We start from the raw sequence: 115,343 nt of genomic DNA, 5'->3' as shown, positions 1-115,343 counted from the left end.
ACGCGCTCGACGGCCGGCCCGCGGACTGGTCCGCCTGGACGCCGGAGCGCTTCGAGCAGCTCCGCGCGGAGTACGACGCACGCTCCTGACCTGCGGGCACGGGACCGCGCCTGCGGGGGATCAGCCGTCGTCGCCGATGTCCTCGTGCCACAGGTCCGGACGGCCGCCGACGAACTCCCGCATCAGCGCGATGCACGCGGGATCGTCCAGGACCACGACCTCCACGCCGTGCGCCGCCAGCCAGCCGTGGGCGCCGTGGAAGGTCTCCGCCTCGCCCACCACGACACGGGAGATGCCGAACTGGCGGACCAGCCCGGCGCAGTACCAGCAAGGGGAGAGGGTGGTCACCATCGTCGTCCCCCGGTAGGACCGCCGGCGCCCCGCGGCGCGGAACGCGTCCGTCTCGGCGTGCACGGAGGGATCGCCGTCCTGGACCCGGCGGTTGCGTCCCCGGCCCAGCAGCGAGCCGTCCGCCCCGTACAGCGCGGCGCCGATCGGGATGCCGCCCTCCGCGAGGCCGCTGCGTGCCTCCTCCAAGGCGGTGGACAGCCACCGCCGTGCCAGATCCCGGTCCACGGTCCCGGTCCTCCCGTCGTCAGGACGTGCCCGGGTCCTCGTCGCGCTTCGGATCCCTCGCCCGGTCGCCGGGCTGCCCGGGGCCGCCCTCGTCGTCGAGGGACTTCAGGAACTCGGGATTGTCGTCGGGCGCCACCCAGCCGCCGCGCCGAGCCGGACGGGGCGTGCCGCGGTCCTTTCCGGCGATCAGCCAGGAGATCGAACCCACGAGCGGGAAGAGCAGCACGAGGATCGCCCAGAGGGGCTTGGGGATGTGCCTGATGTCCTTCTCGTCAGTGGAGATGCAGTCGATGAAGGCGTAGATGCTGAGCGCCAGCGGCACCAAGAACATCAGCACCCGAAGCATTGGCGGCCCCCTGCGTGCGGAGAACGGGGCCGTGGAACGGCCCCCGTGACGAGTCCAGCGTAGCGAGTGGCCGATACTGGACGGCATGGCTTACGACGATCTTCGCTCGCTGCTCCGGGCGCTGGAGCGCGAGGGCGACCTCAAGCGCATCAAGGCCGAAGTCGACCCGTACCTGGAGATCGGGGAGATCGTCGACCGGGTCCAGAAGTCCGGCGGGCCCGCGCTGCTCTTCGAGAACGTGCGCGGCTCGTCCATGCCGCTCGCCATGAACGTGTACGGCACCGACCGCCGGCTGCTGAAGGCGCTGGGGCTGAAGTCGTACGACGAGATCAGCACGAAGATCGGCGGGTTGCTGAAGCCGGAGCTGCCGCACGGCTTCGTCGGCGTGCGCGAGGCGTTCGGCAAGCTGGGGGCGATGACGCACGTGCCGCCGAAGAAGGTGAAGGACGCTCCGGTGCAGGAGGTCGTCCTGCGCGGCGACGAGGTCGATCTGGACCGGCTGCCCGCGCTGTTCACCTGGCCCGACGACGGCGGCTCCTTCTTCAACCTGGGCCTCACCCACACCAAGGACCCGGACACCGGGGTGCGCAACCTCGGCCTCTACCGGCTTCAGCGCCACGACAAGCGCACCATCGGCATGCACTGGCAGATCCACAAGGACAGCCGCAACCACTACCAGGTGGCAGCGCGGCGCGGTGAGAAGCTGCCGGTCGCCATCGCGTTCGGCTGTCCGCCCGCCGTGACGTACGCCTCGACGGCGCCGCTCCCCGGGGACATCGACGAGTACCTGTTCGCGGGCTTCGTCCAGGGCAAGCGGATCGAGATGGTCGACTGCAAGACCGTGCCGCTCCAGGTGCCCGCGCAGGCGGAGGTCGTCCTGGAGGGCTGGCTGGAGCCGGGGAAGATGCTTCCCGAGGGGCCGTTCGGGGACCACACCGGCTTCTACACGCCCCAGGAGGACTTCCCGGCGCTGACGATCGACTGCGTCACGATGCGCAGGCGCCCCCTGCTCCAGTCGATCGTGGTGGGACGGCCCCCGACGGAGGACGGCCCGCTCGGCCGGGCGACGGAACGCTTCTTCCTCCCACTGCTCAAGATCATCGTGCCGGACATCGTGGACTACCACCTGCCGGAGTCGGGCGGCTTCCACAACTGCGCGATCGTCTCGATCGACAAGAAGTACCCCAAGCACGCCCAGAAGGTGATGCACGCCGTCTGGGGGGCGCACATGATGTCGCTGACCAAGCTGATCGTCGTCGTGGACGCCGACTGCGACGTCCACGACCTGCACGAGGTGTCGTGGCGGGCGCTGGGCAACACCGACTACGCCCGCGACCTGACGGTCGTCGAGGGGCCCGTGGACCACCTCGACCACTCCTCCTACCAGCAGTTCTGGGGCGGCAAGGCGGGGATCGACGCGACGCGGAAGTGGCCCGAGGAGGGCTACACCCGGGACGGCGGCTGGCCGGAGATGGTGCTCTCCGATCCGGACACGGCCGCGCTGGTCGACCGCCGGTGGAAGGAGTACGGCCTGTGAGCGCGTCGGCGGCGGCCGTACCGGGTCCCGGCCGGACCAAGGCGTTCCTGCGGCTGGTGATGATCGAGCACTCGGTGTTCGCGCTGCCGTTCGCGTACATCGCCGCGCTCACCGCGATGTTCGAGAACGGCGGGAGCGTCGACTGGGTGACGCTGCTGCTCGTCACCGTCGCCATGGTCGGCCTGCGGACGTTCGCCATGGCCTGCAACCGGATCATCGACCGGGAGATCGATGCCCGCAACCCGCGGACGGCCGGGCGCGAACTGGTGACCGGAGCGGTGTCGGTGCGGTCCGCCTGGACCGGGGCGGGCATCGCCGTCGTGGTCTTCCTCGGCGCCGCCGCCCTGCTCAATCCCCTGTGCCTGGCGCTCGCGCCGGTCGCGGTCGTCCCCATGGTGGTCTATCCGTACGGGAAGCGCTTCACGAACTATCCGCACGCGATCCTCGGGCTCGCCCAGGCCATGGGGCCCGTCGGCGCATGGATCGCGGTGACCGGGGCCTGGTCGTGGGACGCGGTGATCCTCGGGCTTGCCGTCGGGGTGTGGATCGGGGGCTTCGACCTGATCTTCGCCTGCCAGGACGTGCAGGCCGACCGTGCCCACGGCGTGAAGTCGGTCCCGGCCCGCTTCGGCATCCCGGCGGCCCTGTGGGGCGCCCGGGCCTGCCACGTCGTGACGATGGCCCTCTTCGTCTGGTACGCCCTCGCCACCGGCGCCGGGCTCTTCCTCTGGCTGGGCCTGGTGATCGTCGCGGTCGCGTTCGTCTACGAGCACACGATCGTGACGCCGCACGACCTGTCCCGGCTGAACCGGGCGTTCTTCACCGTCAACGGCTTCATCGGAATTGCCCTGTTCGTGTGCGCCCTGATCGATCTGGGCGTTCGGGGCCTCACCCCGTAGCTGCCGTGCGGCCCACCATCGAGTGCATGGACAGGGAGGCCGATGTGACCGCCACCTTCTCGGAGATCGACCGTCTGCACTCGCAGCTCAGCCGGCTCGAGGGCATGTTCCCGGGGCTACCGGACGGAGATCGAGGGTGCCGTCGTGATGGGTCCCGTCAAGCCGCACCACCACTACCTGGTCTTCGACCCCTGCAAGGGTCACTGCCTCACCCCCTGGAATCCCGGCCCGGACGGCTGTCTCGGCCGGGACACGCTCCCGTACGGCAAGACGGTGGTCGCGGAGACGGGCACCGGAAAGCTCACGCTGGACACGGGAGCACTCCCCGTGGACCCCGCCGCACGGGCCTGAGCGCGCCGCAGCCCCAGCCCGTGCCCGGACCCGGGCGGGGTCTCGTCAGGCCGTGATCGCGGTCGGCCTGCGGCGGCGGAACACGAAGGCCGCCACCACGCCCGCCACCAGTCCGATGAGGTGCCCCTGCCAGCTGACGCCCGTGTTGGCGGGGGAGAGGCCCAGCAGGATCGAGCTGCCCCATATCGCGCCGACGAGCAGTCCGACGCCGATGTCCAGCGGCCGCCGGTCCACGAAACCGCGGACCAGCAGATAGCCGAAGAGGCCGAAGACGAGGCCGGACGCGCCCGCAGTGTTCGAGCCCGGCGGCGATATCAGCCAGACGCCGATGCCGTCGGCGACGATGATCAGCGCGGCGACGGCCAGGAACCGGCGGACGCCGCCGAGCGCGGCGAGAAAGCCGAAGACCAGCAGCGGGACCGTGTTCGACGCGAGATGGCCGAAGCCGAAGTGGAGGAAGGACGCAGGGACGACGTCCGCCAGCTCAGCGGGCTCGCGCGGTGTGATCCCGTACGTGTCGAGGCTGTGGCCCGTGGCGTGGTCGGCCACCTCCAGCGCCCACAGCAGCGCCACCCAGGCAAGCATCAGCTTGCCGGCCGCCTTCACCCGGTCGGTCCGGCTCGGCTCGAGCGAGGCTGTCGACATCGTGGCCCCCTGTGATTCCCGCGTCTCTCCCCGGAAACGTCCGGGGCACCTGACTCAGTTCCGCCACCCGGTGGCCGGATAGGCTCAATCCCATGAACGACGCCAACCGCACCCCGTGGGTCGTCGGGGTCTCCGGGGCGTCCGGGACCCCCTACGCCGCAGCCGTACTCCGCGGGCTGCTCGACGCCGGTGAGAGCGTCGACCTGGTGGTGTCGCGGGCCTCGCGGCTCACCCTGCTCGACGAGACGGGGATCGCGTTCCGGGACGCGCACTGGCAGGACGATCTGCGCACCTGGCTGGAGCGCGGCGCGGACGGCAAGCCCGGGACCTTCCGGGTGGACGTGAGCGGTGTGCGCCACTGGGCGGCCGGCGACCTGGCCGCCGGACCGTCCTCGGGGTCGTACCCGGTGAAGGGCATGCTGATCGTGCCGGCGTCCACCGCCTGCGTCGCCGGCGTGGCGCTCGGGTTGTCCAAGGACCTGCTCCAGCGGGCGGCGAGCGTCACCCTCAAGGAGCGCCGGAAGCTCGTGGTGGCCGTGCGGGAGACGCCGCTGGGCGGCCAGACCCTGCGGCACCTGGTGGCGCTGGACGAGGCGGGCGCGGTGGTCCTGCCGGCCTCCCCCGCCTTCTACGCGGGAGCGACGCACATCCAGGACCTGGTGGACTTCGTGGCGGGGCGGGCGCTGGACGCGTCGGGCGTCGCGCACGGCCTGTACCGCCGGTGGGAAGGAGACCTGGGGGGCTCCAGGGCCGACTAGCCGACCGGCGGCGACGGGGCCGGGCGGCCGCGTGACCGGCCGTACTCGTCCTCGATCGTTCGGATACGCATGGGCAGCGCGGGGTGTTCACCCTGCATGCCTTGGATTTCACACGTAAAATTGCGGTAGCGATGAATAATGGAAGGCTCAGGCATATGGACGCCGTGGATAGGCAGCTCATCCAGGCCCTGCGCGAGAACGGCAGGGCCTCGTACGCCGAGCTCGGCCGACTCGTGGGACTCTCCGGTCCCTCCGTCACCGACCGCATCAACCGCCTGGAGGCCGCAGGCGTCATCACCGGCTACCGGGCGACGGTCGACGCCGCCTCGCTCGGTCTCGGCGTCACCGCGCTGATCGGGATCTCCCTCTCCGACGCCGCGGACCACGAGGACGTGGCGCACCGGCTGCGCGACCTGGCGGAGATCGAGGACTGCTGGTTCATCGCGGGCGACGACTCGTACATGCTCAAGGTCCGTGCCAGCGACGTCGACGGTCTGGAGAAGACGATCCGCCGGCTGTCGGGGACGAAGGGCGTGTCGCGGACGCGTACCACCATCGTGCTGTCCACGAAGTGGGAGAACCGGGTCGGGGACCTGCCCGAGGAGGTCTAGGCGTAACGTGGGTGGGGCCTCCGGCGACCCCGGAGGCGCTCCCGGGAAAAGGCCCCGGGACAAGCGCAGTACGAGGACATCTGGGAGGCGGCCGCATGGACGCGGGGCTCAAGCGCGAGCTGGAGGAGAAGGTCCGGGCCGGCGAGCGGCTGAGCCGCGAGGACGGCATCGCCCTGTACGAGTCGGACGACCTCGCCTGGCTGGGCGGACTCGCGCACGAGGTCCGTACGCGCAAGAACGGTGACGTGGTCCACTTCAACGTCAACCGCCACCTCAACATGACGAACGTCTGCACCGCGTCGTGCGCGTACTGCTCGTTCCAGCGCAAGCCGGGCGAGAAGGACGCGTACACGATGCGCATCGAGGAGGCCGTCCGCCTCGCCAAGGCGATGGAGAGCGAGAACCTCACCGAGCTGCACATCGTCAACGGGCTCCACCCGAACCTCCCCTGGCGCTACTACCCCCGGTCGCTGCGCGAACTGAAGCAGGCGCTGCCGAACGTCTCACTGAAGGCCTTCACCGCGACCGAGATCCACCACTTCGAGACCATCTCGGGGCTGACCGCCTCGGAGATCCTGGACGAACTCATCGACGCCGGGCTGGAGTCACTGACCGGCGGTGGCGCCGAGATCTTCGACTGGGAGGTCCGTCAGCACATCGTGGACCACCGCACCCACTGGGAGGACTGGTCCCGGATCCACCGACTCGCGCACGAGAAGGGCCTGAAGACCCCGTCCACGATGCTGTACGGGCACATCGAGGAGCCCCGCCACCGCGTGGACCACGTCCTTCGGCTGCGTGAACTGCAGGACGAGACCGGCGGCTTCCAGGTCTTCATCCCGCTGCGGTACCAGCACGACTTCGTCGACATGAAGGACGGCAAGGTCCGCAACCGGCTGCAGGCGCGGACGACGATGGCGACGGGCGCCGAGGCGCTGAAGACGTTCGCGGTCTCCCGGCTGCTCTTCGACAACGTCCCGCACGTCAAGGTCTTCTGGGTGATGCACGGAGTGCAGACCGCGCAACTGGCGCTGCAGCACGGTGCGGACGACATGGACGGCTCGGTCGTCGAGTACAAGATCACTCACGACGCGGACAACTACGGCACCCCGAACAAGCTGACGCGCGACGACCTGCTGGAACTCATCCGTGACGCGGGCTTCCGCCCGGTCGAGCGGAACACCCGCTACGAGGTCATCCGCGAGTACCCCGGCCCCGACGGCGACCGCCGCGAGTCGCCGCAGCCCATGCGCGTCTGACGCGCCCGGCCCCGCACGGGGCCTGAGCCGAGGCCGTTGCGCCCCGGTCCCACCCGCCCACGAGGGCGTGCCCGGCCCTTTCCAGGGGCGCCCGGGCGGGGGCCGGGGCGTTGTTATCGTCGGGTCATGGCTCTGGAATTCACGCTCGACCCACCCGTCGACCCCGCGCTCCGCGACGGGATCCTGGCGCTCTGGACCGACGTGAGCAACGCCGACGGGGCCGTCGGGTTCGTACCGCCGGTGAGCACGGAGGACGTGCGGCCCGAACTGGTGCGGCACCTGGTGGCGATGGCCGAGGGGCGGTCGAGACTGCTCGTCGGGCTCGACGAGGCCGGGCGGATCGCGGCCGCCGCGTTCCTCACGTTCAACGCGCACCGGCTGATGCGGCACTGGATCTGGCTCTACACGGTGATGGTCCACCCCCGGCACCAGGGCAAGGGCTACGGCCGGGACCTGCTCGCCGCGGCCGCCGGCGCCGCACGCGGGATGCGCGGCATCACCGCGATACGGCTCACCTGCCGCGGCGGCGCGGGGCTGGAGCGGTTCTACGCCTCGTGCGGCTACAAGGAGGTCGGGCGGGTGCCGGACGCGATCCGCGTCTCCGACGGCGACTACCGCGACGACATCACGATGCTGCTCCCCCTGCTGTGATCGTCCCGGGGCGCCGTCCGGGCCCGGCCTGCCGGAGCCGCCTGAAAGACCACAGTCGGGACGTGCTTCACTGGACGGGCGACTCAGTGAAGGAAAGGAGCCGTCGTGTCCGACAGCAAGACGAGCGCCACGCTCCGGTACACCCTCATGCGGCTCGGCGTCTTCGTCGGCTGCTTCTTCGTCCTGTGGGGGCTGGTGTACCTGCGCGTGCTACCGCGCGGTCTGGGCGACTCCAACCTGCTGTGGGTGCTCGTCCTGTCCGTCCTGATCTCGGCGCCGCTGAGCTTCGTCCTGCTGCGCAAGCAGCGCGAGGCGATGTCCGAGCAGATCGTCGCCAAGGTCGACCGGGCCAGGACCCGGCTGGAGGCCAACCGCACACGCGAGGACGTCCAGTAACCCGCGACGGCGTCCGCCGGCGGACGTAACCTTCGTCACGCCGAACTCCGTACACCTCGCCGCCCCGGCACGGGAGCACACGCTCCGGGCCGGGGCGGTGCTGTTTCCGGACTCGCCACGGCGTGATCCCGACCCAAAGCACGACTTTGAGGATCTCAAAGTTCAAGTGTTAACGTGTGGGCCATGACGACAGCAGCGTGCCCCGAAACGGTCATGAGCCCCCCGCTCGTGACGCGCCTGCGTGTCGGCCCGCGCCTCCCCCGCGCATCTCGCCGCGCTCGTGCCGGGGGCTCCCCCCGCACGTCGGCGGTCTGTTGCCGCTCGGTCTGACCCGGCAATCACACAGCGGCAGCTCCCGAGCGAACGGGTGCCGCACCCCCCTCCCCGCCTTTCCGATACGCCTCACCGGAGTGTGTCCGTGTCCGCGAACTCCGCGACGCCCACCCACACCAGCCGCATACCCAAGGTCCCGTTCTGGGCCCAGATAGTCGCCGGTCTGATCGCCGGCGTCCTGCTCGGCTGGCTTGCCCGGAGCCAGGACGTCACCTGGCTCCGCACGACCCTGGAGCAGGTCGGCGACATCTTCGTCCAGCTGCTGAAGCTGGCCGTCGCACCGCTCGTCTTCTTCGCGATCCTGGTGTCGATCACCAACCTGCGGAAGGTCAACAACGCCGCGCGGCTCGCCGGCCGCACCCTGCTGTGGTTCATGATCACCTCGCTGATCGCCGTGGCGATCGGCCTCGCGATCGGCCTGCTCACCAACCCCGGTGCGGGCACCGGTCTCACGCGGCAGGACGGCGAGAAGCCGGAGAAGGCCGGCTCCTGGATCGACTTCCTCACCGGAATCGTCCCCACGGACGTCATCACGCCCTTCACCGAGCTGAACGTCCTTCAGATCGTCTTCATGGCCGCCGTCGCCGGTGTCGCCGCGCTCAAGCTCGGTGACCGCGCCCAACCAATACTCAACGTCAGCGAGTCCGTGCTGGAGCTGCTCCAGAAGGCCCTGTGGTGGGTCATCCGACTCGCCCCCATCGGCACCGTCGGTCTGATCGGCCACGCGATCGCCGACTACGGCTGGGAGCTCATCGGCAAGTACGCGACCTTCACGGCCGACGTCTACATCGGCTGCGCGCTGGTCCTGTTCGGTGTGTACCCGCTGCTGCTGGCGACCGTCGCCAAGGTCAACCCGCTGCAGTTCTTCAAGGGCGCCTGGCCGGCCATACAGCTCGCCTTCGTCTCCCGCTCCTCGGTCGGCACCATGCCGGTCACCCAGAAGGTCACCGAACGCCTCGGCGTCCCGAAGGAGTACACCTCCTTCGCCGTGCCGTTCGGCGCGACGACCAAGATGGACGGCTGCGCCGCCATCTACCCGGCGCTTGCCGCGATCTTCATCGCGCAGATCTTCGACGTGCAGCTCGGCGTCCAGGACTACCTGCTCATCGCCTTCGTCTCGGTCGTCGGGTCCGCCGCCACCGCGGGTCTCACGGGGGCGACGGTCATGCTGACGCTGACCCTCTCCACGCTGGGCCTCCCGCTGGAGGGAGTGGGTCTGCTGATGGCCATCGACCCGATCCTGGACATGATCAGGACCGCGACGAACGTGGCGGGTCAGGCTGTGGTCCCGGTGATCGTCGCGGCCCGCGAGAAGATCCTCGACCGTGACGCGTACGACTCGGCCTCGTCCTCCCCGGTCGACGACGTCGAGGTGCACGAGCCCGTGCGGAAGGCGGCCGTCCCCGCCGCCGTGTGACGCCACATCCGCCCTGTGCCGGAGCCGGTCCGGCGGGCGTCGCGGTGCCCGTCGGAGGGCCGTGGGCGCGGAGCGTGAGCATCCGCCCGACGGGCTGTCCCCTGGTCCCCAGCGGCCGCGCGACGCCGGCTGCGGCACCTCGCTGCCTTGTCGGATCGCCCGAATACGCCCGGCATGAGGACGGCCCTCCGCCTTGCGATGCACCGCATCTGACGCCGCGCGCTGATCCACCGGTGATCATGGGACAGCCTTTAGACTGGCAAGATCATCGTTTTCGTCCGGAATCGGGAGATTCGCGCCATGTCGAAGCGAGGCAACAAGCGGCGGGCCAGGAAGAAGAGGAAGGCGAACCACGGCAAGCGCCCCAACGCCTGACCGTCCCGACGCCCCGACCGCCCGCGCCGATCCGGCGCGGTTCGCCCGAGGACCGGTCCGTGCACCGTGCGGACCGGTCCTCGACCTTTCCGCCCGGCGGCGGGCCTTAGGCTTACCGAACAGTAGATCGGTGGGCAGGGCCGGGAGGACGTCTGACGTGGATGGTGCCGGTAGGAGCAAGCGGATGCCGCGTGCCATGCGGGAGCAGCAGATGCTCGACGCCGCAGTGCAGACCTTCGGGCAACGGGGTTACCGCGCGGCGTCGATGGACGAGATCGCCGAGCTCGCGGGCGTGTCCAAACCGCTCGTCTACCTCTACCTGAATTCAAAGGAAGACCTCTTCACCGCCTGCATCCGCCGGGAGTCCGCGGCGCTGGTCGCGGCCGTGCGGGCGGCGGTCGACCCGGGGCTGCCGCCGGAGGGGCAGCTGTGGGAGGGCCTCGCCGCCTTCTTCCGGCACACCGCCGAGCACCCGGACGCGTGGGCCGTGCTGCACCGGCAGGCCCGAACGCACGGCGAGCCGTTCGCCGCCGAGGTGGCGGTGATGCGGGACGAGGTCGTTGCGTTCGTGACGGGGCTGATCGGGGAAGCGGCGCGTGGGACCCACGGGGAGGGCGAACTCGCCGGCAAGGACGTGGCGGGGCTCGCTCAGGCCCTGGTCGGCGCCGCGGAGTCGCTGGCCGGGTGGGCCAACGAAACGCCTGACGTCTCCGCGAGGGACGCGGCGGCGACGCTGATGAACTTCGCGTGGGAGGGTCTGGGGAACCTCATGAAGGGCGCGCGCTGGTCGCCGTCCGTCCGATGAGGTGCCCCGGGCCCGCCCCGGCACGACAGCGACGCCTACGCGGCCGCGCCGGCAACGGGGTGCCCCGGTCCTCCCGGCCGGTACCGCGCGCCTCGCCTCGCCGCGCTCCCCGCCCTCGCCGGGCGTGAGGGGCGGGCGGCGGGCCGATCCCGATCCGTGCGTCGGGCGGACGGGGCCCGACGGCGGTTCCGGGCGGCCCCAGGTCCGCCGGATCGCCGTGGGCCCCCGGGCAGGGCCCGTCAGCCCCGCCGGAGCCGCCATTCCCTGAGGACCTCGTCCAGGTCGTACGGCCTCCGGCCGAGCGGCGGGCCCGGGGGAGGCATCAGGAGCATGGCGGTGATCTTCTCGTTGATGTCCGTGATGATCCGGCGCACCGCGGCGTCCGAGGGCGCGCGGTACGCCTTCTCCAGCGCGTCCTCGGCCTCCTTGCGCAGGGCGAGGGCGGGCGGCAGGACGGCGATGCCTTCCTTGTGCATCTTGCCCTTGACCCACCAGAGTTCGTCGTACGGTGCCAGGTCGTCGGGCAGGGGCTTGCCGAAGCCCGGCAGATCCTCGAAGTCCCCGCGCTCGCGAGCGTCGCGGATCTGCTTGTCCACCCACGATTCGAAACTGACGCCCGGGGGTTTGCGCTCCGTCATGCCTCCCAGGGTACGGACGCGTACGGTCGCCGGTCAGGGCTCTGGAACACTCGAACCGTGCTGTGAAGAGAGGCGCCCGCGCAGGAATGGGAACGGATAGGCCGTTCCGGCACCGGATCGTGTCCGCCGGCGACACCTGTGCCTGGGACCCGGACACCTCCGAGCCGCGGCCCGCGCCCTGTGGACGGCCCCCCCACCGGGTCTTCGTGGCCGAGGACGGCACGCCGGTCGCGGCGGCGTAGGTACGGCCCAACCACGTCGGCCCGGCGGCGCACATCGCCGACGCGATCGACCGCGGGCGGCGGGACGGCTGCACCGGAATGGTCTTCAATGCCGTGGTGGAGACGAATCCCGCGACGCGCCTGTGGGAGGCACCGGGTTTCCGCGTCCTGGGGAACCGTCCCGGGCGCGTTCCGGCATCCGGAACACGGCGCGGTCGGGCTGCACATCATGTTCCGGGAGTTGTGAGCCGTCCGGGGGACTGCCCTTTCCTTTCCCGTTCACTGCTTCCCGTTCACCGTCTTTTCCCCGCCGGTTTCCGGTGCCTTGTTTCCGGCTTCGGTTTCCGGTCGTCCGGGTGACGGAGCCGCCTGGTCGACGGCTTTCGGAAAAGGCAGGAGCCCCGTCCCGTACGCGATGTACGGGCGGGGCCCCTTGGGTACTGCTAAGTCGTGCGCGATCGCCGACCCGGGCGCATCAGGCCGGGGTGACGTTCTCCGCCTGCGGGCCCTTCGGACCCTGGGTGACGTCGAAGTTCACGACCTGGTTCTCCTCGAGGGAGCGGAAGCCGGTCGCGTTGATCGCGGAGTAGTGGACGAAGACATCCGGGCCGCCGCCGTCCTGGGCGATGAAGCCGAAGCCCTTTTCAGCGTTGAACCACTTCACGGTTCCGGTAGCCATAAGCCCTCCTTGGGCCAAAGGGTTGCCCTGCTCCAGAACCTGCAAACAAGTCTGAAAACTACAAAAGCCTGCGGGTCACATGCTCCGCAGGCTCTGCACTGCAAGGGAAACCAAACTGCAACTTGCGCTGAGCCTAGCACGCACGGTGTTGTGATGGGTAGAGGGAAAGATCACGTCACCCGGACGTTTGATGCCGCCTTGACATGCTGACGCTCTAGGTGGGGTGCCCCGGCCATTCGAAGGCGTGCCCCCGGGTCTAGCCTCACGATGTGGACAGTCACGCAGAACCCGCGGAACGCGCGGAACACGCCGAGAACGCCGCCGGCCACGACCGCCGCAGTCGGCCCCGCGTCGGCCACATCCAGTTCCTGAACTGCCTGCCCCTGTACTGGGGCCTCGCCCGCACCGGGACGCTCCTTGATCTCGAGCTCACGAAGGACACGCCGGAGAAGCTCTCCGAGCGGCTGGTCGCCGGTGATCTCGATATCGGCCCGATCACCCTCGTGGAATATCTTCGCAACGCCGACGATCTCGTCGCTTTCCCCGATATCGCGGTCGGCTGCGACGGGCCGGTGATGTCCTGCGTGATCGTCTCGCAGCTGCCGCTGGAGCAGCTGGGCGGGGCCCGGGTCGCCCTCGGGTCCACCTCCCGCACCTCGGTGCGCCTGGCGCAGCTGCTGCTCGCCGATCAGTACGGAGTGGTGCCCGACTACTACACCTGCCCACCGGACCTGGGCGTGATGATGCAGGAGGCGGACGCGGCCGTGCTGATCGGCGATGCCGCGCTGCGGGCGTCGCTGCACGACGCGCCGAGGCTGGGGCTGCGGGTCCACGACCTGGGGCAGATGTGGAAGGACTGGACCGGTCTGCCGTTCGTCTTCGCGGTGTGGGCGGCCCGCAAGGACTACCTGCGGCGGGAGCCCCGGGGTGTGCGCAAGGTCCATGAGGCGTTTCTGGCCTCCCGGGACCTCTCCCTCCAGGAGGTCACGAAGGTCGCCGAGCAGGCGGCGCGCTGGGAGGCCTTCGACGCGGCACTGCTCGAGCGCTACTTCACGACCCTCGACTTCCGCTTCGGCCCGGAGCAGTTGGCCGGGGTCCGGGAGTTCGCCCGCAGGACCGGTCCGACGACGGGGTTCGCGCCGGACGTGGCGGTCGAACTGCTCGGCGTCTGACCTCCTCGCGGCGCCCGGGGCCCTGGCCTCGGGAAGGCTCCGACCCGGGACCCGGGAGCCGGGAGCCGGGAGCCGGGAGCCGGGAGCCGGGAGCCGGAACGCCGGTCGGAGGGCCGGGCGGCGGCGTGCACGCGGCACCCCCGGGGCCGCCCGGTGCGGGTCAGGGCGTGGGGACGGGCCCCTGCATATGGCGGCTGATCCACTCGATCGACCCGTCCTCCATGCCCTTCACATACGTCCTGGCGTTGTGCCCGCCGTCCTGGATGAGCTGCAGCCGGGTCTTCACGGGGCCCTTGGTGTGGTCCCGGATGAACGCCCGCACCTTGGGCAGTGCCGACTCCCTGGTCCCCGCCTGGAACGCCAGGTAGACGTCCGTGTCCTTGCCGCCCGGCTTCGAGCCGAGCGCCCTGGCGAGTCTTTCGGGGTCGTTGGCCGCCCGCTCCGCGGCGTGCCCGGCCCACAGGGGGGAGTCCGGCACGATGTCGGGTCCGGAGGCGATCACCGCCTTGAACCTGTCCGGGTGCTTCAGCACCGACTTCAGCCCGACGAAGGCCCCCGAGGAGGACCCCATGAACGCCCAGCCGTCCCGGGACGTGAACGTACGGAAATTGGCGCGGACGAAATCGGGCACGTCCTCGGTCATCCAGGTGCCCATTCTCGGTCGGCCGGGTATGTCGCTGCCGTCGTAGTAGTGCTTGTCATCCGGATTGAGCACCGGCATCACCACGATGAACGGAAGGCTCCTTCCTTCCTTCGACCAGCGGCTGATACTGCTCTGCAGCTTCAGGTCGGTGCCCATCCAGTAATTGTTCGGGTAGCCGTTGCCGCCCGGCAACGCGATCAGGACCGGGAAGCCGCTGTTCGCGTACTTCGGGTCGAAATACTGCGGTGGCGCCCACACCCAGACCTTTCCCGTGAATCCGGACTTTCTTCCGTGCAGCGTGGTGACGCCGATCCTGGTGCCGTCGTCGACGGTGTTCTGCGTGGTGAACTCGGCCTTCGGGCCGGTCGGCATCAGGGTCTTCGCGGCGGCCTCCGCGGCGGCCGCGCCGCCCTTGCCGCCGTCCCGGTCGGCAGGGGCGGCGGACGGCCCTTCGAAGGTGACGGGCTCCCCTTCGGTCGAGCATCCCGACGCGAGCGCGACGGCGCCGAGGACGACGGTGGCGATGAGTACCTTGGACTGCCGTTTCATGGCGTACTCCGTTTGTGCGGTGATGAGCGCGTTTCGCGGGGTTACAGGCGCGGTGGGCGGTTCACGACCAGGGAGATGCGGGCCCTGGCCGATCGGTTGGTCCCGCACCGGGCCCAATCCCGGTGATTCGGACCACGCGTGGGCCTACGCTGCTGGACGGAACGGACGCGCCCCGCAGGCCGCCGTGACAGGGGGAGGGGAAGCGCATGCAGCCGTTGGAAGCCGGCGAACCGCGGACCATCGGCGCCTACCGGCTGCTGGGCAGGCTCGGCGCGGGCGGAATGGGCCGGGTCTATCTCGCCCGCAGCGAGGGCGGCCGCACGGTCGCGGTGAAGGTCGTCCATCCCCACTTCGCGCTCGACGAGCAGTTCCGGGCACGGTTCCGGCGCGAGGTGGCGGCGGCGAGGCGGGTGGGAGGGGCCTGGACGGCTCCCGTCCTCGACGCCGACCCCGATGCGCCCGTGCCCTGGGTGGCCACCGGCTTCGTCGCCGGACCCGCACTCGGCGCGGCGGTGGCCGGGCACGGGCCACTGCCCGAGCACACGGTCCGGACCCTGGGCGCCGGGCTGGCGGAGGCGCTGGCCGCCGTCCACTCGGCCGGGCTCGTCCACCGCGACGTGAAGCCGTCCAACGTGCTGCTGACCCTGGACGGTCCCCGGCTCATCGACTTCGGCATCGCCCGGGCCACCGACGGCACGGCGTCCCTCACCACGACCGGCGTCTCCGTCGGCTCCCCCGGCTACATGGCGCCCGAGCAGATCACCGGTGGGGGAGAGCCGGCCGGCGCGGCGGACGTCTTCTCGCTCGGCGCCGTCCTCGCCTACGCGGCGACGGGTGCCGCACCGTTCCCCGGCGACTCCTCGGCCGCACTGCTCTACAAAGTGGTCCACGAGGAGCCCGAGCTGGGCTCGCTCACCGGTGAACTGCGGGAGCTCGTCGCCGGCTGCCTGGCCAAGGACCCGGCCGCCCGTCCGGGGCCCACCGCACTTGCCCGCCGGCTCGCCCCGGCCGGAGCCGGGGCGCTCGTGGCGGCGGGCTGGCTGCCCGGGCCGCTGGTGGAGCAGGTCAGCAGGACCGCGGTCCTGCTGCTCGACCTGGAGCCGGCGTCCGCCGAGGACCCCGTGGTGTCGGGGCCGGTGCCGTTCACCAGTCAGGCCCTGGGCGTTTTCGGCCCGCCGATCGACCCCGCGCCCGCGTCGCCGCCTCCCCTGCCGACGCCTCCCCCGCAGCGGGTGTCCGCGGACGCGAAGGCCGGCGGGCGTCTGTCCCTCTCGGTCACGACCCGCCGCGAGAGCGACGACCCGGGAGGCTCCCGCAAGGTCAGCTGCACCGTGGCCCTCGCCGTGGCCGGCGCGCTCGCCGCGGTGACCGTGGGCGCCGTGGTCCTTCTCGACCTCTTCCCCGGCGGTGGCGGCGGCCACGACGGCACCGCGGCCCGGCCGCCCGCGTCCTCGGAGACCGGCGCTCCCTCCGCAGGCGGGACGGGCCAGGCCGAGGTGCCGGCGGCCTTCGCGGGCACCTGGGAGGGCAGCGTCACGGCGGCCGGACTGCCGGCGGGCACGATGAAGGTCACCATCGAGCCGGGCGGGCGCACCGGCGAGCAGGTCGGCACGGCCGAACAGACCGACATCCTGGGCAATTTCATCTGCGAGGACCTGCTGACCGCCATCCGCGTCGACGCCCGCACCCTCGTCGTCGACGCCCGCCGCGGGCCGCGCAGCAAGGGCATGTGCAGCGAGAGCACCAAGGGCCTGCGTCTCGAACTGGGCGGTGGGACGCTGCGGTACGTCTCGGCCGACGCCCGCGCCGGCAATCCGGTCGGCGACCTCACCCGCAGCGGCGGATGAGAGCGGGCCGTCCACCGGCATGCGCGAAGTCCCGGCGGGGGCCGGACCGGGCCGGCCGCCGAGGTGCCGCCGAGGGCCGGGCGCAGCGCCTGTCGTAGGCTGGCCCGGTCCGGTAACGCCCTGTTCCACCACCGAAAGGTGACACCCCGGTGACCCAGAAGGCCGACCTCCAGTCCGTCCTGGACCGTGCCGCCGAGGGCGGGCGGATCACCCCCGAGGAGGCGCTCGACCTCTACCGCTCCGCTCCGCTGCACGCGCTGGGCGCCGCCGCGGACGCAGTGCGCCGCCGCCGTTACGCCGGTACCGAGCACATCGCGACGTACATCATCGAGCGCAACATCAACTACACCAACGTCTGCGTCACGGCCTGCAAGTTCTGCGCCTTCTACGCCCCGCCCAAGGACACCGCCAAGGGCTGGACCCGCGACCTCGACGACATCCTGCGGCGCTGCGCCGAGACGGTGGAGCTCGGGGGCACGCAGATCATGTTCCAGGGCGGTCACCACCCGGACTACGGCGTCGAGTACTACGAGAAGCACTTCGCCGCAATCAAGAAGGAGTTCCCGCAGCTGGTCATCCACTCCCTCGGCGCGTCCGAGGTGGAGCACATGGCCAGGATCTCGGGAGTGTCCGTGGAGGAGGCCGTCCGGCGCATCAGCGCGGCCGGTCTCGACTCCTTCGCGGGTGCCGGCGCCGAACTGCTGCCTGAGCGGCCGCGCAAGGCGATCGCCCCGCTGAAGGAGTCCGGCGAGCGCTGGCTGGAGATCATGGAGGTGGCGCACGGGCTCGGTGTGGAGTCGACGTCCACGATGCTGATGGGCACCGGCGAGACCAACGCGGAGCGTATCGAGCACCTGCGGATGATCCGCGACGTGCAGGACCGGACGGGCGGCTTCCGGGCCTTCATCCCGTACACGTACCAGCCGGAGAACAACCACCTCAAGGGCCGGACGCAGGCGACGATCTTCGAGTACCTGCGGATGATCGCGATCGCCCGGCTGTTCTTCGACAACGTCGCCCACATCCAGGGCTCCTGGCTGACCACGGGCAAGGAGATCGGCCAGCTGTCGCTGCACTACGGCGCGGACGACCTGGGATCGATCATGCTGGAGGAGAACGTGGTCTCCTCAGCGGGCGCCAGGCACCGCTCCAACCGGCAGGAGATCATCGACCTGATCCGCCGCGCGGACCGCGTCCCGGCCCAGCGCACGACGACGTACGAGCACATCGTCGTGCACGACGACCCGGCGGACGACCCGGCCGACGACCGCGTCGTGTCGCACATCTCGTCGACGGCGATCGAGGGCGGCACGGCGCACCCGGAGCTGAAGCTGCTCAACGCCAACTGAGTGCTCCGTGCTGACGATTCACGTGGCGGACCTGCTGCTGCCCGACGGTCGGGGAGCCCCCGTGCCGGGCGGCGCGGTCGCCGTCCGGGGGAGCGCGATCGCCGCCGTGGGCCCCTACGAGGAGGTGGCCGCCGCCCATCCGGGGGCCCGCGTACGGCGCTGGCCCGGGGTGCTGACGCCGGGCCTGTGCAATGCGTACGGGCCTGAGCTGCTGGAACGCGCCTACCACCCCGACCCCCGCGAGGCAGGCGAGCTGGGCACCGGGCCGCTCACCGGCGCCGCGCTCGCCGCGCTGGACATGACGGACGCCCGGTGGGGAGCCAGTGCGCGGCGCGGTGCGCAGCGGATGCTGGCGCACGGAACGGTAGCGGTGGCCGGGGACCTCCGGCGCGGCGCGGTCCTCGACGCGGTGACCCGAGTCGGGCTCGCCTGCGAGGAGCGCTGCACGGAGCCGGGAGGACCGCCGTCCCTGGACCCGTTCGCGGGCGGCCCCGTGGCCGAGGCGTTCCGGGCGCCGCTGGGTCCCGGCGCTGACGCGGACTTCGCGGTCTTCGACGTACCGGTGGGCGGCGACCCCCGCGCCGCCCTGCGCGAGCACGGCGCCCGCAGCTGCGTCGCCACCGTCCTCCGCGGCCGGCTGGTGCACCGGCGGCGCTGAGGGTCCGCCCCCGGGGCGAAGGTCCCGTCCGGCCGGGGCGGACGAGGCTGCTTCCCGAAGTACGCCCCGGCCGGGTCCGGAACCACCGGCACGCCCCCGCCGGGCCCGCCGCGGTGTGCCTGAGACAATGGCCGGCGTACCGTCCGCACCCGACACTGCGAGGCCGAACGCCAGTGACCCGCGCTTCCCTCGACAAGCAGCCGCACGAAGTCGCCTCGATGTTCGACGATGTCGCGGCGAACTACGACCTCACCAACGATGTGCTCTCGCTCGGCCAGGACCGGCGCTGGCGCCGGGAGGTCGCCAAGGCGGTGGGGGCACGGCCCGCCGAGCGAGTGCTGGACCTGGCGGCCGGGACCGGCACGTCCTCGCTGCCCTTCACCCGCACCGGCGCGTACGTCGTGCCCTGCGACTTCTCGCTCGGCATGCTCCACGAGGGCAAGAGGCGGCACCCGTGGCTGCCGCTGACCGCCGGCGACGCGACGAGGCTCCCCTTCCGGGACGACTCCTTCGACGCCGTGACGATCAGCTTCGGGCTGCGCAACGTCCGGGACACCGAGCGGGCCCTGCGGGAGTTGTACCGGGTGACGAAGCCGGGCGGCCGCGTGGTCGTCTGCGAGTTCTCGCACCCGACGTGGGCGCCGTTCCGTACCGTGTACGAGGAGTACCTGATGCGGGCCCTGCCGCCCGTCGCCCGCGCGGTCTCGTCCAATCCCGACGCGTACGTCTACCTCGCCGAGTCGATCCGGTCCTGGCCCGAGCAGGCGGAGCTCGCCGGAATGCTCCAGAAGGCCGGCTGGTCGAGGGTGGCCTGGCGCAATCTGAGCGGCGGGATCGTCGCGCTGCACCGCGGCACCAAGCCCCAGTAAGTCCCCGGGGACCGCACCATGGACTACCAGGCGATCCTGGAAAGGATCGAGAAGGACGTCGCACCGCTGGTCGGCAGCGGCACCCCGGCCGAGTACATCCCGGCCCTGGCCGCCGTCGACCCGGGGCACTTCGGCATGGCCATCGCCGACCTCGACGGAAAGGTCCACGGCGTCGGCGACTGGGAGCGGCCCTTCTCCACCCAGTCGGTCACCAAGGTCTTCGCCCTGGCCCTCGCCCTCTCCCTGGGCGGCGACAGCCTCTGGGAGCACGTGGGCCGGGAACCCTCCGGCAATCCGTTCAACTCACTGGTGCAGCTGGAGTACGAGAACGGCATCCCGCGCAATCCGTTCATCAACGCCGGGGCCCTCGTCGTCACCGACCGGCTGCTGACCCTGACCGGCGACGCGAGCAGCGAGGTGCTGGAGTTCCTGCGGCAGGAGAGCGGCAACCCGGAGCTGGCCTTCGACCCGGAGGTCGCCGGGTCCGAGTCCGCGCACGGAGACCGCAATGCCGCGCTGGCCCACTTCATGGCCTCGTACGGCAACATCGCCAATTCCGTTCCGGCGCTGCTCGACCACTACTTCTGGCAGTGCTCGATCGAGATGAACTGCGCCGATCTCGCCCGTGCGGCCCGTTTCCTGGCCCGTCACGGACTGCGGGCCGACGGCAGCCGGCTGCTGACCCGAAGCGAGGCGAAGCAGGTCAACGCGGTGATGCTCACCTGTGGCACCTACGACGCCGCGGGCGAGTTCGCCTACCGGGTCGGGCTGCCCGGCAAGAGCGGGGTCGGCGGCGGGATCGTGGCGGTCGTGCCGGGGCGGTGCACGTTGTGCGTGTGGAGCCCGGGACTGGACGGACAGGGCAACTCGGTGGCGGGCGTGGCGGCGCTGGACCGGTTCACGACGCTGACCGGGCTGTCGGTGTTCTGACCGTACGGGAGCACGCGGGGCCCCCGCCCGCGAAGGCAACCGCTCTGTGGGGAAAGCGCGTTGACGGGAACCGGCGGGCGGGCAGGATGGGTCGTTCACACCGGCCGCTTCCGATTTCCCCCTGGAGCTCCCCTTGGCGTCGAACTGCCCCTACTGCGGGAACACCTCCCCGGCCGAGGCGCGCTTCTGCATGACGTGCGGACGGGAGCGCCCGCAGCCGGCCGCGGCGGCCTCGTACAGCCCCACCTGGGTGGGCCCCGGTGCTCCGCCGCCGGCCGCGCCGCCCGCCGCGGCGCCGGGGCGCAGCCGCGCGCTCGTGTGGGGCGGGACCCTGACGGCGGCACTCGTGCTCGGCGCGGGCACCACCGCGGGCGTGCTGCTGCTCAGGGACGAGGGTTCCCGGCCCGTACCGGGGGACCGGCCCGCGGCGGCCGCCCCGGCGCGTCCCGCACCCGCCGCCACGAGCCCCACGGGCGCACCGCTCGCCAGTCCCGCGCCCGCCCGGACGGCTCCATCCGCGGCCGCACCGGCCCGGCCCGGGACGGCGGGCACCGGCGCCCCGGGCGGCGGCGACCCGGGTGTGCCCGAGGGCTTCAAGCGCGTGAACGACCCGGCCGGCTTCTCCTTCGCGATCCCGTCGGTCTGGTACCGCCAGAAGGAGGTGAACGGGCAGATCACCTACGCCGGTTCCACGGGGATGTCCCACCTCCTCGTCGGCGTGGTGCGGTCCGCCCCGTACACGTCACTGGAGAACCTCACCGCCATCGAGGCCAGGTCCCGTTCCAGGAACGCCGACTACCGGCGGCTGCGGCTGGAGACGAACACCTTCCACGGGCGCCCGGGGGCGGTCTGGGAGTACACCTACACGCACGCCGCGTCCGGCGAGACGATCCACGGCATCGACCAGTCGTACATCGCCGAGGACGGCACCGAGTACGCGATCTACTTCAGGGAACGCGACCTGTACTGGGCGGACACCGCGCACGTCTTCGAGACGGCCCTGGCGACCTGGACCGCGGACCCGGCTTTCGCTACAGGGTGAGCCGGAAGCAGAGTCCCTTGCGTTCGGAGTCCGGGACGGCGTACGTCTCGGCGAGTTCCATGCCCAGGCGCCTGGTCACGGCGATCGACCGCTGGTTGCGGGAGTCGACCATCGCGACCACGGAGGGAACGCCGGCCGCGCGCAGCCGGTCCAGGGTCGTCCGGGCGGCGGAGGTCGCGTAGCCGCGGCCCCAGTACGGCCGCGCGAGGCGCCAGCCGATCTCGATCTCGCCGACCGGACCGAACGACTCGTGCGGCCAGGGCTGCGCGCCGGTGAAGCCGAAGACCTCGCCCGCCCCGTCGAACAGCGTCCACAGGCAGAAGCCCCGTTCCGCGTCGTGCCTCCGCTGCCGCGCGGTGAGCTCCTCGTACACGGACACCTCGGCGGACCTGCCCCCGTGGAACTCCATCACCTCGGGGTCGTCGAAGACGCGGTGCCAGGCGAACGCGTCCTCCTCGGTGGGCACGCGGAGTTGAACGACGGGGAGAGACGCTGCGGTCATCGCGGGGGAGCCCTTCGGTCGCCGGTCGGTACGCCCCCATAGACTGCACATGACCTGTGCCGCACGGCACGTGAATTCGAGTCTTCGGGAGAACCCGCCGTGACCGAGACGACCCCCTCCGAGCACACCGCAGATGTGATCGTCGTCGGGGCAGGCCCGGCCGGTTCGACGACCGCCTACTACCTGGCCAAGTCCGGCCTGGACGTACTGCTTCTCGAGAAGACGGCGTTCCCTCGCGAGAAGGTCTGCGGCGACGGGCTCACGCCCCGCGCCACCAAGCAGCTGGTCGCCATGGGCATCGACGTCTCCGAGGAGGCCGGCTGGCTGCGCAACAAGGGGCTGCGGATCATCGGCGGCGGTGTCCGGCTGCAGCTGGACTGGCCGGAGCTGGCCAGCTACCCGGACTACGGACTCGTCCGCAAGCGGGACGACTTCGACGAGCAGCTGGCGCGGCAGGCGCAGAAGGCCGGCGCCCGGCTGTACGAGCGCTGCAACGTCGGCGCGCCCGTCATCGACGACCGGACCGGCCGGATCACCGGTGTCCACGCCAAGCTCGGTGAGGAGAAGCGGGAGGTCACCTTCCACGCCCCGCTGGTCGTCGCCGCCGACGGCAACTCCTCCCGGATCTCCCTCGCCATGGGACTGCACCGGCGTGAGGACCGCCCCATGGGCGTCGCCGTCCGCACGTACTTCACCAGCCCGCGGCACGACGACGACTACCTGGAGTCGTGGCTGGAGCTGTGGGACCGCCGCGGTCCGGGGGAGGACCGGCTGCTGCCCGGCTACGGCTGGATCTTCGGCATGGGCGACGGCACCTCCAACGTCGGCCTCGGGGTCCTGAACACCTCGGCGTCCTTCAAGGAGCTCGACTGGCGCGAGGTCCTGAAGGCCTGGTGCGCCTCGATGCCGGAGGACTGGGGCTACGTACCCGACAACATGACCGGCCCGATCCGCGGCGCCGCGCTCCCCATGGCCTTCAACCGGCAGCCGCACTACACCAGGGGCCTGCTGCTCGTCGGCGACGCGGGCGGTCTGGTCAACCCGTTCAACGGCGAGGGCATCGCCTACGCCATGGAGTCCGGCCAGATCGCCGCCGACGTCATCGTCCAGGCCCACGCCCGGGCCACCCCCGCCCAGCGGGAAATGGCCCTGCACAACTACCCGAAGGTCCTGAAGGACACCTACGGCGGCTACTACACGCTGGGCCGGGCGTTCGTGAAGCTCATCGGCAACCCGAAGGTCATGAAGATCGCCACGCAGCGGGGGCTGACGCACCCGCTGCTGATGAGGTTCACCCTGAAGATGCTGGCGAACCTCACCGACCCGTCGGGCGGCGACGCGATGGACCGGATCATCAACGGTCTCTCCAAGGTGGCCCCGAAGGCCTGACACACGAAGCCCGGAGGAGGGCGGGTGCCCGGCCTACCGGAGCCGGGCACCCGCCCTCCGGCCGTTCTCCGGGCTTCTCCGGCCCCGGCCGCCCCCAGGGGCCCCGAGACCGCCCGGAGGGACGACGAAAGGCCACCGGCCCCCTGGACGGGGGACGGTGGCCTCGTGCGACTGCGGTCCGGGATGAACCGGATGCCGCGGGAGAACCGCTGCGAAACCGCTCAGAGGACGCGAACGGCGCCGCTCGCCGGGTAGCCGGAAAGCTCCTGGATGACGACGCCCTTGCTCGGGTTGGCGGCGTCGAGGTACTTGCCGTCGCCGATGTAGACACCCGTGTGGTACGCGGAGCCGGCGCCGCCCCAGTAGAGGATGTCGCCGACCTGGAGGTTGTTCAGGGAGACCTGGGTGCCGGCCACCGACTGGTCCTGGGAGACGCGCGGCAGGTCGATGCCGACCTGGCGGAACGCGGCCTGGACGAGGCTGGAGCAGTCCCACGAGTTGGGGCCGGTGGCGCCCATGACGTAGGCGTCGCCGAGCTGCGCCTTGAGGAAGGCGACGACGGTCGCGGCGGAGCCGGACGCGTTGGAGACGGTGGAGAGGGTGGTGCGCTCGGCGGAGCGTGAGGAACGCTCCTCGACCGCGGCGCGGGCGGCCTCCTCGGCCTTCCGCTCGGCCTCCGCCTTGCGCTCGGCCTCGGCCTTGGCCTTCTTCGCGGCCTTGGCGGCCTTGGCCGCGGCGGCGTTCTCCTGGGTCTGCAGATCGAGGTCCAGGGCCGCCTGCTGGCTCGCCTCGGCGGAGAGGGCGACAGCGCCGGCGAGCTCCGGGCTGTCGAAGGTGAGCGCGGGCATCTCGATGGTCTCGGTCACCGGCTCGGCGTTCGCCGGCCCGGCGCTTCCGGCCACCGCGATGGTGCTGAGGACGCCACCGGCAACTCCGGCGCGCAGCGCGAGCTTCGAGGAGCTGCGGCGGGGCTTCCGGTGGCTACGTATGTGAGCGGTGTGGGACATGGGTACAACCGCTATCAGGGCTCCGCGGTTCCCTTCAAGAAACGTGGCTTCCACCACAGTTGCCGCCGCGAGTGCCCGAATGTGCCTGTGTGCCGCCCTTATTGACGCCGTAACGGGCAAAACGGGCAGGCGTGATCAGGGCCGTGATCACGGTCTTTCGCGAAAAGGTCCGTATTGCCCGTCGCTTACCACCCCTTCACACCGATGGCCAAGCCCCGGTTTTTGGGGCGGCGGCCCGAGTGGCGCAGGTCACAGAATGATCACCGTTGATGGCCCTCCGGGTGCTCGTGAACATGTGCACGCGTCCACCTCCGTACGCCCTGCCCCTCGCGTGGGTGACGGCCGCCCTCTATCACCCGGTCCGGTCCATCGCCAATTTGCCTGGACGGCGTCGCCCCTGCTAGTGAATCCCGCCTCTGACCAGCGGCAACGATCGAAATGGTCACCTTTTGTAGCCGCTCGTGCGCTTCCCGTATGAAGATCACCGCTCATCCGGCTTCATGATCCTTCGTCAGGTGGTGGAGATCACAAAGTCGTTGCGTACCCCGTGTCGCAGATCACAGACCGGCGGGCATAGGATGCGGAGCAGTCGGGCTTGTGAACTGCCTCACATGAGCATGATCTTCGCGGGGCGGCGAGGCGAGTCCCGGTGCGGTCCAACGGTCAAGGACGACTGGAAGGAGCGAGGAGCGTGAATGCCTACGCGCCCATCCTCGTGCTCGGCGCCCTAGGGGCAGGCTTTGCGATCTTCTCCGTGGTCATGGCCACGCTCGTCGGCCCGAAGCGGTACAACCGCGCGAAGCTCGAGGCCTACGAGTGCGGTATCGAGCCGACGCCGACGCCGGCCGGAGGGGGCCGCTTCCCGATCAAGTACTACCTGACGGCGATGCTCTTCATCATCTTCGATATCGAGATCGTCTTCCTCTATCCATGGGCCGTCACGTTCGACGCCCTGGGGATCTTCGGGCTCGTGGAGATGCTGCTCTTCGTGCTCACCGTCTTCGTCGCCTACGCCTACGTCTGGCGGCGCGGCGGCCTGGAATGGGACTGAGGGGCTGAGGAGCAATGGGACTCGAAGAGAAGCTGCCGAGCGGCTTTCTGCTGACCACCGTCGAGCAGGCCGCGGGCTGGGTGCGCAAGGCGTCCGTCTTCCCCGCGACCTTCGGCCTCGCCTGCTGTGCCATCGAGATGATGACGACCGGTGCCGGCCGCTACGACCTGGCCCGCTTCGGCATGGAGGTCTTCCGCGGCTCGCCCCGGCAGGCCGACCTGATGATCGTGGCCGGGCGGGTGAGCCAGAAGATGGCGCCCGTCCTGCGGCAGGTCTACGACCAGATGCCCAATCCCAAGTGGGTGATCTCCATGGGGGTTTGCGCATCCTCAGGCGGAATGTTCAACAATTACGCGATTGTGCAGGGTGTTGACCACATTGTTCCCGTTGACATCTATCTGCCCGGCTGCCCCCCTCGGCCGGAGATGCTGATGGACGCCATCCTCAAGCTCCACCAGAAGATCCAGAGCTCGAAGCTCGGGGTGAACGCGGAGGAAGCGGCCCGCGAGGCGGAGGAAGCGGCACTCAAGGCGCTCCCGACGATCGAGATGAAGGGGCTGCTCCGGTGAACGGCGCGCACACGGCCGCCACGCGGCAGACGACGGCACCCGCACCCCTGCGCCGTGCGGGCGGGGAAGCGATCAAGGGGGTGCGCAAGTGACCGACCAGCCGAACCCGGAGAAGGAGCTCTCCGAGCAGAACCTGCCGGGACAGCGCGGTGAGCACGGCGAGGAGATCCGCGTCCAGCGCGGCATGTTCGGCGCCGGCGACGGCGGCGACACCTCCGGCTACGGCGGACTCGTCCGCTCCGTCCGGCTGCCCGGCGCCGCGACCCGCCCCTACGGCGGCTGGTTCGACGAGGTCGCCGACGAGCTCGAAGGCGCCCTGGAGGAGCAGGACCTCCTCCCGGAGAACGCGATCGAGAAGACCGTCGTCGACCGCGACGAACTCACCTTCCACATCGCGCGCGAGCACCTCGTCAGGGTCGCCAGGACACTGCGCGACGACCCCGCGCTCCGCTTCGAGCTGTGCACCGGCGTCAGCGGGGTCCACTACCCCGGGGACCAGGGGCGCGAGCTGCACGCCGTCTACCACCTGCGCTCGCTCACCCACGGCCGGCTGATCCGGCTGGAGGTCAGCGCCCCGGACGCGGACCCGCACATCCCGTCGCTCGTCGAGGTCTATCCGACCAACGACTGGCACGAGCGCGAGACCTACGACTTCTTCGGTCTGGTCTTCGACGGCCACCCCGCCCTCACCCGAATCATGATGCCGGACGACTGGCAGGGCTTCCCGCAGCGCAAGGACTACCCGCTCGGCGGCATCCCCGTCGAGTACAAGGGCGCCCAGATCCCGGCTCCGGACCAGCGGAGGTCGTACTCGTGACCACCTCATCGGCAAGCTCGCGCGAGACCACCGAGGGGACCGTCCACACGGTCACCGGCGGTGACTGGGACGAGGTCGTGGAGACCGCGGCCAAGGCCGACGACGAACGCATCGTCGTCAACATGGGACCCCAGCACCCCTCCACCCACGGTGTGCTCCGGCTGATCCTCGAGATCGAGGGCGAGACCGTCACCGAGGCCCGCTGCGGCATCGGGTACCTGCACACCGGGATCGAGAAGAACCTCGAGTACCGGACGTGGACGCAGGGGACGACCTTCGTCACGCGCATGGACTACCTGACGCCGTTCTTCAACGAGACGGCGTACTGCCTCGCCGTGGAGCGGCTCCTCGGCATCGAGGACCAGGTCCCCGACCGCGCCTCGGTCATCCGCGTGCTCCTGATGGAGCTCAACCGGCTCTCCTCGCACCTGGTGTGCATCGCGACCGGCGGCATGGAGCTGGGCGCGACCACGATCATGATCTACGGATTCCGTGATCGTGAACTCATTCTCGACATCTACGAACTCATCACCGGCCTGCGGATGAACCACGCGTACATCCGACCCGGCGGCCTCGCCCAGGACCTGCCCCCGGGCGCGGTCGACCAGATCCGCGAGTTCGTGAAGACGATGAAGAAGAACCTTCCCGAGTACGACAAGCTCGCCACCGGGAACCCGATCTTCAAGGCCCGGATGCAGGACATCGGCCACCTCGACCTCGCCGGCTGCATGGCACTCGGTGCGACGGGCCCGATCCTGCGCTCCACCGGTCTCCCGCACGACCTGCGCAAGACCGATCCGTACTGCGGGTACGAGAACTACGAGTTCGACGTCCCGACCGCGGACACCTGCGACGCCTACGGCCGCTTCCTCATCCGGCTGGAGGAGATGCGGCAGTCGCTGCGGATCGTCGAGCAGTGCCTGGACCGGCTTGCCCCCGGCCCGGTGATGGTCGAGGACAAGAAGATCGCCTGGCCCGCGCAGCTCGCGCTCGGCCCGGACGGCCTCGGCAACTCCCTCGACCACATCAAGAAGATCATGGGCACCTCCATGGAGGCCCTGATCCACCACTTCAAGCTGGTGACCGAGGGCTTCCGGGTCCCGGCCGGACAGGCGTACGCGGCCGTCGAATCCCCCAAGGGCGAGCTCGGCGTCCATGTCGTCTCGGACGGCGGCACCCGCCCCTACCGGGTCCACTTCCGCGACCCGTCCTTCACCAACCTGCAGGCCATGGCGGCGATGTGCGAGGGCGGCCAGGTCGCCGACGTGATCGTCGCCGTCGCGTCCATCGACCCCGTGATGGGAGGCGTCGACCGGTGACAGACGTATCGCTCGGCATGCCCCAGCTCCCCGCCCCTGACTACCCGGCGGAGGTGCGCACGAGGCTGGAGACGGACGCCCGGCAGATCATCGGCCGCTACCCGGACAGCCGGTCCGCGCTGCTGCCGCTGCTGCACCTCGTGCAGTCGGAGGAGGGCCACGTCACCCGCACCGGCATGCGGTTCTGCGCGGAGGTCCTGGATCTGACGACGGCCGAGGTCACCGCGGTCGCGACCTTCTACTCGATGTACCGCCGCAAGCCGTCCGGCGACTACCAGGTCGGCGTCTGCACCAACACCCTCTGCGCCGTGATGGGCGGCGACGCGATCTTCGACGACCTCAAGGAGCACCTCGGTGTCGGCAACGGCGAGACCACCGAGGACGGCAAGGTCACCCTCGAACACATCGAGTGCAACGCGGCCTGCGACTTCGCCCCCGTCGTGATGGTCAACTGGGAGTTCTTCGACAACCAGACCCCCGAGTCGGCCCGCCGGCTCGTCGACGACCTGAGGGCCGGGCGGAGCGTCGAACCCACCCGCGGCGCCCCGCTGTGCACGTTCAAGGAGACCGCCCGCATCCTGGCCGGCTTCCCCGACGAGCGCCCCGGAGCCGTCGAGGCCACCGGCGGTGCCGGCCCCGCCTCCCTCGTCGGCCTCCGGCTGGCCAGGGGCGAGGCCCCCCAGCCGCGGGTCGTCCACCCACGCGGCGCCGCCCCGCAGGACGAGCCGCCCGGTGAGCACCTCAGCTCCCATGCCCGCCCGTCGCCCGACCACCACCCCTCGACGAGTCCCGCCGGGACGCAGAACGACTCACAGGACACGTCGGCGTCCGACCCGGCCCACCCGGCCGGCCCGGTTTCCGAGGAGGGGGAGTGATGACCGTGTCCACCGAGTACGGGCCGGAGGCCGGCGACGGGACCAGCCCCGAGAAGCTGCTCATGCCCGTCCTTTCCGCCTTCTGGGACCAGCCTGAGTCCTGGACCCTGGAGACCTACCGCGAGCACGAGGGCTACGAGGGACTGCGCAAGGCCCTCGCCATGGCCCCCGACGACCTGATCGCGTACGTGAAGGACTCCGGGCTGCGAGGCCGCGGCGGCGCCGGATTCCCCACCGGGATGAAGTGGCAGTTCATCCCGCAGGGCGACGGCAAGCCGCACTACCTCGTCGTCAACGCCGACGAGTCGGAGCCGGGCACCTGCAAGGACATCCCGCTGCTGTTCGCCAACCCCCACTCCCTCATCGAGGGCATCGTGATCGCCTGCTACGCGATCCGGTCCGACCACGCCTTCGTCTATCTGCGCGGTGAGGTCGTCCCCGTACTGCGCAGGCTGCACGAGGCCGTCCGCGAGGCGTACGCCGCCGGATACCTCGGCAAGAACATCCTCGGCAGCGGACTCGACGTCGAACTCACCGTGCACGCCGGCGCCGGCGCGTACATCTGCGGCGAGGAGACCGCCCTGCTGGACTCCCTGGAGGGCCGCCGGGGGCAGCCCCGCCTGCGGCCGCCCTTCCCCGCGGTCGCCGGTCTGTACGCCTGCCCCACCGTGGTGAACAACGTCGAGTCCATCGCGTCCGTTCCCGCGATCCTCAACAAGGGCAAGGAGTGGTTCCGCTCCATGGGCAGCGAGAAGTCCCCCGGCTTCACGCTGTACTCGCTGAGCGGCCACGTCGCCCGCCCCGGCCAGTACGAGGCTCCGCTCGGCATCACGCTGCGCCAGCTGCTCGACATGGGCGGCGGCATGCGCCCCGGGCACCGGCTGAAGTTCTGGACGCCCGGCGGCTCCTCCACCCCGATGTTCACCGACGAGCACCTCGACGTGCCGCTGGACTACGAGGGCGTCGGCGCCGCTGGGTCGATGCTCGGCACCAAGGCGCTCCAGTGCTTCGACGAGACGACCTGCGTCGTCCGGGCCGTCACCCGCTGGACCGAGTTCTACGCCCACGAGTCCTGCGGCAAGTGCACGCCCTGCCGCGAGGGCACCTACTGGCTCGTGCAGTTGCTGCGCGACATCGAGGCCGGCAAGGGCGTCATGGAGGACCTCGACAAGCTGAACGACATCGCCGACAACATCAACGGCAAGTCGTTCTGCGCCCTCGGCGACGGCGCCGCTGCGCCGATCTTCTCCTCGCTGAAGTACTTCCGCGAGGAGTACGAGCAGCACATCAGCGGCCGGGGCTGCCCCTTCGACCCCGCGAAGTCCACGGCCTGGGCCGTGTCGAACCTGGAGGTGGACGCATGACCGTCACCACGTCCGCCGCGAACGCCGGCGGCGGGAGCGCCGCGGTCCCGCCGGAGGACCTGGTCACGCTGACCATCGACGGTGTCGAGATCTCCGTACCGAAGGGCACCCTGGTCATCCGGGCCGCCGAGCAGCTCGGCATCGAGATCCCCCGGTTCTGCGACCACCCGCTCCTCGACCCGGCCGGCGCCTGCCGGCAGTGCATCGTCGAGGTCGAGGGCCAGCGCAAGCCGATGGCCTCCTGCACCATCACCTGCACCGACGGCATGGTCGTCAGGTCGCAGCTCACCTCGCCCGTCGCGGAGAAGGCGCAGAAGGGCGTGATGGAGCTGCTGCTCATCAACCATCCGCTCGACTGCCCGGTCTGCGACAAGGGCGGCGAGTGCCCGCTGCAGAACCAGGCCGTCTCGCACGGCCAGGCCGAGTCCCGCTTCGAGGGCAGGAAGCGGACGTACGAGAAGCCGGTCGCCATCTCCACCCAGGTGCTGCTCGACCGCGAGCGGTGCGTGCTGTGCGCGCGCTGCACCCGCTTCTCCAACCAGATCGCCGGCGACCCGATGATCGAACTCCTGGAGCGCGGCGCGCTCCAGCAGGTCGGCACGGGCGAGGGCGACCCCTTCGAGTCCTACTTCTCCGGGAACACCATCCAGATCTGCCCGGTCGGCGCGCTGACCTCGGCGGCCTACCGGTTCCGCTCCCGGCCCTTCGACCTCGTCTCGTCGCCGTCCGTCTGCGAGCACTGCGCGGGCGGCTGCGCGACCCGCACCGACCACCGGCGCGGAAAGGTCATGCGGCGGCTCGCCGCCGAGGACCCCGAGGTCAACGAGGAGTGGATCTGCGACAAGGGGCGGTTCGCCTTCCGCTACGCCCAGCAGCGCGACCGGCTCACCACCCCGCTCGTCCGCAACAGGGAGACCGGTGAGCTGGAGCCCGCGAGCTGGCCGGAGGCGCTGGAGGCGGCGGCCACCGGACTCGCGGCGGCACGCGGCCGGGCCGCGGTGCTCACCGGCGGCCGGCTCACCGTCGAGGACGCCTACGCGTACGCCAAGTTCGCCCGGATCGCCCTCGGCACGAACGACATCGACTTCCGGGCCCGGGTCCACTCCTCGGAGGAAGCCGACTTCCTGGCCGCCCGCGTCGCCGGCCGCGGCCGGGACCTGGACGGCAAGGGCGTCACGTACACCTCCCTGGAGAAGGCGCCGGCGGTCCTGCTCGCGGGCCTCGAGTCGGAGGAGGAGGCCCCCGGCGTCTTCCTCCGGTTGCGCAAGGCCGCGCGAAAGCACGGTCAGCGGACGTTCGCCCTCGCCACGCACGCCACCCGAGGGCTCGCGAAGGCCGGGGGCGTGCTGCTGCCGGCGGCCCCCGGCACCGAGCCCGAGTGGCTGGACGCGCTCGCGTCCGGCACCGGGCTCGAGGGCGACGGTGCCACGGCCGCCGAGGCGCTGCGGGCCGAAGGCGCCGTGATCCTCGTCGGTGAGCGGCTGGCCGGGGTGCCGGGCGCCCTGAGCGCGGTCGCGCGCACCGCCGCGGCCACCGGCGCCGAGCTGGTCTGGATCCCGCGCCGGGCCGGCGAGCGCGGCGCAGTCGAGGCCGGCGCCCTGCCGTCGCTGCTGCCCGGCGGCCGTCCCGCCACCGACCCGCGGGCCCGCGAGGAGACCGCGGCGGCCTGGGGCGTGCGCGAACTGCCGCACCGCTACGGCCGGGACACCGGGCAGATCGTGGAGGCCGCGGCCAACGGGGAACTGGCCGCCCTGGTGGTCGCCGGCGTCGAGGTCGCCGACCTGCCCCACCCGGCACGCGCCCGGGAGGCGCTCGACTCGGTCGGCTTCCTGGTCTCGCTGGAGCTGCGGCCCTCCGAGGTCACCTCGCGGGCCGACGTGGTCTTCCCGGTCGCGGCCGTGGCCGAGAAGCCGGGCACGTTCCTCAACTGGGAGGGCAGGGCACGGCTCTTCGAGGCCGCGCTCAAGCCCGACCAGATGACCCGTCCGCTGCCGCCGGTGGACGCGCGGGTGCTGCACATGCTCGCCGACGCACTCGACGTGCACCTCGCCCTGCCCGACATCCGGTCCGTACGGCGCGAGATGGACCGGCTCGGCGGCTGGACCGGCCCCCGGGCGGACCAGCCCGCCGAGTCCGCCCGGCCGCTGCCCCGTCCCGGCGAGGGCGAGGCGGTACTGGCCGGTCACCGGCTCCTGCTCGACCAGGGGCTCCTGCAGGAGGGCGACGAGGCGCTGGCCGGCACCCGGCACGCGGCCGTCGCCCGGCTCTCCGCCACCACCGCGGCCGAGACCGGGGTCAAGGACGGCGACCTGCTCGCCGTCAGCGGCCCATCCGGATCCGTACAGCTCCCGCTCCAGGTGACCGAGATGCCCGACCACGTGGTGTGGCTACCGCTCAACTCGGCCGGCGCCGGCGTGCTGAGCGACACGGGCGTGACGCCCGGCCGGCTCGTCCGCGTCGGCCCGGCGGGAACGGCCGGCCACGGGACCACCGGCCCCGACGACGTACCGGAGGTGCGCGCGTGAACCCGGCACTCCTCGACCAGACGCTGCTCGCGGCGGAGGACCTCTCGCTGTTCGGGCGGGACCCCTGGTGGCTCGTCGTCGTCAAGGCGGTCTTCTGCTTCGCCTTCCTGATGGTGACCGTGCTGTTCTCCATCGTGTGGGAGCGCAAGGTCGTCGCGTGGATGCAGCTGCGCATCGGCCCCAACCGCCACGGCCCGTGGGGCCTCCTCCAGTCCCTCGCGGACGGCGTCAAGCTGATGCTCAAGGAGGACGTGATCGTCAAGCGCGCGGACAGGGTGGTCTACGTCCTCGCGCCGATCGTCGCGGCCATCCCGGCCTTCATGGCGATCGCCGTCATCCCGTTCGGGCCGGCCGGCAACGAGATCTCGATCTTCGGCCAGCGGACCACGATGCAGCTCACCGACCTGCCGATCGCGATGCTCTACATCCTCGCGGTCGCCTCGGTCGGCATCTACGGCATCGTGCTCGCAGGCTGGTCGTCCGGCTCGACGTACCCGCTGCTCGGCGGACTGCGCTCCTGCGCCCAGATGATCTCGTACGAGATCGCCATGGGGGCCGCGTTCGCCTCGGTCTTCCTCTACTCCGGCTCGATGTCGACCTCGACGATCGTGGAGGCGCAGGCGGACCGCTGGTACGTCCTGCTGCTGCCCGTCTCGTTCCTCATCTACATCGTGACGATGGTCGGGGAGACCAACCGGGCCCCGTTCGACATGCCGGAGTCCGAGGGCGACCTCGTGGGCGGCTTCAACACCGAGTACTCGTCGATCAAGTTCGCGATGTTCATGCTCGCCGAGTACGTGAACATGGTCACCGTCGCGGCGGTCTCCGTCACCCTCTTCCTGGGCGGCTGGCGGGCCCCGTGGCCCGTCAGCACCTTCTGGGAGGGCGCGAACCACGGCTGGTGGCCGATGCTCTGGTTCGTCATCAAGGTGCAGTTGCTGCTCTTCTTCTTCATCTGGCTGCGCGGCACGCTCCCGCGCGTCCGCTACGACCAGTTGATGAAGCTCGGCTGGAAGGTGCTCATCCCGGTCTCGGTCGTCTGGCTGATGCTCGTCGCGACCGTAAGGGCGCTGCGCAACGACGGCCGCGACTTCTCCCAGATCGTGCTGTACGTCGGCGGCGCGGTCCTCGCCGTACTGCTGTTGTCCTTCGTCGCGGACCTCTTCCGCGGCCGCAGGGAACGGGCCGAGGCCGAGGCGGCCGAGGAGGCGGAGGCCGAACAGGGCGGGGCGCCCGGGGCGTTCGACCCGATGGCCGGCGGTTTCCCGGTGCCCCCGCTGCCCGGACAGGTGCTGCCTCAGGTTCCGCGCAGGCGGCCCCGTCGCGACCGCGAGCTGATTGTCAGTGGCGGCGCGAATACTGACAGTGACGGTCCTCGTGACGGAAAGGAGGCTGACGGTGTCTGAGCGACCCGAGGATTCCGGGAGCGCGTTCCAGAACCCGGTCGCCGGCTTCGGCGTGACCTTCAAGGCCATGTTCAAGAAGCGGCTGACCGAGCAGTACCCGGAGCAGCAGAAGACGACGGCGCCGCGCTTCCACGGCCGGCACCAGCTCAACCGGCACCCGGACGGGCTGGAGAAGTGCGTCGGGTGCGAGCTGTGCGCCTGGGCCTGTCCGGCCGACGCCATCTATGTGGAGGGCGCGGACAACACCGAGGAGGAGCGGTACTCGCCCGGCGAGCGGTACGGCCGCGTCTACCAGATCAACTACGCCCGCTGCATCCTCTGCGGGCTGTGCATCGAGGCGTGCCCGACCCGGGCGCTCACGATGACCAACGAGTTCGAGCTCGCCGACAGCTCCCGAGAGAACCTGATCTACACCAAGGAGCAGCTGCTGGCCGGTCTGGAGCCCGGCATGGTCGACACCCCGCACGCGATCCACCCCGGCACGGACGAGCAGGACTACTACCGGGGGCTGGTCACCGAGGCCGCACCCGGCACCGAGCGCCAGGTCGCCGTGTCCAAGGGGGAGGAGCCGCAGGAAGCGGCCTCCTCCTTCGGGCCGGAGGAGCCGGCGGCGAAGAAGGGGGTCGACGCATGAGCGCCCTGGCCGCCGCGACCTCCACCGGCGAGGCCGTGCAGTTCTGGGTGCTCGGCACCGTCGCCGTCGTCGGGGCGCTGTGCACCATCCTGATGAAGAAGGCCGTGCACAGCGCGCTGTGCCTCGCCGGGACCATGATCGTCCTTGCGGTCTTCTACCTCGCCAACGGCGCGTACTTCCTGGGCGTCGTCCAGATCGTCGTCTACACCGGCGCGATCATGATGCTCTTCCTGTTCGTCGTCATGCTCGTCGGTGTCACAGCCGCGGACTCCCTCAAGGAGACCCTGAAGGGCCAGCGCTGGTGGGCGGCCCTCTGCGGCATCGGCTTCGGTGTCCTGCTGATCGCGGGCATCGGCCACGCCTCACTGGGGCCCGGGGCCTTCATCGGACTCGGCGAGGCCAACGCGGCGGGCAACGTCGAGGGTCTGGCGGCGCTGATCTTCACCAAGTACGTCTTCGCGTTCGAGATCACCGGCGCCCTGCTCATCACAGCGGCGGTCGGCGCGATGGTGCTCACCCACCGGGAGCGCACCGAGCGCGCGAAGACCCAGCGGGAACTGGCCGAGCAGCGCGTGCGCGAGGCGACCGCGCTCCCGTCGCCCGACCGCCACCCCTCGTCGGTGGCCTACGGCTGGAAGCTCCCGACGCCGCTGCCCGCCCCGGGCGTGTACGCCCGCCACAACGCGGTGGACATCCCCGGTCTGCTCCCCGACGGCACCCCGTCGGAGCTCAGCGTCAGCAAGACGCTGCGCTCCCGCGGCCAGGTCCGGGACGTGTCCCGTGAGGCGCTGAACGACCTCAGGGCGCTGGAGCGCCGCTCCGAGGAGCGCCTCGACCGGGACCGGGACGAGCTGGGCCGGGACGGCCGGCGCGACGGACAGGAGGCCAAGCGGTGAATCCCGTCAACTATCTCTACCTCGCCGCCCTGTTGTTCACCATCGGCGCGGCCGGCGTACTGATCAGGCGGAACGCGATCGTCGTCTTCATGTGCATCGAGCTGATGCTCAACGCCTGCAACCTCGCGCTCGTCGCCTTCTCCCGGATGCACGGCAATCTCGACGGCCAGATCATCGCCTTCTTCACGATGGTCGTCGCCGCCGCCGAGGTCGTGGTCGGGCTCGCGATCATCGTGTCGCTGTTCCGTTCCCGCCACTCGGCCTCGGTCGACGACGCCAGTCTGATGAAGCTGTAAGGGGTCGCAGACTCGTGGACAACGCAGAGAACCTGATCGCGCTGCTGGTCGCGGCGCCCCTGCTCGGCGCGGCCGTGCTGCTGCTCGGAGGGCGCCGGCTCGACCGCTCGGGCCACTGGATCGGCACCGCGCTCGCCGCCGCCTCCTTTGTCGTCGCCGTCGTGCTCTTCGCCGACATGCTCGGCCGGCCCGGCGACGACCGCACTCTCCACCAGTACCTGTTCAGCTGGATCCCGGTCGGCGGCTTCCAGGCGGACGTCGCCTTCCAGCTCGACCAGCTGTCGATGACCTTCGTCCTGCTGATCACCGGCGTCGGCTCGCTCATCCATCTGTACTCGGTGGGGTACATGGAGCACGACGAGCGCCGCCGCCGCTTCTTCGGCTACCTCAACCTGTTCCTCGCGGCGATGCTCCTGCTCGTGCTCGCCGACAACTACCTGTTGCTGTACGTCGGGTGGGAGGGCGTCGGCCTCGCCTCGTACCTGCTCATCGGCTTCTGGCAGCACAAGCCCAGCGCGGCGACGGCGGCGAAGAAGGCCTTCCTGGTCAACCGGGTCGGCGACATGGGCCTGTCCATCGCCATCATGCTGATGTTCACCACCTTCGGCACCTTCGCCTTCGGGCCGGTGCTCGGGTCCACGGGCGAGGCGTCCGAGGGCACGCTGACCGCCCTGGGCCTGCTCCTGCTGCTCGCCGCCTGCGGCAAGTCCGCCCAGGTGCCGCTGCAGTCCTGGCTCGGGGACGCGATGGAGGGCCCGACGCCGGTGTCGGCCCTGATCCACGCGGCGACCATGGTCACCGCCGGCGTCTACCTGATCACCCGCTCCGGGGCGATCTTCAACGCCGCCCCGGACGCCCAGCTCGCCGTCGTCACGGTCGGCGCGGTCACGCTCCTCTTCGGTGCGATCGTCGGTTGTGCGAAGGACGACATCAAGAAGGCGCTGGCCGGCTCGACGATGTCGCAGATCGGCTACATGATCCTGGCGGCGGGCCTCGGCCCGATCGGATACGCCTTCGCGATCATGCACCTGGTCACCCACGGCTTCTTCAAGGCCGGGCTCTTCCTCGGTGCCGGTTCGGTCATGCACGGCATGAACGACGAGGTGGACATGAGGAAGTACGGCGGCCTGCGGAAGTACATGCCGATCACCTTCGTCACCTTCGGCCTCGGCTACCTCGCCATCATCGGTTTCCCCGGCCTGTCCGGCTTCTTCTCCAAGGACAAGATCATTGAGGCCGCCTTCGCCAAGGGCGGTACCGAGGGCTGGATCCTCGGAGGCGCGGCCCTGTTGGGCGCCGCCATCACCGCCTTCTACATGACGCGCGTGATGCTGATGACCTTCTTCGGCGAGAAGCGCTGGCAGCCCGACGACAAGGGTGAACTGCCGCATCCGCACGAGTCGCCGAGGACCATGACGATCCCGATGATCGTGCTCGCCTTCGGCTCGGTGTTCGCCGGCGGGCTGTTCTCCTGGCACGAGTCGTTCGTGAAGTGGCTGGAGCCGGTCACCAGCTTCGACCACGGCCATTCGCCGCTCAGCGCCACCACGGTCACGACCGCCACGGTCGCGGTGATGGTCCTCGGCGTCGCGCTCGCCTGGCTGCAGTACGGCCGCCGCCCGGTGCCGGTCACCCCGCCGCGCGGCTCGCTGCTCACCCGGGCCGCCCGCCGCGACCTCCTCCAGGACGACTTCAACCATGTTGTCCTGGTCCGCGGCGGCGAGCACCTGACCCGGTCGCTCGTGTACGTGGACCACAGCCTGGTCGACGGGGTCGTCAACGGCACGGCGGCCTCGTTCGGCGGCCTCTCCGGCCGGCTCCGCAAGCTGCAGAACGGCTACGCCCGCACCTACGCGGTCACGATGTTCGGAGGTACGGCGGTGCTGATCGCCGCGACCCTGCTGATGAGGGCGGTGTAACCGACATGTCCTTCCCGCTCCTCACCGCGGCGGCGGCGCTCCCGGCGCTCGGCGCGATCGCCACCGCCGCCGTCCCGGCCGGCCGGCGCACGGCCGCCAAGTGGCTGGCGCTGCTGGTCTCCCTGGGCACGCTCGTGCTCGCGGCGGTGATCGCCGTACGGTTCGAGCCCGGCGGCGACCGCTACCAGCTCACCGAGTCCCACGCCTGGATCGCGGACTTCGGCGTCCGCTACGAACTGGGCGTGGACGGGATCGCGGTGGCGCTGATCGCGCTGACCGCCGTGCTGATCCCGCCGATCATTCTGGCGGGTTGGCACGATGCCGACCCTTCCCCCGCCGCCGGCGCGGACACCCCTGCCGGGACGAAGCCCTACCGGTGGCGGCCGACCCAGGGATTCTTCGCCCTGATCCTGTCGGTCGAGGCGATGGTGATCCTCTCCTTCGAGGCCACCGACGTCTTCCTCTTCTACATCCTCTTCGAAGCCATGCTCATCCCGATGTACTTCCTCATCGGCGGCTTCGGGGACCGTGCCGCACCCGCTCGGCAGGCCACTGCCGCAGCGGGGGGCGGCGACGGGAACGCGGCGGCCCAGCGCTCCTACGCCGCGGTGAAGTTCCTGCTCTACAACCTGGCCGGCGGACTCATCATGCTGGCCGCGGTCATCGGGCTCTACGTGGTCGCGGGGAACTTCTCGCTGACGGAGATCGCCGAGGCCCGTGCCAACGGCACGCTGGAGATGGCCACCGGCACCGAGCGGCTGCTGTTCCTCGGCTTCTTCTTCGCCTTCGCGGTGAAGGCGCCGCTGTGGCCGCTGCACACCTGGCTGCCCAACGCGATGGGGGAGTCGACCGCCCCGGTCGCCGTGCTGATCACGGCCGTGGTCGACAAGGTCGGCACGTTCGCGATGCTGCGCTTCTGCCTGGGGCTGTTCCCGGAGGCGTCCGAGTGGGCGACCCCGGTGATCCTGGCCCTCGCCCTGGTCAGCATCGTCTACGGTGCGCTGCTCGCCGTCGGACAGCGCGACATCAAGCGCCTGATCGCCTACGCGTCGATCTCCCACTTCGGCTTCATCATCATGGGCATCTTCGCGATGACCACCCAGGGGCAGTCCGGGGCGACGCTCTACATGGTGAACCACGGGATCTCGACCGCCGCGCTGATGCTGGTGGCCGGCTTCCTGATCTCGCGGCGTGGTTCCCGGCTCATCGCCGACTACGGCGGAGTGCAGAAGGTCGCCCCGGTCCTCGCCGGCACCTTCCTCATCGGGGGACTGGCGACCCTGTCGCTGCCGGGACTCGCGCCGTTCGTCAGTGAGTTCCTGGTCCTCGTCGGGACGTTCGCGCGCTATCCGGTCGTCGGCATCATCGCGACCTTCGGCATCGTGCTCGCCGCGCTCTACACGCTGGTGCTGTACCAGCGGACGATGACCGGGCCGGTGAAGGAGGAGGTGCGGAGCCTGCCGGATCTGCGGCTGCGTGAACTGGTGGTGGTCACGCCGCTGATCGCGCTGCTCATCTTCCTCGGCGTCTATCCGAAGCCGCTGACGGACATCGTCAACCCGGCCGTCGAACACACCATGTCCGACGTCCAGAAGAAGGACCCCCAGCCCGAGGTGGAGGCGGCCAAGTGAGCACGACAGCTGTCCACAGCCTGTGGACGACGGCGGCCGAGCCGCTGGACAGGATCCCGGCCCCGCACATCGAGTACGCACAGCTCGCGCCCACGCTGATCGTGGTCGGCGCGGCGATCCTCGGTGTGCTGGTCGAGGCCTTCGTCCCCCGCAGGAGCCGCCACTACACACAGGTGTTCCTCGCCGTCGTGGCCCTGACCGCCGCGTTCGCCGCGGTCGTCGGCCTGGCCGCCGGCGGTTACGGCACGACCAAGGCGCACATCGCGGCGATGGGCGCCATCGCGGTCGACGGCCCCGCCCTGTTCCTGCAGGGCACCATCCTGTTGGCGTCGCTGGTCGCGGTGTTCACGTTCGCCGAGCGCCGGCTCGACCCCGCGGCCCACGGCGAGCGCGTCGACTCCTTCGCCGCACAGGCCGGCTCCGTACCGGGCAGCGACAGTGAGAAGGCCGCGGTCAAGGCCGGGTTCACCACCACCGAGGTGTTCCCGCTGGCCCTGTTCGCCGTGGCGGGGATGATGGTCTTCCCCGCGGCGAACGACCTGCTGACGCTGTTCATCGCCCTGGAGGTCTTCTCCCTCCCGCTGTACCTGCTGTGCGCGCTGGCCCGCCGCAAGCGGCTCATGTCGCAGGAGGCCGCGGTGAAGTACTTCCTCCTCGGCGCCTTCTCCTCCGCGTTCCTGCTCTTCGGCATCGCCCTGCTGTACGGCTACGCCGGCTCGGTCGCCTACGCCCGCATCGCCGACGTCGTCGACGGCACCGTCCAGACCATCGACCCGGCGCTCGCCGGCACGATGGGCAACGACGCCCTCCTGCTCATCGGTGGGGCGCTGATCCTGACGGGGCTGCTCTTCAAGGTGGGCGCGGTGCCGTTCCACATGTGGACCCCGGACGTCTACCAGGGTGCACCGACCCCGGTCACCGGCTTCATGGCGGCGGCCACGAAGGTCGCGGCCTTCGGCGCACTGCTCCGGCTGCTGTACGTGGTGCTGCCCGGGCTGCGTTGGGACTGGCGGCCGGTCATGTGGGCGATCGCCATCGTCACCATGCTGGGCGGCGCGATCGTCGCCATCACCCAGACCGACATCAAGCGGCTCCTGGCGTACTCCTCGATCGCACACGCCGGTTTCATCCTCGCCGGTGTCATCGCGGTGACGCCGGAGGGCGTTTCGTCGGTGCTCTTCTACCTGCTCGCGTACTCCTTCGTCACCATCGGTGCGTTCGCGGTGGTCACGTTGGTGCGCGACGCCGGTGGCGAGGCCACCCACCTCTCCAAATGGGCGGGCCTCGGCAGGCGGTCGCCGCTGGTCGCGGCCGTCTTCGCGGTGTTCCTGCTGGCTTTCGCCGGTATCCCGCTGACCTCCGGATTCTCCGGGAAGTTCGCCGTGTTCCGGGCGGCGGCGGAGGGAGGCGCCGGGGCACTGGTCGTGGTCGGTGTGATCTCGTCCGCGATCGCCGCGTTCTTCTACATCCGGGTCATCGTGCTGATGTTCTTCAGCGAGCCGAAGCCGGAGGGCCCGACGGTCGCCGTCCCCTCCCCGCTGACGATGTCGGCGATCGCGGTCGGCGTCGCGGTCACCCTGGTGCTCGGCGTGGTACCGCAGTACTTCCTGGACCTGGCCGGCCAGGCGAGCGTGTTCGTGCGGTAGGCGGCGGTCCGCGGGGACGCCCCGCTAGGTCGGCGCCGGGGTCCGGCACCTCTCGGAGGGGTGCCGGGCCCTCGCGCTGCCCAACGCCCACCCGGCCTGGCCGTCCGAATGCGACTAGGCTCGATCACGGGGCGAGGCCGTCGGGTCGAGGAGGATCGTCATGATCGACCAGTACCAGGAGCCCGAGTACACCACCCCTTCCCAGGCCGAGGGCGAGGACCGGGAGTCGACCGAGGAACAGCACCCCGACGTCGACCGGACCACGCCGTCCCAGGCCGAGGGCGAGCGCGTCACGGACGACAGGACCTGACCGCCGGCCCCACCGGACCGAGATCCGGCCTCCACGCGGGTCGGGTCGGCACCCGCGCCGCCCGGTTCCGACCCCGTCCGGCTTCGACCGGCACCGGTCCCGCCCCCGCCGCGTCTCCGTCCTCCTGCCCGGTACGTTCCCGCCCGGCCCGGGCAACCCGGGATCAAGGTCCGGCGTCCTCCAGGGCGCCGGACCTTGATCGTGGACACGGGGGACATCGTGGGCGCTTCAGCGGAGCAGTCGCAGCGGACCGGGGAGCCGGGTCCTCCGGACCGGTCAGGGGACTCCGGCCGGGGGGAGGAGCCGAAGCGGCCGAGCAGTGCTGACACCTGGCCGGCGGCGGTGCTGCTCCCGGCTCTCCTGCTGCTGCGGTTCTTCGGGGAGCAGGGGTGGGCCTACTGGACGGGGGCCGTCATCGGGGTGCTCGGCATGGCGGGCGTCGCCGTGGAGGGCACGGCGGCGGTACGGCATCTGCTGAACGGCCGCAGGCCGTGGGTCGCGGTCTGGGTCCTCCTGGCCCTCGGGTCGGGGTCGCTGGTCCTGGTGCTCAGACTGGCCGAGCACTGGTGACCCTCCGGGCCCCGGCCCGGCTTCCGCGGGGCTCCGCGAGGCCCGGCCGCTCCCGGGCCGTGACGGTCAGGTGCGGCGGCCACGACGGTGCCGAGGCCCGGTCCCCGTCCACGAGCCGCTCGGCGCGCGGGAGCAGGCCGGTCCCGCGGCGGTCAGGAGCCCGAGCGGAGCCCCTGACCCGATGCCATGAGGTGGTGCGGGGCGCCACCCCGACCCGACGGTTTCCTACGCGAGGGCGGACGCGATCCGGCCGGTGACCTCGCCGAGGCCGACCTTCACGCCGTCGGGGCCCGGTGCCCACGCCGTGATGGTGACCTCGTCGCCGTCCTCCAGGAACGTCCGCTTCCCGTACGGCAGTTCCAGCGGGTCGCGGCCGTTCCAGGTGAGTTCGAGGAGCGAACCGCGCTGGTGCACTTCGGGGCCGCTGACCGTGCCGGAGCCGTACAGGTCCCCGGTGCGCAGCGAGGCGCCGTTGACGGTCATGTGGGCCAGTTGCTGGGCCGCGGTCCAGTACATGGTCGCGAACGGCGGCTCGGACACGATCTGCCCGTTGACGGCCACGGAGATGCGCAGGTCGAAGCCGCCCGGCTCCTCGTCGCCCGAGTCGTCGAGGTAGGGCAGCAGGCCGAAGTCCCGGGCGGGCGGGGAGACCCGGGCCGCGTCGAGGGCCTCCAGCGGGGTGACCCAGGCGGACACGGACGTGGCGAACGACTTGCCGAGGAACGGGCCGAGGGGCACGTACTCCCAGGCCTGGAGGTCGCGCGCGGACCAGTCGTTGAGCAGCTGGAGACCGAAGACATGGTCGCGGAAACCGTTCAGCGGGACGGGCCGGCCGAGTTCGGACGGGGTGCCGACGACGAAGCCGACCTCGGCCTCGATGTCCAGCTTGACCGACGGGCCGAAGACGGGAGCCGGGTCGGCGGGGGCCTTCCGCTGTCCGGAGGGGCGGACGACCTCCGTGCCGGAGACGACGACGGTGCCGGAGCGGCCGTGGTAGCCGATCGGCAGGTGCTTCCAGTTGGGCGTGAGCGGCTCGCCGTCCGGGCGGAAGATGCGGCCGACGTTGGTGGCGTGGTGCTCGCTGGCGTAGAAGTCGACGTAGTCGGCGACGTCGTAGGGGAGATGGAGCGTCACCGAGCCGAGCGGGTGGAGCAGCGGCTCGATGTCCCGGCGGTGGGCCGGCACCGTCACCCATGCGGTGAGCGCGCGGCGCACGTCCCGCCAGGCGGTACGGCCGGCCGCGAGCAGCGCACCCAGGCCGGGCTGGGCGAGCAGGGCGGCGTACGGGGAGCCGAGCGTGTGCGCCACGGCGCCGGCGTCGAGCACGTGGTCGCCGATCCGGACCCCGAGCCGGCGCCGGTCCGGCTCGTCCGCCGTGGTGAAGACGCCGTACGGGAGGTTGTGCGGGCCGAAGGGATCGCCCTCGGCCAGATCGAGCGGGCTCTGCTCGGGCATCGGTGCTTGCCTCGCTTTCCACGTGTGTGGAGGACACGTTACGTGGACAGTGCAGTCGGCGTCAGGGCCCGCTCGGACACCCTGCGCGCGCCCGGCGATGGTCCCGTCAGCCCTCGCTCCTCGGGATCCGCCTCCGCCAGGTGCGGTGGAAGACCACCTCGCGGCCGTGCCGGCACACCACCTCGTCGGTGGTGGTGAAGTGCTCCTCGTCGCAGCCGATGTCGGAGCGGGTCTCGACCGTGGTGTCCCAGGCCAGCTCCGGGCGGTGGAGGCGGATCGTCCATTCGCACCGGGCCCTCGCGGACAGCGGGTCCCGTTCCTGGATCGTGTACGACTCCGCACTCCGCTCGGTGAGTTCGAGGCCGTCCGGGTGGACGCGGGTGCCGCGGTCGCCGGAGAGTTCCAGCCGCCATTCGCCCTTGGCGACATCGCGGACGATCAGCCGTCCGGGGCGCGGCGGATCGAGCGTGACGGGGGTGACGACGCCGAGCGGCTCGGCGTGCTCCGGTGCCTCGAAGGCGATCGTGCCGAACGCCTCCGGGCCCGCGGCGGCACTGCGCACGGGGAGTTCGAGGAAGGAGCCGTCCGGGTGGAGGGTGAAGCCCGCGGAGTCCGCACGGGGCCAGATCCACGGCCAGTAGGCGGAGGAGACGGCCAGCCGGATGCGATGGCCGGGGGCGAAGGCGTGGCCGGCGGCGGCGAGCTCGAAGGATACGGCGTCGGTGGCCCCGGCCGGCCAGTCGACCGAGCGGTCCGGCCCGGTCCGGGCCGAGAGGTCGAGCGCGCCCCGTGTGACGAGTGTCGACGAGCCGTCGGGCGCCACGTCGCACAGCCGGGCGACGGCCAGTCCGTGCGGCACGTCCAGACGGAGCCGCAGGATCACGCGCGGACGTCCCAGGATCTCGGTCCGCTCCGCGACCTCGAACTCGAAGCTCACGGATTTGGCGTCCTCGTCCCGCTGGTCGGGTGGCAGATCGGCGTCCTCGCCGAAGGGGGTGAAGCTGCCGGCGTCGAGCCCGGTCTGCTGCGGCGAGTCGACGACCTGCGGCGGCCCCTGGAACGCGTACGCCACCGGGGTGATCCGGGGGGACGGCCAGTCGGGCTCGCCGTCCCAGCGGCCGGGCAGTTCGTCGTACGCCGTGGCGGGCGGGTGGGACTCGGTGATCCAGATCCGGAGCAGCGGTTCCGCCATCACGCCGATGGCGGCGCCCGCACCGGTGCGGGCGTCCGTGCCCGCACCGGGGGAGGGGCCGGCGGAGCTCGGCCGGCCAGTGCCGCCGTGCCCGGCGCGGTCCCGGGCGTCGCCGTGCAGCCAGTGGTCCCACCAGCGCAGCGTCTCCTGGAGGAAGCCGATCGCGGGGCCCGGGGGCCGCTCCTGGTCCGGGTACTCGCGCGGCCAGGGACCGATGATCCCCCGCGTCCGTGCCGGGTCCAGCTCGCGGACCAGCCGCAGCACGGTGTCCCGGTGCGGGTCCTGCCAGCCGCCGACGGCGAGCACCGCCGCCCGGATCGCGGCGTAGTCCTCGCACACGCTGCCCCGCTCCCAGTACACGTCCCGTGTGCGGTGGGCGAGCCAGGTGTGGTGGAGGGGTTCGAGAGCCTCCAGCCGGGTCTGCCACATCCGGCTCCAGTCCTCTCCGGCGTGGAGCGGGTCGGGCGGCCGGGCGCTGAGGGCGAGCAGTTCCGCCGCCCAGGACGCGGTGCCTGCGGCGGCGACCGCGCCGCCGATGCGGTGCACGTCGTTGTCGTACCGGTCGTCGGTGGCGCAGACCGCGACGACGGCCTTCAGCGGCTCCGGCGCGAGCGCCGCGATCTGCAGGGCGCTGGTGCCGCCCCAGGAGACCCCGAACATGCCCACACGGCCCGTGCACCACGGCTGCCGGGCGAGCCATTCGACGACGGCCGCCCCGTCCGCCGGGACGGTCGCCGCGTACTCGTCGCCGGGCACGCCCTCGCTGTTGCCGTGGCCGCGGACGTCGACGCGTACGGAGGCGTAGCCGTGCCCCGCGTACCAGGGGTGGCGCTGCCGGTCCGAGGCCGCGGTCCGGTCGCTCAGCCGGGAGGGGAGGTATTCGAGCAGGGCGGGGACCGGCTCGTCGGTGACCGGCCGCCAGACGCGGCCGTGGAGCAGGGTGGTGCCCCCGCAGGCGTCGGGCACCGGGATGCGGACGTCGTCCTGGCGGGTCTCGTACGGGTAGTCGGTGCGGATCCTCATGACGCGGACCCCGGCGGATCCGGCACACCCCTCCGGGTGTCCGCGCCCGCCCGGCGGAAGTGGGTGGGGTGGGCCCCGGCGGTCCGGTGTGCGCACGGCCCGGCGGGCACCATTGAGATTCCTGACAAAACTCTCACATCCAGTCGTATCAGCTGATCACGAACATACCGGGGGAGGCGGGAAGGCGCCCATGGTGATCGAAACGCGACCGGATACGCTGACTTGAGTGGTGACAGCGACACATCGACAATCCGTGTGATCGTCAGCAGACAGGAGTACCTCTCGTGACCGTCGTCGGGCCGTTCGGGCTGAGCGTGCGGGACCAGGCTCTTGAGGCCGATGTCCAGACCGGATTGGCGGCCGTCGAGTCGGGGCTGCTCGATGCCACCAAGAGCGAGGTGCCCTTCATCACGGAGGCCGCGCAGCACCTCGTCCGGGCCGGCGGGAAGCGCTTCCGGCCGCTGCTGGTGATGCTGGCCGCCCGGTTCGGCGACCCGGACGCACCGGGGATCGTGCCCTCGGCCGTCGTCGTCGAGCTGACCCACCTGGCGACGCTGTACCACGACGACGTGATGGACGAGGCCGACGTGCGCCGTGGAGTGCCCAGCGCCAACGCCCGCTGGGGGAACTCCCTGGCCGTCCTCACCGGCGACTTCCTGTTCGCCCGCGCCTCGCACATCCTCGCCGACCTCGGCCCCGAGGCCGTCCGTATCCAGGCCGAGGCGTTCGAACGACTCGTGACCGGCCAGATCCTGGAGACGGCCGGTCCGCGCGACGGCCGCGACCCGGTCGACCACTACCTGGACGTCCTCCGGGGCAAGACGGGATCGCTGGTCGCCGTGTCCTGCCGCTTCGGCGCGATGATGTCGGGCGCCGACGAGCGGATCACCGATGTACTCACCCAGTACGGCGAGCGCCTCGGCGTCGCCTTCCAGCTCGCCGACGACGTCCTCGACATCGCGTCCGACTCCCACGAGTCCGGGAAGACCCCCGGTACCGATCTGCGCGAGGGCATCGCCACCCTGCCGGTGCTGCGGCTGCAGGAGGAGGCGGCCGCGCACGGCCGGCCGGACGACGTGGAGCTCGTCGAACTGCTCGCCGGCGATCTGACGGACGACGCCCGGCACGCCGAGGCACTGGCGAGGCTGCGGGGCCACTCGGCCCTCGAGCAGGCCAGGCGCGACACCGTGCGGTACGCGCAGGAGGCGCGCGCGATGCTGGCGGCGCTCCCCGAGTGCACCGCGAGGGCCGCGCTGGAGGAGCTGTGCGACGCGGTGGTCCACCGCGCGGGCTGACGCCCCGCCTCCTTGCGACCCCTACTGGACGGGTGACGGAACCGGCCCTCGGGTCATACCGCAGCAGTACGCGGAGTTGATCCCGGGGGCTGACGCGTGCGACCTCCCGATTTGGTCAGATGGAGACAACCACTCCTCACCGAAGCGACCGATACGGGTGAGAATGGCGGCGCGGGGTGGACTCGTGCACTGGACGGACGACGCCGCCGATCACGGAGGTAGGGCACACCATGGCACCGAACGACACCGCACGGACCACCGATGAGGCCGGGGAGGGCGGCGTCGTCCGCCGCAAGGCGGCACGCTACGCCGTCCCGGTCGCGGTGGCGGGGGTCGCCGCGGCGACCATCGGGCTCGTCCCGGCGCTCGCCGCGTCCGGCGACCCCGACCTGCCGGACATCACGGCACAGGAACTCATCGCGAAGATCGCGGCGTCGGACACCGAGCAGCTGTCCGGCACGGTGAAGATCAGCACCGACCTGGGACTCCCGTCCCTCGGTGGGCTGGCCGGGGGCGCCGCGGGCGGCGACGGCGGTTCCGCCTCGCCTGACGCCAGGCTGATGGAACTGGCGTCCGGCACCCACACACTGCGGGTCGCGGCCGACGGCCCCGACCGGCAGCGGCTGTCGATCCTGGGCGACGGCGCTGAGTACAGCGTCATCCACAACGGCGACGACGTCTGGGCGTACGACAGCGAGTCCAACGAGGTCTTCCACGGCAGGGACGCCGGGGCGGGCGCCGACCGGGAGCAGCGGGCCCCGAAGGAGCTGCCCACCACCCCGAAGGACCTCGCCGACGAGGTGCTGGAGGCGGCCGGCGACACCACCTCGGTGACCGTCGACGGCACGGCCCGGATCGCGGGCCGCGACGCCTACCAGCTGCTCGTGAAGCCCAGGCAGAGCGGTTCGACCGTCGACTCCGTCAGGATCGCGGTGGACGCGGAGAACGGCGTGCCGCTGAAGTTCACCCTGCTGCCCAGCTCCGGCGGGAAGGCCGTGGTCGACGCGGGCTTCACCAAGGTCGACTTCTCCCGTCCCGCCGCGTCGACCTTCGACTTCACCCCGCCGAAGGGTGCGAAGATCACCGAGGCCGACGAGCTCAACAGCCGGGAGAAGGGTGCTCCCAAGCCCGCCGGGGGACTGGAGGGCCTCGAGGGCTTTGGGCCGGCCGGTCTGGTCGGCGGGGACGGCCGGGGGGTCAACGTCATCGGCGAGGGCTGGACCGCCATCGCCGAGATCACCACCCCGGGCGGCAAGGGCTCCACCGCCCCGAAGCCGGGCGACGCCCCGCCGGAGGCCCGGCAGTTCCTGGACGCCCTCGGCGACCGGGTCAAGGGCGACTTCGGCGCCGGCACGGTCTTCAAGACCCGTCTGGTCAACGCCCTCATGACCGACGACGGCAAGGTGTACGTCGGAGCGGTCACCCAGGACGCACTCGTCGAGGCGGCGAACGCGGCGAAGTAGCACGACCGGGTGCGGGGTGCTCCGACGCCGCCCCGCACCCCTGTGTGTGCCGCGACCCCGCGGAGGACCGCATGCGCACACGGTGTCCGCGTGCGCATGCGGCCTGTGGGGGGTGGGTCCTTCGGTGCCGTCGGCTCAGAAGGTGAGCCGCCAGCTGTCGATGTAGCCGGTGTCGTAGCGGGCGACGTCCTGGACCCGCAGGTTCCAGGTGCCGTTGGCCGGCTCACTGGAGGCGTTGACGGTGTACGTGGCGATGACGTTGTCCGCGGAGTCGCTGCCGCTGGAGTTCTTCAGGCGGTATGCGGTGCCGTCCGGCGCCACCAGGTCGACGACGAGGTCACCCCGCCAGGTGTGCTTGATGTCCACGCCCACCTTGAGGGTGGCCGGCGCGTTGCCCGTGCGGCCGGAGACGGTGATGGACGAGTTCACCGCGGCGCCGTTGTCCGGGATGGCGACGTCCCCGGTGGCCTCGTAGACGTCGCCGGGCGGAACGGTCGATCCGGTGGACAGTGCCCAGACGGCGTGTGCGATGGCGTCGCTGTTCCGGTCGAGCGCCGTGTCGTTGATGTTCGACGTGGTGTCGCAGGACGAGTGGTAGCAGCGGTCGAATGCCTGTCCGGCCGTACCGCCCCACTTCTGGGCCTGCGCGCTCGACTTGGTGCGGCTGGCGCCGGTGAACAGACCGCCCACCGCTATCCCGACGTTCTTGAACGAGGCGTGGTCCGATCGGCCGTCGCCCTCGGTCTCGATCTCGGTCGGCACACCGAGTCCGGCGTAGAAGTCCTTGAAGGTCTGCTCGATCACCGGGTCGTCGTCGTAGACGAAGTAGCCGGGGTTCGGTGATCCGATCATGTCGAAGTTGAGATAGCCGGAGATCTTTGAACGCTCCGCTGAGGGAAGGTTGTTGACGTGGTACCGGGAGCCGACGAGCCCCAGCTCCTCCGCTCCCCACCAGGCGAAGCGCAGGTGCTTCGCCGGTTGCAGCTGGGCCCTGGAGACGGCGAGGGCGGTCTCGAGCACACCGGCCGAGCCGGAGCCGTTGTCGTTCATTCCCGGTCCCGAGCTCACGGAGTCGAGGTGGGCGCCGGCCATCAGCACCTGGTTGGGGTCGCCGCCCGGCCAGTCGGCGATCAGGTTGTAGCCGGTGGCCCCCGATGAGGTGAACTGCTGGACGGTGGTGGTGAATCCGGCGGCATCCAGCTTGGCCTTCACATAGTCGATCGACGCCTTGTAGCCGGGCCGGCCGTGGGCGCGGTTGCCGCCGTTGGCGCCGGCGATGGACTGCAGTTCGGACAGGTGGGCCTTGACGTTGGCGAGTGGTATGTCCGGTGCGGCGAGCGCCGCCGGGGAAGTGGCGGCGCTCGCCCGGGAGTCGGGCGCGGAGGCGGGTGGCCCGCCGGGTGCTGCGGTCGCCGGGACGGCTGCGGTGAGCAGTCCGGCGAGGGCCAGTGCCGCTGCGGCGGCGGTGCGTCTGTGCGCGGAGTGACTCATGTGGGGGCTCCGGATTCCGTACGGGGACAGGACGGAACGTGCGGGACTCCCTGCGACGACGGCGTCCCAGGGTGCTGGAGCTGTGCGCGGTACGGCAGTGTGCGGTGCGGCTGTGTGCTGAATGGTCAGTGAGATGGTGACTGACCGTCAAGGGCGGAAACCGGTCAGTCGGGTTCGATAGGCGGACATCTCGGAACGGTCAAGTCCGCAAGGTCGGTTGAGCGAGTGCCGTCCGCCTGCTGTCCCGCTGCCCCTCTGCGGGCGCAGCGCCCCATGGCCGCCTACGGGTGCATGGACATCGGCGAGGGGACCGGAGCTGCTTTCGCAATCCGTCCTAGTGGACGCAGAACTCGTTGCCCTCCGGGTCCTGCATCACGCACCACTCCCCGCCCGGTTCCTTCACCCCGCGCAGCACGCTCGCGCCGAGTGCCTCCAGTCGGGAGACCTCCTCGTCGCGCCGGCCCGGGCCGGGGTGGAGGTCGAGGTGGAGGCGGTTCTTGGCCGTCTTGGCCTCCGGCACCCGATGGAACAGCAGCCGCCTGCCGAGTCCCGTGCCGGTCGTCTCCTCGTACGGGTCGTCCGGATGCCGGACGGCGGCCAGATCCCGCCATGCGCGGCGGCCGTGCCACTCGGTGGTCAGGGCCTCGGGGACGGCGCCCTGCTCCAGCAGGCCCTCGATCAGGGCGCTGTTGTCCTCCGTCCGGTAGCCGAGGGCCCCGGCCCAGAAGTCGGCCTGGGCGAGCGGGTCGGTCGCGTCGATCACGAGCTTCCAGTGCAGTGTCATGCGACCAGTTATAGAGGGGCGGCGCGGGCGTCGGCGGGCGGTCGTGGAGCGGACGACGAACGCGCTTCTGCCCGGAAGGAGCTGACGCGCCGGCCGCACGGCGGGGCGGCCGGCGCGGAACCTCCGTCCGTCGTCAGGAGGCGGGCTCCGGCCGCCGCACGGACGCCGATTCAGGGGAAGCCGCCGCCCGGGGGGCCGTGCCCGCCGCGGCCGCCGCCCGGGCCTCGGCCGCGAGGCGCGCCGCCTCTGCCCGGGTGCGACGGGCGTTGCGCAGCGCGTCCCAGGTGAGGACCGTCAGCGCCAGCCACACCAGCGAGAAGCCGGCCCACCGCTCGGCGGGCATGGCTTCGTGGAAGTAGAGGACGCCCAGCAGGAACTGGAACACCGGCGCCAGGTACTGCAGGAGCCCCAGCGTCGACAGCGGCACCCGGATCGCGGCCGCGCCGAAGCAGATCAGCGGGACGGCGGTGACGACTCCGGTGGCGGCGAGCAGTGCGGCGTGGCCGGCGCCGTGCTCGCCGAAGTCGGCCGCGCCCCGCGAGCCCAGCCACAGCAGATAGGCGAGGGCCGGCAGGAACTGCACCGCGGTCTCGGCGGCCAGCGACTCCAGGCCGCCGATGTTGGTCTTCTTCTTCAGCAGCCCGTAGACGGCGAAGGAGAGAGCCAGCACCAGTGAGATCCACGGCGGCCGTCCGTACCCGACCGTGAGCACGAGCACCGCGGCCAGGCCGATGCCGACGGCAGTCCACTGCGCGGGCCGCAGCCGCTCCTTCAGAAGCAGCACGCCCATGGCGATGGTGACCAGGGGGTTGATGAAGTAGCCGAGCGACGCCTCCACCACCTGGCCCGCGTTGACGGCCCAGATGTAGACGCCCCAGTTGACCGTGATCACGGTGGCGGCGACGGTGATCAGGCCCAGCTTGCGAGGGTCGCGCAGCAGGGGGCGCAGCCATTCCCAGCGGCGCAGCACCAGTAGGGCGGCACCCACGACCACCAGCGACCAGACCATGCGATGGGCGAGGATCTCGACGGCGCCGGCCGGCTTCAGCAGCGGCCAGAAGAGCGGGACCAGCCCCCACATCCCGTAGGCGCCCATCCCGTACAGCAGGCCCATGCGCTGCTCGTTGTCCGCCTTCACTGACCCTCCCGCCGCCCTGCACCGCGCTGTCCCGGTCGAAGGTAGCGCCGAGCAGGGCCGGCTGTCATGTCCGTATCGCCATACGGTCATGACGTGACGGTCAGTGGTGCGCCAGGGCCGTCGCGACGGTCTCCGCGAGCGGGGTGGTCGGCCGGCCGATGAGGCGGGCGAGGTCTCCGTCGCCGCGGGCCAGCAGGCCGCGTTCGACGGCCCGGTCCACGTCGACGAGGATCGCGGCGAAGGGTGCGGGCACGCCGGCGCCGGTGAGGATCTGCAGGCGCGTCTCGGCGGCGACGTTCCGGTGGACGATCTCCCTGCCCGACTGCTTCGCGACCTCGGCCGCGTACTCGGCCTGCGACCAGGCGGTGTCACCGCTGAGCTCGTAGGCCCGGCCGAGATGGCCCTCCCCGGTGAGGACGGCGGCGGCCGCGGCGGCGTAGTCGGCGCGCGCGGCGGAGGCGATCCTCCCCTGGCCCGCGTTGGTGACGATCGCGCCGTGCTCCAGGACCGGGGCGAGTTGCTCCGTGTAGTTCTCGGTGTACCAGCCGTTGCGCAGGAAGGTGTACGGCAGGCCGGAGTCGAGAATCGCCTGCTCGGTGGCCTTGTGCTCGGCCGCGAGTTCGAAGTCCGCCTCGGGCCCGCCCAGGATGCCCGTGTACGCGAACTGCGCGACGCCCGCCGCCCGCGCGGCGGCGACGACGGCCGTGTGCTGCGGGACGCGCCGCCCCACCTCGTTCCCGGAGACCAGCAGGACCCGGTCGCCGGCGTGGAAGGTGTCGGCGAGCGTCGCGGGGTCGTCGTAGTCGGCGACGCGCAGCTCGATCCCGCGCGCCGCGAGATCCGCGGCCCTGCCCTCGTCGCGCACCACCGCGGCGATGCCGGTGGCCGGTACGCCCGTCTCCAGGAGGCGCTCGACGACGAGGCGGCCGAGGTGTCCGGTGGCTCCGGTGACGACGATGCTCATGTGGGTTCTCCGATCGCTGGGGGCTTCGGCACCGACGCTACGAGAAGCGCTATCGATTCGAAAGTACCCACTTTGAAGTAAGGTACTGATATGAACATGAGCCCGCAGGTCGCAGGCGTTCCCGTGGGGAGGCCCGACGTCAACGAGAAGCTGTGTCCGTCCCGCGTGGTCCTGGAACACGTCACCAGCCGGTGGGGCGTCCTGGTGCTGGCCGCGCTGCTCGAACGCTCGTACCGCTTCAGCGAACTGCGCCGGGCAATCGGCGGGGTCAGCGAGAAGATGCTGGCGCAGACCCTGCAGACCCTGGAGCGCGACGGGTTCGTGCACCGCGACGCCAAGCCCGTCATCCCACCGCGCGTCGACTACTCCCTCACGGACCTCGGCCGCGAGGCCGGCGAGCAGGTGTGGGCACTGGCGCGGTGGACCGAGCGGCGGCTCGGCGACGTGGAGCGGGCTCGCGCGGAGTACGACGGGGCCCGGATCTCCTGACCGGAGATCCGGGCCCGTGGCCGCGGGGGGAGCCGTGCGTCAGCCGACGACGGTCCAGGTGTCGTTGCCCGCGAGCAGGGCACCCAGGTCGCCCTTGCCGTTCTGCTCGATCGCGGTTTCGAGCTGATCGGCCATCAGGGTGTCGTAGACGGGGCGCTCGACGCTGCGGAACACCCCGATGGGCGTCTGGTGCAGCGTGTCCGGGTCGGCAAGCCGGGACAGCGCGAAGGCGGTCGTCGGACTGGCGCTGTGGGCGTCGTGGACCAGGATCTGCGACTCGTTCTCGGCGGTGACCGTGACGACCTTGAGATCGCCGGTGGCCTGGTCGCGCACCACGCCCTTGGAGTCGCCGCCGCCGAAGACGATCGGCTGCCCGTGCTCCAGCCGGATCACCGCCTCCTCGGCCTGCTCCTTGTCCTTGAGCGCCTCGAAGGCGCCGTCGTTGAAGATGTTGCAGTTCTGGTAGATCTCCACCAGTGCCGTGCCCGGGTGGTCCGCCGCCGCGCGCAGCACCTCGGTGAGGTGCTTGCGGTCCGAGTCGATGGTGCGGGCCACGAACGACGCCTCGGCGCCGATCGCCAGCGAGACCGGGTTGAACGGCGCGTCCAGCGAGCCCATCGGTGTCGACTTGGTGATCTTGCCGAGCTCGGAGGTGGGGGAGTACTGGCCCTTCGTCAGACCGTAGATCCGGTTGTTGAACAGCAGGATCTTGAGGTTGACGTTGCGGCGGAGGGCGTGGATGAGGTGGTTGCCGCCGATGGACAGCGCGTCGCCGTCACCCGTGACGACCCACACGCTGAGGTCGCGGCGGGAGGAGGCGAGGCCGGTCGCGATCGCCGGGGCACGGCCGTGGATGGAGTGCATCCCGTAGGTGTCCATGTAGTACGGGAAGCGGGAGGAGCAGCCGATGCCGGAGACGAAGACGATGTTCTCCTTCGCCAGGCCGAGCTCGGGCATGAAGCCCTGCACGGCGGCGAGGATCGCGTAGTCGCCGCAGCCCGGACACCAGCGGACCTCCTGGTCCGACTTGAAGTCCTTCATGGACTGCTTGGCCTCGGCCTTGGGAACCAGGGACAGCAGCGTGGACGCTGTCTCAGTCATCGATGGCCTCCTTGAGGGCCGCCGCGAGCTGCTCGGCCTTGAACGGCATTCCGTTGACCTGGTTGTACGAGTGCGCGTCGACCAGGAACCTCGCCCGGATCAGCGTGGCGAGCTGGCCGAGGTTCATCTCCGGCACCACCACCTTGTCGTAACGCCCGAGGACCTCCCCGAGATTCCCGGGGAACGGGTTGAGGTGCCGCAGATGGGCCTGCGCGACGGCGCCGCCCTCCCGGCGGATGCGGCGGACCGCCGCGGTGATCGGCCCGTAGGTGGAGCCCCAGCCGAGGACCAGCGTCCTCGCGCCGTCCGGGTCGTCGACCTCGACGTCCGGGACCTCGATGCCGTCGATCTTGGCCTGGCGGGTGCGGACCATGAGGTCGTGGTTGGCCGGGTCGTAGGAGATGTTGCCGGTGCCGTCCTGCTTCTCGATGCCGCCGATCCGGTGCTCCAGACCCGGCGTGCCGGGCACCGCCCACGGGCGGGCCAGCGTCCGCGGGTCCCGTTTGTAGGGCCAGAACACCTCGGTGCCGTCGTCGAGCGTGTGGTTCGGTCCCGTGGCGAACCGGGTCCGCAGGTCGGGCAGCTCGTCGAGGTCCGGGATCCGCCACGGCTCGGATCCGTTGGCGAGGTATCCGTCGGAGAGCAGGAGCACCGGGGTGCGGTACGTCAGCGCGATCCTGGCCGCGTCCAGCGCCGCGTCGAAGCAGTCCGCCGGGGTGCGCGGCGCCACGACCGGCACCGGGGCCTCGCCGTTGCGGCCGTACATCGCCTGCAGCAGGTCGGCCTGCTCGGTCTTGGTGGGCAGACCGGTCGAGGGCCCGCCGCGCTGGATGTCGACGACCAGCAGCGGCAGCTCCAGCGACACCGCCAGGCCGATGGTCTCCGACTTCAGCGCCACGCCGGGGCCGGACGTGGTGGTCACGGCCAGCGAGCCGCCGAACGCGGCACCGAGCGCCGCGCCGATGCCGGCGATCTCGTCCTCCGCCTGGAAGGTGCGCACGCCGAAGTTCTTGTGCCGGGAGAGCTCGTGCAGGATGTCCGAGGCCGGGGTGATCGGGTACGAGCCCAGGTACAGCGGCAGGTCGGCCTGCCGGGACGCGGCGATCAGCCCGTAGGACAGGGCCAGGTTCCCGGAGATGTTGCGGTACGTGCCGGTCGGGAACGCGGTGTCGGCGGGCGCGACCTCGTAGGAGACGGCGAAGTCCTCGGTCGTCTCCCCGAAGTTCCAGCCGGCCCGGAACGCAGCCACGTTCGCCTCGGCGATCAGCGGCTTCTTCGCGAACTTGGCTCTGAGGAACCTCTCGGTGCCCTCGGTCGGCCGGTGGTACATCCACGACAGCAGGCCCAGCGCGAACATGTTCTTGGAGCGCTCGGCCTCCTTGCGGGAGAGCCCGAACTCCTTGAGCGCCTCGATCGTGAGGGTGGTCAGGGGGACGGGGTGCACGCTGTAGCCGTCCAGCGAGCCGTCCTCCAGCGGGGAGGTCTCGTAGCCGACCTTGGCCATCGCGCGCTTGGCGAATTCGTCGGTGTTGACGATGATCTCGCCGCCGCGCGGCACATCGGCGATGTTGGCCTTCAGCGCGGCGGGGTTCATCGCCACCAGCACGTGGGGTGCGTCGCCGGGGGTGAGGATGTCGTGGTCGGCGAAGTGCACCTGGAAGCTGGACACGCCCGGAAGGGTGCCTGCGGGCGCACGGATCTCGGCCGGGAAGTTGGGCAGGGTCGACAGGTCGTTCCCGTACGACGCCGTCTCCGAGGTGAAGCGGTCACCCGTCAGCTGCATACCGTCACCGGAGTCACCCGCGAAGCGGATGATCACCCGGTCCAGTTGTCGTACTTCCTTCTCGCCGGGAGGCCGTCGCTGCCCCCCGACGAGGGCCTCCCCGGCCTCGTCTGCCTCGTCCGCGTGTTCTGCTGGGCTGCTGACCTGGCTGGTCACTGAACTGGACCTCCCTCGAGGCGGCTGGGCTGCGGCCGGCGTACCGGTCGCTCCAAGGTCAACCCTACGTCCGTGAGCATCGCCTTCCCCGGACCGCTCACATGTCGGACGTCGATCTGAGATGCCGCCGTGTCCTGGTTTGCCATGTTCCGTTCCCCCCTCGGTGCGTTCGGTAGGGCACTCCCCCGTGATCGATCGTCGTTGCCTGACAGAGTGTCAGGTATTCAGGATTCCAGATAGGTGAGCACGGCCAGTACACGCCGATGATCACCGTCACTGGGGGACAGCCCGAGCTTCAGGAAGATGTTGCTCACGTGCTTCTCCACGGCGCCGTCGCTCACCACGAGCCGCCGTGCGATCGCCGAGTTCGTCCTGCCCTCCGCCATCAGGCCCAGCACCTCGCGCTCCCTGGGCGTCAGGCCGGCGAGCACCTCCTGCTTCCGGCTCCGCCCCAGCAGCTGCGTCACGACCTCCGGGTCCAGCGCCGTCCCGCCGCCCGCCACCCGGACGACCGCGTCCACGAACTCCCTGACCTCGGCGACCCGGTCCTTCAGCAGATAGCCCACACCCCGGCTGCTCCCCGCGAGCAGCTCCGTGGCGTACCGCTCCTCCACGTACTGCGACAGCACCAGCACACCCAGGCCCGGGTGGTCCCTGCGCAGTCGGACGGCCGCCCGGACGCCCTCGTCCGTGTGCGTGGGCGGCATCCGCACGTCCGCGACGACGACGTCGGGAAGGCCGTCCTGCGCGGCGAGCTCCCCGATGGTCCCGATCAGCGCGTCGGCGTCCCCGACGCCCGCGACGACGTGGTGGCCGCGGTCGGTGAGCAACCGGGTGAGGCCCTCGCGGAGCAGTACGGAGTCCTCGGCGATGACGACGCGGACGGTGCGCGCGCCGGTCGCGGCGCCACCGGGCGACGTGGCGTGCCTCGGGAGGGCGTCGGTCTCGTGCTCCACGGCGGTGCGTCCCCCTGCGGTCGTTGTGGTCCTCGGCCTGCGTCCGGCGGTCGCCCTCCGGTCGCCCCCAGCATCGCACCCTTCACACAGCCGGGCGGGTGTTTCGTTTCCGCCGCGGCGCAGGTCGAGCGGTCCGGGTTCCGGTCCCCGGGCGCGGAGTGAGGCCGGGGCGGGTGGCCGGGCGCGGAGTAAGGCCGGGGCGGGTGGCCGGGCGCGGAGTGAGGCCGGGCGGGTGGCCGGGTGTCCGTGCCCGGAACCGGTCGGGTGCCCGTCCGGCCGCGACCGCTCGCCCAAAGGCGTCACGCGCGCCAGGGGAGTTCCGCCGTGATGACTGTGGGGCCGCCGGCGGGGGAGTCGACGACGAGGAGTCCGTCGACGGCTCCGAGGCGTTTGGCCAGTCCGGCGATGCCGGTGCCTCCTGTCGGGTCGGCTCCGCCGTGGCCGTCGTCCCGGACCTGGATCAGGAGTCGGTTCTGGGTGCGTCGGACGTCGACGGAGGCTGTTTGTGCCCGGCTGTGTTTGCTGACGTTCTGCAGGAGTTCGGAGACGGTGAAGTAGGCGATGCCCTCGATTGCCTCGGCCGGGCGGGTGGGCAGGTCGACGTTGATTCGGACCGGGACGGTGCAGCGGGAGGCGACGGAGGAGAGTGCGGCGTCGAGGCCGCGGTCGGTGAGGACGGCCGGGTGGATGCCTCGGGCGAGGTCGCGGAGTTCCTGGAGGGCCAGTTTCACCTCGCCGTGGGCCTCGTCGACCATGGTGGCGGCCGCGTCGGGGTCCTCCAGCAGTTTCTCCTTGGCGAGCCCGAGGTCCATGGCGAGGGCGACGAGTCTGGCCTGGGCGCCGTCGTGCAGATCGCGTTCGATGCGCCGCAGGTCGGCGGCTGCCGTGTCCACGACGACACCCCGGTCCGACTCCAGCCGCACGACCCTGCCCTCCAGCCGGGAGGGGCCGAGCAGCCCGGCGACGAGCAGCCGGTCCACCGCGGCGAGACCGCGGATGATCCAGGGCGCGGCCAGGGTGAACAGCAGTCCGATCAGGCTGGTCGCGGCGAGCTCGAACGGGGAGTCGAGGTAGACGTCGTGCGTGCCGTCACCGTAGAGCTGCAGGCCGTCGATCCCCGCGTGGACGGGGAAGACCCACTGCCACAGCGGGTACGTCAGCAGGCACCAGCCGTAGCTCCAGAACGCCAGGGAGACGGAGAAGGCGAACACCGCCCACGGCATGTGCACCAGCGTGTAGAGGAGGTGCCGCCAGGACACCCCGCTCCTCAGCACCGCGCCGACCCAGCCGAGCGCGCCTTCGCTCCGCGGCAGTACCGGCGTGGGATCGGCCACGTCGAGCCGCAGCAGCGCCCTGGCCCGGGCCCGCTCCAGCGCGCCGAAGCCCCGGCACACGGCGAGCGCGCCGGCGAGGATCGGGATGCCCAGGAACGTGACCACAAGCCCGACGCCGGCCGCGGTCAGCGACAGCGCCAGGGCGAAGAACACGACACTGAGGGGCAGGCCCAGCAGGAGGTAGCCGAACTCGCGCCAGGTGCGGCCCTCGAACGGGGCCCGCAGCGCCGGGGGAATACGGTGGACCCGGGTCCCGGATCGGTGTGCCGTGGCCATGGTGTGGTCCGTTCTGCTCGTCCGGTCGGCGGTGGTGCGCCGCGGGTGCCGCGGCGCTCGTGCTCAAGGCTCGCGGTGCCGCCGGGCACGCACCATGTGGCCCTTCTCCGTGTTCTCCGGGGGTTTCCCCCACCCCGTCAGCCGGGTCGCCCGGCCGGTCCGTGGGCGGGTGCCCGATCGCCCGGTCGGCCGGGGTTCCGGCCGTCTCCCTCAGCCGGAGGAGGCGCCGGGCCGTCTCCCCCGGCCGGACGACGAGCGCGGCCGAACCGGTCGGGTGCCCGCGCGGGCGGTCCCGCCGTCCCGCCGCGGGGCCCGGTCCCGCCAGGGGAGTTCCGCCGTGATGACTGTGGGGCCGCCGGCGGGGGAGTCGACGACGAGGAGTCCGTCGACGGCTCCGAGGCGTTTGGCCAGTCCGGCGATGCCGGTGCCTCCTGTCGGGTCGGCTCCGCCGTGGCCGTCGTCCCGGACCTGGATCAGGAGTCGGTTCTGGGTGCGTCGGACGTCGACGGAGGCTGTTTGTGCCCGGCTGTGTTTGCTGACGTTCTGCAGGAGTTCGGAGACGGTGAAGTAGGCGATGCCCTCGATTGCCTCGGCCGGGCGGGCGGGCAGGTCGACGTTGATTCGGACCGGGACGGTGCAGCGGGAGGCGACGGAGGAGAGTGCGGCGTCGAGGCCGCGGTCGGTGAGGACGGCCGGGTGGATGCCTCGGGCGAGGTCGCGGAGTTCCTGGAGGGCCAGTTTCACCTCGCCGTGGGCCTCGTCGACCATGGTGGCGGCCGCGTCGGGGTCCTCCAGCAGTTTCTCCTTGGCGAGCCCGAGGTCCATGGCGAGGGCGACGAGTCTGGCCTGGGCGCCGTCGTGCAGATCGCGTTCGATGCGCCGCAGGTCGGCGGCTGCCGTGTCCACGACGACACCCCGGTCCGACTCCAGCTCCACTATGCGCCGCTCCAGTTCGTCGGACGGCGAGAGCAGTACCCGGACCATCGCCCGGTCGACGTTCGCCATGGCCCGGACGACGAAGGGCAGCACCGGCCAGAGCACGAAGAGTCCCACCGATGTGACGGTGAAGGACAGGACCGCCCACGGAAGCCTGATGAACGCGTACAGCACGGTCCGCCAGCCCACCGGGTCCCTCAGCCCGTTCCACAGTCTGCCGAGGAGTCCCGCCCCCCGGAGGCGGGGGAGCCGGCTCGGCTCGTCCACCCGAACGCCGAGCAGCGCCCGGGCCCGGGCCCGCTCCCCGCGGCCGAGGAGGCGCGCGCCGGCCAGACCGCCCGCGAGAAGCGGCAGGCCGACGACCGTCACCGACAGCCCGGCGCCGACCGCGACCATGGCCACCACGTAGACGAACCCGGCGAGGGCGACCGGCAGGTCGGAGAGGAGATGGGCGATCTCCTTCCAGGTGTGCCGGTCGTAGGCGAAGCGGGCCGGCGGCGGGCTGCCGGGCCCGTACCCGGAGAGGCCGGGAGAACTGCTGGTCGGGGTCATGCGGGAAAGCCTGCACGGTCGCGTTCGCGCACGCCATGGGGTACGTGGGTGGGGGCGGAGTGGGGATATCCCCACCGGGTCGGTGCCCGTTCCGGTCCGATGAGTGGCACGGCTGCTTACCTTCTCTTTAGCAGGGCCTAGACTCCCGTGCGTACAGATCGTCGAACGGGCAGGGAGCGAGGGGCGGACGTGCGGAAACTTCCCGAATCGACCGTGCTCGCGGCCGACTACTTCCAGAGCTACTCCGTCGTCGGACTGCTCGCCCTGATCGGCGTGCTCTTCGTCGCCGTGGCGTTCGGCGCGGGACGGCTGCTGCGCCCCGTCGTACCCACGCCGGAGAAGCTGCTCACGTACGAGTGCGGAGTCGATCCCGTGGGAGAGGGCTGGGCGCACACCCAGGTCCGCTACTACGTGTACGCCTTCCTCTACGTGATCTTCGCCGTCGACTCGATCTTCCTCTTCCCGTGGGCCACGGTCTTCGCCGCACCCGGTTACGGCGCGACGACGCTCGTGGAGATGTTCATCTTCCTCGGCTTCCTGGCCGTGGGAATCCTCTATGCATGGAAGAAGGGCGTCCTCACATGGACGTGACCCCGCAGACCCCGGGCGCCGAGGCCGCCGGGCCGGCCGCCGAGCCGGTGACGCTGCCGGAGCCCAGGCGGCTGGGAGCCCTCTCCCGGCTCGCGCCCGAGCCGATGAAGGTGATCCTGAACTGGGGCCGCCGCTACAGCCTGTGGGTCTTCAACTTCGGCCTCGCCTGCTGCGCGATCGAGTTCATCGCCGCTTCGATGGCCCGCCACGACTTCATCCGCCTCGGAGTGATCCCGTTCGCGCCCGGCCCCCGCCAGGCCGACCTGATGGTCGTGTCGGGCACGGTCACCGACAAGATGGCGCCCGCGGTGAAGCGGCTGTACGAGCAGATGCCCGAACCCAAGTACGTCATCTCCTTCGGTGCCTGCTCGAACTGCGGCGGCCCGTACTGGGACTCGTACTCCGTGACCAAGGGCGTCGACCAGATCATCCCCGTCGACGTGTACGTCCCCGGCTGCCCGCCCCGGCCCGAAGCACTGCTCCAGGGCATCCTCAAGCTGCAGGAGAAGATCGCACGCGAGTCGCTGGGCGAGCGTTACGCCGCCGCTCCCGGACGGGCCTCGGTGGGCGAACTCCGCAGTGGGCTCGTGGCCCCGCCCGCACCGGCCGCGAGCCCCGCGGACTCCCCCTCCGGCGGGGCACCGTCGGGTGGGGCGCCGTCCGGGCCGGGGTCCGACCCGGGAGCCGCCTCGTGAGCACCTTCGAGACGGACATCGCCGAACGCTTCGGCCCCGAGGCCACCGCCGAGGCGGCGTACGACCTGCTGACCGTGGACGTCCCGGCGACCTCCTGGCTCGACGCGCTGCGAGTCGCTCGCGACGAACTCGGCTGCAGCTACTTCGACTGGCTCAGTGCCGTGGACGAGCCGGGCACCGGCTTCCGTGTCTGCGCGCACGTCGTCGCGCTGGAACAGGGCGCGGAGGGGACGTCCGTGCGCAGGCTCATGCTGCGTACCACCGTTCCGCACGACGCACCCGTGCTCCCCAGCGCCGTGGAGGTCTTCGCGGGCGCGGGCTGGCACGAGCGCGAGACGCACGAGATGTTCGGCGTGGACTTCACCGGCCATCCGCATCTGGTGCCGCTGCTTCTTCCCGACACCTTCGAAGGGCACCCGCTGCGCAAGGACTTCGTGCTCGCGGCGCGGGTCGCCAAGGCGTGGCCGGGCGCGAAGGAGCCGGGCGAGTCCGAACACGGTGGGCCGAAGCGGCGCCAGATGCTGCCGCCCGGCGTCCCCGACCCCAACGAGTGGGGCCCCCTCAAGGGCCAGCTCCCCCCTGCTCCCGCCCGCCCGGCCCGCGCTCCGCGTGCCGCCGGCGAACGCCCGCCGCGCCGCACCCGCAGCGTGTCGGAGGGCTCGGCCAGTCAGGCGACAGCCTCGAAGGAGGCCGCACCGACGGCCGACGCCGGCGTTGAGGCTCAGGCTCAGGCTCAGGCGCCGGCTTCGGGGGAGGGCTCCGGGGCGACCCCCGGGGCGACCCCCGGGACTCCGGTGCGGCGTTCGCGTACGGCTGCTGGGGGTTCGGCCGGTCAGGCGCCCGCGCGCCGCTCGCGGTCGGCATCCGGGGGTTCGGCGAGTCAGCGGCCGGAGGCGGACGGGGCGGCAGCCGAGCCGCGCCGTGCGCGCAGTGCCGCGGACGGCTCGGCGAGTCGGTCCGGCGAGACCCCACCCCAGCCCGCGCAGGCCCCGCGCGGCCGCAGCGCCGACGCACCCTGGCACCACGCCCGTCCGGCCTTCGACGAGCCGGACCCGACGAGGACCGCTCCCGAGGCCCGGCCCGGACCGGGCGAAGGCGAGGCCCCGGGGGCACCTGCCGTCGAGGTCCGGCCCGCCGAGGAGGCCACGGCGGGGCCCCGCTCCGGAACGGAGCCGGCCGCCGAGGTCGCCACCGGGCCCGGTGGCGAGGCGGAGGCCACCGAGTCCGGTTCCGAGTCCGGTTCAGGCGCGGGTGCCGCCGGCGCAGGTGCGACCGAGCCCGAGGCCCCGCCCGAGCCCGAGCCCGAGGCCGGGGTCAAGCGCGAGGCTGCCACCCAGCCCGAGCCCGAGCCCGAGCCCGAGCCCGAGTCCAAGTCCGATCACTCGGGTGCCGGTGCCGGTGCCGGTGCCGGACCGGAGCCCGAGCCCCGGCCCGCCGACCCGTCGCCCGGGGCCGGTGGCACCACCTCCGAGCCCGGGCCCCAACTCGAATCCGAGCCCGGACCGGAGCCCCAACCCGAGCCCGAGCCCCAACCCGAACCTGGGTCCGGTGCGTCCGGAGCCGGTACCACCACCCCACCCGCGACACCGGCCCCCAGGCCGGAGGGCAGTGCCGGCGAAGGCCCCGGGTCGCGGACGGACGACGCCACGGGAGGCGACCGCGCGTGAACGACGCACTCGACGTCGCCCTGCGGCTCCTGGCCGTCTTCGCCGTGTTCCTGGTGCTGCCCCTCGTCATCGGGCAGACCGAGCACAAGGTGATGGCCCATATGCAGGGCCGGCTCGGCCCCATGTACGCCGGTGGTTTCCACGGCTGGGCGCAGCTCGTCGCGGACGGCGTGAAGTTCGCACAGAAGGAGGACGTGGTCCCGGCCGACGCGGACCGTCGCGTCTTCCAGCTCGCGCCCGCCGTCGCGCTCCTCCCGTACCTGCTCGTGCTGGTCGCGATCCCGATCGGCCCGAGCGAGGGAGCGGTCGGGATCATCGTCGACGCGGGCATCTTCTTCGTGCTCGCCGTCATGGGCGTCGGCGTGCTCGGTTCGCTCATGGCGGGCTGGGCCTCGGCCAACAAGTTCTCGCTCCTGGGCGCACTGCGCACCGCCGCGCAGCTCCTCGCGTACGAACTGCCGATGCTGCTCGCCGCCGCGTCCGTCGCGATGGCCGCCGGCACCGTCTCCCTCCCCGGCATCCTGAACGCCTTCGAGTGGTGGTGGCTGCCCTGGCAGATCGTGGGCGCCCTGGTCTTCTTCGTCGCCGGTCTCGCCGAACTGCAGCGTCCGCCGTTCGACATGCCGGTCGCCGACTCCGAGATCATCTTCGGCGCGTACACGGAGTACACGGGACTGCGCTTCGCCCTGTTCCTGCTCGCCGAGTACGCGGGCATCGTCGTCCTCTGCGGTCTGACCACCGTCCTCTTCCTCGGCGGCTGGCACGGCCCGTTCGGTGCCGACGGCCTCGGCTGGCTGTGGACCCTGCTGAAGACCGCGGTGCTCGCCTTCATCGTGATCTGGCTCCGCGTGACCTACCCGCGGCTGCGGGAGGACCAGCTCCAGCGGCTCGCCTGGACGACGCTCGTCCCGCTCGCCCTCGCCCAGATCGCCCTCACCGGCGTCGTCAAGGTGGTGATGCAGTCATGACCGGCTCCCATCCGCCCTCCCGGCCCCGTATCCCCGGATCGGGCCTGGCCAAGGGGCTCGCCGTCACCCTGCGGACGATGACGAAGCGCGCGCACACCGCGCAGTACCCCGACGTGCAGCCCGAACTCCCGCCCCGCTCGCGCGGTGTGATCGGTCTGTTCGAGGAGAACTGCACGGTCTGCATGCTCTGCGCCCGTGAGTGCCCCGACTGGTGCATCTACATCGACTCCCACAAGGAGACGGTCCCGGCGGCCGCCCCGGGAGGCCGTGAGCGCTCCCGCAACGTCCTCGACCGGTTCGCCATCGACTTCTCCCTGTGCATGTACTGCGGTATCTGCATCGAGGTCTGTCCTTTCGACGCGTTGTTCTGGTCGCCGGAGTTCGAGTACGCGGAGACCGACATCCGTGACCTGACCCATGAGCGGGACAAGCTCCGCGAGTGGATGTGGACGGTTCCGGCGCCGCCCGCGCTCGACGCGGCCGCCGAGGAGCCCAAGGAACTCGCCGCGGCGCGCAAGGCCGCGGAGAAGCTCGCCGCCGCGCGGGCCGACCGGACCGAGGCCGAGGCCGAGCGGGGCGCCGGGGCGCCGGACGCCGGTCGCCCGGCCGCTCCGCCGGCCGAGGGAGGTCAGGCATGACCATCGCCCACGCCGTCGCCCAGACGGGGAACGGCTTCCTGTCCCCGACGGGCGTCGAGATCGCCTTCCTGCTCGTCGGCATCGCCACCCTGGCCGCCGCCGTCCTCACCGTCACGACACGGCAACTGGTGCACGCCGCCCTGTGGCTGGTCGTGGCGCTGGGCGGGCTGGCCGTCGAGTACCTCCTGCTGACCGCCGAGTTCATCGCCTGGGTACAGGTGCTGATCTACGTCGGTTCCGTGGTCGTCCTCCTGCTCTTCGGGCTGATGCTCACCAGGGCCCCCATCGGCCGCTCCGCCGACGCGGACTCCGGCAACCGTCCCGCCGCGCTCGTCGTGGCGGTCGCCTCGGCGACCGCTCTGGTCTGGGTGGTCGTCGACGCCTTCCGTACGACGTGGATCGACCTCGACGGCCCGTCCCAGGGCTCCACCCGGGTGTCCGGCGAGATCCTCTTCCGGCACTGGGTGCTGCCGTTCGAGGCTCTGTCCGTGCTGCTCCTGGCCGCCCTTGTCGGGGCGATCGTCCTGTCCCGCAAGAACTCCCCGGACCGGGAGGGGAAGAGCTGATGCATCTCGCCTATCCAGCGGTGCTCTCCGTCCTCCTGTTCTGCACGGGGCTGTACGGGGTGCTGGCGCGCCGCAACGCGATCCTGGTCCTGATGTCGGTCGAGCTCATGCTCAACGCCGTCAACCTCAACCTGGTCGCCTTCGACGTCTGGCTGCGCGACGCCCTGCACAGCGGCCAGGCCCTGACCCTGTTCACCATCGCCATCGCAGCCGCGGAGATCGGCATCGGTCTGGCGATCGTCCTGATGGTGTACCGCAACCGCGGGACCTCGGACATCGACCGGCTGCGCGACACCGCCGAGGGCCACGAACCGGCCGACGCCGCCGCGCCGGCGGAGAAGGCCGAGGCCACCGCGTGACCACGACGACCCTCGCCGTTCTCGTCCCCCTCCTTCCCTTCCTCGGCGCCGCCGGCGGCCTGCTCCTCGGCCGTTCGGCACCCGGATTCGTCCGTCCCCTGGCCGTACTGCCGACGCTGGCCGCCACCGTGCTCGCCGTGCTCGTCGCCGTGCGTCAGGGCGGCGGGCGGCCGATCAGTGCGTCCACCCAGCTCACCCCGACCGGCTCGGTCCCCGTCGACCTCGCCCTCTACCTCGACGGCTTCGCCGTCCTGGTCGCCGTGCTCGTCGGCGTCGTCGCCTCCTGCGTGCAGATCTACTCGACCGCCTACCTGCGCGACGACCCGCGGTACCCCTCCTACGCGGCCCTGGTCTCGCTGTTCACCTCCGCGATGCTGCTCGTCGTCTACTCGGGCGACCTGATGGTGCTGCTGGTCGGCTGGGAGATCATGGGTATCTGCTCGTACTTCCTGGTCGGCCACTACTGGGAGACGCCCGAGGCACGTGCCGCCTCCCTGAAGGCGTTCCTGGTCACCAAGCTCGGCGACGTCCCCTTCCTGTTCGGTCTGTTCGCGCTCGCCGTGGACGCCGGGACGTTCCGCATCACCGGCGTCCTCGGAGCCGTCGCGGCGGGTGCCATCGACCACCCGACGCTGGTGGCGCTGCTACTGCTCGCGGGCGTCGCCGGAAAATCCGCCCAGTTCCCGCTGCACACCTGGCTCCCCGACGCCATGGCCGGCCCGACCCCGGTCTCCGCGCTGATCCACGCGGCGACGATGGTCGCCGCCGGCGTGTACTTCGTCGCCCGGCTCCTCCCCGTCTTCGCCGCCTCCGCCGCGGCGCTGATCGTCCTCGCCGTGATGGCCGCGATCACCATGGTCGGCTCCGCCCTCGCCGCCCTCGCCCAGGACGACATCAAACGGGTCCTCGCCTACTCGACGATCGGCCAGCTCGGCTACATGTCGGGTGCCCTGGCGGTCGGGGACCGGGGCGCCGCCGTCTTCCACCTCCTGTCGCACGGTGCTTTCAAGGCACTGCTCTTCCTCGCGGCCGGCGTGATCATCCATGCCGCGGGCACCAACTCGCTGGCCGCCATGTCGCGGATGAGCGGGCTGACCAAGCGGATCCCCGACGCGTACTGGACGATGACGATCGCCCTGCTCGCGCTCGTCGCCGTTCCTCCCTTCGCCGGCTTCTTCTCCAAGGAGGCGGTGCTCGTGGCCGCCGAGCACAGCGCGCTCGGCGAGTCCGCCGTCGCCCCGGCCGCGGCGGGTTGGGCCGTCCTGGTCTCGGGTCTGCTCACCGCCCTGCTCACCGCCGCCTACGCCACCCGGCTGTGGCTGCTGGCGTTCCGCGGCCGGGGTGCCGAGGCCCCCGACCACGGCCGGCAGCCCGTGGCCATGACCGCCGTCCTCTGGGTGCTGGCCGCGCCGTCGCTCGCCTTCGGCCTGACCGCGGGCTCCATCGACGACTGGTTCGACGGCCGGCCGCTGCAACCGACCCTCACCACCGCCGTGCTGGGCACGGGCGTCGCCCTCGTCGGCGGACTCGTCACCTACGCCACCTGGCGGCACACGACGGCCCTGGCCGCACGTGTCCCGATGGGTGCCGTCGCCGCCCACCCCGAGGCCGAACCGGCCGTCTCCGAGGCCGAGGCGATCACCAGCCACGAACCCGCGTACGGGGACATCGCGGCCGCACCCGACCCGGCCGACCCCGGCCGGCTGCTGCTCGGTCCGCTGCACCGGCCCGCTGCGGCCGGCTTCCACCTCGACGCCGTCTACCGCACCCTGTTCGTCCGCCCCGTGACGGCCGGCACCGAACTGGTGAGGTTCCTCGACCGGGAAGTCGTCGACACCTATGTGCGCGGCGCGGGCACCGGCACCAACTGGCTCGGGTGGCTCGTGCGCCGCGCCCAGACCGGAAACGTGCAGACCTACCTCAGCGCACTGCTGGCCGGCTCCGTCGTCCTGGCGATCGCCGTCGTACTCGTCGCCGCGGGAGCGTGAGCCGTGATCGATATCAGCGAATCCGTGATGCAGTTCCTTCTCGCGTTCATCGTCGTCGGCCCGCTCATCGGTGCCGCCGCGGCCCTCCTGCCCGCCCCGCCCGGGCTGAAGGGGAAGTCACCCGACCAGGCCGTGCTGCGGCACGGTGTGACCGTCACCGGCGCGATCCTCGCCGCCGCGATCGTCCTCGCGCTCGGCTTCGACCACGACCAGCCGTCGAAGATGCAGGCCACGACGGACATCAGCTGGATCCCGGCACTGGACGTGCGGATCCACCTCGGTACCGACGGCATCTCCCTCCCCCTTCTCGTCCTGACCGCGCTGCTGACCTTCCTCTGCGCGCTGTACAGCTACTTCAAGATGCCCGAGGGTCCGTCCCCCAAGGCCTTCGTCGCGCTGCTCCTCGTGCTCGAGTGCGGCACCCTCGCCACCTTCGCCGTACTCGACCTGCTGCTGTTCTTCCTCGCCTTCGAGACCGTCCTGATCCCGATGTACTTCCTCATCGCCCGCTGGGGCGGCGCCGGCCGCCGCCCCGCGGCCTGGAAGTTCATCCTCTTCACCCTGCTCGGTTCGGTCGTCATGCTGCTCGGCCTGCTCCTCGTGGGACTGCAGGCCGGCACGTTCGACATGCTGGCACTCGCCACTGACAACGGCCGCGGCCTGGCCCTGTCCGTGCAGGTCATCGCCGTACTCGCGATCGGGGTCGGTCTCGCGGTGAAGACCCCGATGTGGCCGCTGCACAGCTGGCTCCCCGACGCCCACACCGCCGCGCCGACGGTCGGCTCGGTCCTGCTCGCCGGAGTCCTGCTGAAGATGGGCACCTACGGCTTCGTCCGGATCGTCCTTCCGATCGCGCCCGACGGCATGCAGGTCTTCGCCCCGTACCTCGCCGCCTTCGCCGTCGTGGGCGTCGTCTACGGGTCCCTCGCCTGCCTCGCGCTCGCCAGGCCGGGTTCCAAGGGCGATCTGAAGCGCCTGATCGCGTACTCCTCCGTGGGCCACATGGGCTTCGTGCTCCTGGGCATCGCGACCATGACCCCGACCGGCGTCAACGGCGCGCTCTTCGCCAACATCGCCCACGGCCTCATCACCGGTCTGCTCTTCTTCCTGGCCGGCGCCGTGAAGGACCGGTACGGGACCGCCGACCTGGACACGCTCGCCGGTGCCACCGGGGCCGCGCTGTACGGCCGTGCGCCCCGCCTCGGCGGGCTGCTCGCCTTCGCCGCCGTGGCCTCGCTGGGCCTGCCCGGCCTCGCCGGGTTCTGGGGCGAGATGCTCGCCCTCTTCGGCGCCTTCGACCCCGCAGACGGCCTCAGCCGCCCCGCCTTCCTCACCTTCATGGCCATCGGCGGCCTCGGTACCCTGCTCACCGCCGCGTACCTGCTCGTCGTCGTCCGCCGAGTCTGCATGGGCGGCCCCCGGCCCGCCGGAGAGGGGCGGCTCGCCGACGTACAGGGCTACGAGGTCGCCGCCTGGACGCCGCTCGTCGCCCTCACCGTCCTCGCCGGGCTCTGGCCCGCGGTCCTCCTCGGCCTCACCGACCCGGCCGTGCAGAAGCTCCTCGCTGGAGGAAAGGCATGACCCTGGCCGCCGCACCGCAGGCGCTCGTCGCGCCCGTCGTCCAGTCCGTCGACTGGCTCGCGATCGCCCCGCCCACCATCGCCGCGGTGGCCGCCCTGGGGATCCTGGTCGCCGACCTCTTCGTCGCCGAGCGGAGAAAGGCGTTCCTTGGCTACGCGGCCATCGCCTCGCTCACCGTCGCCCTGGTCTCCCTGCTGCCGCTGCGCGGGGCGGACCGCGCCACGTTCTGCCTGACCACCGCCCCCGACGTGTGCAGCTACACGGCTGACCGTTTCACGCTGGTCATCCAGTTCCTGGTGCTGGGCGGTGCGCTGGTCACGGCGCTGATCTCCGTGACCGAGACGCGCAGGCGGCTGCCCGCGGGGGAGTACTGGTTCCTGCTGCTGTCCTCCGCGGCCGGAGCGGCCCTGCTGCCCGCCGCGCGGGACCTCGCCACCCTCGTCGTCGCCCTGGAGGTCGCCTCGCTGCCCGCGTTCGCCCTGGTCGGCCTGCGCCGCGGCAACCGGTTGTCCAGCGAGGCGGCCCTGAAGTTCTTCCTGTCCTCGGTCACCGCCACCGCCGTGATGCTGCTGGGCGTCAGCTTCGTGTACGCGACGACGGGCACCCTGCATCTGACGCGGATCGCCTCCCGCATGGACGACGTGCCCGGTCAGCTGGACACCCTGGCCCAGGTGGGTGTGGCGCTCACCCTGGTCGGATTCGCCTTCAAGACGGCGGCCGTTCCGTTCCACTTCTGGGTGCCCGACACCTACGTGGGCGCGCCGCTGCCCGTCGCCGCGTACCTCTCCGTCATCGGCAAGGCCGTCGGCTTCTCCGGGCTGATCCTGGTGACCGTCATCGCCTTCCCCGCCCACGCGGACGTGTGGGGCCCCGCCGTTGCCGTGCTCGCCGCCCTCACCATGACCGCCGGCAATGTCGCGGCCGTGCGCCAGTCGCCCACCCGTGCGAACAGCGCCGTACGGCTGCTCGCCTGGTCCTCCGTGGGACAGGCGGGCTACATCCTGGTCCCGATCGCCGCGGCGGCCTGGTCCGGCGACGTGCGGATCGGTTCCACCGTGGCCTACGCCCTCATGTACGCGGTCGTGAACCTCGGTGCCTTCGCCGTGGTGGCCCTGGTCGCCCGCACGAAGCCGCGGAACCGGATCGCCGACTACCGCGGCCTGTACGCGACCCGTCCCGTGACCGCCCTGGTGCTGGCTTTCTTCCTGCTCTGCCTGGCCGGGCTGCCGCCGGGCGTCATCGGGCTCTTCGCCAAGGTCGCGGTCTTCTCGGCCGCGGTCGACGCGGGTCTCGGCTGGCTCGCCGTCGTCATGGGCGTGAACGTGGTGATCGCGCTCTACTACTACCTGCAGTGGACCGCCCAGCTCTTCCGGGCGCCGGAAGAGGCGCCCGAGGGCGCGGCCGAGGCCGTGCCGCCACGTCGTTCCGCACCAGCCCTGGTCACCGCGGCCGTCGCGCTCACCGCAGCAGCCGGGGTCCTGCTGTCCGGCTGGCCGCAGTTGGTGCTGCGCTTCGCCGCCGTCGACCTCTTCTGACGGGCTCACGACAGGCCCGTCCGTCGCCGCGCGGCTCCGGACAGCTCTGTCCTCCCGCTGTCCTCCCGGCACCCGTGGAACGCGCCGTACCGGGTAGGCGGAACCGTCGGTTCGACAAGCGGCGCCCCGAGCGGGCACGGTGTTGACCGCATTCGGACGAGCAGCAGGAACGACATGGCCGCAGAACGACGAGGGAGTACCGCTGTGCTGAGCGGATTCAAGGACTTCATCCTCCGTGGAAACGTGATCACGATGGCGATCGGCCTCGCGGTCGGCTCCGCGTTCACGGCGGTCGTCACGGGGCTCACCAACGCCTTCATCACCCCGCTGATCGGCGTGGCCACGCAGGGCGCCGGGGACTTCAGCAAGGCGGCCTTCACGGTCCAGGGGGTGAAGTTCCCCTACGGCCTCTTCATCAGCGCCACCATCGCCTTCGTGATCACCGCGGCCGTCCTCTACTTCGGTGTCGTCGTCCCGATGCTGAAGGTGCAGAACCGCTTCACCAAGGAGGAGCCGGTCAGCATCAAGGCGGCGGTGCGCGACTGCCCGCGCTGCTACACCGAGATCCCGGCGATCGCCAGCCGCTGCGCCCACTGCACGAGCGACGTGGAGCCCCTCCCCGAGGCACTGGAGAAGGCGGGGGCGCTCCCGACCCAGCGCTGAGCCGGCCGGGTCACCCGAACGGCCCAGCGACGTCGGGCTCCCCGCCCGTGGCGGCGGGGGAACCCGCGGCTCCCGCCTGGCGTTGACCAGTACGGGAGGGTCCACTGGAGAGCGGACCACGACCGCAGAGGGTTCCCCTGCCGAGCCACTTGGAGGGCGTACCGTGCACCGCCGGCACAACGGACTGAGGACTGCCGTTCTCCTCGGGGGGCTGTCCGCCCTCATCATCGTCATCGGCAGTCTCTTCGGCCGTACGGGCCTGATCGTCGCCGTCGTCGTGGCCCTGGGGACGAACGCGTACGCGTACTGGAACAGCGACAGGATCGCGCTGCGGGCCATGCGCGCCCGGCCGGTCAGCGAGTTCGAGGCGCCCGCGCTGTACCGGATCGTCCGCGAGCTCTCCACGCAGGCCCGTCAGCCGATGCCCCGGCTGTACATCTCGCCGACCCAGGCGCCGAACGCCTTCGCCACGGGACGCAATCCGCGCAACGCGGCGGTCTGCTGCACCGAGGGCATCCTGCGGATCCTCAACGAGCGGGAACTGCGGGCGGTCCTCGGCCACGAGCTGAGCCACGTCTACAACCGGGACATCCTCATCTCGTCCGTCGCCGGCGCCCTCGCCTCAGTGATCATGTTCCTGGTGAACTTCGCCTGGCTGATCCCCATAGGCCGCTCGGACGACGACGACGGCCCCGGGCTGCTCGGCCTGCTGCTGATCATGATCCTGGGTCCGCTCGCGGCGTCCGTCATCCAGCTCGCCATCAGCCGCTCCCGCGAGTTCGAGGCCGACGCCGACGGGGCCAGGCTCACCGGCGACCCGCTCGCCCTCGCGAGCGCCCTGCGCAAGCTGGAGGAGGGCACCAAGCAGTTGCCCCTGCCGCCTGAGCCGAAGATCGAGACGGCGAGCCATATGATGATCGCCAATCCCTTCCGGCCGGGGCAGAGCCTCACGAAGCTGTTCAGCACCCACCCGCCGATGGCCGAACGCATCGTCCGTCTCGAACAGATGGCAGGTCACCGCCCATGAAGACAATTCTGAACGTCATCTGGCTCATCCTGTGCGGCTTCTGGATGTTCCTCGGCTATCTGCTGGCCGGCGTCCTGCTGTGCATCACCATCATCGGCATCCCCTTCGGCCTGGCCGCCTTCCGTATCGGCGTCTACGCTCTGTGGCCCTTCGGCCAGACGGTGGTGGAACGCAGGGACGCGGGCGCGCCCTCCTGCATCGGGAACGTGCTCTGGCTGATCCTGGCCGGTTGGTGGCTGGCGCTCGGGCACGTCGTCACGGGCATCGCCCTCTGCCTCACCATCATCGGCATCCCCCTGGGCCTCGCGAACTTCAAGCTGATCCCCGTATCGCTGCTGCCGCTCGGCAAGGAGATCGTGCCGACCGACCAGCCGTTCACGGCGAGGTGAGCCCGAAAGCCCACGAGCCCGGAGCCCGAGGGGACCGGCACAGGCCGGCCGTCGCGGCCCGGAGAGCCGGAAGCGCGGCGCCGCCCTCGGGCCGCCGACCCTCGTCGGGTACGGTGCCCACGTCTTCCGCGGCCGAGCCCACGTCTCCCGTCGCCGACTCGGCCTGACGCCCCCGGCCCGCGGATCCGCCGTCCTGCGAAGAGGTCGTCGACTCCCCCGGGACCCGGGGCGTCACGGCCGGTCTCCGCCGGCCCTCCTCCGTACCGCGTACGCCGCAGCCCCCGCCGCCAGCACCGCCGCGCCCGCCACGACCGACGCCGACGGCAGCGCGAGGGCCAGCACCAGACAGCCCGCCAACCCGACGACGGTGAGGGCCCTGCCCCGGGAACCGAGTGTCCACGCCGAGGCGTTGGCGATGGCGTAGTACACGAGCACGCCGAACGACGAGAAGCCGATCGCGCCCCGCACGTCCGCCGCAGCGGCCACCACGGCGACCACCGACCCCACCGCGAGCTCGGCGTGGTGCGGCACCCGGAAGCGGGGATGGACGGCCGCGAGGGTGCGCGGCAGATGGCCGTCCCGGGCCATCGCCAGCGTCGTCCGGGAGACACCGAGGATCAGTGCCAGCAACGAGCCGAGCGCGGCCACCGCCGCCCCCACCCGTACGACGGGGACCAGCTGGTCCGCTCCGGCCGCCCGCACGGCGTCGGCCAGGGGAGCCGTCGCCCTCCCGAGTCCGTCCGCACCCAGCACGGACAGGACCGCACAGGCCACGACCACGTACACACCCAGGGCGATCCCCAGGGCCAGCGGGATCGCGCGCGGGATCGTCCGGGTCGGATCCCGCACCTCCTCGCCGAGCGTGGCGATCCGCGCGTACCCGGCGAACGCGAAGAACAGCAGTCCCGCGGCCTGCAGCACACCGCCCGCGCCGCCGCCGGGGCCACCCGACAGCAGACGGCCGGAGTCCGCGGACGGAGAGACGAGCACGGCGACGGCCACCGCCGCCAGGACCGCCAGCACGACCGCGACGATCGCCCGAGTCAACCGGGCGGACTTCTGGACGCCGCCGTAGTTGACCGCCGTCAGTGCCACGACCGCGGCCACCGCGACGGCGTGCGCCTGCTCGGGCCAGAGGTACGCCCCCACGGTCAGGGCCATCGCCGCGCATGAGGCGGTCTTCCCGACGACGAAGCCCCAGCCCGCGAGATAGCCCCAGAACGGGCCGAGCCGTTCCCGCCCGTACACGTACGTCCCGCCCGACGCCGGGTAGCGGGCCGCGAGCCGGGCCGACGCGGTGGCGTTGCAGTACGCCACGACCGCGGCCAGCCCCAGCGCCAGGAGCAGCAGCGGCCCGGTGCCGGCCGCGGCGGACGCGGGCGCCGGCGCGACGAAGACCCCGGCACCGATCATCGAGCCCAGTCCGATGACAACAGCGTCGAACACGCCCAGCGACCTGCGCAGTTCCTGTGTCATGCACCGCACCCTACTCACGGCCGCAACCGCACTCCCCACCGCCGGCGTCTGACATGACAGCAGCGCGTCGCGGGCAGGAGTCCGGGGACGCGCACGAGGAAAGGCAGTCATGGCATGGGCATCATCAGCTGGATCGTCCTCGGTCTGCTCGCCGGGATCATCGCCAAGATCCTGCTGCCGGGCCGCGACCCGGGCGGACTGATCGGCACCACCCTCATCGGTGTCGCGGGCGCCTTCATCGGCGGCTGGATATCGTCCCGCTTCCTGGACCGTCCGATCACCAAGGACTTCTACGACGGTGCCACGTGGGTCTCCGCCATCGGCGGCGCGCTCGTCCTGCTCATCGCCTACCGCATCCTCTTCGGCCACTCGCGGTCGCGCTGACGGCTGTCCCGGGATCCCCAGCGGGCGATCACGGGACAGCCCTTGGCACGGAACCGACCGGGTTCCTCCCGCCTGCCCGGGGACGCTCAGTCCCGGAGGCCGGTCTCCCGCAGGGTGATGTTCAGCCGGCCGGCGAGACCCAGCGCGGGATCGGCCGTGCCCGGACGGATCCCGGGCACCCCGTGGTACGCGAAGCGGGACGGTCCGCCGAAGACGAACAGGTCGCCGGACGCCAACTCGACGTCCGTGTAAGGCCGACCGCGGTTCGAGGTGTTCCCGAGACGGAAGACGCAGGTGTCGCCGATGCTGAGCGACACCACCGGGGCACCGGACCGCTCGTCCTTGTCCTGGTGCATGCCCATCCTGGCGGCGCCGTCGTAGAAGTTGACGAGCGCGGTGTCCGGCGTGTATCGCCTGCCGCTCCCCTCGCCCACCCCGGTGCCGCCGTACGCGGCGGCCAGCGCCTCGCGCCCCAACTCCGCCAGCCAGTCGGGGAAGACGGCGACCCGGGCGCCGTTCACGTCGTCGGCGGTCCGGGCGTACCGGTACGGCTGCCAGTGCCACCCGACGCAGACCGTCCGCACGGACATCACTCCACCCGTCGGCAGCCTGGTGTGCCGGATCGGCACCGGTCCGCGCGCCCACTCCCGGCACACCACGACGAGTTCGCGCTGCCGGGCGGTGGACAGCCAGCCGGGAACGTGCACCGCCCCCGGCGCCGGCTCGGCCCGCTCCCGCGGGAAGAGTCCCTCGCTCACGCCACCAGCGCGCCTTCCAGACCGAGGAGCCGCTCCTTGCTCGGCAGGCCCCCCGCGTACCCGCGCAGTGCGCCGTCGGCGCCGATCACCCGGTGGCACGGCCGCACGATCAGCAGCGGATTGCGGCCGATGGCCGTCCCCACCGCCCGCACTCCGGGCCCCGCGGCGCCGACCCGCTCGGCGATCTGGCCGTAGGTCGCCGTCCGCCCGTAGGGAATCTCCTCCACCGCCTGCCAGACGCGCCGCTGGAAGTCCGTGCCGGCGCCCCGCGCGAACTCGATCGAGAAGGACGTCAGCTCCCCGGCGAAGTAGGCCCGCAGCTGCGCGGTGATCTCCCCGAACCCCTCCGGCGCGGGCCGCCGGCCGTCCCGCACCTCCGCGGCGCCCTTCTGCCCGGGCAGCGAGAGCGAGGCGAGCGCGATCCCGCCGACGGCGGTCGCGGACTCCTCGCCGACCAGCAGCAGCTCACCGAGCGGGCTGCCGACCGTCGCGTACACCGTCATGGGTCATTCCTCTCCGCCGTGGGGGCGCCTTCCGCGGTCCCGCGTCCACGAGTCCGTGCGCTGTGGGCCGACCGCGCCGGCGGTATTCGGACGTCGGCCCCCGAGTGCTCCGGCCCGTCCGGGACGCGAGGCGGGGGTGGTGCGGCCGCGCCGCACCACCCCCGAGCGCCTGTCCCCGCACGGCCGGACGGCTCGACGGCGGTCACGGCTCAGCGGTAGTTCACGAACTGAAGGGCGAAGTCGAAGTCCTTCCCCTTCAGCAGCGCGATGACCGCCTGCAGGTCGTCGCGGCTCTTGGAGCTGACCCGCAGCTCGTCGCCCTGCACCTGCGCCTTGACGCCCTTCGGGCCCTCGTCGCGAATGGCCTTGGCGACCTTCTTCGCGTTCTCCTGGGAGATGCCCTCCTGGATCGACGCGAAGATCTTGTACTCCTTGCCGGAGAGCTGGGGCTCCCCCGCCTCCAGCGACTTCAGCGAGATACCCCGCTTGATCAGCTTGGACTGGAAGATGTCGAGGATCGCCTTGACCCGCTCCTCTCCGCTCGCCTGCATCAGGATCTTGTCGCCGGACCACTCGATGGTCGCGCCGGTGCCCTTGAAGTCGTAGCGCTGCGAGATCTCCTTGGCGGCCTGGTTGAGGGCGTTGTCGACCTCCTGCCGCTCGACCTTCGAGACGATGTCGAAACTGGAGTCGGCCATGTCCTGTGGCTCCTTGTATCGGGTGGGTAGACGCACGGCCGGATGCCCGGACCGCCACGGCAAAGCCTAGCCACCCGCACCCGCCGTAGGCGCTGATCAATCCGGTGGCGGAGCACCCCTGGGGATCGGGTATCGTTTACGTCGTTGCCACGGAACGCCGCACGAAAGCGGCTCCGGAGCGACATCCCATGGCGGTGTGCCCGAGTGGCCAATGGGAGCGGACTGTAAATCCGTCGGCTTAGCCTACCCAGGTTCGAATCCTGGCGCCGCCACGCGATGAGAACGGCCCCTGATCTGCGGAAACGCGGATCAGGGGCCGTTGTCGTGTGGGTCACGGACGGACGGCGTTCCCACCGGGGTCACGCGCGGGGCGGCCGCACTCGCCGACGCCGGGAAGCTCGAACCGCTGCTCGACCCCGGGCACTTCACGCTTGCCGACGCCTCCGAGGTCCGGACGGCGGTGGAGGGCGGCGTCGCCGAGGCGAGGCCGTCATCGAGGCCCGACCGACACCCCTGTCATGGTCGGACCGATCCCGCAGCGTCCCTCGCGCCGTTCGGGGCTCTGCCGCGCGGAGTGCCCCTTGGACGCACCCCGCCCTGGGAGGGAACGGCCTCAGGGAGCGACCGGCAGTGCGCGCTTGTGGTCGGTGGCGCGGTAGCGGCGGACGATCGTCTCGAAGGCGCGTCCGTCCACCGGCTTGCCTTCCAGGAAGTCGTCGATGTCGTCGTACGTGACCCCGAGCGCGTCCTCGTCGGCCTTGCCCGGGGCGAGGGTCTCCAGGTCGGCCGTCGGCGTCTTCCACACCAGCTCGGCCGGCGCACCCAGCGCGTCCGCCACGGCGCGCACCCGGCGTTTGGTCAGACCGGTCAGCGGGACCAGGTCGGCGGCTCCGTCGCCGAACTTGGTGAAGAAGCCTGAGACCGCCTCGGCGGCGTGGTCGGTGCCGACGACCAGGCCGTCGTGCGCGCCCGCCACCGCGTACTGGGCGATCATGCGCTGCCGGGCCTTGATGTTGCCGTGCACGAAGTCCCGGTGGTGGGCGTCGCGGAAGCTCACCTCCGCGGCCGGCAGGGCCGCGAGTGCTGCGTCGCTCGCGGGCTTGATGTCCACGGTCAGCACATGGTCGGCCCGGATGAAGGAGAGCGCGAGCTGGGCGTCGTGCTCGTCGGCCTGTACCCCGTACGGCAGCCGCATGGCGTGGAACCGTGCCTCGTGGCCGGCCGCCCGGGCCCGCTCCACGGCGAGCTGGCACAGCCGGCCCGTGGTGGTGGAGTCCACACCGCCGCTGATGCCGAGCACGAGGGAGCGCAGCCCGGTGGAGGTCAGACGCTCGGCGAGGAAGGCCACCCGTCGCTCGATCTCGCGCTCGGCCTCGAAGGTCTCGGCGACCTGGAGCTCCCGGGCGATCTCCTGCTGCAGGGCGATGGACGCCGACTCGCTCACATCTGCTCCTTGCTCCGGTTCACGGTCCGCCGCTGTCGCGCCCACCCTACCGAGGGCTCTCCGGGCGGATCGGAGCCCCCACGGTCACGGCCGTACGGAGCCTTGGACCTCGAGGCGATCGGCCGCCCACGGATCGCAGAGGGCGGGAGCGGGGAAGGGTCGGAGCGAGAAGCCGCTGCGGGGTGGTGCGCCGTCGTGCTTGATCGGCCCCATGACCGATGTACAAAGGGCCGATGCAGGGCTCCTTTGCAGGTCAGGCAGGACCTGCCACGCGTCCCGAGGGCGTGGGACGGCGGAGCGGTGATCACCGGGCTGTCGGGCGGGGCGTTCGCCGAGATCGCCCGGATCCAGCGGAGCCGATTCCGGGCCGGTGACGCGCACCGGGCGCTGGTGGACGATCGCCCACCAGCGCGGCCCATGGGTGATGTACGCCGCGCCCGACGACGACTGCCCGTGTTGTGAGCCCGTCCTTGGCGGCGACGTGCGGGCGTTCCTGGAGGTGCTGTGCCGGCCTCTCCCGGAGGTCGGCGCGTGCTCCCCGCGCCCTGCTCAGGCCGCTGGACGAGCGCTTCCCCGCCCGGACGCCCGGCGCCCCTTACGCCTCGCCGCGTGATCCGTGGGGGAGCCGCCGGCCCACAGCCCCGTGGCGAGGGACACGCCGCCCTGTCGGGCAGCGGGCGGGGGTACGCCGCCCGTCGGGCAACCGTCTCCTCGAGCGAGAGCGAGAGCGCGAGTCCGTCGAGGACGCGGTGCGCACAGCGGTGGCGACCCGCGGTGCGCACCGGCCCGCTCGCCCCGAGGCCGCGCACCGAACGCCGGCGGGTGCTCTTCCGGAGCGGCGATTCGTACGCCCGGCGGTCCGGTCCGCAAGGGAAGAACCGGAAGCCCGCTCCTCTGATGGGCAGGCGCGGGCAGCGAGCCGTACCCCTGCCTTCAGTTCTCGGCGCCCGGGGCCCGCGCCGCTTGCCGGAGTCCGGGCCCGCGATTCGGACACCGCCGGCCCGTCCGGGCCCGCGATTCGGACGCCGTCTGCCCGGACCCGGGCCGGCGTCCCGCTCCGCCGTGGCTCAGGGGCCCCGCTCCGCCCCCGGGGCTCAGGGGCCGGCGTCTGCGGCCGGAGCGGCCGGCCCGGGCGGCCCGGTGCGCCGCCGGGCGTAGAAGCGGGCGATCGGCTCGGCGCTCAGTCCGTGGAGCACGATGCTGAGCATCACGGTGATCACCATGACGCGCGAGACGAAGTCGGCGCTCTTGTCCGGGAGTTCGATGACCGCCAGGGAGCCGAAGACGATGGACGTCACGCCTCTCGGTCCCATCCAGCCCAGGAACAGCTTGTCGGCCCGGCTCACCCCCGCTCCCATGAGGACCAGGAGCACGGGAATCATACGGACCAGGGTGACGGCGAGCAGTGCGTAGAGGACGACCGCGGCCTGGAAGCCCGGCCAGAACACGTTGTTGACGATCTGTCCGAAGATGAACCACAGCGCCAGGCTCATGAGGGTGACGACGTCGTCGGTCAGCTCCACGGCGGTCTCCGGGAGTTCCCGGACCGCCGGGCCGAAGACGACGCCGGCGATGAAGGACGCGACGAACCCGTTCCCGCCCACGGCGCTGGAGAAGGTGTACGCCACCAACGGGACTGCGAGCACGCCCAGTCGCATCGCCGACGTCTGCGTCCAGCCCCGTGACCACGACCTGCGCAGGAGCCAGCCGCTCGTCCACCCGACGGCGAGTCCGGTGGCAAGGGCCCAGCCGGCCGCCTCGACCGCCGTCAGCAGGGCGTCGCCGTAGTCGGCGTGCACATCGTGCGATTCGACGGCCACCGCGATGCACAGCAGGAACACCGGCGAGACGATGCCGTCGTTGAGGCCGCCCTCGACGTTGAGGACCTCGCGCAGTCGCGCGGGGATCCGCGGGTCGCGGACGACGGACGCGGTGGGGGCGAGGTCCAGTGGGACGACGACGGTCGCCAGCACCGCGAGCAGCCACCCGGACTGGCCGGGGAAGAGGAGGAGACCACTCAGGAACGCGGCGCAGAGCGTCAACGGCAGCCCGCCGCCCAGGAGACGGAGGACGACGCCCTTCTCGCGGCCCAGGATCCTGCCGGGCACCTCGATGGCGTCGACGAACAGCAGCAGGGCCAGGATGACTTCCACCGCGTGTTCGAAGACATTCGTCTCGAGTTCGAAATGCAGCGGGGGATTCGAGCCGGCGGTCAGGGCGGTGCCCGCCGCCATCATCGCGATGGGCGCGGTGATGCTCCAGCGCGAAAGCCTGAACGCCAGCAGCGACCAGACGAAGAGAATTCCCGCGATCACCGTGACGGCAAGCATGCAGCCCCCGTGTTCCGTTCTTCTCTTCGCATCTCTTCTCTTCGCATCGCCCGGCTCGGCAACCGAGCCTAAGGGCTGTCCCGCGATCCCTGGGGGAGCAGCGCGCGGCGTCGGATGCGGTGAATCGCAAGGCAAAGAGCCGTCCTCATGCCGGTGTGTTCGGGCGATTCGACGACGAGGCTCGTACGGGCTTCGGTGCGAAGCCCTCTCCACGGAGGGGGAATTGAGGACGGAGTTCCGAGAGGAGCCCGATGGGTGATGGGTGCGGCTTCCCCGGGTCCCCGGGCCGGCCCGCGTGCCTGGCGGCCCTCGGGTCGGACCGTGCCGCCGATCGAGGGCGGGCCCCGCTGCCCGGCCTGGACGCCGACCGTCCGCCGTCGCACGGTCCCTGCCCACCCCCGAGCGGGACGTGGGTCCGGGAGCTCGCGCAACGGCTGTGCCGGGGAGGGAGGGCCCGGGGTGCGGCATGCGTGGAGGTGGGACGCGGCGCCGATCCGCCCGCCGTCGTCGGCCGGCGGCCCCGGCCCGGCTCCGCGACCCGTGGGGAGTACATGCCCTCCACCGGCGGGGACGACGGACCCGAGTCGCCGGACCGTGCGCATCGGCCGACCATGGAGGGACAGCGAAGCCGGGGGCTCTCGGTGGGAGATACCAGTGGTGGACACCGATGTTCTGGTCGTGGGTGCCGGACCTGTCGGACTGACCGCGGCCGCGGAGCTGCGGCGCCACGGAGCGGACTGCCGCGTCGTCGACAGGCTCCCGGCCCGGCTCCCCTATGCCAAGGCCGTGGGGATCCAGCCCCGGACCCTGGAGATCTGGGACCGGATGGGCATGGTCCACGACGCACTGGACGCCGCCGTGCCGATGCGCGGCCAGCTGCTGTACGCCGACGGTGCCGATCAGGGGCGTATCGACTTCCGGCTCCCGCCGGAGGTTCCCTACGGCTTCGCCGCGCTGCCGCAGTACGAGACCGAGCGTGTCATCGAGGAGCACCTCGCCCGGTTCGGCACACGGATCGAGCGCGGCACCGAGCTGGTCTCTTTCAAGCAGGACACGGAGGGGGTCCTCAGTCGGATCGTCACCGTCGACGGCCGGGAGGAGGAGGTCCGGTCGCGCTTCCTCGTCGGCTGCGACGGGGCGCACAGCGTCGTCCGCAAGACGCTCGGACTCACCTTCGAGGGCGCCGCCTTCCCCGAGGAGTACATGCTCGCGGACGTGGAGGTCGACTGGAGCCTGCCACCGGGCTACGGCGTCCGCGCCATGCACCACGGCGACGACGGCTCCGTCGACGACCTGCTCGTCTGCATCCCGCTGCCGGGCCGCGGCCGCTACCGCGTGTCCATGCTGGTCCCGCCCGAACTCTCCGCCGCACGGCAGCCCGTGGGGGACTCGGGCCCGGGGGGCGACATCGCGCACGGGTTGGAGACAGGGCAACGGGTGCCCGGCGTCGAGCACGTCCAGGCCGTCCTCGACCGGCTGTCCCCGGAACCCACCACGGCGTCGGCCATGCGCTGGTCCTCCGTCTTCCGCATCAGCCACCGCCTGGTGAACAAGTACGCGGACGGCCGGGTCTTCATCGCCGGTGACGCAGCGCACATCCATCCGCCCACCGGCGCCCAGGGCATGAACACCGGTATCCAGGACGCCTGCAACCTCGCGTGGAAACTGGCTCTCACCGTGCGGGGCGCCGCGCATCCGCGCCTCCTGGACAGCTACGACTCCGAGCGCCGACCCGTCGGAGAGGAGGTCGTGGGACGCACGGTCCGGCACGCCGCCGAGGGTGTCCAGGCCGACCCCGACGACTTCACGACCGTCATGCTGCGTGAGGCCCAGCTGCTCGTCGCCTACCCGGACAGTCCCGTCGTGGGGCCGGGCACGCCGGGGGCGGACGGTCCGGGCCCAGGCGACCGGGCGCCCGACTGCGGTGGCCTCACCGGGGGTGTCGCCGCCGTGCCCCTGCGGCTGCACGACCTGCTGCGCGACCGCGGCCATGTGCTCCTGCTCCACGCAGACTCGGCCGCCGCGCTCGACGCGTGCGGTGCAGTCGCGTCCGGAATCCGTCATCTGACGGACGGTCAGGCAGTGGTCCTGGTACTGCTCGCCCCGGGTACGGGTACGGGCACGGGCATGGGCACGGACGGTGGGACGGGAACGGGTACGGGGGCAGCTCCTGGCCCGGCCCCGGGTCCGCAGTCCGGGGCCGCGGCGGCGGGCGCCGGCACCGGGGACGACACCGAGAGCGTGGACTACGTCACGGACGCGGACGGCCGGCACCTGCCGGCCTTCCTCGACAGCCGGGGCGAGTTCGCGCGCGGCTACCGCACGGCGGGCCCCACGGCCTTCCTCGTGCGGCCGGACGGCTATCTGGGCGCGCGGGTGGCGCCGCTGACGGTTCCCGGCACGGTCGCCGCGTTGTCCGAGGGGCTGGCGCGGGTCTTCCGGCTGTAGCGGCCCTCGGCCCCGCCGTCGGCGCCGTCGACGTCCTGATCGTCCGTGCCGTCCACGGTGCGGTGCCGGTCGGCACCGAGGCCGTGGAGCGGGACGGCCGGGCCCGCGTGCACGCGCCTCCGACACGGGGCTGCGAGCCCGGGCCGTACGCATCGACGCATCGACGCGTCGACACACATGGACCGGGATCTGCCGTGCGGCGGTCCCGGAGCCGGGACGGGGACGAGGGCCCGGGCGCGGGGCTGCGGGCGCGCCCATCGGCCGGCCGCCGGTCCTGGGCGCGAGAAGGCCCTGACGGGGATCCGCCGTGGCCGGGGGCGCCTTACGGGCGGAAGACCGTGGCCGCCCGGCTGGGAGTCATGGACGCTTCCCGGACAGCTCCCGGCGCCGCTCGGAACCGGCGGTGCGGAGTCCACCGGGACGGCGGATCAGTAGGGACCGTTCACATTGTCGATGGACCCGTAGCGCTTCGCCGCGTAATTGCACGCAGCCGTGATATTTGCAATTGGGTCATAAATGTCCCACGAGGTGCCATCCACGTGGTATGTCCGAAATGTGGGGTCAATGACCTGCATGAGCCCCTTGGACGGAATGCCCTTCTTTGCATTCGAATCCCAGAGGTTGATCGCGTAGAGATCGCCGCTCGATTCGCGCATCAGGTTGCGGTGGATCCCGTGGTAGCTGCCGGGAATTCCCTTGGCCTTCATGACCAGGAGGGAGTGCTTGATCCAGCCGTCGATCCGGTGCGCGCTGGCGGGGGCCGCGGAGGCCTCGGCCGGTGCGACTGCCGTGGTCACGCCGGTGACGACCGTGGCGGCGGCGACGCCGCACACGAGGTACTTGGCGATCTTGGACGTCGCTCGACGGGGAAGCGGGGAAAGCTGCATGACGCCGCCCTTTCACATGAATCTTGGGGTTCTGATCCCATGCAAGGCGGTTAATCGGGAATGGGGATTTCCGCCGGGGTTTTCAGCATCCGAGTGGAGGCAGGCGACGACAAGAGGAAATTCTGTGATTGGCGCCACAAGGGGAATAAATAGGGGGTAAAGCGGGATGTGCTTCCCGTCACGTGGCGGTTCGGGCGGAGGGGTGTGGGTGGGCGGTACGTCCTCTTGTGGTGTGGGTGTGTACATAACAATTCCCCTCGTGGGGGATGCGGCGGGAATTGTCGTGCGGCGGGAATCCGAGCGACCGGCGTGCGGGTTTCCGGATGGCAACGCGCCTTTTGCGGAACGCTGGTGACGGTAAATCAGTTGCATCGGAAGCGAACCCGGCCGTGCGCGGCGCTGACCGGGTCGTGCGCGGTGGTGATCAAGTCGTTCGGGCGGAAGGGCGGCGTGATCATTGGGATCGCGAGAAGGGCCGTTCGGCGTGCCCCTCGTCCACCTCCGGTCCGACGCGCGGCCGGCGGGGAGACGACGGAAACCCACCTCGACACCCGTCCCGACGTCCGGTGCGCCGATCATGCCGACGATGAGGAGGCGGTAGGCCGGCGCCCCTGCGAGGGCCGTGCGGGGGAGGCCCGCCGAGGACCTCGGGCAGGCGTTCGGCGGTGACGGCGGAGCCGCCCGCGCGGGCGGTACGCCTGACGGCCACGCAGGTCCGATCGGGCCGCTTGGGCCGATCCACGACGGTGAGGTGCCGCTGTGCGGTTTCAGTGACGACGGTACGGAACACGGCCGTGGCTGGAAATCATCGGTTGGTCGGGGCTCTTCCGTGCCGGTCGGCGCCCCGCCGTCCGGTTCCGACGCGTCCCGCCCGGCCCCGCGCCGTCCCGCGTGCCACGCCCCTTGGCCTGCGTTCGCCGCCCGCTGCCCACCCCCCGTGCCCGGCCGGGCGACCCGTACTCGGCACCATCGGCCGCGCCGCGCGGGTCAGTTGCCGGCGACCGCCTTCACCGCGACCGTGACCGGGACGCTTCCGCCGATCAGGTCGAGGACCAGCCCCGCCGTGGCCGAGGTCTCCAGAAGTTCCGCGATCACCGCGGCCACGTCGTCCCGGGGGATCGGTCCGCGCCCGGTGTGGGCCTCCAGCCGGACCAGTCCGGTGCCGGCGTCGTTCGTCAGCATTCCGGGGCGCAGGATCGTCCAGTCCAGGGTCTCCATGCCCCTGACGTGGGCGTCCGCCTCGCCCTTCATCCGCAGGTACTCGTCGAACACCTCGTCGCCCCGGTGCTCGGGGTCGGCGCCCATGGACGAGATGACGATGTGCCGCCGCACACGGGCCCGTTCGGCCGCGTCGGCGAAGAGGACCGCGGCGTCCCGGTCCACCGTCTTCTTCCGCTCGGCGCCGCTTCCCGGCCCGGCGCCCGCCGCGAACACCGCGGCGTCCGCGCCCTGGAGCACCGCGGCGACCTCCTCCACCGAGGCGGACTCCAGGTCCAGCAGGCAGGGTTCCGCACCGGCCCCCCGCAGGTCGTCACCGTGCTCGGGTTTCCGGATGACGCCCACCGGCTCGTGTCCGCCCGCCGCGAGCAGCCGTGCCAGGCGCAGCGCGATCTGGCCGTGTCCTCCTGCGATGACTATGCGCATGCTCCCGACCGTACGCCCGTCCCGCGCCGGACGCTCGCGGCGGTCCTGGACCCGGGGGCCATTTCCGGCCATGGCTGAGGCCCGGCGTCCGTACCCCTCCGCCACCCGCCTGCTCGGGGTGCGGATCACGACGTCCACCCGTTGCGGCGGCCCGCGGGCGGCCCCTCCGCCCGGGGCGCCCTCCCACCCGACGCGTTCGAGCGTGTCCGTCGTTGTCGGCGCTGTCGTCCGGGCCGCCCCTCCGGCATCCGTCGTTGTCGGCGCTGTCGTCCGGGCCGCCCCTCCGGCATCCGTCGTTGCCGGCACCGTCGTCCGGGCCGCCCGTCCCGCCCCTCCCGTGCCCGCCGCCCACGGCCGGGCTGCCCGGGCCGGGCCCGGGCAGCCCCGAACCAGCGGTCGGCCGGTGCCTGGTCCGGCCCGGCCCGGTTCGCCCCGGCCCGTCTCACGGCCTCGGGTCGGGCCGCCCCTGCCGGGGCAGTTCCAGCGCCACCGCCGCGGCGGAGTCGCAGTACTCCCGTACCGCGCTGGTCCGGGCGACCACGCGGCCGCGGTGGATGACGATCCGGCTGTACGCCAGCGAGAGGACGCCCGCGAGGCGTTCGCCCCGGACCGCGAGGAGCTCGGCGGGGAAACCGGCCTCCACCCGCACCTCCGGCAGGCCCATCGCCGCCCGCGCGGCCGCGCTGACCGCGTCGTACGCGTCAGGGACCCGCAGCCCGCCCTGGGAGGCGAGCAGGAAGGCCGCCTCCAGCGGGTCGCCGCGGCCCACCGGGTTCGTCACGTCCCGCATCGCCCCGCTGCCCGCGGCGACGGGCACCCCCGCCGCCCGCAGCAGCCGTACCGGAGCGACGCCGCGCAGTTCGGAGCCCGCGCAGCCGCCCTGCGGCAGACAGACGACCGTGACCCCGGCTGCCGCCAGCTGGTCGGCCGTCCGGGACGCCACGTCGGCGGGCAGCCGGGCCAGACCGGCGCACGGGCCGATGGACACGCCGGGGCGCAGACCCCCGGCCATCGCGGCCAGCCGGGCCAGCCGGGCCGGGTCGTCGCCGTCGGTGTGGAGGTCGACGGGGCAGCCGTGCTCCGCGGCGGCCTCCAGCACCGCCTCCGTGTAACCGGTCGGATCCGGATCGGCGTCCGGGCTGCCCCCCACCACGGACGCGCCCGTCTTCAGCGCGTCCCGCAGCATCGCGAGGCCGTCCGCGCCCGCCACGCCGGTGAGCAACCGGGGCACGGCGACGGTGGTCACCTCGGCGAGGCCGCGCAGCGCGCGCCGCGCCTCCAGCACGGCCTCGAGCGGGCCCAGTCCCTGCACATCGCCGATCCGCACGTGCGACCGCAGCGCCGTCGCCCCGTGCCCGAGCTGGAGCAGCGCCGCCTCGGTGGCGCGCCGTTGCACGTCCTCCGAGGCGTACGACACGGGCCCCTCCGGCGCGAGCGCGGTCAGGGCGGTGTCGGCGTGGGCGTGCGGCTCGGCGGGAGCGGGCAGCAGCAGGTATCCGCCGAGGTCCACACGCGCGGAGTGCGTCTTCGGCGCGGCGCTGAGACTGCCCGCGGTGCCGACGGCCTCGATGCGTGCGCCGCTCAGCCGCACGTCGACCGTGCGGCCGTCGGTGAGCCGGGCGCCGCACAGGAGCAGTGTGGTGCTGTCTGCGGTGGCGCCGTCGGGCGGCCGCGCCTGGCTGTCGGGCATCGCGCTCCTGACGGGCGGGGGAGTGGCCTGGGGGCGGCCTGCGGGACGATCAAGATCACCCGGCGTGTGCCGAGCCTAGGGGTGCCCCGACCGCTCATCGAGGAGGAGCGCAATAGTCGTACCGGTGTGACTACGAGTGGCGTACGGGGACGGGCGCGGCGGCGGGGCCGGCGGCGTCCCGTGAGGTGGCCGGGAGGGGGCTCCTCCGGTACGCGACGAAGGCGGCCAACGTGGCCCGTAAACGGATTTGGGCGATCGGCGACCGACCGTGTAATGTCTTCATCGCTCGCCCCAATAGCTCAGTCGGCAGAGCGTCTCCATGGTAAGGAGAAGGTCTACGGTTCGATTCCGTATTGGGGCTCTGATGTTGGATGATCCTCGCCCTCGGGCGAGGGGATCCGGCATCGAAGCGGTGTAGCTCAGTCGGTAGAGCAAGCGGCTCATAATCGCTGTGTCACCGGTTCAAGTCCGGTCACCGCTACACACAGTAGCCGATTGTGGGGTCGGTCCTCCGATCGGCTACTCTTTTCTGCGTTCAATCCGTCCATCCGTCCAAGGAGCACTCACGTGGCTGCCACCGACGTCCGCCCGAAGATCACGCTGGCCTGCGTGGAGTGCAAGGAGCGGAACTACATCACCAAGAAGAACCGGCGCAACAACCCGGACCGTCTTGAGATGAAGAAGCACTGCCCGCGCTGCAACGCGCACACCGCGCACCGCGAGACGCGCTGAATCAGGCTCGAATGCGAGGCCGCCCCCACTCGGGGGCGGCCTCGTGTCGTTTGTCACGGGGTTACCGGCCAGTGTTCCGGTGGCACCGGCCAGGAACGGAAACCAGGAGGTAGCGAGTCCATGGCGCTCGACCAGTCCTTTGTCGGGCGGACCTATCCGCCCACCGCGCCGTACGAGGTCGGCCGGGAGAAGATCCGGGAGTTCGCGGAGGCCGTCGGTGACGCCAATCCCGCCTACACGGACCCCGAGGCCGCCGAGCGGCTCGGCCACTCGGACGTGGTCGCCCCGCCGACCTTCGTGTTCGCCATCACCTTCAAGGCGGCGGGACAGGTCGTCGAGGATCCGCAACTCGGCCTGGACTACAGCCGTGTGGTGCACGGGGACCAGAGGTTCGCGTACAGCCGGCCGGTGCGGGCGGGGGACCGGCTGACGGTCACCTCCACGATCGAGGCGATCAAGTCGCTCGCGGGCAACGACATCCTGGACATCCGCGGCGAGGTGCACGACGAGGCCGGAGAGCACGTCGTCACCGCGTGGACCAAGCTGGTGGCGCGCGCCGCCGAGGAGGGCTGACCCGATGGTGGCGAAGATCGCTTACGAGGACGTCGAGGTCGGCACCGAACTGCCCGCGCAGACCTTCCCGGTGACCCGGGCGACGCTGGTCCGCTACGCCGGTGCGTCCGGGGACTTCAACCCCATCCACTGGAACGAGAAGTTCGCCAAGGAGGTCGGGCTGCCCGACGTGATCGCGCACGGCATGTTCACGATGGCCGAGGCGGCGCGCGTGGTGACCGACTGGGCGGGCGACCCGGCCGCGGTCGTCGAGTACGGGGTCCGCTTCACCAAGCCGGTGGTCGTGCCGAACGACGACCGGGGCGCGGTCATCGAGGTCAGTGGCAAGGTCGCGGCCAAGCTGGACGACAACCGGGTGCGCGTCGATCTGACTGCGGTCTCGGCGGGGCAGAAGGTGCTCGGGATGTCCCGGGCGGTCGTCCGCCTCGCCTGAGGCGCTCCGATCGGCACCGCGTCCCACCGACCCCACGCCCCGGAGCGGCAGTCGCTCCGGAGCGCGGGTCCTCCACGCCTCCCACGGCCGGGGCCTCGGCCGTGGGAGGGACAGCGCCGGCATCCGGCCCTGCGCACGGCCACCGGCCCGGCCACCGGGCTCAGCGCGCCGGCGTGAGTCCGGACACGTTCCGAGCCGGGGCGGGTCAGGTCCCGCGCCCCGAGGCATCCCGGCCGGGCCGCACCCTGCCCGGCCGCCACCGGCCTCGGCCGCTCCCCGACCGGGGCGGACCGGACCGTACCCTTGTCCCCGTGCTGGAACTCCATGACGCGCCCCTCGCCCCGCTGACCACCTTCCGTCTGGGTGGTCCGGCCACCCGTCTCGTCACGGCCACCACCGACGACGAGGTCATCGCCGCCGTACGAGAGGCGGACGCCGCCGGGACCCCGCTGCTCCTCATCGGCGGCGGCAGCAACCTGGTGATCGGGGACAAGGGGTTCGACGGTACGGCGCTGCGCATCGCCACCACCGGTTTCCGGCTGGAGGGCGGTGAGCTGGAACTCGCGGCGGGCGAGGTGTGGACCGACGCCGTGGCCCGCACAGTCGAAGCCGGACTGGCCGGACTCGAATGCCTCTCCGGCATCCCCGGCTCTGCCGGCGCCACCCCGATCCAGAACGTCGGGGCGTACGGGCAGGAGGTGTCCAGCACCATCACCGAGGTCGTCGCCTACGACCGCCGCAGCGGCCGGACCGTCGTCGTGCCGAACGCAGACTGCGGCTTCTCCTACCGTCACAGCCGCTTCAAGGCCGACCCCGAACGCCACGTGGTGCTGCGCGTCCGGTTCCGGCTGGAGGACGCGGGCGGCCTGTCCGCGCCCCTCAGGTACGCGGAGACCGCGCGGGTGCTCGGGGTGGGGCAGGGCGACCGCGTACCGCTGGCGGCGGCCCGCGAGGCGGTGCTGAGGCTGCGTGCCGGCAAGGGCATGGTCCTGGACCCCGACGACCACGACACGTGGTCGGCCGGCTCCTTCTTCACCAACCCGATCCTGACCGCAGCCGAGTACGAGACCTTCCTCGGCCGGGTCCGGGAGCGGCTCGGCGAGGACGTCACCCCGCCCGCCTACCCGGCCGGTGACGGGCACACCAAGACCTCCGCCGCCTGGCTCATCGACAAGGCCGGCTTCACCAAGGGCTACGGCAGCGGCCCCGCCCGGATCTCCACCAAGCACACACTGGCCCTCACCAACCGGGGCGAGGCCACCACCGAGGATCTTCTCGCGCTCGCCCGCGAGGTGGTCGCCGGAGTCCGCGACGCCTTCGGGGTCACTCTCGTCAACGAGCCGGTGACGGTCGGCGTCGGCCTCTGAGGCCGCGCAGGGGACCGCGTCGTCCCCGTGCGGGCGGCGCGCGCCGTTCCCGCGTGCCGTCGCGGGGCGGGGCATCGTCCGCGAACCGGACGCACCCAGGGCGCACCCGGACGCACCCGGACGACCGCGCCACGCGGCGAGTGCACGCGGCGGGCGTGGCGGACCAGGAATAAGGGCGTTCGGGCTCGGGGACACCAGGGCCGGCCCCGGCACGACCTCTCGGGGGCCGAGTGCGGCGGGACGGCCGGATCAGTCCTTCAGCCATTCGTCGATCCCGCCCAGCAACTCGTCCCGCACCTGCTGCGGAGCCGCCGAGGCGCGGACCGACTGGCGGGCCAGCTCGGCCAGCTCCTCGTCGGTGAATCCGTGATGGCGGCGGGCGATCTCGTACTGGGCCGCCAGCCGCGACCCGAAGAGCAGGGGGTCGTCCGCGCCCAGGGCCATCGGCACACCCGCGTCCCACAGCGTCCGCAGGGGTACGTCCTCGGGCTTCTCGTACACTCCGAGGGCCACGTTCGACGCGGGGCAGACCTCGCAGGTCACACCGCGCTCCGCCAGCTTGCGCAGCAGCCGCGGGTCCTCGGCCGCGCGGACGCCGTGGCCGATCCGGGAGGCGTGGAGGTCGTCCAGGCAGTCCCGCACGGACGACGGGCCGGTCAGTTCGCCGCCGTGCGGTGCCGCCAGCAGGCCGCCGTCGCGGGCGATCGCGAACGCGCGGTCGAAGTCCCTGGCCATACCGCGGCGCTCGTCGTTGGAGAGTCCGAAACCGACCACCCCGCGGTCGGCGTAGCGCACGGCCAGCCGGGCCAGCGTGCGGGCGTCCAGCGGATGCTTCATGCGATTGGCGGCGACCAGGACGCGCATCCCCAGCCCCGTCTCCCGGGCCGCCTCGTCCACCGAGTCCAGGATGATCTCCAGGGCGGGGATCAGCCCGCCCAGCATCGGGGCGTAGGAGGTGGGGTCGACCTGGATCTCCAGCCAGCCCGAGCCGTCCCTGACGTCCTCCTGGGCCGTCTCCCGCACCAGCCTCCGGATGTCCTCCGGCTGCCGCAGACACGACCGCGCCATGTCGTAGAGCCGCTGGAAGCGGAACCAGCCCCGCTCGTCCGTCGCCCGGAGCTTCGGGGGTTCGCCGCCGGTCAGCGCGTCGGGGAGGTGCACACCGTACTTGTCGGCGAGTTCGAGCAGGGTGCCGGGCCGCATCGACCCGGTGAAGTGCAGATGCAGATGGGCCTTGGGCAGCAGGCTGAGATCGCGGACTCTCGGGGGGTTCGGGGGGTGTCCCCCTGACGGGCACAGCATTGAAGGATCTTGCCGCAGACACCGGCCGAACGGCAGCCCCTTTCCCCGATCGGGTCCTTGCCCGAACGAAGAACCGCGTCCCGGGAGGAGGCGGAGTCCCGGGACGGGGAACGGGCCCCGGCCGTCCGGCCGGGGCCCGCCCCCTCACGTCGTCCCGCGGCGACGGGAGCTCAGTCCCGGGCCTCCGCCAGCAGCTTCTGCATGCGCGAGACGCCCTCGACGAGGTCCTCGTCGCCGAGCGCGTACGACAGCCGCAGGTAACCCGGCGTGCCGAACGCCTCACCGGGAACGACGGCGACCTCGGCCTCCTCCAGGATCAGCGCCGCGAGCTCCACGGAGGTCCGCGGACGCTGCCCGCGGATCTCCCTGCCCAGCAGGCCCTTCACCGACGGGTACGCGTAGAAGGCGCCCTCGGGCTCCGGGCAGAGCACGCCGTCGATCTCGTTGAGCATCCGCACGATGGTCTGCCGGCGGCGGTCGAACGCCTCGCGCATCCTCGCGACGGCGTCCAGGTCGCCGGAGACCGCGGCGAGGGCGGCGACCTGCGCCACGTTCGAGACGTTGGAGGTGGCGTGCGACTGCAGGTTGGTCGCGGCCTTGACGACGTCCTTCGGGCCGATGATCCAGCCCACCCGCCAGCCCGTCATCGCGTACGTCTTCGCCACGCCGTTGACCACGATGCACTTGTCGCGCAGCTCGGGCACCAGCGCCGGGACCGACGTGAACTTCGCGTCGCCGTAGACGAGGTGCTCGTAGATCTCGTCCGTCAGCACCCACAGACCGTGCTCCAGGGCCCAGCGGGCGATCGCCTCGGTGTCCGCCTCGCTGTAGACCGCGCCGGTCGGGTTGGACGGGGAGACGAACAGGACGACCTTCGTCCTGTCGGTGCGGGCCGCCTCCAGCTGCTCCACGGACACCCGGTAGCCCGTGGTCTCGTCGGCGACGACCTCCACGGGGACGCCGCCGGCGAGCCGGATCGACTCCGGGTACGTCGTCCAGTACGGCGCCGGGACGATGACCTCGTCGCCCGGGTCCAGGATCGCCGCGAAGGCCTCGTAGATCGCCTGCTTGCCGCCGTTGGTCACCAGTACCTGCGCGGGGTCGACCTCGTAGCCCGAGTCGCGGAGCGTCTTCTCCGCGATCGCCTTCTTCAGCTCGGGCAGGCCGCCGGCCGGGGTGTAGCGGTGGTACTTCGGGTTCTTGCAGGCCTCGATCGCGGCCTCGACGATGTAGTCCGGGGTCGGGAAGTCCGGCTCGCCCGCCCCGAAACCGATCACCGGACGGCCGGCGGCCTTGAGGGCCTTGGCCTTGGCGTCGACGGCGAGGGTCGCGGACTCGGAGATCGCGCCGATACGGGCGGAGACCCGGCGCTCGGTGGGAGGAGTTGCAGCGCTCATACGGTCCATCGTCCCAGAACGCGGAGTGCCCGGGCACGGGGGTTTGGCGGGTTGGGCGGTGGGTGTCAGGGTCCGGACAGAACGCGGACAGGAACCGCCTCGAAGCTATCTGTTCGACGCACGGCTTCCGACCACGTACACTCACTGGTCGTTGGCCCTCACGGACCACCACCGCCGATGCGGTAGGTTTGGAGGGAACCACAAAGGGTCGTAGCTCAATTGGTAGAGCACTGGTCTCCAAAACCAGCGGTTGGGGGTTCAAGTCCCTCCGGCCCTGCTACACACACCTTCGCCAGGATGTGTGCGCATGTACGTACTTCGATGCATCGCCGTGCGGCTCGACCGGGCGCGGCACGGCCACGACCCGGAATCAGGTGAGAGACGTGACGGACGCCGTGGGCTCCATCGACATGCCTGATGCCGAGGACGAGGCGCCCGAGTCCCGCAAGAAGACCCGAAAGGGTGGCAAGCGCGGGAAGAAGGGCCCCCTGGGCCGCCTGGCGCTGTTCTACCGGCAGGTCGTCGCCGAGCTTCGCAAGGTCGTATGGCCCACGCGCAGCCAGCTGACGACATACACGACCGTGGTGATCGTCTTCGTCGTCATCATGATCGGTCTTGTGACCGTGATCGACTATGGCTTCCAGGCAGCCGTCAAGTACGTCTTCGGCTGATCCCGCGGAGGGCGCCTGACCGGCGCCTTTTTCGCATGTTCCACCCCATCTGTATCCAGGAAGAAGCAGCCACCGTGTCTGACCCGAACCTGAACGACGCCGTTGAGCCGAGCGACAGCCTCGAGTCCGCTGAGGACGCGCTCGACATCGTCGAGGCGGCGGACTCCGTCGACCCGGACCAGGCGGAGGCTGCTGACGCCGCTGCGGGCGAACCCGCGGAGCAGGCCGCGATCCACGTGGACGACGAAGCCGAGGCCGTGGCCGAGGTGGACGAGGACGCGGAGGCGGCGGAGGCCGTGGCCGACGAGCAGCCCCTCGAGGAGGCCGAGCCGGAGGCTCCGGCCGACCCCGTCGCCGCGCTCCGCGAGGAGCTGCGCGGGCTGCCCGGCGAGTGGTACGTGATCCACACCTACGCCGGCTACGAGAAGCGGGTGAAGGCCAACCTGGAGCAGCGCGCCGTCTCGCTGAACGTCGAGGAGTTCATCTACCAGGCCGAGGTGCCCGAGGAAGAGATCGTTCAGATCAAGAACGGCGAGCGCAAGAACGTCCGGCAGAACAAGCTGCCCGGTTACGTGCTCGTCCGGATGGATCTGACGAACGAGTCCTGGGGCGTCGTCCGCAACACCCCCGGTGTGACCGGCTTCGTCGGCAACGCCTACGACCCGTACCCGCTGACCCTGGACGAGATCGTCAAGATGCTCGCCCCGGAGGCGGAGGAGAAGGCGGCCCGCGAGGCCGCCGAGGCCGAGGGCAAGCCGGCGCCGAGCCGCAAGGTCGAGGTCCAGGTCCTGGACTTCGAGGTCGGCGACTCGGTCACCGTCACCGACGGTCCGTTCGCCACGCTGCAGGCCACGATCAACGAGATCAACGCCGACTCGAAGAAGGTCAAGGGCCTCGTCGAGATCTTCGGCCGCGAGACGCCGGTCGAGCTCAGCTTCGACCAGATCCAGAAGAACTGACGGATCGCCCCACAGCTTCCGACCAGGTCAGAGCGGCCCTCGCGGCGGCTCTGACCTGCTCGGTTTTTGGCCGCACACTGGTACCCGTTATCGTGGTGCGGTATGCCTCCATCCGGATGATCGGGTGGAAGTCATGCAGTTTCAGCAAACTCTCAACTGGACCCGGAGAGAGCAATGCCTCCCAAGAAGAAGAAGGTCACGGGGCTTATCAAGCTCCAGATCCAGGCCGGCGCCGCCAACCCGGCTCCGCCGGTCGGCCCCGCGCTGGGTCAGCACGGCGTCAACATCATGGAGTTCTGCAAGGCCTACAACGCCGCGACCGAGTCGCAGCGTGGCATGGTCGTGCCGGTGGAGATCACGGTCTACGAGGACCGTTCCTTCACTTTCATCACCAAGACTCCGCCGGCCGCCAAGCTGATCCTCAAGGCCGCGGGTGTGGACAAGGGCTCCGGCGAGCCGCACAAGACCAAGGTCGCCAAGCTGACGCGCGACCAGGTCCGCGAGATCGCCACCACCAAGATGCCCGACCTGAACGCCAACGACCTGGACGCCGCCGAGAAGATCATCGCCGGCACCGCCCGTTCCATGGGCATCACGGTCGAGGGCTGATCAGCTCCCCGAGACCTCAGTGGCAGGGCCAGGCGCTGGCCCGGACCACGAACTCCACGCCTGAAACACCACAGGAGAAGAAGTGAAGCGCAGCAAGGCTCTCCGCAACGCGGACGCCAAGGTCGACCGGGAGCGCAACTACGCCCCGCTCGAGGCCGTCCGTATTGCGAAGGACACCGCCACCACCAAGTTCGACGGCACCGTCGAGGTGGCCTTCCGCCTGGGCGTCGACCCGCGCAAGGCCGACCAGATGGTCCGTGGCACCGTGAACCTTCCGCACGGCACCGGCAAGACCGCCCGGGTCCTGGTCTTCGCGACCGGTGACCGTGCTGCGGCCGCGGAGGCCGCGGGCGCCGACATCGTCGGCTCCGACGAACTGATCGACGAGGTTTCGAAGGGCCGTCTGGACTTCGACGCCGTCGTCGCCACCCCGGACCTCATGGGCAAGGTCGGCCGTCTCGGCCGCGTGCTCGGTCCCCGTGGTCTGATGCCGAACCCCAAGACCGGCACCGTGACCATGGACGTCGCCAAGGCCGTCACCGACATCAAGGGCGGCAAGATCGAGTTCCGTGTCGACAAGCACGCGAACCTGCACTTCATCATCGGCAAGGTCTCCTTCGACGAGACCAAGCTGGTGGAGAACTACGCCGCGGCGCTGGAGGAGATCCTCCGTCTGAAGCCGTCCGCCGCGAAGGGCCGCTACATCAAGAAGGCGACCCTGACCACCACCATGGGTCCCGGCATCCCGCTGGACTCGAACCGCACCCGCAACCTCCTCGTCGAGGAGGACCCGGCCGCGGTCTGAGCCTGACGGCTCGCACACGGTGAGACCGGCCCCCGCACCTCTTCCCGAGGCGCGGGGGCCGGTTGTTCATTACGACGGTGTCGGTGGGGTGCGTTACCGTTCGGTTGACTTCACGGACGCAACAGAACTGAAAAGCAGGGGTGGGGATTCATGGGTATGTCGACGTGGAAGCGCGTGGGCGTCTCCCTGACGGCCGTGGCCGTCGTCGCGGGTGTCGCGGGCTGTCAGGACGGTGACGGGGGCGGGAAGAAGAAGGCCGCCGACTCCCCGCGGTCCGCCGTCCAGTCGCAGGGCGAGATCACCAAGGTGATCCAGGCCGCTTACAAGAAGACGTCGGACGCCAAGTCCGCCAAGGTCCGCATGACCATGGCCATGCCGGCGGGCATGGAGGGCGGCGGCACCATGGAGATGTCCGGTGTGCAGGGTTGGGGCCCCGGCGTGATGGACGTCACCGTGAAGGGCTCGATGCTCACCGCGGGCGACCCGGACGCGCCCTCCGAGGTGCGCATGGTCATGGTGGACCAGGCCATGTACGTGGAGATGAGCGCCAAGCAGGCCGCCGAGATGGACGGCAAGCGCTGGATGAAGATGGACTTCAGGGCCGCCGCCGAGGCCAGCGGCGACAAGGCGCTGCAGAAGCAGATGACCGGCAGCCTGGAGAACATGAACCAGGACCCGGCCCAGCAGCTCGCCCTGCTGCTCGGCTCGCCGAACATCAAGCACGTCGGCGCGGAGAAGGTCGACGGGGTCGAGACGCAGCACTACAAGGGCACGCTGACCTTCCAGGAGATGCTCGACGCCAACAAGTCCCTCGACGTGCTCTCCGCGGAGGAGCGCAAGCAGCTGGTCGACAACGTCAAGAAGGCCGGCATCACGGGCTACGACACCGAGGTCTGGGTCAACGAGGACGACTACCCGGCCAAGATGGTGGTCGGCATGAAGATGCCGCAGGGCACGATGACCATGACGGCGAACTACTCCGACTACGGCGCCGCGGCCACGGTCCAGGCGCCGCCGGCGAAGGACACCTTCGACCTCCTCAAGATGTTCAAGGAGCTGGAGGGCTCGGGTGCGGAGGGCGGCCCCGGCCTGGAGGGCTGACGGCCCGGCCGGCACGGCTGAGCGTCCGGGCATCCCCGGGTGGGGGCGGGCGGCAGGATCTGCCGCCCGCCTCCACCGCTCAGGCCGGTCCGGACGCCCGATTTGCTTGACGCCGATCCGTTCGCGTACTCTTCCCCGGAAGCCAAAGACCGCTGGTCGTTGCCGTGCCCGTGAGGGTTTCGGCGGCCGAAGGATCCGCTAGCTGCGGACGACCCGCGCAGGTGACTGTGGATGAAGCTCCCGGACATCCGTCCGGTCGAGCCACGCCCCGTGCGCCTGCGCCGGGGCGTTTCGTTTTGCCCAGTCTCCTTCCTTCAGCCCATGCGGTCCGAATCACCCGGAAGGAGGCCGAGGCTCATGGCGAGGCCCGACAAGTCCGCCGCGGTCGCCGAGCTGACGGACAAGTTCCGCAGCTCGAACGCCGCCGTGCTGACCGAGTACCGCGGTCTCACCGTGGCGCAGCTCAAGCAGCTGCGTCGTTCGCTCGGTGAGAACGCCCAGTACGCCGTGGTGAAGAACACGCTGACCAAGATTGCGGCCAACGAGGCCGGGATCACCTCGCTCGACGATCAGTTCGCTGGTCCGACGGCGGTCGCCTTCATCACCGGTGACCCGGTGGAGTCGGCGAAGGGTCTTCGTGACTTCGCCAAGGAGAACCCGAACCTCATCATCAAGGGCGGTGTCCTTGACGGCAAGGCGCTGTCCGCCGATGAGATCAAGAAGCTTGCGGACCTCGAGTCCCGCGAGGTTCTGCTCGCCAAGCTGGCGGGTGCCATGAAGGGCAAGCAGTCCCAGGCTGCCGCGCTCTTCCAGGCGCTCCCGTCGAAGCTCGTCCGCACCGTGGACGCGCTTCGCGCCAAGCAGGCCGAGCAGGGCGGTGCCGAGTAATTCGGCTCGCGCATTGATCCGCGCCGCCCAGCGCGCGGGTCGCAGCGGGCCCAACGTACGCCCGCCGACATGTACACCCGGCACCAGCCGATTTAGTGGAAGGACCGCCATCATGGCGAAGCTGTCTCAGGAAGACCTGCTCGCGCAGTTCGAGGAGATGACCCTCATCGAGCTCTCCGAGTTCGTGAAGGCGTTCGAGGAGAAGTTCGACGTCACCGCCGCCGCCCCGGTCGCCGTTGCCGCCGCCGGTGGCGCCGGTGCCGCTGCCGCCGAGGCCGTCGAGGAGAAGGACGAGTTCGACGTCATCCTCACCGGCGCCGGCGACAAGAAGATCCAGGTCATCAAGGTCGTGCGTGAGCTGACCTCCCTGGGCCTGAAGGAGGCCAAGGACCTCGTCGACGGCACCCCGAAGCCGGTCCTCGAGAAGGTCAACAAGGAGGCCGCCGACAAGGCCGCCGAGTCCCTCAAGGCTGCCGGTGCGGCCGTCGAGGTCAAGTGACCTTGCGAGTCTTCTGACTCCCGCGCTGTAACGCGCACACACTGAAGGGCGATCATCCATTCGGGTGGTCGCCCTTCGGCGTTCCCTCCACCGTCGGGTGGGCGCCTTGCGATGTCCGCTGCGGAGAGTAAGGTGATCTTCGCCGTGCGCCAGGTGACGATCCCCGCAGCCAGGATTGGGCTGGGGGGCCTTGACGAACCGCACGCAGCGCGCAATTCTCAGGACGCGTCGTCACAACGGTCCAAGTTCGAGGCATGGATCGGCGACCGAACGGGCAGTATCGGTGTGCGCCTCCCGGCGCACGGCATACCGCGGAGTTGAGAACAACGAGGGTCTCGGTTTACCCGCCCTGGACATCAGTGGGCCAAGTGGCTACACTGACCCTTTGCGCTGCCTGTTAGCTGCCCCCTGCCCGTCACCAGGGGCATCCCCTCGCACGAGCATCGTTGACCGGAATAGCCCTGACCTGGGATTTCTGTCTTTGTGCCCGGCTTGGGACCGGTACGCGCGTAGTGAGTCCGAGCCCTCGGAAGGACCCCCTCTTGGCCGCCTCGCGCAACGCCTCGACCGCGAATACGAACAACGGCGCAAGCACCGCCCCGCTGCGCATCTCCTTTGCAAAGATCAAGGAGCCCCTCGAGGTTCCGAACCTCCTCGCGCTGCAGACCGAGAGCTTTGACTGGCTGCTCGGCAACGCCGCGTGGAAGGCTCGTGTCGAGGCGGCTCTGGAGTCCGGACAGGACGTCCCCACCAAGTCCGGTCTGGAGGAGATCTTCGAGGAGATCTCCCCGATCGAGGACTTCTCCGGGTCGATGTCGCTGACCTTCCGCGACCACCGCTTCGAGCCTCCCAAGAACTCGATCGACGAGTGCAAGGAGCGCGACTTCACGTACGCCGCCCCGCTCTTCGTCACGGCCGAGTTCACCAACAACGAGACCGGCGAGATCAAGTCCCAGACGGTCTTCATGGGCGACTTCCCGCTCATGACCAACAAGGGCACCTTCGTCATCAACGGCACCGAGCGTGTCGTGGTGTCGCAGCTGGTCCGCTCGCCGGGTGTCTACTTCGACTCCTCCATCGACAAGACGTCCGACAAGGACATCTTCTCCGCCAAGATCATCCCGTCCCGTGGTGCCTGGCTGGAGATGGAGATCGACAAGCGCGACATGGTCGGTGTCCGCATCGACCGCAAGCGCAAGCAGTCCGTCACCGTCCTCCTGAAGGCGCTCGGCTGGACCACCGAGCAGATCCTCGAGGAGTTCGGCGAGTACGAGTCGATGCGCGCCACCCTGGAGAAGGACCACACCCAGGGCCAGGACGACGCGCTGCTCGACATCTACCGCAAGCTGCGCCCGGGCGAGCCCCCGACGCGTGAGGCCGCGCAGACCCTTCTCGAGAACCTGTACTTCAACCCGAAGCGCTACGACCTCGCCAAGGTCGGCCGCTACAAGGTCAACAAGAAGCTCGGCGCGGACGAGCCGCTGGACGCCGGCGTGCTCACCACCGACGACGTCATCGCGACCATCAAGTACCTGGTCAAGCTGCACGCCGGTGAGACCGAGACGGTCGGCGAGAGCGGCACGCAGATCGTCGTCGAGACCGACGACATCGACCACTTCGGCAACCGCCGTCTGCGCAACGTCGGCGAGCTGATCCAGAACCAGGTCCGTACGGGTCTCGCCCGTATGGAGCGCGTCGTGCGCGAGCGCATGACCACCCAGGACGTCGAGGCGATCACGCCGCAGACCCTGATCAACATCCGGCCGGTCGTCGCCTCCATCAAGGAGTTCTTCGGCACCAGCCAGCTGTCCCAGTTCATGGACCAGAACAACCCGCTGTCGGGCCTGACCCACAAGCGCCGTCTGTCGGCGCTGGGCCCCGGCGGTCTGTCCCGTGAGCGGGCGGGCTTCGAGGTCCGTGACGTGCACCCGTCCCACTACGGACGCATGTGCCCGATCGAGACCCCCGAAGGCCCGAACATCGGTCTGATCGGTTCGCTCGCCTCGTACGGCCGCGTCAACGCGTTCGGCTTCGTCGAGACGCCGTACCGCAAGGTCGAGGGCGGCCAGGTCACCGACGAGGTGGACTACCTGACCGCCGACGAGGAGGACCGCTTCGTCATCGCGCAGGCCAACGCCGCGCTCAACGACGACCTGCGTTTCTCCGAGGCCCGCGTGCTCGTCCGCCGTCGTGGCGGCGAGGTCGACTACGTGTCGCCCGAGGACGTGGACTACATGGACGTCTCGCCGCGCCAGATGGTGTCGGTCGCGACCGCCATGATCCCGTTCCTCGAGCACGACGACGCCAACCGCGCCCTCATGGGCGCGAACATGATGCGCCAGGCCGTTCCGCTCATCAAGGCGGAGGCCCCGCTCGTCGGCACCGGCATGGAGTACCGCTGTGCCACCGACGCCGGCGACGTCATCAAGGCGGAGAAGGACGGTGTGATCCAGGAGGTCTCGGCCGACTACATCACCGTCACCAACGACGACGGCACGTACACCACGTACCGCATCGCCAAGTTCTCCCGCTCCAACCAGGGCACCTCGGTCAACCAGAAGGTCGTCGTCTCCGAGGGCGACCGGGTCATCGAGGGCCAGGTCCTCGCCGACGGGCCGGCCACCGAGAACGGTGAGATGGCGCTCGGCAAGAACCTGCTCGTGGCGTTCATGCCGTGGGAGGGCCACAACTACGAGGACGCGATCATCCTGTCGCAGCGCCTCGTGCAGGACGACGTTCTCTCCTCGATCCATATCGAGGAGCACGAGGTCGACGCCCGCGACACCAAGCTCGGCCCGGAGGAGATCACCCGGGACATCCCGAACGTCTCCGAGGAGGTCCTCGCCGACCTCGACGAGCGGGGCATCATCCGGATCGGTGCCGAGGTCGTCGCCGGCGACATCCTGGTCGGCAAGGTCACCCCGAAGGGCGAGACCGAGCTGACCCCGGAGGAGCGCCTGCTCCGCGCGATCTTCGGCGAGAAGGCCCGTGAGGTCCGTGACACCTCGCTGAAGGTGCCGCACGGCGAGACCGGCAAGGTCATCGGCGTCCGCGTCTTCGACCGCGAGGAGGGCGACGAGCTTCCCCCCGGTGTGAACCAGCTGGTGCGTGTGTACGTCGCGCAGAAGCGCAAGATCACCGACGGTGACAAGCTCGCCGGCCGCCACGGCAACAAGGGCGTCATCTCCAAGATCCTGCCGATCGAGGACATGCCGTTCCTGGAGGACGGCACCCCGGTCGACATCATCCTCAACCCGCTCGGCGTCCCGTCCCGAATGAACCCGGGACAGGTCCTGGAGATCCACCTCGGCTGGCTCGCCAGCCAGGGCTGGGACGTCTCCGGTCTCGCCGACGAGTGGGCCCAGCGACTGCAGGCCATCGGTGCCGACCAGGTCGACCCCCGCACCAACGTCGCCACCCCCGTCTTCGACGGCGCCCGTGAGGACGAGCTGGCGGGTCTGCTGGAGCACACGATCCCGAACCGCGACGGCGACCGCATGGTCCTCCCGTCCGGCAAGGCGCGTCTGTTCGACGGCCGCTCCGGCGAGCCGTTCCCGGACCCGATCTCGGTCGGGTACATGTACATCCTCAAGCTGCACCACCTGGTCGACGACAAGCTGCACGCGCGCTCGACCGGTCCGTACTCGATGATCACCCAGCAGCCGCTGGGTGGTAAGGCTCAGTTCGGTGGCCAGCGGTTCGGTGAGATGGAGGTGTGGGCGCTCGAGGCATACGGCGCCGCATACGCCCTCCAGGAGCTGCTGACCATCAAGTCCGACGACGTCACCGGCCGCGTGAAGGTCTACGAGGCCATCGTCAAGGGCGAGAACATCCCCGAGCCCGGCATCCCCGAGTCCTTCAAGGTGCTCATCAAGGAGATGCAGTCCCTGTGCCTCAACGTGGAGGTGCTGTCCTCGGACGGCATGTCCATCGAGATGCGCGACACCGACGAGGACGTCTTCCGCGCCGCGGAGGAGCTCGGTATCGACCTGTCCCGGCGCGAGCCGAGCAGCGTCGAAGAGGTCTGACGGGCCTCCCGCCACCCCTCACCAGGGGTGGCGGGTCCCGGGACCCCGTACAGACCATGATTGAGACACGACCCTGAGAGGGATTGACGCATAGTGCTCGACGTCAACTTCTTCGACGAGCTGCGGATCGGCCTGGCCACCGCTGACGACATCCGTCAGTGGTCCCACGGCGAGGTCAAGAAGCCGGAGACCATCAACTACCGCACGCTCAAGCCCGAGAAGGACGGACTCTTCTGCGAGAAGATCTTCGGTCCTACCCGGGACTGGGAGTGCTACTGCGGCAAGTACAAGCGCGTCCGCTTCAAGGGCATCATCTGTGAGCGCTGTGGCGTCGAGGTCACGCGCGCCAAGGTGCGCCGCGAGCGGATGGGCCACATCGAGCTGGCCGCTCCCGTCACCCACATCTGGTACTTCAAGGGCGTTCCGTCGCGGCTGGGCTACCTGCTCGACCTCGCCCCGAAGGACCTGGAGAAGGTCATCTACTTCGCCGCGTACATGATCACGTACGTGGACGAGGAGCGCCGCACGCGCGACCTGCCCTCGCTCGAGGCCCACATCTCCGTCGAGCGCCAGCAGGTCGAGAACCGTCGCGACGCCGACCTGGAGGCCCGCGCCAAGAAGCTCGAGGCCGACCTGGCCGAGCTCGAGGCGGAGGGTGCCAAGGCCGACGTGCGCCGCAAGGTGCGCGAGGGTGCCGAGCGCGAGATGAAGCAGCTGCGCGACCGTGCCCAGCGCGAGATCGACCGTCTCGACGAGGTGTGGACCCGCTTCAAGAACCTCAAGGTCCAGGACCTCGAGGGCGACGAGCTGCTCTACCGCGAGCTGCGTGACCGCTTCGGCACGTACTTCGACGGTTCGATGGGTGCCGCGGCGCTGCAGAAGCGCCTGGAGTCCTTCGACCTGGAGGAGGAGGCCGAGCGCCTCCGCGAGATCATCCGTACCGGCAAGGGCCAGAAGAAGACCCGTGCGCTCAAGCGCCTCAAGGTCGTCTCCGCCTTCCTGCAGACCAGCAACAGCCCCAAGGGCATGGTGCTGGACTGCGTGCCGGTGATCCCGCCGGACCTGCGTCCGATGGTGCAGCTGGACGGTGGCCGCTTCGCGACCTCCGACCTGAACGACCTGTACCGCCGTGTGATCAACCGCAACAACCGACTGAAGCGTCTGCTCGACCTCGGTGCCCCCGAGATCATCGTGAACAACGAGAAGCGGATGCTGCAGGAGGCCGTCGACGCGCTGTTCGACAACGGCCGCCGCGGCCGTCCGGTCACCGGTCCGGGCAACCGCCCGCTGAAGTCCCTGAGCGACATGCTGAAGGGCAAGCAGGGCCGGTTCCGCCAGAACCTGCTCGGCAAGCGAGTCGACTACTCGGCGCGTTCCGTCATCGTCGTCGGCCCGCAGCTGAAGCTGCACCAGTGCGGCCTGCCCAAGGCCATGGCGCTGGAGCTCTTCAAGCCGTTCGTGATGAAGCGCCTGGTCGACCTGAACCACGCGCAGAACATCAAGTCGGCCAAGCGCATGGTCGAGCGCGGCCGCACCGTCGTGTACGACGTCCTCGAAGAGGTCATCGCCGAGCACCCGGTGCTGCTGAACCGTGCGCCCACGCTGCACCGCCTCGGCATCCAGGCCTTCGAGCCGCAGCTGGTCGAGGGCAAGGCCATCCAGATCCACCCGCTCGTCTGCACCGCGTTCAACGCGGACTTCGACGGCGACCAGATGGCCGTGCACCTGCCGCTCTCCGCAGAGGCGCAGGCCGAGGCCCGCATCCTGATGCTGTCCTCGAACAACATCCTCAAGCCGGCCGACGGCCGTCCGGTCACCATGCCGACCCAGGACATGGTGCTTGGCCTGTTCTTCCTCACCACGGACGAGCAGGAGCGCGAGGTGCGCGGCGAGGGCCGCGCGTTCAACTCCACCGCCGAGGCGATCATGGCGTTCGACGCTCGGGAGCTCTCGCTCCAGGCGAAGATCGACATCCGCTTCCCCATCGGCACCGTCCCGCCGCGCGGCTGGACCCCGCCGGTGGACGAGGACGGGGACGACGGCGTCGGTTCCGGTCCCTGGCAGCAGGGCGACAGCTTCCGGCTGACGACCACCCTGGGCCGCGCGCTCTTCAACGAGCTGCTGCCCGAGGACTACCCGTTCGTGGACTACACGGTCGGCAAGAAGCAGCTCTCCGAGATCGTCAACGACCTCGCCGAGCGCTACCCGAAGGTCATCGTGGCGGCGACGCTCGACAACCTGAAGGCGGCCGGCTTCTACTGGGCGACCCGTTCCGGTGTCACCGTGGCCATCTCCGACGTCGTCGTTCCCGAGGCGAAGAAGGAGATCGTCGCGGGCTACGAGGCGCAGGACGAGAAGGTCCAGAAGCAGTACGAGCGCGGTCTGATCACCAAGGACGAGCGCACGCAGGAGCTCATCGCGATCTGGACCAAGGCGACCAACGAGGTCGCCGAGGCGATGAACGAGAACTTCCCGAAGACCAACCCCATCTTCATGATGGTCAACTCGGGTGCTCGCGGAAACATGATGCAGATGCGTCAGATCGCGGGTATGCGTGGTCTGGTGTCGAACGCCAAGAACGAGACGATCCCGCGTCCGATCAAGGCGTCCTTCCGCGAGGGTCTCTCCGTGCTGGAGTACTTCATCTCCACGCACGGTGCCCGTAAGGGTCTCGCCGACACCGCCCTGCGTACGGCCGACTCGGGTTACCTGACCCGTCGTCTGGTCGACGTCTCGCAGGACGTCATCATCCGCGAGGAGGACTGCGGCACCGACCGCGGTCTGAAGCTGCGGATCGCCGAGCGGGGCGCCGACGGCGTCCTGCGCAAGGCGGACGACGTCGAGACGTCGGTGTACGCGCGGATGCTCGCCGAGGACGTCGTCGTGGACGGCAAGGTCATCGCGCCGGCCAACGTCGACCTCGGTGACGTGCTGATCGACGCGCTCGTGGGCGCGGGCGTCGAGGAGGTCAAGACCCGCTCGGTCCTGACCTGTGAGTCCGCGGTCGGTACGTGCGCGTACTGCTACGGCCGTTCGCTCGCCACCGGCAAGCTGGTCGACATCGGTGAGGCGGTCGGCATCATCGCCGCCCAGTCGATCGGTGAGCCCGGCACCCAGCTGACGATGCGTACCTTCCACACCGGTGGTGTGGCCGGTGACGACATCACGCAGGGTCTGCCGCGTGTCGTCGAGCTCTTCGAGGCCCGTACCCCGAAGGGTGTCGCCCCGATCTCCGAGGTCGCCGGCATCGTCCGGGTCGAGGAGACCGAGAAGACCAAGAAGATCGTCATCACTCCGGACGACGGCAGCGACGAGGCGGCGTACCCGATCTCGAAGCGCGCCAAGCTCCTGGTGCGGGACGGCGACCACGTCGAGGTGGGCCAGAAGCTCACCTTCGGTGCCACCAACCCGCACGACGTGCTGCGGATCCTCGGCCAGCGCGCCGTCCAGGTCCACCTGGTCGGCGAGGTCCAGAAGGTCTACAACTCGCAGGGTGTGTCGATCCACGACAAGCACATCGAGATCATCATCCGGCAGATGCTGCGCCGTGTGACGATCATCGAGTCCGGCGACGCCGAGCTGCTGCCGGGCGAGCTGGTCGAGCGCTCGAAGTTCGAGCACGAGAACCGTCGTGTGGTCCAGGAAGGCGGCCACCCGGCCTCCGGCCGTCCGCAGCTGATGGGTATCACCAAGGCCTCGCTGGCGACCGAGTCGTGGCTGTCGGCGGCGTCCTTCCAGGAGACGACCAGGGTCCTGACCGACGCGGCGATCAACGCCAAGTCGGACTCCCTGATCGGCCTCAAGGAGAACGTCATCATCGGTAAGCTCATCCCGGCCGGTACGGGCCTCGCCCGCTACCGCAACATCCGGGTCGAGCCGACCGAGGAGGCCAAGGCCGCGATGTACTCGGCCGTCGGCTACGACGACATCGACTACTCGCCGTTCGGCACCGGCTCCGGCCAGGCCGTTCCGCTGGAGGACTACGACTACGGTCCGTACAACCAGTAAGGCGTACGTCTGACGCCAAGGGCGGTCACCCTCCGGGTGGCCGCCCTTCGGCGTGCTGTGGCGCGGTGATCGCGGGCCGAGGGCGACTGCGAGCCGTTGGTCGCTCCGTTCGGCCGGACCTTCGGCTGGATTTCCCGCGCTCGACGGCCCTTGGCCGATGGCCATCGCTGTGCAGCGGGGCCTGGCGGGCATCGGGCATCATGGCGGGCCCCGTCGACATCCTGATCGCGCTCACCGCCGAGCACCACCGCCTGACCGTGCTCCACATGGACGACGGCTTCGCCGCGCCATCGCAGAGGTTCGCCCCGGGCTGTCGATGGTCCGGGCGCAGCCGGCCGGCTGACGCCGCCGCACCGGGCATTCGCCGCCCGGAAGCTCCAGTGGGAGTGGGAGTGGGACGGGACCGAGTCGCCGGCCCGGCGACCGCCTCAGGAAGTCCACACACGGTCACCTCTTGGGGTGAACCTCGCCAACCGGCCCTGATCCAGGCTCCCTTGCGCAACTACGCTCATCGCGTTGGCACTTGCCCTCTGCATGTACCAATGGCGCCTGGCGCCTTCCCGTATGCCCGCTCCTTGCACAGGAATTCTCATGGTCAGCTCGTCCCACGAGGCGATGCACCGCATCTTCCAGGACCACCCGGGCCTCTTCTCCGGGATGTCCGAGGTGCTCGGCGTCGACTTCGCCCCACCCGCCTCGGTCACCGTCCTGCCCACCGACCTCACCGAGACCCGCCCGCTCGAACGACGCGTCGACACCCTGCTGAGGCTGGAGACGGAAGGGGACGAGCCGTTCCTCCTCGCCGTCGAGGCCCAGGGCAGAAAGGACCCGGACAAGCCCGCGAGCTGGGCCTACTACGCCTCGTACCTGCTCGCGAAGTACCGGCTGCAGCCGATGCTGCTGGTCGTCTGCCAGGATCGCGCGACCGCCGAATGGGCGGCTCGGCCGGTCCGCTTCGGCCCTCCCCAGTGGCCGCTGCTCACGCTGCAGCCGCTCGTCGCGGGGCCGCACAACATGCCAGTGCTCACCGACCCCGCCGAAGTGCGCAAGGATCTCGCGCTCGCCACACTGTCCGCGATCACCCAGGCTGCGAATCCGGACATCGGGGCCATACTCAAGGCAATGACCAATGTGCTGCGGGACACGCCCGCAGCCCTCGCCAACCCGATCGTCGAACTCATCGCACAGGGCCTGGGCACTTACCCGGCCGCAGAGACATGGAGGAAACTGGTGGCCGTGGACCTCTCTTTCTACAAGTCGCCCCTCTCCGAGGAACTCCGCGACGAGGGCCGTGCCGAGGGCCGTGCCGAGGGTGAGGCGCGACGCGCGGCCGAGGACGTCCTGGACGTCCTGGCGGAGCGCGGTATCGCCGTGACCGAGACGGTTCGTGAGCGCGTCACCGGCTGCGGCGATCCCGAGACCCTGCGCCACTGGCTCCGGCGAGCCGTCACCGCTCCTTCCGCCGACGCGATCTTCTCGGACGAGTAGCCCGGCCCGTCGAACCGAGCCCGGCTCAACGGGGCGGGGCGGAGCCGGGCGGCACCGGCGAGGCGGCGGTCGCGCCGGCGTGCTCCGCGTGCGCACACCTGGGCAGTGTCGCCCCGTTCCCGGGCCGCCACGCACCGGCCGACGCACCGCCTGAGCCGCCACGCACCGGTCGACGCACCGCCTGAGGGGGGGGCCGCGGTATCGGACCCCGTCGGCGGCCGTTCCGGCGTGTCGCTCCCCGTTGCATTTGTTTTGACCGAACTCGGTGCGGTAGGTACGCTCAGACCTTGTGCCTGGGGTGTGCCCTGGCCTTCGTGCGTGCCTACAACCGTGCGGGGAGCCTGCATCGGCCACCGTAATCTGCGCCTTTTCCGCCTTCGGCGGGGGTCCGCGGTATTCGACACACCCGACCGCGTGGGTCGGCGACGTTCCAGGTTAGCTTTACTAACGGCACACAGAAACCGGAGAAGTAGTGCCTACGATCCAGCAGCTGGTCCGGAAGGGCCGGCAGGACAAGGTCGAGAAGAACAAGACGCCCGCACTCGAGGGTTCCCCTCAGCGTCGCGGCGTCTGCACGCGTGTGTTCACGACCACCCCGAAGAAGCCGAACTCGGCCCTCCGTAAGGTCGCGCGTGTGCGTCTGACCTCGGGCATCGAGGTCACGGCCTACATTCCGGGTGAGGGACACAACCTGCAGGAGCACTCCATCGTGCTCGTGCGCGGTGGCCGTGTGAAGGACCTGCCGGGTGTTCGCTACAAGATCATCCGCGGTTCCCTCGACACCCAGGGTGTCAAGAACCGCAAGCAGGCCCGCAGCCGCTACGGCGCCAAGAAGGAGAAGTAAGAATGCCTCGTAAGGGCCCCGCCCCGAAGCGCCCGGTCATCATCGACCCGGTTTACGGTTCTCCTCTGGTGACCTCGCTGATCAACAAGATCCTGCTGAACGGCAAGCGCTCCACCGCCGAGCGCATCGTCTACGGCGCCATGGAAGGCCTCCGTGAGAAGACCGGCAACGACCCGGTCATCACGCTGAAGCGCGCCCTCGAGAACGTCAAGCCGGCGCTCGAGGTCAAGTCCCGCCGTGTCGGTGGCGCCACCTACCAGGTCCCGGTCGAGGTCAAGCCCGGCCGCGCGTCCACGCTGGCCCTGCGCTGGCTCGTGGGCTACTCGCGCGCCCGCCGCGAGAAGACCATGACCGAGCGCCTCATGAACGAACTGCTCGACGCCTCGAACGGCCTCGGCGCTTCGGTCAAGAAGCGCGAGGACACGCACAAGATGGCCGAGTCCAACAAGGCCTTCGCGCACTACCGCTGGTAGTCGCAACCCCATCGAGAACCGAGAGAAGACGAAAGCCTTATGGCTACCACTTCGCTTGACCTGGCCAAGGTCCGCAACATCGGGATCATGGCCCACATCGACGCGGGCAAGACGACCACCACCGAGCGCATCCTGTTCTACACCGGTGTTTCGTACAAGATCGGTGAGGTCCACGACGGCGCCGCCACGATGGACTGGATGGAGCAGGAGCAGGAGCGCGGCATCACCATCACGTCCGCCGCGACGACCTGTCACTGGCCGCTCGAGGACGTCGACCACACCATCAACATCATCGACACCCCGGGTCACGTCGACTTCACCGTCGAGGTGGAGCGCTCCCTGCGTGTGCTCGACGGTGCCGTGACGGTGTTCGACGGCGTCGCCGGCGTCGAGCCGCAGTCCGAGACCGTGTGGCGTCAGGCCGACCGCTACGGCGTGCCGCGCATCTGCTTCGTGAACAAGCTCGACCGCACCGGTGCCGAGTTCCACCGCTGTGTCGACATGATCAGCGACCGCCTGGGCGCTCAGCCGATCGTCATGCAGCTCCCGATCGGCGCCGAGGCCGACTTCAAGGGCGTCATCGACCTGGTCCGCATGAAGGCCCTGGTCTGGTCCGCCGAGGCCGCCAAGGGCGAGATGTACGACGTCGTCGACATCCCGGACACCCACACCGAGGCTGCCGAGGAGTACCGCGGCAAGCTGCTCGAGGCCGTGGCCGAGAACGACGAGGAGATCATGGAGCTGTACCTCGAGGGCCAGGAGCCCTCCGAGGAGCAGCTGTACGCCGCGATCCGTCGTATCACCATCGCCTCCGGCAAGGGCAAGGGCACCACGGTCACCCCGGTGTTCTGTGGCACCGCGTTCAAGAACAAGGGCGTGCAGCCCCTGCTCGACGCGGTCGTCCGCTACCTGCCGTCGCCGCTCGACGTCGAGGCCATCGAGGGTCACGACGTCAAGGACGCCGAGCAGGTCGTGCGCCGCAAGCCGGCCGACACCGAGCCGCTGGCCGCTCTGGCCTTCAAGATCATGAGCGACCCGCACCTGGGCAAGCTCACCTTCGTCCGGGTCTACTCGGGCCGCCTGGAGTCCGGCACCGCCGTGCTGAACTCCGTCAAGGGCAAGAAGGAGCGCATCGGCAAGATCTACCGCATGCACGCCAACAAGCGTGAGGAGATCGACTCGGTGGGCGCCGGTGACATCGTCGCCGTCATGGGCCTGAAGCAGACCACCACCGGTGAGACGCTCGCGGACGAGAAGAACCCGGTCATCCTGGAGTCCATGGACTTCCCGGCGCCGGTCATCGAGGTCGCGATCGAGCCCAAGTCCAAGGGCGACCAGGAGAAGCTGGGTGTCGCCATCCAGCGTCTCGCGGAGGAGGACCCCTCCTTCCAGGTGCACACCAACGAGGAGACCGGCCAGACCGTCATCGGCGGTATGGGCGAGCTTCACCTCGAGGTGCTCGTCGACCGGATGAAGCGCGAGTTCAAGGTCGAGGCCAACGTCGGCAAGCCGCAGGTCGCGTACCGCGAGACCATCCGCAAGTCGGTGGACCGCGTGGACTACACCCACAAGAAGCAGACCGGTGGTACCGGTCAGTTCGCCAAGGTGCAGATCGCGGTCGAGCCGATCGAGGGCGGCGACGCCGCTTACGAGTTCGTGAACAAGGTCACCGGTGGCCGTATCCCGAAGGAGTACATCCCTTCCGTGGACGCCGGCTGCCAGGAGGCGATGTCGTTCGGCATCCTCGCCGGCTACGAGATGACGGGCGTCCGCGTCACGCTTCTCGACGGTGCCTACCACGAGGTCGACTCCTCCGAGCTCGCGTTCAAGATCGCCGGTTCGCAGGCCTTCAAGGAGGCCGCGCGCAAGGCGTCCCCGGTTCTCCTCGAGCCGATGATGGCCGTTGAGGTCACCACGCCCGAGGACTACATGGGCGATGTCATCGGTGACATCAACTCCCGCCGTGGCCAGATCCAGGCCATGGAGGAGCGTGCCGGTGCCCGCGTCGTCAAGGGCCTGGTGCCGCTGTCGGAGATGTTCGGCTACGTCGGCGACCTCCGCAGCAAGACCTCGGGTCGCGCAAGCTACTCGATGCAGTTCGACTCCTACGCCGAGGTTCCGCGGAACGTCGCCGAGGAGATCATCGCGAAGGCCAAGGGCGAGTAACTCACCCGAGTACACGCTTTAGGCTTGACGCCGAACCGTCGGGGCGCTCCCCGCGAACCCGTGAGGCTCGTCCCGGCGGTCGGCACCACCAGCAAAGATCACCCTGGCGCCGATGAGTAAGGCGTACAGAACCACTCCACAGGAGGACCCCAGTGGCGAAGGCGAAGTTCGAGCGGACTAAGCCGCACGTCAACATCGGCACCATCGGTCACATCGACCACGGTAAGACGACCCTCACGGCCGCCATTACCAAGGTGCTGCACGACGCGTTCCCGGACCTGAACGAGGCCTCGGCGTTCGACCAGATCGACAAGGCTCCTGAGGAGCGCCAGCGCGGTATCACCATCTCCATCGCGCACGTCGAGTACCAGACCGAGTCGCGTCACTACGCCCACGTCGACTGCCCCGGTCACGCGGACTACATCAAGAACATGATCACCGGTGCCGCCCAGATGGACGGCGCCATCCTCGTGGTCGCCGCCACCGACGGCCCGATGCCGCAGACCAAGGAGCACGTGCTCCTGGCCCGCCAGGTCGGCGTTCCGTACATCGTCGTCGCCCTGAACAAGGCCGACATGGTGGACGACGAGGAGATCCTGGAGCTCGTCGAGCTCGAGGTGCGTGAGCTCCTCTCCGAGTACGAGTTCCCGGGCGACGACGTTCCGGTCGTCAAGGTCTCGGCGCTCAAGGCTCTCGAGGGCGACAAGGAGTGGGGCCAGTCGGTCCTGAACCTGATGGCCGCCGTCGACGAGGCGATCCCGCAGCCCGAGCGTGACGTCGACAAGCCGTTCCTGATGCCGATCGAGGACGTCTTCACGATCACCGGTCGTGGCACCGTCGTCACCGGTCGTATCGAGCGTGGTGTCCTCAAGGTCAACGAGACCGTCGACATCGTGGGCATCAAGCAGGAGAAGACCACCACCACGGTCACCGGCATCGAGATGTTCCGCAAGCTGCTCGACGAGGGCCAGGCCGGTGAGAACGTCGGTCTGCTCCTCCGCGGCATCAAGCGCGAGGACGTCGAGCGCGGCCAGGTCATCATCAAGCCGGGCTCGGTCACCCCGCACACCGAGTTCGAGGCCCAGGCCTACATCCTGTCGAAGGACGAGGGTGGTCGTCACACCCCGTTCTTCAACAACTACCGCCCGCAGTTCTACTTCCGTACCACGGACGTGACCGGCGTCGTGACCCTCCCCGAGGGCACCGAGATGGTCATGCCGGGCGACAACACCACCATGTCCGTCCAGCTGATCCAGCCGGTCGCCATGGAGGAGGGCCTGAAGTTCGCCATCCGTGAGGGTGGCCGGACCGTCGGCGCCGGCCAGGTCACCAAGATCGTCAAGTAAGTTCCTCGACGGTCTGACCTGGTAGCTCCGCAGCGAGCTGCAAGCGAGAGGCCCCGCACCGTGAGGTGCGGGGCCTCTTGGCGTGTCCCGGCGCGCCGCCTCGGCCCCGGTTTGGCCGGGCGACGGGCCCGGTCCGGCACGGCCACGCCTTCGGGGGGAGGGCCTGGGTGCTGCCGCTCGTGGATCACCGCGTGACGCGCCGGTCCCCGGGGTGAGCGGACGGAAGCCGGGTCCGGCGCGGGTCACACCCCGTCCGCAGGGGTGGGCAGGGCCCGGAGGGTCGGCACGTCGCCGCAGTCGGCCCAGCTCAGGGAGGTGCCGGACAGCCCGCGCAGCCAGCGCTCGGAGATTCTCGCCAGACCGGCGCGGTCCGGGGGAGTGGCGCCGAGCCCGATCGCGTAACGGAGCTCGGCGGGGCCGGAGGCGAACGGGTGGGGCCAGGCGTGGACGTCCGCCGCACCCGCTTCCTCCAGCGCCGTGATCAGCGCGCGCATCCGGCCCCGGACCCTGCCCTCGTCCGGGCCCCTGGGCACGGTCAGTACGGCCCAGGCGGCGTGCCTCCGGTGCAGGGGAGGTGGTGCCCGCAACTCGGGCCGGGGGAGAACCGCGGACATTCGGCCGGCCGGGGCGGTCGCATCGGGAACGGCCGCGTCCACGACTTCCCAGGCGCGGTACAGCTCCTGGGCCAGCAGCTCTCGGAAGCCGGGGCCGATCTGCGCGGTGCAGGAGCGGACCGGCGCCGTCGGGGTGAGCACCGCGGGTTCGCTCCAGTCGGCCACCGCCCAGGTCGCGAAGAACCGCCCCAGCAGCCCGGTGGGGGGAAGCTCCCCGGCCTCGCGCACCGTACGGGCGGACAGCAGCGCCCACGCCAGCCCGGGCAGCCCGCCGAACGGGGCCGAGTCCAGTCCGCGTGCCCTCGCCCACGCCTTGACCTCCAGGGCCAGCCGCACGAACGCCTCCCGACGCGCTCCCGCCAGCTCCAGTACGGCATCGGCGTCGCTGACGGCGCTGAGCGCGACGGCCGCGGCATCGCCCAGCTCGGTCCGGCGGGCGACGGCCTCGTCCGGGTCCATCGGTCCGGTGGACACCAGGACGAGATCGACGGCCAGCCCGCCGACCCGCAGCCGCAGGCCCGGTACCCGCGCCCCCACCACTTCCCGCACGTCCTCCGCCTCCGGCAGGGCCGCGGCGAGCCGGGCCCGCACCTCTCCCGGCCCGGTCGTGCCCGGCAGCGCGGCCACCAGGTCGAGGTCCGCGCCGGGCAGCGCACAGCCCATGCGCCGCGAGCCGGCGAGGTGCACGACGCCGTCGGCCAGCGCCTCGGCGATGCGCCGAGTGGTGCGCCGGGCGTGCTCCGCGCGGTCCGAATCCTCCACGGCCGGCGCGGCCGCGTCGCTCTCCTCGGGTTCCCAGTGCACCTCGCCGGTGCCGAGGCCCACCCTCGCCCGCACCCGCATGGGCTCGTCACCGCGCCGCGACAGCAGGACGATGTCGCCCACGCGCGCCGTCACGCTGCCGAGCAGGGCCTCGCAGTGGGCCGCGAGTTCGTGCGCGTGGCGGGTCCGACCGAGCGAGAGGTGCGGGGTGAAGCCGTCGGTGCGGCCCGTGCAGCGGGGGAAGCGCTCGGCGAGCGCCCCGTGCAGCCGGTCCCACGGCTTCGCTCCGTCCGCCGCCGGGTCGAGCCAGACGGTGGAGTCCTCCCGGTGCCGGAAGCTGCGCACCCCTCCGAGTCGCGCCGTGAAAGGGGGGGTATCGGAGGCCGCGGCGGACAGCAGCGGCGCCGCCCGCTCGAAGTCGCACTCCGGGACGAAGCCGAAGAGCAGGTTGACGTGCGGTGGCCAGCGCAGGATCTGCCGGTCGTGCTCACGGCGGATGTGCTGGATCGGGGGCCACAGCTCGTCCGGCGGGAGCCATGCGACGGCCGTCCGGGGCGTGGGGCGGACGGCGAGCACCCCGGCCGCCACCGGCCATCTCCTACTGCCGGACCATCGACCGCACGCTGGTCATCGCCCTCCGGGGAGTGGTCGATCGCGAGAGCGTCTACCCCCTGCGGCT

Annotated in this window: 101 protein-coding genes, 4 tRNA genes and 2 pseudogenes (1 of these 107 running past the window's edge); 76 read left to right on the top strand and 31 right to left on the bottom strand. The window is 70.9% G+C overall.

The window, feature by feature from the left end; genetic code table 11:
• Nucleotides 1–89, top strand: the end of a protein-coding gene (locus tag AB0J10_RS21375; protein WP_363063825.1) for an SRPBCC domain-containing protein. The gene continues 442 nt to the left of window position 1, outside the view; 89 of the gene's 531 nt are visible here — the last part of the coding sequence; its start codon lies off the left edge, out of view; the stop codon is at nt 87–89.
• 31 nt (nt 90–120) lie between these two features.
• Here the strand turns inward: AB0J10_RS21375 and AB0J10_RS21370 are convergent, their stop codons facing one another.
• Entirely contained in the window at nt 121–576 is a 456-nt protein-coding gene (locus AB0J10_RS21370) for a nucleoside deaminase (protein ID WP_363063823.1), read from the bottom strand.
• 19 nt (nt 577–595) lie between these two features.
• The gene (locus AB0J10_RS21365) at nt 596–907 is read right to left on the bottom strand and encodes a PLD nuclease N-terminal domain-containing protein (protein ID WP_363063921.1); all 312 of its coding nucleotides are present in this window, start codon (nt 905–907) and stop codon (nt 596–598) included.
• A gap of 100 nt (nt 908–1,007) precedes the next feature.
• Between AB0J10_RS21365 and AB0J10_RS21360 the strand changes: the two genes are divergently transcribed.
• The 3 genes from AB0J10_RS21360 (at nt 1,008) to AB0J10_RS21350 (ending at nt 3,709) form a co-directional block, all read left to right on the top strand.
• A complete protein-coding gene (locus AB0J10_RS21360) occupies nt 1,008–2,459 on the top strand; it encodes a menaquinone biosynthesis decarboxylase (RefSeq protein WP_363063821.1) in 1,452 nt (483 codons plus the stop codon).
• Entirely contained in the window at nt 2,456–3,358 is a 903-nt protein-coding gene (mqnP, locus tag AB0J10_RS21355; RefSeq protein WP_363063819.1) for a menaquinone biosynthesis prenyltransferase MqnP, read from the top strand. The genes AB0J10_RS21360 and mqnP overlap by 4 nt, the downstream gene beginning before the upstream one ends.
• Nucleotides 3,359–3,505: 147 nt before the next feature.
• A complete protein-coding gene (locus tag AB0J10_RS21350; protein ID WP_363063817.1) occupies nt 3,506–3,709 on the top strand; it encodes a hypothetical protein in 204 nt (67 codons plus the stop codon).
• A 45-nt stretch (nt 3,710–3,754) separates the two neighbouring features.
• Here the strand turns inward: AB0J10_RS21350 and AB0J10_RS21345 are convergent, their stop codons facing one another.
• A complete protein-coding gene (locus tag AB0J10_RS21345) occupies nt 3,755–4,354 on the bottom strand; it encodes a rhomboid family intramembrane serine protease (RefSeq protein ID WP_363063815.1) in 600 nt (199 codons plus the stop codon).
• 92 nt (nt 4,355–4,446) lie between these two features.
• Between AB0J10_RS21345 and AB0J10_RS21340 the strand changes: the two genes are divergently transcribed.
• From AB0J10_RS21340 to AB0J10_RS21310, 7 genes are all read left to right on the top strand, one after another.
• Nucleotides 4,447–5,112, top strand: coding sequence for a UbiX family flavin prenyltransferase (locus AB0J10_RS21340; RefSeq protein ID WP_363063813.1), 666 nt, complete (start codon nt 4,447–4,449; stop codon nt 5,110–5,112).
• A gap of 155 nt (nt 5,113–5,267) precedes the next feature.
• The gene (locus AB0J10_RS21335) at nt 5,268–5,723 is read left to right on the top strand and encodes an Lrp/AsnC family transcriptional regulator (protein ID WP_138053755.1); all 456 of its coding nucleotides are present in this window, start codon (nt 5,268–5,270) and stop codon (nt 5,721–5,723) included.
• A gap of 95 nt (nt 5,724–5,818) precedes the next feature.
• Nucleotides 5,819–6,982: an aminofutalosine synthase MqnE gene (gene mqnE, locus AB0J10_RS21330; protein WP_269728971.1), complete on the top strand. Its 1,164-nt coding sequence runs from the start codon at nt 5,819–5,821 to the stop codon at nt 6,980–6,982.
• Between the two features lie 126 nt (nt 6,983–7,108).
• Complete coding sequence (locus tag AB0J10_RS21325) at nt 7,109–7,633, top strand: GNAT family N-acetyltransferase (protein ID WP_363063810.1); 525 nt, start codon at nt 7,109–7,111, stop codon at nt 7,631–7,633.
• Nucleotides 7,634–7,738: 105 nt separating this feature from the next.
• Nucleotides 7,739–8,029, top strand: coding sequence for a DUF4229 domain-containing protein (locus tag AB0J10_RS21320; protein ID WP_363063808.1), 291 nt, complete (start codon nt 7,739–7,741; stop codon nt 8,027–8,029).
• 418 nt (nt 8,030–8,447) lie between these two features.
• Nucleotides 8,448–9,779, top strand: a complete 1,332-nt coding sequence (locus tag AB0J10_RS21315; protein WP_363063806.1) for a dicarboxylate/amino acid:cation symporter — start codon at nt 8,448–8,450, stop codon at nt 9,777–9,779.
• A gap of 559 nt (nt 9,780–10,338) precedes the next feature.
• Complete coding sequence (locus AB0J10_RS21310) at nt 10,339–10,959, top strand: TetR/AcrR family transcriptional regulator (RefSeq protein WP_363063804.1); 621 nt, start codon at nt 10,339–10,341, stop codon at nt 10,957–10,959.
• A gap of 239 nt (nt 10,960–11,198) precedes the next feature.
• On the opposite strand, the gene AB0J10_RS21305 is transcribed toward AB0J10_RS21310, so the two are convergent.
• Nucleotides 11,199–11,597, bottom strand: a complete 399-nt coding sequence (locus tag AB0J10_RS21305; protein WP_363063802.1) for a DUF1992 domain-containing protein — start codon at nt 11,595–11,597, stop codon at nt 11,199–11,201.
• Nucleotides 11,598–11,693: 96 nt separating this feature from the next.
• Between AB0J10_RS21305 and AB0J10_RS21300 the strand changes: the two are divergent.
• A pseudogene (locus AB0J10_RS21300) lies at nt 11,694–12,065 on the top strand (GNAT family N-acetyltransferase).
• Nucleotides 12,066–12,293: 228 nt separating this feature from the next.
• On the opposite strand, the gene AB0J10_RS21295 reads toward AB0J10_RS21300, so the two are convergent.
• Nucleotides 12,294–12,497 (bottom strand): cold-shock protein, encoded by a 204-nt coding sequence (locus AB0J10_RS21295; protein ID WP_017948713.1) that lies wholly within the window; start codon nt 12,495–12,497, stop codon nt 12,294–12,296.
• 269 nt (nt 12,498–12,766) lie between these two features.
• On the opposite strand from AB0J10_RS21295, the gene AB0J10_RS21290 reads away from it, so the two are divergent.
• Nucleotides 12,767–13,669, top strand: a complete 903-nt coding sequence (locus AB0J10_RS21290; RefSeq protein ID WP_363063800.1) for a menaquinone biosynthesis protein — start codon at nt 12,767–12,769, stop codon at nt 13,667–13,669.
• Nucleotides 13,670–13,829: 160 nt separating this feature from the next.
• Here the strand turns inward: AB0J10_RS21290 and AB0J10_RS21285 are convergent, their stop codons facing one another.
• Nucleotides 13,830–14,861 carry an alpha/beta hydrolase-fold protein gene (locus AB0J10_RS21285; RefSeq protein ID WP_363063798.1) on the bottom strand — a complete coding sequence of 344 codons (1,032 nt, stop codon included), beginning with the start codon at nt 14,859–14,861 and terminating at the stop codon, nt 13,830–13,832.
• A 206-nt stretch (nt 14,862–15,067) separates the two neighbouring features.
• On the opposite strand from AB0J10_RS21285, the gene AB0J10_RS21280 reads away from it, so the two are divergent.
• The 6 genes from AB0J10_RS21280 to AB0J10_RS21255 all read left to right on the top strand — a co-directional run bounded on the left by AB0J10_RS21280 (nt 15,068) and on the right by AB0J10_RS21255 (nt 21,556).
• Nucleotides 15,068–16,708 (top strand): serine/threonine-protein kinase, encoded by a 1,641-nt coding sequence (locus AB0J10_RS21280; RefSeq protein ID WP_363063796.1) that lies wholly within the window; start codon nt 15,068–15,070, stop codon nt 16,706–16,708.
• Between the two features lie 149 nt (nt 16,709–16,857).
• On the top strand, nt 16,858–18,057 hold the full coding sequence (mqnC, locus tag AB0J10_RS21275) for a cyclic dehypoxanthinyl futalosine synthase (protein WP_363063794.1): 1,200 nt from the start codon (nt 16,858–16,860) through the stop codon (nt 18,055–18,057).
• Nucleotides 18,058–18,064: 7 nt separating this feature from the next.
• Nucleotides 18,065–18,715, top strand: a complete 651-nt coding sequence (locus tag AB0J10_RS21270) for a hypothetical protein (protein ID WP_363063792.1) — start codon at nt 18,065–18,067, stop codon at nt 18,713–18,715.
• 173 nt (nt 18,716–18,888) lie between these two features.
• Complete coding sequence (locus AB0J10_RS21265; protein ID WP_363063790.1) at nt 18,889–19,584, top strand: demethylmenaquinone methyltransferase; 696 nt, start codon at nt 18,889–18,891, stop codon at nt 19,582–19,584.
• 18 nt (nt 19,585–19,602) lie between these two features.
• On the top strand, nt 19,603–20,514 hold the full coding sequence (locus AB0J10_RS21260) for a glutaminase (RefSeq protein ID WP_363063788.1): 912 nt from the start codon (nt 19,603–19,605) through the stop codon (nt 20,512–20,514).
• Nucleotides 20,515–20,647: 133 nt separating this feature from the next.
• The gene (locus AB0J10_RS21255) at nt 20,648–21,556 is read left to right on the top strand and encodes a zinc ribbon domain-containing protein (protein WP_363063786.1); all 909 of its coding nucleotides are present in this window, start codon (nt 20,648–20,650) and stop codon (nt 21,554–21,556) included.
• On the opposite strand, the gene AB0J10_RS21250 is transcribed toward AB0J10_RS21255, so the two are convergent.
• On the bottom strand, nt 21,546–22,058 hold the full coding sequence (locus AB0J10_RS21250; protein WP_363063784.1) for a GNAT family N-acetyltransferase: 513 nt from the start codon (nt 22,056–22,058) through the stop codon (nt 21,546–21,548). The two genes, AB0J10_RS21255 and AB0J10_RS21250, sit on opposite strands and share 11 nt — an antisense overlap.
• Before the next feature lie 99 nt (nt 22,059–22,157).
• On the opposite strand from AB0J10_RS21250, the gene AB0J10_RS21245 reads away from it, so the two are divergent.
• Nucleotides 22,158–23,447 (top strand): geranylgeranyl reductase family protein, encoded by a 1,290-nt coding sequence (locus AB0J10_RS21245; protein WP_363063782.1) that lies wholly within the window; start codon nt 22,158–22,160, stop codon nt 23,445–23,447.
• A gap of 221 nt (nt 23,448–23,668) precedes the next feature.
• Here the strand turns inward: AB0J10_RS21245 and AB0J10_RS21240 are convergent, their stop codons facing one another.
• On the bottom strand, nt 23,669–24,454 hold the full coding sequence (locus tag AB0J10_RS21240) for a C40 family peptidase (protein ID WP_363063780.1): 786 nt from the start codon (nt 24,452–24,454) through the stop codon (nt 23,669–23,671).
• A gap of 691 nt (nt 24,455–25,145) precedes the next feature.
• Between AB0J10_RS21240 and AB0J10_RS21235 the strand changes: the two genes are divergently transcribed.
• The 16 genes from AB0J10_RS21235 to AB0J10_RS21160 all read left to right on the top strand — a co-directional run bounded on the left by AB0J10_RS21235 (nt 25,146) and on the right by AB0J10_RS21160 (nt 42,282).
• Nucleotides 25,146–25,505, top strand: coding sequence for an NADH-quinone oxidoreductase subunit A (locus tag AB0J10_RS21235; RefSeq protein ID WP_093661633.1), 360 nt, complete (start codon nt 25,146–25,148; stop codon nt 25,503–25,505).
• A gap of 14 nt (nt 25,506–25,519) precedes the next feature.
• On the top strand, nt 25,520–26,074 hold the full coding sequence (locus AB0J10_RS21230) for an NADH-quinone oxidoreductase subunit B (RefSeq protein ID WP_007383964.1): 555 nt from the start codon (nt 25,520–25,522) through the stop codon (nt 26,072–26,074).
• An 88-nt stretch (nt 26,075–26,162) separates the two neighbouring features.
• Nucleotides 26,163–26,891, top strand: coding sequence for an NADH-quinone oxidoreductase subunit C (locus AB0J10_RS21225; RefSeq protein ID WP_363063778.1), 729 nt, complete (start codon nt 26,163–26,165; stop codon nt 26,889–26,891).
• On the top strand, nt 26,888–28,210 hold the full coding sequence (locus tag AB0J10_RS21220; RefSeq protein WP_363063776.1) for an NADH-quinone oxidoreductase subunit D: 1,323 nt from the start codon (nt 26,888–26,890) through the stop codon (nt 28,208–28,210). The genes AB0J10_RS21225 and AB0J10_RS21220 overlap by 4 nt, the downstream gene beginning before the upstream one ends.
• Before the next feature lie 17 nt (nt 28,211–28,227).
• A complete protein-coding gene (nuoE, locus tag AB0J10_RS21215; RefSeq protein ID WP_363063919.1) occupies nt 28,228–29,085 on the top strand; it encodes an NADH-quinone oxidoreductase subunit NuoE in 858 nt (285 codons plus the stop codon).
• Complete coding sequence (nuoF, locus tag AB0J10_RS21210; protein WP_363063774.1) at nt 29,085–30,449, top strand: NADH-quinone oxidoreductase subunit NuoF; 1,365 nt, start codon at nt 29,085–29,087, stop codon at nt 30,447–30,449. Before nuoE ends, nuoF begins: the two co-directional genes overlap by 1 nt.
• Entirely contained in the window at nt 30,446–32,974 is a 2,529-nt protein-coding gene (locus tag AB0J10_RS21205; protein WP_363063772.1) for an NADH-quinone oxidoreductase subunit G, read from the top strand. Before nuoF ends, AB0J10_RS21205 begins: the two co-directional genes overlap by 4 nt.
• A complete protein-coding gene (nuoH, locus tag AB0J10_RS21200; RefSeq protein WP_363063770.1) occupies nt 32,971–34,380 on the top strand; it encodes an NADH-quinone oxidoreductase subunit NuoH in 1,410 nt (469 codons plus the stop codon). The genes AB0J10_RS21205 and nuoH overlap by 4 nt, the downstream gene beginning before the upstream one ends.
• Nucleotides 34,373–35,014 (top strand): NADH-quinone oxidoreductase subunit NuoI, encoded by a 642-nt coding sequence (gene nuoI / locus AB0J10_RS21195; protein ID WP_363063768.1) that lies wholly within the window; start codon nt 34,373–34,375, stop codon nt 35,012–35,014. Before nuoH ends, nuoI begins: the two co-directional genes overlap by 8 nt.
• The gene (locus AB0J10_RS21190) at nt 35,011–35,910 is read left to right on the top strand and encodes an NADH-quinone oxidoreductase subunit J (protein ID WP_363063766.1); all 900 of its coding nucleotides are present in this window, start codon (nt 35,011–35,013) and stop codon (nt 35,908–35,910) included. The genes nuoI and AB0J10_RS21190 overlap by 4 nt, the downstream gene beginning before the upstream one ends.
• The gene (gene nuoK / locus AB0J10_RS21185) at nt 35,907–36,206 is read left to right on the top strand and encodes an NADH-quinone oxidoreductase subunit NuoK (protein WP_093661653.1); all 300 of its coding nucleotides are present in this window, start codon (nt 35,907–35,909) and stop codon (nt 36,204–36,206) included. Before AB0J10_RS21190 ends, nuoK (AB0J10_RS21185) begins: the two co-directional genes overlap by 4 nt.
• Nucleotides 36,207–36,220: 14 nt before the next feature.
• Nucleotides 36,221–38,125: an NADH-quinone oxidoreductase subunit L gene (gene nuoL / locus AB0J10_RS21180; RefSeq protein ID WP_363063764.1), complete on the top strand. Its 1,905-nt coding sequence runs from the start codon at nt 36,221–36,223 to the stop codon at nt 38,123–38,125.
• Nucleotides 38,126–38,130: 5 nt separating this feature from the next.
• Nucleotides 38,131–39,756, top strand: coding sequence for an NADH-quinone oxidoreductase subunit M (locus AB0J10_RS21175; RefSeq protein WP_363063762.1), 1,626 nt, complete (start codon nt 38,131–38,133; stop codon nt 39,754–39,756).
• Nucleotides 39,753–41,402 (top strand): NADH-quinone oxidoreductase subunit NuoN, encoded by a 1,650-nt coding sequence (gene nuoN / locus AB0J10_RS21170; RefSeq protein WP_363063760.1) that lies wholly within the window; start codon nt 39,753–39,755, stop codon nt 41,400–41,402. Before AB0J10_RS21175 ends, nuoN begins: the two co-directional genes overlap by 4 nt.
• A 160-nt stretch (nt 41,403–41,562) precedes the next feature.
• Nucleotides 41,563–41,712, top strand: a complete 150-nt coding sequence (locus AB0J10_RS21165; protein ID WP_283300345.1) for a hypothetical protein — start codon at nt 41,563–41,565, stop codon at nt 41,710–41,712.
• A gap of 219 nt (nt 41,713–41,931) precedes the next feature.
• Nucleotides 41,932–42,282 (top strand): hypothetical protein, encoded by a 351-nt coding sequence (locus AB0J10_RS21160; protein WP_363063757.1) that lies wholly within the window; start codon nt 41,932–41,934, stop codon nt 42,280–42,282.
• Between the two features lie 225 nt (nt 42,283–42,507).
• On the opposite strand, the gene fahA is transcribed toward AB0J10_RS21160, so the two are convergent.
• Both fahA and AB0J10_RS21150 read right to left on the bottom strand, forming a co-directional pair.
• Entirely contained in the window at nt 42,508–43,737 is a 1,230-nt protein-coding gene (gene fahA / locus AB0J10_RS21155; RefSeq protein WP_363063755.1) for a fumarylacetoacetase, read from the bottom strand.
• A 106-nt stretch (nt 43,738–43,843) separates the two neighbouring features.
• Nucleotides 43,844–45,952 carry a CocE/NonD family hydrolase gene (locus tag AB0J10_RS21150; protein ID WP_363063753.1) on the bottom strand — a complete coding sequence of 703 codons (2,109 nt, stop codon included), beginning with the start codon at nt 45,950–45,952 and terminating at the stop codon, nt 43,844–43,846.
• Between the two features lie 284 nt (nt 45,953–46,236).
• Between AB0J10_RS21150 and AB0J10_RS21145 the strand changes: the two genes are divergently transcribed.
• On the top strand, nt 46,237–47,247 hold the full coding sequence (locus AB0J10_RS21145; protein ID WP_363063751.1) for a polyprenyl synthetase family protein: 1,011 nt from the start codon (nt 46,237–46,239) through the stop codon (nt 47,245–47,247).
• Between the two features lie 230 nt (nt 47,248–47,477).
• Nucleotides 47,478–48,710, top strand: a complete 1,233-nt coding sequence (locus AB0J10_RS21140; protein WP_363063749.1) for a sigma-E factor regulatory protein RseB domain-containing protein — start codon at nt 47,478–47,480, stop codon at nt 48,708–48,710.
• Between the two features lie 135 nt (nt 48,711–48,845).
• On the opposite strand, the gene AB0J10_RS21135 is transcribed toward AB0J10_RS21140, so the two are convergent.
• From AB0J10_RS21135 to AB0J10_RS21120, 4 genes are all read right to left on the bottom strand, one after another.
• Entirely contained in the window at nt 48,846–50,201 is a 1,356-nt protein-coding gene (locus AB0J10_RS21135) for a M28 family metallopeptidase (protein ID WP_363063747.1), read from the bottom strand.
• Between the two features lie 334 nt (nt 50,202–50,535).
• Nucleotides 50,536–50,985 (bottom strand): VOC family protein, encoded by a 450-nt coding sequence (locus AB0J10_RS21130; RefSeq protein WP_363063745.1) that lies wholly within the window; start codon nt 50,983–50,985, stop codon nt 50,536–50,538.
• Nucleotides 50,986–51,118: 133 nt separating this feature from the next.
• The gene (gene rarD / locus AB0J10_RS21125; protein WP_363063743.1) at nt 51,119–52,123 is read right to left on the bottom strand and encodes an EamA family transporter RarD; all 1,005 of its coding nucleotides are present in this window, start codon (nt 52,121–52,123) and stop codon (nt 51,119–51,121) included.
• Nucleotides 52,124–52,223: 100 nt separating this feature from the next.
• On the bottom strand, nt 52,224–53,087 hold the full coding sequence (locus AB0J10_RS21120; RefSeq protein WP_363063741.1) for an NAD(P)H-binding protein: 864 nt from the start codon (nt 53,085–53,087) through the stop codon (nt 52,224–52,226).
• A gap of 90 nt (nt 53,088–53,177) precedes the next feature.
• On the opposite strand from AB0J10_RS21120, the gene AB0J10_RS21115 reads away from it, so the two are divergent.
• A complete protein-coding gene (locus AB0J10_RS21115) occupies nt 53,178–53,576 on the top strand; it encodes a helix-turn-helix domain-containing protein (RefSeq protein WP_363063739.1) in 399 nt (132 codons plus the stop codon).
• A gap of 39 nt (nt 53,577–53,615) precedes the next feature.
• Here the strand turns inward: AB0J10_RS21115 and AB0J10_RS21110 are convergent, their stop codons facing one another.
• The 5 genes from AB0J10_RS21110 to AB0J10_RS21090 form a co-directional block, all read right to left on the bottom strand.
• The gene (locus tag AB0J10_RS21110) at nt 53,616–54,677 is read right to left on the bottom strand and encodes a 2-oxoacid:ferredoxin oxidoreductase subunit beta (protein WP_363063737.1); all 1,062 of its coding nucleotides are present in this window, start codon (nt 54,675–54,677) and stop codon (nt 53,616–53,618) included.
• Nucleotides 54,670–56,616, bottom strand: coding sequence for a 2-oxoacid:acceptor oxidoreductase subunit alpha (locus tag AB0J10_RS21105; RefSeq protein ID WP_363063735.1), 1,947 nt, complete (start codon nt 56,614–56,616; stop codon nt 54,670–54,672). Before AB0J10_RS21105 ends, AB0J10_RS21110 begins: the two co-directional genes overlap by 8 nt.
• 224 nt (nt 56,617–56,840) lie before the next feature.
• The gene (locus AB0J10_RS21100; protein ID WP_363063917.1) at nt 56,841–57,488 is read right to left on the bottom strand and encodes a response regulator transcription factor; all 648 of its coding nucleotides are present in this window, start codon (nt 57,486–57,488) and stop codon (nt 56,841–56,843) included.
• Between the two features lie 383 nt (nt 57,489–57,871).
• Nucleotides 57,872–59,182, bottom strand: a complete 1,311-nt coding sequence (locus AB0J10_RS21095; RefSeq protein WP_363063733.1) for a sensor domain-containing protein — start codon at nt 59,180–59,182, stop codon at nt 57,872–57,874.
• Nucleotides 59,183–59,392: 210 nt separating this feature from the next.
• Nucleotides 59,393–60,670 (bottom strand): sensor domain-containing protein, encoded by a 1,278-nt coding sequence (locus tag AB0J10_RS21090; RefSeq protein WP_363063731.1) that lies wholly within the window; start codon nt 60,668–60,670, stop codon nt 59,393–59,395.
• 189 nt (nt 60,671–60,859) lie between these two features.
• On the opposite strand from AB0J10_RS21090, the gene AB0J10_RS21085 reads away from it, so the two are divergent.
• The 13 genes from AB0J10_RS21085 (at nt 60,860) to AB0J10_RS21025 (ending at nt 73,337) form a co-directional block, all read left to right on the top strand.
• Nucleotides 60,860–61,261, top strand: a complete 402-nt coding sequence (locus tag AB0J10_RS21085; protein WP_269728933.1) for an NADH-quinone oxidoreductase subunit A — start codon at nt 60,860–60,862, stop codon at nt 61,259–61,261.
• The gene (locus tag AB0J10_RS21080; RefSeq protein ID WP_363063729.1) at nt 61,252–61,956 is read left to right on the top strand and encodes an NADH-quinone oxidoreductase subunit B family protein; all 705 of its coding nucleotides are present in this window, start codon (nt 61,252–61,254) and stop codon (nt 61,954–61,956) included. Before AB0J10_RS21085 ends, AB0J10_RS21080 begins: the two co-directional genes overlap by 10 nt.
• On the top strand, nt 61,953–63,623 hold the full coding sequence (locus AB0J10_RS21075) for an NADH-quinone oxidoreductase subunit C (RefSeq protein WP_363063727.1): 1,671 nt from the start codon (nt 61,953–61,955) through the stop codon (nt 63,621–63,623). The genes AB0J10_RS21080 and AB0J10_RS21075 overlap by 4 nt, the downstream gene beginning before the upstream one ends.
• The gene (locus AB0J10_RS21070; protein WP_269728930.1) at nt 63,620–64,591 is read left to right on the top strand and encodes a complex I subunit 1 family protein; all 972 of its coding nucleotides are present in this window, start codon (nt 63,620–63,622) and stop codon (nt 64,589–64,591) included. Before AB0J10_RS21075 ends, AB0J10_RS21070 begins: the two co-directional genes overlap by 4 nt.
• A complete protein-coding gene (locus tag AB0J10_RS21065) occupies nt 64,588–65,229 on the top strand; it encodes an NADH-quinone oxidoreductase subunit I (protein ID WP_363063725.1) in 642 nt (213 codons plus the stop codon). Before AB0J10_RS21070 ends, AB0J10_RS21065 begins: the two co-directional genes overlap by 4 nt.
• Nucleotides 65,226–65,795 carry an NADH-quinone oxidoreductase subunit J gene (locus AB0J10_RS21060; protein ID WP_363063723.1) on the top strand — a complete coding sequence of 190 codons (570 nt, stop codon included), beginning with the start codon at nt 65,226–65,228 and terminating at the stop codon, nt 65,793–65,795. Before AB0J10_RS21065 ends, AB0J10_RS21060 begins: the two co-directional genes overlap by 4 nt.
• Nucleotides 65,795–66,154, top strand: coding sequence for an NADH-quinone oxidoreductase subunit NuoK (gene nuoK, locus AB0J10_RS21055; RefSeq protein ID WP_269728927.1), 360 nt, complete (start codon nt 65,795–65,797; stop codon nt 66,152–66,154). The genes AB0J10_RS21060 and nuoK (AB0J10_RS21055) overlap by 1 nt, the downstream gene beginning before the upstream one ends.
• Complete coding sequence (locus AB0J10_RS21050) at nt 66,151–68,142, top strand: NADH-quinone oxidoreductase subunit L (protein WP_363063721.1); 1,992 nt, start codon at nt 66,151–66,153, stop codon at nt 68,140–68,142. The genes nuoK (AB0J10_RS21055) and AB0J10_RS21050 overlap by 4 nt, the downstream gene beginning before the upstream one ends.
• A gap of 3 nt (nt 68,143–68,145) precedes the next feature.
• Nucleotides 68,146–69,723, top strand: coding sequence for an NADH-quinone oxidoreductase subunit M (locus AB0J10_RS21045; protein ID WP_363063719.1), 1,578 nt, complete (start codon nt 68,146–68,148; stop codon nt 69,721–69,723).
• Nucleotides 69,720–71,258 carry an NADH-quinone oxidoreductase subunit N gene (locus tag AB0J10_RS21040; protein ID WP_363063717.1) on the top strand — a complete coding sequence of 513 codons (1,539 nt, stop codon included), beginning with the start codon at nt 69,720–69,722 and terminating at the stop codon, nt 71,256–71,258. Before AB0J10_RS21045 ends, AB0J10_RS21040 begins: the two co-directional genes overlap by 4 nt.
• A 204-nt stretch (nt 71,259–71,462) precedes the next feature.
• The gene (mscL, locus tag AB0J10_RS21035; RefSeq protein WP_363063715.1) at nt 71,463–71,921 is read left to right on the top strand and encodes a large conductance mechanosensitive channel protein MscL; all 459 of its coding nucleotides are present in this window, start codon (nt 71,463–71,465) and stop codon (nt 71,919–71,921) included.
• 163 nt (nt 71,922–72,084) lie between these two features.
• Nucleotides 72,085–72,948: a zinc metalloprotease HtpX gene (gene htpX / locus AB0J10_RS21030; protein WP_363063713.1), complete on the top strand. Its 864-nt coding sequence runs from the start codon at nt 72,085–72,087 to the stop codon at nt 72,946–72,948.
• A complete protein-coding gene (locus tag AB0J10_RS21025) occupies nt 72,945–73,337 on the top strand; it encodes a YccF domain-containing protein (protein WP_138053705.1) in 393 nt (130 codons plus the stop codon). The genes htpX and AB0J10_RS21025 overlap by 4 nt, the downstream gene beginning before the upstream one ends.
• Before the next feature lie 231 nt (nt 73,338–73,568).
• Here the strand turns inward: AB0J10_RS21025 and AB0J10_RS21020 are convergent, their stop codons facing one another.
• Complete coding sequence (locus AB0J10_RS21020; RefSeq protein ID WP_363063711.1) at nt 73,569–74,813, bottom strand: APC family permease; 1,245 nt, start codon at nt 74,811–74,813, stop codon at nt 73,569–73,571.
• Between the two features lie 114 nt (nt 74,814–74,927).
• Between AB0J10_RS21020 and AB0J10_RS21015 the strand changes: the two genes are divergently transcribed.
• Nucleotides 74,928–75,197, top strand: coding sequence for a GlsB/YeaQ/YmgE family stress response membrane protein (locus tag AB0J10_RS21015; RefSeq protein ID WP_363063709.1), 270 nt, complete (start codon nt 74,928–74,930; stop codon nt 75,195–75,197).
• Nucleotides 75,198–75,283: 86 nt separating this feature from the next.
• On the opposite strand, the gene AB0J10_RS21010 is transcribed toward AB0J10_RS21015, so the two are convergent.
• From AB0J10_RS21010 to AB0J10_RS21000, 3 genes are all read right to left on the bottom strand, one after another.
• Nucleotides 75,284–75,955, bottom strand: coding sequence for an alpha-ketoglutarate-dependent dioxygenase AlkB (locus AB0J10_RS21010; protein ID WP_363063707.1), 672 nt, complete (start codon nt 75,953–75,955; stop codon nt 75,284–75,286).
• Entirely contained in the window at nt 75,952–76,458 is a 507-nt protein-coding gene (locus AB0J10_RS21005) for a methylated-DNA--[protein]-cysteine S-methyltransferase (RefSeq protein WP_363063705.1), read from the bottom strand. The genes AB0J10_RS21010 and AB0J10_RS21005 overlap by 4 nt, the downstream gene beginning before the upstream one ends.
• A 209-nt stretch (nt 76,459–76,667) precedes the next feature.
• Nucleotides 76,668–77,156, bottom strand: a complete 489-nt coding sequence (locus AB0J10_RS21000; RefSeq protein ID WP_363063703.1) for a YajQ family cyclic di-GMP-binding protein — start codon at nt 77,154–77,156, stop codon at nt 76,668–76,670.
• A 190-nt stretch (nt 77,157–77,346) separates the two neighbouring features.
• Between AB0J10_RS21000 and AB0J10_RS20995 the strand changes: the two genes are divergently transcribed.
• Nucleotides 77,347–77,428 (top strand) — tRNA-Tyr (locus AB0J10_RS20995).
• Nucleotides 77,429–77,769: 341 nt separating this feature from the next.
• Here AB0J10_RS20995 and nadE read toward each other — a convergent pair.
• The gene (gene nadE / locus AB0J10_RS20990) at nt 77,770–78,600 is read right to left on the bottom strand and encodes an ammonia-dependent NAD(+) synthetase (protein WP_363063701.1); all 831 of its coding nucleotides are present in this window, start codon (nt 78,598–78,600) and stop codon (nt 77,770–77,772) included.
• A 1,094-nt stretch (nt 78,601–79,694) separates the two neighbouring features.
• On the bottom strand, nt 79,695–80,930 hold the full coding sequence (locus AB0J10_RS20985) for a cation:proton antiporter (RefSeq protein WP_363063699.1): 1,236 nt from the start codon (nt 80,928–80,930) through the stop codon (nt 79,695–79,697).
• A 654-nt stretch (nt 80,931–81,584) separates the two neighbouring features.
• On the opposite strand from AB0J10_RS20985, the gene AB0J10_RS20980 reads away from it, so the two are divergent.
• On the top strand, nt 81,585–83,378 hold the full coding sequence (locus AB0J10_RS20980) for an FAD-dependent monooxygenase (RefSeq protein WP_363063697.1): 1,794 nt from the start codon (nt 81,585–81,587) through the stop codon (nt 83,376–83,378).
• 428 nt (nt 83,379–83,806) lie between these two features.
• On the opposite strand, the gene AB0J10_RS20975 is transcribed toward AB0J10_RS20980, so the two are convergent.
• From AB0J10_RS20975 to AB0J10_RS20965, 3 genes are all read right to left on the bottom strand, one after another.
• Nucleotides 83,807–84,265 (bottom strand): transglycosylase SLT domain-containing protein, encoded by a 459-nt coding sequence (locus AB0J10_RS20975; RefSeq protein ID WP_363063695.1) that lies wholly within the window; start codon nt 84,263–84,265, stop codon nt 83,807–83,809.
• Nucleotides 84,266–85,252: 987 nt separating this feature from the next.
• Nucleotides 85,253–85,909, bottom strand: coding sequence for an NAD(P)H-binding protein (locus AB0J10_RS20970; RefSeq protein WP_363063693.1), 657 nt, complete (start codon nt 85,907–85,909; stop codon nt 85,253–85,255).
• Nucleotides 85,910–86,351: 442 nt separating this feature from the next.
• Nucleotides 86,352–87,599 carry an amidohydrolase family protein gene (locus AB0J10_RS20965; RefSeq protein WP_363063691.1) on the bottom strand — a complete coding sequence of 416 codons (1,248 nt, stop codon included), beginning with the start codon at nt 87,597–87,599 and terminating at the stop codon, nt 86,352–86,354.
• A gap of 288 nt (nt 87,600–87,887) precedes the next feature.
• On the opposite strand from AB0J10_RS20965, the gene AB0J10_RS20960 reads away from it, so the two are divergent.
• The 6 genes from AB0J10_RS20960 (at nt 87,888) to AB0J10_RS20935 (ending at nt 90,704) form a co-directional block, all read left to right on the top strand.
• Nucleotides 87,888–87,960 (top strand) — tRNA-Thr (locus AB0J10_RS20960).
• 47 nt (nt 87,961–88,007) lie between these two features.
• Nucleotides 88,008–88,080: transfer RNA gene (locus AB0J10_RS20955), tRNA-Met, on the top strand.
• A gap of 86 nt (nt 88,081–88,166) precedes the next feature.
• A complete protein-coding gene (rpmG, locus tag AB0J10_RS20950; RefSeq protein ID WP_003948671.1) occupies nt 88,167–88,331 on the top strand; it encodes a 50S ribosomal protein L33 in 165 nt (54 codons plus the stop codon).
• Between the two features lie 120 nt (nt 88,332–88,451).
• Nucleotides 88,452–88,904, top strand: a complete 453-nt coding sequence (locus tag AB0J10_RS20945; protein ID WP_363063689.1) for a MaoC family dehydratase N-terminal domain-containing protein — start codon at nt 88,452–88,454, stop codon at nt 88,902–88,904.
• 4 nt (nt 88,905–88,908) lie between these two features.
• Nucleotides 88,909–89,337, top strand: coding sequence for a MaoC family dehydratase (locus AB0J10_RS20940; protein WP_363063687.1), 429 nt, complete (start codon nt 88,909–88,911; stop codon nt 89,335–89,337).
• A 311-nt stretch (nt 89,338–89,648) separates the two neighbouring features.
• Entirely contained in the window at nt 89,649–90,704 is a 1,056-nt protein-coding gene (locus AB0J10_RS20935) for a UDP-N-acetylmuramate dehydrogenase (protein WP_363063685.1), read from the top strand.
• Between the two features lie 249 nt (nt 90,705–90,953).
• Here AB0J10_RS20935 and AB0J10_RS20930 read toward each other — a convergent pair whose 3' ends face one another.
• Both AB0J10_RS20930 and AB0J10_RS20925 read right to left on the bottom strand, forming a co-directional pair.
• Nucleotides 90,954–92,006, bottom strand: coding sequence for an adenosine deaminase (locus AB0J10_RS20930; RefSeq protein ID WP_363063683.1), 1,053 nt, complete (start codon nt 92,004–92,006; stop codon nt 90,954–90,956).
• Between the two features lie 170 nt (nt 92,007–92,176).
• Entirely contained in the window at nt 92,177–93,403 is a 1,227-nt protein-coding gene (locus AB0J10_RS20925; protein ID WP_363063681.1) for a pyridoxal phosphate-dependent aminotransferase, read from the bottom strand.
• Nucleotides 93,404–93,607: 204 nt separating this feature from the next.
• Here AB0J10_RS20925 and AB0J10_RS20920 point away from each other — a divergent pair.
• The 15 genes from AB0J10_RS20920 (at nt 93,608) to tuf (ending at nt 113,288) form a co-directional block, all read left to right on the top strand.
• Nucleotides 93,608–93,680: transfer RNA gene (locus tag AB0J10_RS20920), tRNA-Trp, on the top strand.
• Between the two features lie 106 nt (nt 93,681–93,786).
• On the top strand, nt 93,787–94,074 hold the full coding sequence (gene secE, locus AB0J10_RS20915; RefSeq protein ID WP_093656441.1) for a preprotein translocase subunit SecE: 288 nt from the start codon (nt 93,787–93,789) through the stop codon (nt 94,072–94,074).
• Nucleotides 94,075–94,148: 74 nt separating this feature from the next.
• Nucleotides 94,149–95,033 (top strand): transcription termination/antitermination protein NusG, encoded by an 885-nt coding sequence (gene nusG, locus AB0J10_RS20910; protein ID WP_363063679.1) that lies wholly within the window; start codon nt 94,149–94,151, stop codon nt 95,031–95,033.
• Between the two features lie 174 nt (nt 95,034–95,207).
• Nucleotides 95,208–95,642 (top strand): 50S ribosomal protein L11, encoded by a 435-nt coding sequence (gene rplK / locus AB0J10_RS20905; protein WP_006347265.1) that lies wholly within the window; start codon nt 95,208–95,210, stop codon nt 95,640–95,642.
• 82 nt (nt 95,643–95,724) lie between these two features.
• Nucleotides 95,725–96,447 (top strand): 50S ribosomal protein L1, encoded by a 723-nt coding sequence (gene rplA / locus AB0J10_RS20900; RefSeq protein ID WP_138053681.1) that lies wholly within the window; start codon nt 95,725–95,727, stop codon nt 96,445–96,447.
• A 150-nt stretch (nt 96,448–96,597) separates the two neighbouring features.
• Entirely contained in the window at nt 96,598–97,548 is a 951-nt protein-coding gene (locus AB0J10_RS20895) for a hypothetical protein (protein WP_363063677.1), read from the top strand.
• 357 nt (nt 97,549–97,905) lie between these two features.
• Nucleotides 97,906–98,436, top strand: a complete 531-nt coding sequence (gene rplJ, locus AB0J10_RS20890; protein ID WP_269728900.1) for a 50S ribosomal protein L10 — start codon at nt 97,906–97,908, stop codon at nt 98,434–98,436.
• A gap of 112 nt (nt 98,437–98,548) precedes the next feature.
• Nucleotides 98,549–98,935 carry a 50S ribosomal protein L7/L12 gene (gene rplL / locus AB0J10_RS20885; protein ID WP_269728899.1) on the top strand — a complete coding sequence of 129 codons (387 nt, stop codon included), beginning with the start codon at nt 98,549–98,551 and terminating at the stop codon, nt 98,933–98,935.
• A gap of 542 nt (nt 98,936–99,477) precedes the next feature.
• Complete coding sequence (gene rpoB / locus AB0J10_RS20880) at nt 99,478–102,963, top strand: DNA-directed RNA polymerase subunit beta (RefSeq protein WP_336547207.1); 3,486 nt, start codon at nt 99,478–99,480, stop codon at nt 102,961–102,963.
• A 93-nt stretch (nt 102,964–103,056) separates the two neighbouring features.
• Nucleotides 103,057–106,971 carry a DNA-directed RNA polymerase subunit beta' gene (locus AB0J10_RS20875; protein WP_363063674.1) on the top strand — a complete coding sequence of 1,305 codons (3,915 nt, stop codon included), beginning with the start codon at nt 103,057–103,059 and terminating at the stop codon, nt 106,969–106,971.
• Between the two features lie 591 nt (nt 106,972–107,562).
• Nucleotides 107,563–108,459, top strand: coding sequence for a hypothetical protein (locus tag AB0J10_RS20870; protein WP_363063672.1), 897 nt, complete (start codon nt 107,563–107,565; stop codon nt 108,457–108,459).
• 472 nt (nt 108,460–108,931) lie between these two features.
• Nucleotides 108,932–109,303 (top strand): 30S ribosomal protein S12, encoded by a 372-nt coding sequence (rpsL, locus tag AB0J10_RS20865; protein ID WP_003948652.1) that lies wholly within the window; start codon nt 108,932–108,934, stop codon nt 109,301–109,303.
• A gap of 2 nt (nt 109,304–109,305) precedes the next feature.
• The gene (gene rpsG, locus AB0J10_RS20860) at nt 109,306–109,776 is read left to right on the top strand and encodes a 30S ribosomal protein S7 (protein ID WP_100108597.1); all 471 of its coding nucleotides are present in this window, start codon (nt 109,306–109,308) and stop codon (nt 109,774–109,776) included.
• A gap of 39 nt (nt 109,777–109,815) precedes the next feature.
• Complete coding sequence (gene fusA, locus AB0J10_RS20855) at nt 109,816–111,942, top strand: elongation factor G (protein WP_363063670.1); 2,127 nt, start codon at nt 109,816–109,818, stop codon at nt 111,940–111,942.
• 152 nt (nt 111,943–112,094) lie between these two features.
• A complete protein-coding gene (gene tuf, locus AB0J10_RS20850) occupies nt 112,095–113,288 on the top strand; it encodes an elongation factor Tu (RefSeq protein ID WP_017949669.1) in 1,194 nt (397 codons plus the stop codon).
• A gap of 242 nt (nt 113,289–113,530) precedes the next feature.
• Here the strand turns inward: tuf and AB0J10_RS20845 are convergent.
• Nucleotides 113,531–115,216: pseudogene (locus AB0J10_RS20845) on the bottom strand (2'-5' RNA ligase family protein); the annotation flags it as partial.
• Nucleotides 115,217–115,343 lie beyond the last annotated feature (127 nt).

Origin of the sequence: Streptomyces sp. NPDC049887, from assembly GCF_040656535.1 — a bacterium.
Classification (GTDB): domain Bacteria; phylum Actinomycetota; class Actinomycetes; order Streptomycetales; family Streptomycetaceae; genus Streptomyces.
Note: the sequence above shows the minus strand (reverse complement) of the source record. Positions and strands in the feature narration are given on the sequence as shown.

Coding starts and splice junctions, on each gene's coding strand:
- AB0J10_RS21095 (WP_363063733.1), bottom strand. CDS start 59,182: ATGGCCACGGCACACCGATCCGGGACCCGGGTCCACCGTATTCCCCCG.
- AB0J10_RS21165 (WP_283300345.1), top strand. CDS start 41,563: ATGATCGACCAGTACCAGGAGCCCGAGTACACCACCCCTTCCCAGGCC.
- mqnE (WP_269728971.1), top strand. CDS start 5,819: ATGGACGCGGGGCTCAAGCGCGAGCTGGAGGAGAAGGTCCGGGCCGGC.
- AB0J10_RS21080 (WP_363063729.1), top strand. CDS start 61,252: ATGGACGTGACCCCGCAGACCCCGGGCGCCGAGGCCGCCGGGCCGGCC.
- AB0J10_RS20930 (WP_363063683.1), bottom strand. CDS start 92,006: ATGCTGTGCCCGTCAGGGGGACACCCCCCGAACCCCCCGAGAGTCCGC.
- AB0J10_RS21140 (WP_363063749.1), top strand. CDS start 47,478: ATGGCACCGAACGACACCGCACGGACCACCGATGAGGCCGGGGAGGGC.
- AB0J10_RS21025 (WP_138053705.1), top strand. CDS start 72,945: ATGAAGACAATTCTGAACGTCATCTGGCTCATCCTGTGCGGCTTCTGG.
- AB0J10_RS21130 (WP_363063745.1), bottom strand. CDS start 50,985: ATGACACTGCACTGGAAGCTCGTGATCGACGCGACCGACCCGCTCGCC.
- rplL (WP_269728899.1), top strand. CDS start 98,549: ATGGCGAAGCTGTCTCAGGAAGACCTGCTCGCGCAGTTCGAGGAGATG.
- AB0J10_RS21335 (WP_138053755.1), top strand. CDS start 5,268: ATGGACGCCGTGGATAGGCAGCTCATCCAGGCCCTGCGCGAGAACGGC.
- AB0J10_RS21365 (WP_363063921.1), bottom strand. CDS start 907: ATGTTCTTGGTGCCGCTGGCGCTCAGCATCTACGCCTTCATCGACTGC.
- rplK (WP_006347265.1), top strand. CDS start 95,208: ATGCCTCCCAAGAAGAAGAAGGTCACGGGGCTTATCAAGCTCCAGATC.
- AB0J10_RS21295 (WP_017948713.1), bottom strand. CDS start 12,497: ATGGCTACCGGAACCGTGAAGTGGTTCAACGCTGAAAAGGGCTTCGGC.
- AB0J10_RS21060 (WP_363063723.1), top strand. CDS start 65,226: ATGACCATCGCCCACGCCGTCGCCCAGACGGGGAACGGCTTCCTGTCC.
- AB0J10_RS21110 (WP_363063737.1), bottom strand. CDS start 54,677: ATGACTGAGACAGCGTCCACGCTGCTGTCCCTGGTTCCCAAGGCCGAG.
- AB0J10_RS20940 (WP_363063687.1), top strand. CDS start 88,909: ATGGTGGCGAAGATCGCTTACGAGGACGTCGAGGTCGGCACCGAACTG.
- fusA (WP_363063670.1), top strand. CDS start 109,816: ATGGCTACCACTTCGCTTGACCTGGCCAAGGTCCGCAACATCGGGATC.
- AB0J10_RS21150 (WP_363063753.1), bottom strand. CDS start 45,952: ATGAGGATCCGCACCGACTACCCGTACGAGACCCGCCAGGACGACGTC.
- AB0J10_RS21230 (WP_007383964.1), top strand. CDS start 25,520: ATGGGACTCGAAGAGAAGCTGCCGAGCGGCTTTCTGCTGACCACCGTC.
- AB0J10_RS21115 (WP_363063739.1), top strand. CDS start 53,178: ATGAACATGAGCCCGCAGGTCGCAGGCGTTCCCGTGGGGAGGCCCGAC.
- AB0J10_RS21000 (WP_363063703.1), bottom strand. CDS start 77,156: ATGGCCGACTCCAGTTTCGACATCGTCTCGAAGGTCGAGCGGCAGGAG.
- AB0J10_RS21065 (WP_363063725.1), top strand. CDS start 64,588: ATGACCGGCTCCCATCCGCCCTCCCGGCCCCGTATCCCCGGATCGGGC.
- AB0J10_RS21175 (WP_363063762.1), top strand. CDS start 38,131: ATGTCCTTCCCGCTCCTCACCGCGGCGGCGGCGCTCCCGGCGCTCGGC.
- AB0J10_RS21040 (WP_363063717.1), top strand. CDS start 69,720: ATGACCCTGGCCGCCGCACCGCAGGCGCTCGTCGCGCCCGTCGTCCAG.
- nuoF (WP_363063774.1), top strand. CDS start 29,085: ATGACCGTGTCCACCGAGTACGGGCCGGAGGCCGGCGACGGGACCAGC.
- AB0J10_RS21205 (WP_363063772.1), top strand. CDS start 30,446: ATGACCGTCACCACGTCCGCCGCGAACGCCGGCGGCGGGAGCGCCGCG.
- AB0J10_RS21090 (WP_363063731.1), bottom strand. CDS start 60,670: ATGACCCCGACCAGCAGTTCTCCCGGCCTCTCCGGGTACGGGCCCGGC.
- AB0J10_RS20985 (WP_363063699.1), bottom strand. CDS start 80,930: ATGCTTGCCGTCACGGTGATCGCGGGAATTCTCTTCGTCTGGTCGCTG.
- AB0J10_RS21310 (WP_363063804.1), top strand. CDS start 10,339: ATGCCGCGTGCCATGCGGGAGCAGCAGATGCTCGACGCCGCAGTGCAG.
- AB0J10_RS21240 (WP_363063780.1), bottom strand. CDS start 24,454: ATGTCCCACACCGCTCACATACGTAGCCACCGGAAGCCCCGCCGCAGC.
- AB0J10_RS20870 (WP_363063672.1), top strand. CDS start 107,563: ATGGTCAGCTCGTCCCACGAGGCGATGCACCGCATCTTCCAGGACCAC.
- fahA (WP_363063755.1), bottom strand. CDS start 43,737: ATGCCCGAGCAGAGCCCGCTCGATCTGGCCGAGGGCGATCCCTTCGGC.
- AB0J10_RS21020 (WP_363063711.1), bottom strand. CDS start 74,813: ATGACACAGGAACTGCGCAGGTCGCTGGGCGTGTTCGACGCTGTTGTC.
- AB0J10_RS21325 (WP_363063810.1), top strand. CDS start 7,109: ATGGCTCTGGAATTCACGCTCGACCCACCCGTCGACCCCGCGCTCCGC.
- AB0J10_RS21190 (WP_363063766.1), top strand. CDS start 35,011: ATGAGCGCCCTGGCCGCCGCGACCTCCACCGGCGAGGCCGTGCAGTTC.
- nuoE (WP_363063919.1), top strand. CDS start 28,228: ATGCCCCAGCTCCCCGCCCCTGACTACCCGGCGGAGGTGCGCACGAGG.
- AB0J10_RS21005 (WP_363063705.1), bottom strand. CDS start 76,458: ATGACGGTGTACGCGACGGTCGGCAGCCCGCTCGGTGAGCTGCTGCTG.
- AB0J10_RS20895 (WP_363063677.1), top strand. CDS start 96,598: ATGGGTATGTCGACGTGGAAGCGCGTGGGCGTCTCCCTGACGGCCGTG.
- AB0J10_RS20925 (WP_363063681.1), bottom strand. CDS start 93,403: ATGAGCGCTGCAACTCCTCCCACCGAGCGCCGGGTCTCCGCCCGTATC.
- AB0J10_RS21135 (WP_363063747.1), bottom strand. CDS start 50,201: ATGAGTCACTCCGCGCACAGACGCACCGCCGCCGCAGCGGCACTGGCC.
- AB0J10_RS20970 (WP_363063693.1), bottom strand. CDS start 85,909: ATGCGCATAGTCATCGCAGGAGGACACGGCCAGATCGCGCTGCGCCTG.
- AB0J10_RS20975 (WP_363063695.1), bottom strand. CDS start 84,265: ATGCAGCTTTCCCCGCTTCCCCGTCGAGCGACGTCCAAGATCGCCAAG.
- rpsG (WP_100108597.1), top strand. CDS start 109,306: ATGCCTCGTAAGGGCCCCGCCCCGAAGCGCCCGGTCATCATCGACCCG.
- AB0J10_RS21360 (WP_363063821.1), top strand. CDS start 1,008: ATGGCTTACGACGATCTTCGCTCGCTGCTCCGGGCGCTGGAGCGCGAG.
- AB0J10_RS21015 (WP_363063709.1), top strand. CDS start 74,928: ATGGGCATCATCAGCTGGATCGTCCTCGGTCTGCTCGCCGGGATCATC.
- AB0J10_RS21285 (WP_363063798.1), bottom strand. CDS start 14,861: ATGAAACGGCAGTCCAAGGTACTCATCGCCACCGTCGTCCTCGGCGCC.
- AB0J10_RS21340 (WP_363063813.1), top strand. CDS start 4,447: ATGAACGACGCCAACCGCACCCCGTGGGTCGTCGGGGTCTCCGGGGCG.
- nuoK (WP_269728927.1), top strand. CDS start 65,795: ATGCATCTCGCCTATCCAGCGGTGCTCTCCGTCCTCCTGTTCTGCACG.
- AB0J10_RS20945 (WP_363063689.1), top strand. CDS start 88,452: ATGGCGCTCGACCAGTCCTTTGTCGGGCGGACCTATCCGCCCACCGCG.
- AB0J10_RS21345 (WP_363063815.1), bottom strand. CDS start 4,354: ATGTCGACAGCCTCGCTCGAGCCGAGCCGGACCGACCGGGTGAAGGCG.
- AB0J10_RS20965 (WP_363063691.1), bottom strand. CDS start 87,599: ATGCCCGACAGCCAGGCGCGGCCGCCCGACGGCGCCACCGCAGACAGC.
- AB0J10_RS21250 (WP_363063784.1), bottom strand. CDS start 22,058: ATGACCGCAGCGTCTCTCCCCGTCGTTCAACTCCGCGTGCCCACCGAG.
- AB0J10_RS21280 (WP_363063796.1), top strand. CDS start 15,068: ATGCAGCCGTTGGAAGCCGGCGAACCGCGGACCATCGGCGCCTACCGG.
- AB0J10_RS21350 (WP_363063817.1), top strand. CDS start 3,506: ATGGGTCCCGTCAAGCCGCACCACCACTACCTGGTCTTCGACCCCTGC.
- AB0J10_RS21260 (WP_363063788.1), top strand. CDS start 19,603: ATGGACTACCAGGCGATCCTGGAAAGGATCGAGAAGGACGTCGCACCG.
- rplJ (WP_269728900.1), top strand. CDS start 97,906: ATGGCGAGGCCCGACAAGTCCGCCGCGGTCGCCGAGCTGACGGACAAG.
- AB0J10_RS21120 (WP_363063741.1), bottom strand. CDS start 53,087: ATGAGCATCGTCGTCACCGGAGCCACCGGACACCTCGGCCGCCTCGTC.
- AB0J10_RS21305 (WP_363063802.1), bottom strand. CDS start 11,597: ATGACGGAGCGCAAACCCCCGGGCGTCAGTTTCGAATCGTGGGTGGAC.